The organism is Nonomuraea muscovyensis, from assembly GCF_014207745.1.
In the GTDB taxonomy this organism is placed as follows: domain Bacteria; phylum Actinomycetota; class Actinomycetes; order Streptosporangiales; family Streptosporangiaceae; genus Nonomuraea; species Nonomuraea muscovyensis.
On the sequence record NZ_JACHJB010000001.1, the window covers coordinates 2038010 to 2145951 of the forward strand.

Genomic DNA, 107942 nt, shown 5'->3' on the forward strand with positions numbered 1-107942 from the left:
CTGTGGACGCTGCGCGACCCGCGGGTGACGAGCGTGCTGATCGGCGCGAGCAGCGTCAGGCAGCTGGAGGACAACGTGGCCTGCGTGGACGGGCCGGCGTTCACCGAGGACGAGCTGGCGGCGATCGACAAGATCACGGAGCGTCGCGGCGGGTGACGGCTACAAAGCCTCGTGGCGCTGCAGGTAGGTGAACGCGGCCCAGCCGGGCAGCACCGGCAGCCAGAAAGTGAGCAGCCGGTAGAGCAGCACGGCCGACGCGGCCACCTCGGGCGTCAGCCCGGCGACGGTGAGCCCCAGCGTGAGCGACGCCTCGACCGCGCCCAGCCCGCCCGGGGTGGGCGCGGCCGAGCCGATGGCGTTGGCCGTCAGGTAGACGACGGCGACGGTGGTGAAGCCCATCGCGCCGCCGAAGGCTCCCACGCAGGCGTCGAGGCAGACGATGAACGCCAGGGTGATCATCAGGGTCCCGACGCAGGACTCGATCATCTTGGCGGGCGACTGGAGCACGTCGAGCAGCCGCGGCAGCACGTTGGAGAACAGCCGCCGCATCCGGTCGGTGACCAGCCGGCGCAGCCGCGGCACGCCGAGCAGCGCGACGACCAGCACGGCGACGGCCAGCAGCGCCACCCCGAGGCCGCGCGACGGCGTGAAGGACGTGGCGGTGTTGGTGCCGGTGATGTAGGCGAACAGCAGCAGCAGCGCGATGTGGAAGACCAGCATGACGAGCTGCGAGGCGCCCACGCTGGCCATCGCCGACGCGGGGTGGATGCCGCGTTTTTGCAGGTAGCGGGTGTTGATGGCGACGCCGCCGACCGCGGCGGGCGCCACGAGCTTGACGAACGAGGCCGCGAACTGCGCGAGCACGGTCCGCCACAGCGGCAGCGGCTCGGGCACGAAGCCGCGCAGCATCAGCGCGGCGGCCACGAAGCTGACGAACGAGGCGACCAGCGCGAGCCCCGACCACGCCCAGTTGGCCGTGGTGACGACCTGCACGACGTTGACCCGGCTGAGCTGCGACAGCAGGAAGTAGGCGGCCAGCGCGCTGGCGATGATCGTGACGAGGGTGCGCGGCCGGAACCTCTCCAGCCGGATCTCCTCGACCTTGCCCTGCGGCTTGAGCGCGACGATCTGGTCGCGCAGCGCGGCGAGCAGGCCCTTGTCCTTTGCCAGCGCGGAGCGAGTCTCGCGGGTGAGCGCGATGCGCTGCAGCAGGGGCAGCGCGGCGGCCAGCGCGTCGGGCCCCATGACGGCGGCCGCGGTGCGCACCGAGCGTTCGGCGCCGACCCGCAGGGCGAGGTAGGTGAGGAGCTGGGCGACGTCGAGCCTGAGCAGCAGGTCGCCGGCGGCGATCTCACCGCTGCGGGCGTCGGTCAGCACGACCCGGCCGGCCGCGTCGAGGTGGACGCCCTCGCCGGTGAGCCGCCGGTGCGCGAGACGCTGGATCTGCAGCAGCGAGATCTGCTCCCAGATCTGGGCGAGCGTGTCGTCGGTGATCTCGGCGTCGGGCACCTCGTCGAGCGGGCGGGTGTCGAGGTGCTCGTAGGCGAGCAGCGCGGCCTCGGTGCCGATCTCGCTGGTGCCGAGCAGCCGGGGGGTGCTCGCTCCGGCCGCCTGGGCGGCGTAGGCCATGAGGGCCTCACGTTCGAGCTCGGCCCGCAGTGACCTGATGGCGCGGCGCCGGGTCTCGGAGTTGAGGCGGAAGCGCCGCCAGAGCCGGTACGGCAGGCCGGCCACCTGGCGGTCGCGGTCGAGGACGGTGACGTCGAGGCTGGTGCCGTCCTTGAGCCCGATGGCGTAGCGGCGGCTGCCCTGGTGGTCGTCGTCGATGCGGCGGGCCGAGACGGGCGAGAACGACAGCTTGCGCAGGGCGGTGAGCACCGCGTTGCCCGGGGGCCGGGTGTTGGGGCTGCCGACGCCGTACAGGGTGCCGTAGCCGATGGCCATGCCGATCAGCACGGTGACCATGGCGCCGACGAGGGTGATCTGGTAGCCGGTGAAGAAGGCCAGGACGTAGAGCCCGATCACGCCCCACATCAGGGCGCGCCAGGTGGGGCGCCGGGAGATGCGGACGGCGGTGGAGTAGGCGATGACGGAGGTCAGCAGCGTGTTGATCGGCTCGATGTCGCGGTTGCCCGTCAGCAGCAGGCGCAGGTCCTCGGGGGCGGCCGTGACGGTCCACTGCCCGAGGAGGAAGGCCAGGACCATGCCGAGGATGGCGGCCACCAGGCCCTCGGCGACCCGCAGCCCGTCACGGTGGAAGACGCGCTCCACGGCGAAGGCGGCGGGCACGACGAGCAGCGCGGCGCCGCCCAGGAACGTCGCGACGCGGCTCAGCAGCTCGGGCAGCCGGGTCGCGCCCTCGGTGACGTCCTTCTCCAGGCCGTTGAGCGTCTGCTTGGCCACCAGGGCCAGCACGAGCACGCCGGCGAGCGCGAGCAGGGTGGCCAGGAAGCGCAGCAGGTCGGAGGGGCGGCGCAGGCGCTGGGGCAGCAGCGGCTCCACGACGTAGACCTCGTGATCGGCGCGCGCTTCCGCCACGGTCGGATCCCTCTCCGTGAGGTCCCCCGTGTCGTCACGTTCCCTGATTTCGGCCACCGACAGCGATTCTGCACCTTTCCGGCCGGACCGTACGATCTTTGGCCTCCTGTGCCTGCTCCGGCCGCCGCGTCGCGACGCAGGTTACACGGTGGGGCTTCTGCCCTTCACCTTCGTTTTCTACCGTGTGCCGAGCCTCCACGTGACGCAGCGACGTGACGAATTTCCGGGGGCCCGGGGGGCGGAACATAGGCTGTGCCTCATGTCGGGTGAACTGAGCGTTTTGGGAGCCTGCCCGCTGGACTGCCCTGATGGCTGCTCGTGGGTCGTGACGGTCGAGGACGGCAGGGCCGTGAAGCTGCGTGGCAACCCGGACCATCCGTACACCAGGGGCGCGCTCTGCGTGAAGGTCAACCGCTACCTGGAGCACACCCGGGCGGCGGATCGCATCCTCCATCCGCTGCGCCGTACCGGTCCGAAAGGGTCGGGGCGGTTCGAGCGGATCAGTTGGGAGGAGGCGCTCGACGAGATCTCGGCGCGGCTGCGGAACATCGTCGAGGAGCACGGCGGTGCGGCGATCTGGCCGTACCAGGGCACCGGTTCGCTGGGCTACCTCCAGGGCTGCGAGGGCGTGGCGGGCCGGCGTTTCTGGAACGTGCTGGGCGCGTCGAAGCACTGGCTGAACATCTGCTCGGCGGCGGGCAGCACCGGGCTGAGCCTGACCAACGGCACCCCCGGCGGCATGGACCCGGAGAACTTCGCGCTGTCCCGGCTGATCCTGCTGTGGGGCACGAACACGCTGACCAGCGGCCACCACCTGTGGAAATTCGTGCAGGACGCCAAGGCGAACGGCGCCCACGTGGTGGCCATCGACCCGATCCGCACGCGGACGGCCGACCAGGCCGACCAGCATCTGGCGATCCGGCCGGGCACGGACGCGGCGCTCGCGCTGGGCCTGCTCAACGTGGTGCTGGCGGAGGGGGCGCAGGACGAGGAGTTCCTGGCGGCGCACACGCAGGGCTGGGAGAGCTTCCGCGAGGAGATCCTGCGGTTTCCGGTGGAGCGGGTCGCCGAGATCACCGGCATCCCGGCGGCGGACGTCCACAGCCTGGGGATGCGGCTGGCGCACACCCGCCCTACGGCGATCCGCGCCACGATGGGCATCCAGCGGCACGAAGGCGGCGGCACCGCGATGCGGACGATCGCCGCGATCCCCGGCGTGACGGGCGACTGGCGCCACCCCGGCGGGGGTGTGGCCTACTCCACCAGCGGCCACGTCCATGTGAACATCGACACCCGTGACGACCTGCTGGCCGAGCCGGTGCGCACGCTGACCATGACGAGGCTCGCCTCCGAGCTGGACTCGGTGCGGTGCCTGTGGGTGTACGGCGCCAACCCGGTCGGCTCGACCTCGGACACGGGCGCGATCAGGCGCGAGCTGGCCCGCGAGGACCTGTTCACGGTGGTGATGGAGCACTTCCCCACGGACACGGTGGACTACGCCGACATCGTGCTGCCGGCCACCATGCAGACCGAGCACGCCGACCTGCACGCCGGGTACGGCCACCTGTACCTGCAGTGGAACGAGCCGGCCGTGGAGCCGCCCGGCGAGTGCCTGTCCACCACGGAGACGTTCCGCCGGCTGGCCCGGCACATGGGCCTCACCGAGCCGTCGCTGTACGACTCGGACCTGGAGCTGGCGGAGCAGTTGCTGACGAGCGGTCACCCGTCGCTGGAGGGCGTCACGCTGGACCGGCTGCGCAAGGAGGGCTGGATGCGGCTGAATTACCCGCGGCCGTTCGCCCCGTTCGCCGAGGGCTTCCCGACGCCGTCGGGCCGGTTGCGCTTCCCGCCGCCGGGCAGGGCGTACGTGGCGCCGCGGTCCGTGCGGGAGGCCGGTCGTTCGCCGTACCCGCTGACGCTGATCACGCCGGCGTCGCACGTGTTCCTCAACACCACGTTCGGCAACAACCCGGAGCTGCGGCGGCGGGCCAAGGAGCCGGTGGTGCTGGTGAACCCGGCCGACGCCGCCGAGCGGGGGCTGGTGAGCGGGCAGCGGGTGCGGGTGCACAACGCCGGTGGGGAGTTCCTGGCCGACGTCGAGGTGAGCGACCGGGTGGCGCGCGGGGTGGTGGCCTCGCCGAAGGGGCGCTGGCCCAAGCTGAGCCCCGGCGGCGCGAACCCCAACGCGGTCGTCGAGGAGCGCGACGCCGACCTGGGCCGGGGTGCCGTCTACCATGACAACCTGGTCGAGCTCAGCCCTTGTGCCGGTTCATGAACGTCAGGATGCGGTCGAGCGCCTCGGCGGCGTGAGGGGTCCGGAACAGCCCCGAGGCGTGGGTGCTCTCCCCCTTGACGATCATGAGTTCGTTGGCGGGGGCCTTGGTGGCGGCGTCGTGGGCGGGTTGGAGGTCCTCGGCGCCGCCGTAGCCGTCGTGCTCGGTGCCGATCTGCAGCAGCGGGACGGTGATCCGCGCCGCGTCCTGCGGGTCGATCGCGCCTGAGAGGGCGACGATGCCGGCCGTCCTGCCGCCGAGCTTCCTGGCCGCCAGGGGGGCGGTGGTGGCGGCGATGGAGCCGCCCACGAAGAACAGCCGTTTGACGCCCTTCTCCTTGGCGAGCCGTCTGGCCATGGCGACGGTCACGTCCTCCGGCGGCTTGCTGCTGTCGCGGGCGTACAGGAGCACGCGGTAGCCGGCCGCGACCAGGCGGTCGGAGAGCGGGCGCCAGGTGCACACGTTGCCGTTGCGCTCGTAGGTGATCACCACTCCCACCTCGCCGCTGCCCGTGATGACGCCGGGCAGGTCGTTCTCGCCGTGGGTGAAGATCTTGCCGTCCTGCTCGGTGAAGCAGCCGCTGACGTTGGGGCCGGTGATCTTCGGCGTGGGCGTGGGGCTCGGGGTCGGGGTCGGGGTGGTGGTGGGGGTGGTCGCAGGGGCTGCGACGCTCCCCGCGGACGGGCTGACCGTGCCCCCGCAGGCGGTCAGCACGACCACGAGTCCGACCGTTCCGGCGATCTTGCGCATGCCGCCACTATGTCATAACTGACATAGTGGCGAAAGACTATCCTGGGCCGCGATGACCTCGACGCTTGGATTCGCGATCCTCGCCGTGCTGGCGCGCGGGGAACGCACGGGATACGACATCGCCGCCGCCATGCGACGGCCCATCGCCTACTTCTGGACGGCCGGGCACAGCCAGATCCACGCCGAACTGCAGAAGCTGCTGGCCGCCGAGCTCGTCGGCTACGAGGCCAGGCAGGGACCGGGCCCGCAGGGCAAGAAGGTCTACCACGTGACACCCGAGGGCTCACTGGCCCTGCGGGCGTGGGTGACCGAGCCGCCGCGCGAGCGTCCGGAGCGCGACGAGCTGGTGCTGAAGACGTACGCGTCGTGGCTGGCGGACCCGGACCTGATCAGGCAGATGTTCACCGACCAGCTCGCGGTGCACGAGGCGCGGCTGGCCGAGTACGAGCGCGAGGGCGAGCTGATCGGTGAGCCCCCGGGATTCGGCGACCCCCGGTTCGGCAACTACGCGGCGCTGCGGTGCGGGCTCGGCTACGAGCGGCACCGCGCGGAGTGGTGCAGGTGGATGATCTCTCAGCTCAGCGCGCGCTTGAACCCTTCGTGGGAGTTGGCGAAGCCGAGCGAGTCGTAGAAGCGGTGCGCGTCGACGCGCGACTTGTCGGAGGTGAGCTGGACCATCGCGCAGCCGCGGGCACGGGCCCGGTCGACGGCCCACTGGATCATCCGGCGGCCGAGACCCTGGCCACGGGTGGAGGCGGCGACCCTGACGGCCTCGATCTGGCAGCGTTCGGCGCCGAGCCTCGACAGGCCGGCCAGGTAGGTGAGCTGCATGGTGCCGACGACCTTGCCGTCGTCCTCGGCGACGATCAGCTCGTCGTGGGGGTCGGCGTCGATGCGGGCGAACGCCGTCAGGTAGCGCTCGTCGCCGGGGTCGCCCTCACGCAGGGCGCCGAGCGGGTCGTCGGCCAGCATGGCGACGATCGCGGGCACGTCCTCGGCCGTGGCCTGGCGGAAGATGACGGTGTCTGCCATGCCCCGCATCATGCCAGAAACCGGCTTGACTGCTTTGATGGTGTCGCGATTGGGTGGCGACCATGATTGAGATCCATGCCGTGACCATCGACGCCGCCGACCCGTACGAGCTGGCGAGCTGGTGGAGCAGGGCCACCGGCCTGCCGCTGGGCGACGACGACCACCCGGGTGACGACGAGGTGATGCTGCGCACCAAGCATGATCCGTTCGTGCTGTTCATCCGCGTCCCGGAGGGCAAGACGGCCAAGAACCGCGTCCACCTCGACGTCAACGGCACCGAGGGGCGCACCCGCGACCAGGAGGTGGAGCGGCTCCTGGAGCTGGGGGCGACCGTGTTCGACGACCGCCGCCGGGCCGACGGCACCGGGTGGGTGGTCATGCACGACCCGGAGGGCAACGAGTTCTGCGTCTGCCGCAGCCAGGCCGAGCGCGAGGGCACTTCCTGACGCTCAGGAACGGGCGCGGCCCTTCATGGTGACGGTCAGGATGCCGGCGATGAGGTAGACCAGCGCGCCGTGCCAGACCGAGTGGAAGGCCGAACCGATCACGCCCTCCCCGTCGAGGACGAGCTGCACGGGATAGTCCAGCACGGCGGCGATGCCGGCCGGGAGCAGCGCGAACTTCCAGGGGTGCCGCAGCGCCCACAGGCGGGCCTGCCGGGTGACCCGGTCGCCCTCGTTCGGCTTGGACACCGCGCCGATGGCGGCGATCAGCGCGAACAGGCTGATGCCGAGCCCGAGGGCCCACACCAGGTCGGCGGTGCCCGGCAGGATCACGCCCATGCCGTAGCTGGCCGCGGCCACCACGCCACCACCGACGGCGGCGGCCTTCCACGGGGCGCCGCGCAGCGCGGCGCCGGACAGCGAGACTTCGTCGCGTCGGCTGATTTCGTTCATGGATCCAGACTGCCTCTCGGAGCACCCTGGCCACATCGGGGGTTTCCCCTGAAAAGTCCCCTACGTGGGGTCACTCCCACCAGAGGGTGACCCAGCGGTCGCGGGGCAGGGGCCACATCCCGAGCTCGAGCGCTGTCTCGCCGACCTCCTCGGCCTGGGCCGGGTCGAGGCAGAGGCGGCGGCACGCGCCGGCCGCCAGCTCCTCCAGGGAGGCGAACCTGTCCAGCGGCGCCTCCCTCTCCTCCACCCGCACGTCGTAGCCGAGGGCCGCGGCGAGGGCGACGCAGTCCTCGGCGACGGGCCGCACCGGGCGGTCGACGCCGTGGAAGTGCTGCCACAGCGGGGTCATCCAGCTCATGGGGTGGCGGTGGGTCAGCTCGATCACCACCCGGCCCTCGGTGCGCTCGTCGAGGGCGCCCAGGAAGGCGGCCAGGTCGGGGACGTTGTAGACGACGTGGCCGGCGACGGCCGCGTCGGCCCGGGGCACCTGCCCGGCCACGTCCGGCCAGCGACCCTCCACGGCCGTGCAGGCGACGCCCAGCTTGTCGGCCCGCACGCCCAGCTCGGCCAGCATGCCCGGCGAGGGGTCGACGGCGTACAGCTCGCCGATGCGCTCGTGCAGGGGAAGTGACGAGGCTCCGGTGCCCGCGCCGACGTCGAGCAGCCTGCCGCCGTCGGGCAGCGCCTCGGCCAGCCGGGTCATCGTGGGCCCGTCCTCCGGCTCGGCCAGCGCCCTGTCGGTGCGCATGGCGAAGCGAGCCGGCGAGTGACCCCAGGGGTCGGCCGGCGCCTTGGCCATGATCTCGTCCGGAATGGCCCAGGATTCCAGGCGCTCTCGCCAGCGGCGGGCGAGTTCTTCGGCATCCATGGAGATGAGCATGCCACGCATATCGGTGGTTACCCGCGGGTAGCATTCCTAGTAAGGTTACTAGCGAGTAGATAACGACCTCGGGTCAAGGAGATCAGCACCCATGGGCCACTACAAGAGCAACCTGCGTGACCTGGAGTTCAACCTCTTCGAGGTGTTCGGACGGCGAGAGGTCCTCGGCACGGGGCCGTACGCGGACGTGGACGAGGACGTCGCCCGCGGACTGCTTGAAGAGGTCAACAGGCTGGCCACCGGAGTCCTTGCCGAGTCGTTCGAGGAGGGCGACCGCCACCCGCCCGTCTTCGACCCGGAGACGCACACGGTGACCCTGCCCGCCGGGTTCAAGAAGTCGTACCAGGCGCTGGTGGACGGCGGCTGGACGCACCTCGACCTGCCCACCGAGCTGGGCGGCCCCGGCATCCCGCGCAGCCTGGCCTGGGCCACGGCCGAGATGATCCTGGGCGCCAACCCGGCCGCCTACATGTACGGGGCCGGGCCGAACTTCGCCTACACCCTGTGGCTGCTCGGCACCCCCGAGCAGAGGCGCTTCGCCGAGCTGGCCATGGAGCGCAACTGGGGCGCCACCATGGTGCTCACCGAGCCCGACGCCGGCTCCGACGTCGGCGCCGGCCGTGCCAAGGCCGTCCGGCAGCCCGACGGCACCTGGCACATCGAGGGCGTCAAGCGCTTCATCACCAGCGCCGAGCACGACATGACCGAGAACATCTTCCACCTCGTGCTGGCCCGCCCCGAGGGCCACGGCCCCGGCACCAAGGGCCTGTCGATGTTCCTGGTGCCCAAGTACCACGTGAACCTGGAGACCGGCGAGCTGGGCGAGCGCAACGGCGCCTACGTGACCAACGTCGAGAAGAAGATGGGCCTCAAGGTCTCCACGACCTGCGAGCTGACCTTCGGCGACAGGCACCCCGCGGTCGGCACGCTGGTGGGCGAGGTGCACGAGGGCATCAAGCAGATGTTCATGGTCATCGAGCACGCCCGGATGATGGTCGGCACCAAGGCCATCGCCACGCTCTCCACCGGCTACCTGAACGCCCTGGAGTACGCCAAGTCCCGCAAGCAGGGCGCCGACCTGACCCGGATGGCCGACAAGTCCGCGCCGCGCGTCACCGTCACCCACCACCCCGACGTGCGCCGCGAGCTCATGCTGCAGAAGGCGTACGCCGAGGGCATGCGGGCGCTCGTCCTGTACACGGCGACGTTCCAGGACGCCGTCCAGATGAACCCGGACGACCGGCACGCGCACGCGATGAACGACCTGCTGCTGCCCGTGGTCAAGGGCGTCGGCTCCGAGCGGTCGTACGAGCTGCTGGCCCGCTCGCTGCAGACGCTGGGCGGCTCGGGCTACCTGCAGGAGTACCCGATCGAGCAGTACATCCGCGACGCGAAGATCGACTCCCTGTACGAGGGCACCACCGCGATCCAGGGCCTGGACCTTTTCTTCCGCAAGATCCTGCGCAACCAGGGCGCCGCGATCGGCTCGCTGCTGGCCGAGGTGAACGCCTTCGCCGAGTCCGAGGCGGGCAACGGCCGGCTCAAGGAGGAGCGCAAGCTGCTCACCGAGGCCGCCGCCGACGTCAAGGCCATGGGCGACACCATGGCCGGCTGGGCGCTCGGCTCGCTGGAGAAGCCGGAGGAGGTCTACAAGGTCGGCCTGAACACCACCAGGTTCCTGCTCGCCCTGGGCGACCTGGTGATCGGCTGGCTGCTGCTGCGCCAGGCCGAGATCGCCCTGACCCGGCTGGCCGACCGCGAGGACCCGTTCTACCGGGGCAAGGTCGCCGCCGCCTCGTTCTTCGCGACGACCGTGCTGCCCCGGCTGGCCGCCGAGCGCCGCGTGCTCACCGGCACCGGCCTGGACCTGATGGAGCTGCCGGAGGAGGCGTTCTAGCCTCCCGCCGGCCTCCCACCGTGCCGGTGAACGCCCGCTCCGCGAGCCCGGGGCGGGCGTTCACCTCTTTCCGGTGGCCGCGGGTGTGATCGCCTGTACCCGGGTATGACCGTGGGCGTACCTGGTCTTTCCCCACGGAGGTCGGCATGGGTGTCGGGGTCAGCATCTTCTTCCTCACGCTCGGCGCCATCCTGAGGTTCGCCATCGAGCCCGACGTGTTCGGTGACGCCGTCCACATGGACGTCATCGGACTGATCTTCATGATCGTCGGGGGTGCGGGGATCGTGCTCAGCCTCGTCCTGGCCCCGCGGCGCGGCCACACCTCCGAGGACCGGCTGATGCGCCGCGAGAACCGGCCGCCGGAAATCTGACGGAAGGGTCTCCCGCCCGCGGGCAATCACAGGTGTCCGCGTTCCCCGGCAAGGGAGACCCTTGCATGACCATGTCCCTCGACGGGGCGGTGGCCGATCCCGAGCGGTTCGCCACCGTCTTCGACGCCCACTACGAGGAGATACGCCGCTACGCCGGCCGCCGCCTCGACCTCGACATCGCCGAGGACCTCGCCGCCGAGACCTTCCTCGTCGCCTTCCGCCGCCGCCACACCTTCGACGCCGCCAGGGGCGGCGTCCGGCCGTGGCTGTACGGCATCGCCACCAACCTCATCGGCCGCCACCGCCGCGCCGAGGTACGCCGCTACCGCGCCCTGGCCCGCTCCGGGCCGCCACCGGACGCCGACGGCCACGACCAGCGGGTCGTGGACCGGGTCGCCGCCGGGGTCACCGTGCAGCGGCTCTCGGCCGCGTTGGCCGGCCTGTCGCGCGGCGAGCGCGACGTGGTGCTGCTCGTCGCGTACGGCGAGCTGACCTACGACGAGGTGGCCGCGGCGCTCGGCGTCGCCTACGGCACCGTCGCCTCCCGGCTGAGCCGGGCAAGGACCAAGCTCCGTGACGCTCTGGGGGTGGAGTTGTGATGAAGGAGTTCCAGCTGATCGACGAGGTGATGCCGGACGTCCCTCCCGCCGACCAGGCGCGGACGCTGGCCGTGCGCGCCCGGCTGCTCGGCGGGGCCCGGCGGCGGCGGACACCCCGCCTGTCGTGGCTGCTCGCGGGCGCGGCCGTGGTGTCCGTCCTGGTAGCCGGTTTCCTGGCGATCCCCCGGCTGGGCGACGGCACCGTCCACACGGCGAAGGCGCCCGACGCGGCCACCGTGCTCGACGCCGCGCTCGACCGGCTGGCCGTCCGACCGCCCGGTGGCGGGGCGCGGTGGCGGCGCGAGAGCCTGGAGGTGCACCTGAGCCGGCCGAAGGACGCCTACACCGTCGAGCGACGGATCAAGGACGTCGTCTGGCGCGACGGGCGGACCGTGCGGACGGAGCGGACGGACCTGTCGGCCGAGCCCCTCACCGCAGCCGACAGGCGGGCGTGGCAGGCCGCGGGTTCGCCGCCGCTCTGCGTGGCCGAGGACCCGTGCCGGTTCGGCAAGGCCAGGGTCGAGACCTTGCCTGCCGACGGACTGGCCTACCCGGTGGGTCCGGCGGCGCGGTTGCCCGCCGATCCCGAGGCGCTCAGGGCGCACCTGCTGAAGGTCTACCCGCAGGGTGCTCCGGAGAGCCGGGAGAGCTTCCTGTGGAACCTCGCCACGTATCTCCTCAAGGACACCGAGATCACCCCCGCCACGAGGGCCGCCGTCTACCGCATGCTGGCGGCCTTCCCCGGGGTGACCGTGGCGGACGGTGTCACCGACGTCGAGGGCCGGGTGGGCGTGGCGCTGGTGCAGCCGCCTCGCGAGAACCACATGCAGGAGCTGATCCTGCTCGACCGGGAGAGCGGCGAGCTGCTGGGCTTTCAGGAGGTGCTGCTGAAGCCCAGCCCGAACCACGCCGACATCCGGCCCGGCACGCCGTACCGGTGGGAGCTGATCAGGTCGCTCGGCTGGACCGACGAGGCGCCTACAGGCTGAGCTGGGCGGCGGCGCGGGACGCCACGATGGGCTTGATGCGCTCGGCGATCACCGCCTGGTGCAGCGGGTGATCGCGGTAGGTCTCGAAGTCGGCCACGCTGTCGAAGTCGGCCACCACCGCGAAGTCGTGGTTGCCCGGGTTGATGCCCGCGTCGGGACCGACCGTGTAGGAGCGGATCTGCGGGATGGCGTCCGGCAGCTTGCGCAGCTCGGGCGCCACCGCCGCCTTCTGCTCGTCGGTGGCGTCCTCGGTCCAGGTGAACAACACGACATGGCGAATCATGCGGCCACCCTACCGGCGCGCCGCTCCCCGGACGGGGGCCCGGGGAGCGGCGGCGCGGCGGCGCGGTCAGCTCCAGGCGAGCATGCGCAGCGGGTCCGCCAGCATGTCGGCCACGTCACGCAGGAACAGCGAGCCGAGCTCGCCGTCCACGATCCGGTGGTCGAACGAGAGCGACAGCGTCGTCACCTTGCGGACGGCCAGCTCGCCGTCCACCACCCACGGCATGTCCCTGACCTGGCCGAAGGCGAGGATGGCCGCCTCGCCCGGGTTGATGATCGGGGTGCCGGCGTCGACGCCGAACACGCCCACGTTCGTGATCGTGAACGTGCCTCCCGCCATCTCGGCCGGCTGCGTGCGTCCGGCCCTGGCGGTCTCGGCGAGCTGCCCGATTCGCCTGGCCAGCTCGGGGAGCGGCAGCTCGTGGGCGCCCTTGATGTTGGGCACCACGAGCCCGCGCGGGGTGGCGGCGGCGATCCCGAGGTTCACGTAGTGCTTGACCACGATCTCCTGGGCCGCCTCGTCCCACGAGGAGTTGACCATCGGGTGCCGCCGGGCGGCGACCAGCACGGCCTTGGCCACCAGGAGCAGCGGCGACACCTTGACCTCGGCGAAGTCGGGCAGCGTGCGCAGCCGCCTGACGGCCTCCATGGTCTCGGTGACGTCCACCTGGAGGAACTCGGTGACGTGCGGTGCGGTGAACGCGCTGGCCACCATGGCCTGCGCGGTCATCTTGCGCACGCCCTTGACGGGGACGCGCTCCTCCCGCCACTGCCCGGCCGCGGCCTGCAGCCCCGCCTCGGCCACGACCCGCTGCCCCGCCGCCTGGGGCGCCAGGGCGGCGGCGTGGACGTCGTCGCGGGTGATCGAGCCCTGGGGGCCCGTGCCGGTCAGCGTGGCGAGGTCCACGCCGAGGTCCTTGGCCAGCTTGCGCACGGGCGGCTTGGCGAGCACCGCCACCCGCGCGGGGGTCACCGCCGCGCCGGGCGGGGTGTCGACCTCCACCCGTGCCGGGTTGGCCACCGGCGTGGCCGGGATCGGCTGCGGCGCCCCGGCCTGGGCGCCGGGACGTCCCGCGTGGCCGGGCTTGCGGGCGCGGCGCTTGGTGGCTCCGGTCTTGACGCCGTAGCCGACCAGGACCGCCTGGCGCTCCTCGCGGGGCGCCGGGCTGCCGTGCACGCCCGGCTCCACCGCGCCCTCGGCCGGCGGGCTCGGGACCATGTCGTCGGCCAGGGCCGCGCCCCGCCCCGCAGCGCCGTCCGAGCCTTCCGCCCCGGACACGGCCGCGGGAGCCGCGCCCCCGGACGGGGCGCCGCCTTCCTCGGCCGTGTCGACGGCGATGATCGGCACGCCCACGTCGACGGTCTCGCCCTCGCCGGCCATCAGCCCGGTGACCACGCCGTCCCAGGGGATGGGCAGCTCGACGATGGACTTGGCCGTCTCGATCTCGACCACGATCTGGTTGACCTTGACCGGATCGCCTTCCTTGACGTGCCAGCGGACGATCTCGGCCTCGGTCAGCCCTTCGCCGACGTCGGGGAGCTTGAATTCACGTCGCATGAAACCGACTCCCCTTTCAGTAGCCGAAGGCGCGGTCGACGGCGTCGAGCACCCGGTCCAGGTCAGGCAGGTAGTACTCCTCCAGCTTCGACGGGGGGTACGGGGTGGAGAAACCGCCGACCCGCAGCACCGGCGACTCCAGGTGGTAGAAGCACTGCTCGGTGATCCGCGCGGCCAATTCGGCGCCGAAGCCGCTGTTGACCGGCGCCTCGTGCACCACCACGACGCGGCCCGTGCGGCGGACCGAGTCCATGACGAGCGGCGCGTCGAGCGGGTTGAGCGAGCGCAGGTCGATGACCTCCAGGGAGCGCCCGTCGTCCTCGGCGGCCTTCGCGGCCTCCAGGCAGGTCTTGACCATGGGGCCGTAGGCGAGCAGCGTGACGTCGGTGCCCGGCCGCACCACCCTGCCCTTGTCGAGGGGGGTCCACCAGTCGGTGGAGCCGGTGTCGATGTCGGCCTTCTCCCAGTAGCGGCGCTTCGGCTCGAAGAAGATCACCGGGTCGTCGCTCCGGATCGCCTGCTGGATCATCACGTAGGCGTCGGCCGGGTTGGAACAGGCCACCACGCGCAGGCCGGCGGTGTGGGTGAAGTAGGCCTCGGGCGACTCGCTGTGGTGCTCGACCGCGCCGATGCCGCCGCCGCAGGGGATGCGCACGACCACGGGGAGCTTGATCGCGCCCAGCGAGCGCATCGGCATCTTGGCGAGCTGGGTGATGATCTGGTCGGCGGCCGGGAAGACGAAGCCGTCGAACTGGATCTCGCACACCGGCCGGTAGCCGCGCAGCGCCAGGCCGATCGCGGTGCCGATGATGCCGGACTCGGCCAGGGGGGTGTCGATGACCCGGTCCTCGCCGAAGTCCTTCTGCAGGCCGTCGGTGACGCGGAAGACGCCGCCGAGCTTGCCGACGTCCTCGCCCATGATGAGGACCTTGGGGTCGTCCTCCATGGCCTTGCGCATGCCCTCGTTCAGGGCCTTGGACAGGCTCAAAACCGTCATGACGCCTCCTTCGTCTGCGTCATGACAGTCATGCTGTGCTCATTGGCTCCTTCGCCTCGCTCAGTCACGGAAGCCCTCCAGGTACGCGGCGAACTGGGCGCGCTCTTCGTCGATCAGGGGGTGCGGCTCGGCGTAGACGTGGTCGAACATGTCGAGCGGCTGGGGGTCGGGCATGGCCAGGCAGCGCCTTCGCAGGTCGGCGCCGAGCTGGTCGGCCTCGGCCTCGACGGACTCGATGAACGCCTGGTCGGCCAGCTCGTTCTTGAACAGGTAGGACTTGACCCGCTCGATGGGGTCCTTGAGCTTCCACGCCTCCAGCTCGCTGGCGACCCGGTAGCGGGTCGGGTCGTCGGTGGTGGTGTGGGCGCCCATCCGGTAGGTGAACGCCTCGATCAGGGTCGGGCCCTGGCCCTCGCGGGCGTTCTTGAGGGCCTGCCTGGTGACCGCGAGGCAGGCGAAGACGTCGTTGCCGTCGACCCTGACGCCGGGGAAGCCGAAGCCGGAGGCGCGGCGGTAGAGCGGGATGCGGGTCTGCTTCTCGAGCGGCTCGGAGATCGCCCACTGGTTGTTCTGGCAGAAGAACACGATCGGCGCGTTGAACACGCTGGCCCAGATGAACGACTCGTTGACGTCGCCCTGGGAGGTGGCGCCGTCGCCGAAGTAGGCGATCGCGGCGGCGCTCGCGTCGTCGCGCTGGATGCCCATGGCGTAGCCGACCGCGTGCAGGGTCTGGCTGCCGATGACGATCGTGTAGAGGTGGAAGTTGTGCTCCCGGGGGTCCCAGCCGCCGTGGTTGACACCGCGGAACAGGCCGAGGAGCTTGACCGGGTCCACGTCACGGCACCACGCCACGCCGTGCTCGCGGTAGGTGGGGAAGGCCATGTCGGCGTCGGTCAGCGCGCGGCCGGAGCCGATCTGCGCCGCCTCCTGGCCGAGGAGCGACGCCCAGATGCCGAGCTCGCCCTGCCGCTGCAGGGCCACGGCCTCCAGGTCGATGCGCCTGACGAGGACCAGGTCACGGTAGAGGGACCTGACCTCCTCCGGCTTGAGGTCGATGTCGTAGTCGGGGTGCTCGACCCGCTCTCCCTCGGGGGTGAGCAACTGGACGAGCTCTGGGGGTGCTTCGGCACCACGAGAGGCGTCGACGGTCACGTGCCACTCCTGTGCGGTCAGGGCCGGTGCGGATGGGGTTGCCATCGCATGCCGGCCTTTTGGGCGTCGGACCATGTGATGGTGGTTCGTACGCGTTTGGGGACATCGTGGCAGACGTCACAGCCCTCCGCGCAAGCCCCATGTCCACCCCGTTCCCGTTGTGCCGACCGCCACACGCACCGGTAGGCTGGCATTCCCAACCCCGCCCCGACCTGGTCCGATCCAGGCTGCATCCAGGAGGAACCCCGTGGCGCGCGTCATCGTGGACGTCATGCTGAAGCCCGAGATTCTCGATCCGCAGGGCCAGGCGATCGCCCGCGCGCTGCCCCGGCTGGGCTTCTCCGGGGTCACCGCGGTGCGTCAGGGCAAGCGCTTCGAGATCGAACTCGACGGTCCCGCCGACGAGGCGGCCATTTCGGACGTCCGAAAGATGGCCGAGACGCTGCTGGCCAACACGGTGATCGAGGACTACACCGTCCGGGTTGAGGGCTAGATCGCCGCTTTCGGCCCCCAAGATTCCGCTACGTGGCTTAACACCGGGTTCCGGCGCGTCCTAACCCCACGAGCGTGCCAACACTAAATAACAACAACGTGATTTTGCGGTTAGCCCCGATTTCACGGGGAAACCTACTCCAGGTGACATTCCGGAGCCCGGAGGAGTCCGGTGGATATTGAGTTCTCGTTGGCACTGCCCCGGGACGCCATCGGCATACCGATGGTCAGGCGAGTGCTCGGCGATGCGATGCGGTCGCTCAACGTGAGCGAGACCTGCATCTCCGACATGCTGCTCGCCGTCTCCGAGGCGTGCTCCAACGCGGTGCGGCACGGGGGGCCCGCCAACCGCTACGAGGTGTCGGCGTCGATCGGTTACGGCCGCTGCGACGTGCGCGTGGCCGACAGCGGCGGCGGGCTGCCGTCGATGCCGCTGCACTTCCCGCCCCCCGACACCGAGAACGGCCGCGGCCTGCTGATCATGCGGTCGGTGGTCGACGAGATCTCCTTCGGCATCACCCCGGGTCGTGGCACCACGGTCCACCTGCGCAAGCAGCTCGCCTGGGACGACGAGGCCGACGCCCGCCCCCGCCAGCTCGCCGCAGTCTGACCTCCCGGCGGTGTGCATCCGGCCGCACCCGATAACCTGGGAGGACCGCCCCCGTCCACCCCGAGGCGACGGTGGCGTGCGCATCCTCGAAGGGGACGACTGTCATGAGCGCTGCCCGTGTGGGCATTGTCACGTTTCCAGGCACACTCGACGACCAGGACGCCGCCAGAGCCGTGCACCTCGTGGGCGCCCAGGCGGTCCCGCTGTGGCACGCCGACCACGACCTCAAGAAGGTCGACGCGGTGTTCCTGCCTGGCGGTTTCTCCTACGGCGACTACCTCCGCTGCGGCGCCATCTCGCGGTTCGCGCCGCTGATGGAGGAGCTCATCCCGGCCGCCCGCGCGGGCCTGCCCGTGCTGGGCACCTGCAACGGGTTCCAGATCCTGTGCGAGGCGCACCTGCTGCCGGGCGCGCTGACCCGCAACGCCTCCCTCCACTACGTCTGCCGTGACCAGCGGGTCCGCATCGAGCAGACCGACACGGCCTGGACCTCGTCGTTCGCGACCGGCCAGGAGATCGTGCTGCCGATCAAGCACGGCGAGGGCCGCTACGTGGCCTCCGCCGAGACGCTGGCCGAGCTGGAGGCCGACGGCCGCGTGGTGGTGCGCTACGTCGGTGGCAACCCCAACGGCTCCATGAACGACATCGCGGGCATCCGCAACGAGGCGGGCAACGTGGTCGGCCTCATGCCGCACCCCGAGCACGCCGTCGAGGAGCTGGTCGGCGCCCCGAGCACCGACGGCCTCGGCTTCTTCACCTCCATCCTCAAGAAGCTGGTGAACGCATGAGCACCGACTCCGTCAAGCGGGCCGAAAGCACTCCCGACGAGCCGATGCCCTTCGCCGAGCTGGGGATGAAGCAGGACGAGTACGACCGGGTCAAGGAGATCCTCGGCCGCCGTCCCACCGGTTCCGAGCTGGCCATCTACAGCGTCATGTGGTCCGAGCACTGCTCGTACAAGTCGTCCAAGGTGCACCTGCGGCAGTTCGCCACCAAGGCGCCCGAGTCCGAGGCACTGCTCGTCGGCATGGGCGAGAACGCCGGCGTGGTCGACATCGGCGACGGCTGGGCCGCCACGTTCAAGATCGAGTCGCACAACCACCCGTCCTACGTCGAGCCGCACCAGGGCGCGGCCACGGGCGTGGGCGGCATCGTGCGCGACATCATGTCGATGGGCGCCCGCCCGATCGCGGTGATGGACTCGCTGCGGTTCGGCGCGGCCGACGCCGTGGACACCCGGCGGGTGCTGCCGGGCGTGGTCGAGGGCATCAGCCACTACGGCAACTGCCTGGGCCTGCCCAACATCGGCGGCGAGGTCGTCTTCGACCCCTGCTACATCGGCAACCCGCTGGTCAACGCGCTCTGCGTGGGCTTGCTGCGCAAGGACCAGATCAAGCTGGCCACGGCGCCCGGCCCCGGCAACAAGGTGGTGCTGTTCGGCGCCTCGACCGGCCCCGACGGCATCGGCGGCGCGTCGGTGCTGGCCAGCGCGACGTTCGAGGACGAGTCGCACGCCAAGCGGCCCGCCGTGCAGGTGGGCGACCCGTTCATGGAGAAGCTGCTCATCGAGTGCTGCCTGGAGCTGTACACGGCCGACGTGGTCGTCGGCATCCAGGACCTCGGCGCGGCCGGCGTCTCCTGCGCCACCACCGAGCTGGCCGCCAAGGGCACCGGCGGCATGCACGTGGACCTCAACCTGGTGCCGCTCCGCGACCCGTCGCTCAGGCCTGAGGAGATCCTCATGAGCGAGTCGCAGGAGCGCATGATGGCGGTCGTCCGCCCCGACGACATCCCGGCGTTCATGGCGATCTGCCAGAAGTGGGACGTCCCGGCCACCGTCATCGGCGAGGTGACCGACACCGGGCGCCTGGTGATGACGTGGGACGACGAGGTGATCGTCGACATCCCGCCGGGCACCGCCGCCGACGACGGCCCCGTCTACGAGCGCCCCTTCCACGAGCCCGCCGGGCAGGCCGCGCTCAACGCCGACGCCCCCGACCGGCTGGAGCGCCCCGACGACCTGCGGGCCGCCCTGCTGCGGCTGCTCGGCTCGCCCAACCTGGCCTCCCGCGAGTGGGTGACCTCCCAGTACGACCGCTACGTCCGCTCCAACACGGTGCTGGCGCAGCCGGCCGACGCCGGGATGCTGCGTGTGCACGAGGCGATGGACGGCGCCGAGCCGACGACCCGCGGCATCGCGCTGGCCACCGACGGCAACGGCCGCTACGCCAAGCTCGACCCGTACGCGGGGGCGCAGCTCGCGCTGGCCGAGGCCTACCGCAACGTCGCCGTGACCGGCGCGCAGCCGCTGGCCGTGACCAACTGCCTCAACTTCGGCTCCCCCGAGGACCCGGAGGTCATGTGGCAGTTCGCCGAGGCGGTGCGCGGCCTGGCCGATGCCTGCCGGATCCTCGGCGTGCCGGTCACCGGCGGCAACGTGTCCTTCTACAACCAGACCGGCTCCACCGCCATCAACCCCACCCCGGTCGTGGGCGTGCTCGGCGTGATCGACGACGTGGCCAAGCGCGTCGGCTCGGGCTTCACCGCCGAGGGGCTGCGGGTGGCGCTGCTCGGCGAGACCCGGGAGGAGTTCGGCGGCTCGGAGTGGGCGCACGTCGCCCACGGCCACCTCGGCGGCCTGCCGCCCGTGGCCGACCTGGCGGCCGAGCAGGCCCTGGCGGCCGTCATGGTGGAGGCGGCCCGGCGCGGGCTCGTCGAGGGCTCCCACGACCTGTCCGACGGCGGCCTGGGGGTCGCGCTGGCCGAGGCGTGCCTGGCCCGCGGCGTCGGCGCCACGGTGACGCTCACCGGCGACCCGTTCACCGCGCTGTTCAGCGAGTCGGCGGCCAGGGCGCTGGTGGCGGTCCGGCCGGAGGCGTTCGAGGAGTTCGCCGCGCTGTGCGCCCGGCACGACGTCCCCTGCTACGGGCTCGGCACGACGGGCGGCTCGTCGCTCGTCGTGGAGGGAGTGCTGGACGTGCCGGTCGCCGACCTGCGCGACAAGCACGCGGCCACGTTGCCGGCCCTGTTCGGCTGACGGATTCTCGCGAAAGGGCCGGCACGGGGGTTTCCGCGCCGGCCTTTCCCGCGCCGGCCCATTCCCGTGTCGGCCCTTTCGCGCGCCGGTCCATTCGCGCGCCGGTCCTTTCCCGTGCCGGTCCTTTCCCGTGAGGCTCGACCGGCCGGCGTCACGTGACGTGTCAAAACATCGGCAGTGCGTAAAAGGACGCGGTGTGCCGTCTCGCCGGCCGTGGATAATCGGGACCGTGCCGACGGAAAGTCCCTACCTCCCTCCCGCCACGCAGCCGGTCCGGGGAGTCGTCTGGGCCATCCACCTTGTGCTGCCCATGCTGGGGCTCTGGCTGCTGCTGGCCGAGCCCGACCTGAACATCGAGTGGCACCACAACCCCAGCCACTTCTGGATGATCCTCGCCGTGGCCGGCGTCAACGTGGCGCTCGGCATGCTGATCAGCGAGGCGTCGCGCCGCAGGCAGGACGCCCGCCTGTTCCTGGTGTCGATGGTGTTCCTGGCCAGCGCCGGCTTCTTCTTCATGCACGGGCTGGCCACGCCGACCATCATCCTGCCCACCGGTTCGCTGGGGTTCGACCTCGGCCAGCAGGTCGGGCTGACGATCGCGGCGGGGTTCGCGTTCGCCTCGGCGCTCCCCCTGGGCGAGCGGGCGGCGCGGACCGTGCTGTCCGCCCAGCACGTGATCCGGGGCGTCCTCGTCGGATTCATGATCATCTGGGGGCTCGCCTCCCTGATCGACGGGCTCACCCCGCTCAGCTCGCCACCGCTGGGCGGCTACCACACCTGGGTGGCCTGGGCGGCGGTGCCCGGCCTGGCCCTGTACGTCGCGGCGACGATGATGACGTTCCGGCTGCACCGCAACCGGCCGTCGGCCATGCTGGTCAGCCTGCTCACGGCGTACGCGCTGCTCGCCGAGACCATGGTCGCCGGGATGTCGCAGCTCAACTGGCACCTGACGTGGTGGCTGTGGCACGTGCTGCTCACGTTCGCCTTCGGGTTCGTCGCCTACAGCGCCTACCTGCAGTTCAGGCGTGAGGGATCGAGCGCGGGCCTGTTCGACTCGGTGGCGCTGTCGGCGACCGTGGCCCGCATCCGGCAGCAGTACGACGAGGCGCTGGAGGAGCTGGTCGAGCACGTACGGCGGGGCGAGCCGATGGCGGCGACCCGGCTGTCGGGCAAGTTCCGGCTCAACGAGGGCCAGGCGGCGGTCCTCGACCGGGCCGGCCAGGCGCTGGCGAACGAGCGGGAGCTGTCCGAACGCCTGGGCGCCCTGGTCGCCGTGAGCGCCCACACCCGGGTCGGCCTGCCGGAGACCGAGCTGCTGGCCGGCGCGCTGGAGCGGGTGCGCCAGGCGTTCGGCGACGTGCGGATCGGCCTGGTGTCCGAGGGCCGCACCCACATCGGCTCGCGCACGTACACCTTCGACGGCGACGAGCCCGTCCGGCGCGGTGAGCTGCTGGCCTTCCCGCTGACCGTGAAGGGCCGGCCGGCCGGGGCGCTGGAGGTGCCGGTCGGCCGCACCCCGCAGGACGAGGCGCTGGCCGCCACCCTGGCCGGGCAGCTCTCCCTCTCGCTCGAGAACGCCCGCCTCTACCAGGAGCTCGACACCCTCTTCCGGCAGTACATGTCACCTGACGTGGCCCAGGCCCTGCTCGCCGACCCCTCGCAGGCGGCGCTCGGCGGGCAGCTCAAGGAGCTGACCGCGCTCTTCGCCGACCTGAAGGGCTTCACGTCGTTCTCCGAGCAGGTGACGCCCGGCGAGATCGTCGAGATGCTCAACCGCTACCACACGGCCGCCGTGCCCTGCATCCTCGACAACGGCGGCACGATCGTGCAGTTCGTCGGCGACGCGCTGCTGGCCCTGTTCAACGCCCCGGCGACGCAGAGCGACCACGCCGCGGCCGCCTGCCGGGCGGCGCTGGCCATGCAGCGGGCCGCCGCCGAGATCGCCGAGGAGGCGGCGTGGCAGCGGGCGGGCGACGTGGCGTGGCCGACGTTCCGGGTCGGGGTCAACACCGGGCCCGCGCTCGTGGGCAACATCGGCAGCCCGCAGCTTCGCGGCTTCAACGCGATGGGCGACTGCGTGAACGTGGCCGCCAGGCTCCAGGCGCTGGCCGAGCCCGGCACCGTCGTGATCGGCGAGACGACGCTCAAGCAGCTCGGCCGCGGCGCCAAGGCCACCCCCCTGGGCAGGCTGGCCCTCAAGGGCAAGGAGGAGAAGGTCGCCGCGTACGTCCTGACAGAGCTGCCGCAACCGCTTCGGGAGCTGCCGTAACACGGTTGCGTCGGTTTGTGACGTGAAAGGCGGCGGGCCGGGCCGCCATAATCAGGCGCATGAACCCTGAGGCCGGCGAGTTCCTCTCCATGCTCACCTCCGACGAGGTCGACGCCCTGCGCGCCGCGGGCCGGCCGCGCCGGTGGGAGCGCGGCGCCACCGTGATGTCGGAGGGCGACACCTCCGACTGGGTCCTCGTGCTGACCGAGGGCCGGGTCAAGGTCTCCTCGCACACGAGCAGCGGCACCGAGGTGGTGCTGGCCGTACGCGGTCCGGGCGGCCTGATCGGCGAGATGTCGTCCATCGACGGCTCGCCCCGGTCGGCGACCGTGACCGCGCTGGAGCCCATCGCGGGCGTGGTGATCCGCGACTTCGCCGCGTTCCTGCAGGCGCACGGGCGGGTGGCGGTGCTGCTCCTGCGGCTGGTCACGGAGCGGCTGCGCGACTCCGACCGCAAGCGCATCGAGTACGGCGCGTACGACACCACCGGCCGGGTCGCGACGCGGCTGCTGGAGCTGGCCGACCGCTACGGCGAGCAGACCAACGGCGGGGTGCGCGTGGCCCTGCCGCTCTCCCAGGACGAGCTGGCCGGCTGGACCGGCGCCTCGCGCGAGGCGGTGAGCAAGGCGCTGCGGAGCCTGCGCGACCGCGGCCTCATCGAGACCGGAAGGCGCCGCGTGGTGATCCACGACGTGGAGGGGTTGCGCAAGCGGGCCCGCTGACCGTCGTGCCCTCCCCCGAACACGGGCCCGCCCACCGGGCCCGGCTGCGCTACGCCTGGCGCGTGTGCTCGGTCACCAGCCTGGGGCTGGTGCTCATCGGCATCGCCGGCAGCACGCTCAACGTGGCGCTGCCGGCGGTCGTGCGCCACTTCTCGGCCGACCCGTTCCAGTCGGGCTGGATCCTGCTGTCGTTCCTGCTGGTGAACACCGCGTGCCTGGTGCTATTCGGCCGCGTCGCCGACCTGGTCGGGCGGCGGGAGGTCTACCTGGCGGGCTTCGCGCTGTTCACGGTGGCGTCGCTGCTGGCCGGGCTGTCGCCGGACGTGTGGTTCCTGGTGGCGATGCGGGTCGTGCAGGCGGTCGGGGCGGCGATGATCCTGGCCAACGGCACGGTCATCATCACCGACGCGTTCCCGCCCGAGCGGCTCAGCCAGGGGATGGGCGTCTACATCGGCACGCTGTCCGTGGCGCAGCTCGCCGGACCGACGCTGGGCGGCCTGATCGCCGAGACGGCCGGCTGGCAGTGGATCTTCTGGGTGAACGTGCCCGCCGGCGTGGTGGCGCTGGCGTGGGGCACCGTGACGCTGCGGAGGGTGCCGCCGGGCCCGAAGCAGCCGGTGGACGCGCTGGGCAACGCACTGGTGTTCGCGGCGCTGTCGGCGCTGCTGCTGGCGCTGTCCGAGGCGGGCTCGCGCGGTCCGTCGAGCCCGGTGGCGGTGGCCGGGGCGGTCGTCTTCGCGGCGCTGGTGCCGGCCGTGGTGCTGGTGGAGCGCCGGGCCTCGCACCCGGTGCTGGACGCGCGGCTGTTCGGCGGGCGGATGCTGGCCTTCGCCAACCTGGCGTCGTTCTGCAACGCGCTGGCGCGGGCGTCGCTCGTCCTGGTCGTGGCGCTGTACTTCCAGGCGGCACGGGGCGTGGACGCGTTCACGGCCGGGCTGAGCGTGCTGCCGGTGCCGGTGGGCATGGCCGTGGCCTCGCCGGTCGCGGGAGCGCTGGGGCGGCGGGTGCCGGCGTACGCGCTGTCGGTGGGCGGCTCGCTGCTGAGCACGGCCGGGCTGGGCGTCCTGCTGCTGTCCGCCGGGGCCGGCACGCCGTACTGGGTGGTGGGCGTGGGGCTCTTCGTGGCCGGCTGCGGCAGCGGCGCGTTCCTCACCGGCAACACCACGCAGGTCATGCAGGGGCTGCCCGCCGGAGGGCTGGGCGTGGTGAACGGGTTCCGGCTGATGGTGATGAACGTGGGCGTCGTGCTCAGCGTGGGCCTGTCGCTGAGCGTCCTGGCCGGCTCGGTCGGGCCGGAGCTGGGTGCCCAGGTGTACGCGGGGACGCTGTCCACGCTGTCGCCAGTGGCCGTGGAGCAGCTCATGGACGGCTTCCGGCGGACGTACGCGGTGCTGTGCGCGGTGGCGCTCACCGGGGCCGTCCTCGCCGCCCTGGCCCGGTCGGACCGCTGACGTGTTACAGCTACGTCATGGGAACTCTCAACGTTCGTACCGATGAGGCGATGGAGACCGCGCTGCGCGCCTTGGCGGGAGAGACGCGAAGCCGTTCCGAGGCCGTCCGCCACGCCCTGCTGCGCACGTACGAGGCAATGCTGATCGAGCAGGCCGCAGCCGACGCCGAGCGCTTGCGGAACGACTCTGATGACCAGGCCGAGATGCTGGCGATCCAGCGGTACGTGGGTGTAGCGGAGTGATATTGGCTCGGCGGCTTCAAGGGCGCGCTCGAAGCGCACGAGGCCGCTGACCTCGATCGGGCACTGATGCTGAAGCTGGGCCTCATCTGAAGGCGCCGGCGAGGCGGGACTCGACGTCGCGGTAGCGGCTGACCGGGACGAGGTGGACGCCGTCGAAGGCGCCGGAGTCGCGGATGGCCAGCACCTGCTCGCACGCCGCCGCCACGCCCGCCATGCGGTCGGCCGCCACCCGGGCGACCAGGTCGTCCGGGATGTCGATGGCGGGGATCGCGGCGGCCATCCGGCGCGCGTGCGTCTCGCTGGCCAGCACCATGACGCCCGCATAGACCGGCACCTCGACCTGGTTGGCCTCGCGCCAGCGCAGCAGGGCCTCCAGCGAGAAGCTGACCTGGACGAACAGGAAGTCGGCCGCCCGCTTCCAGGCGGGCAGGGGCCGCAGGCCCGCCGCCGCGCCGATCCGGACGCCCGGCGAGAACTCTCTGGTCTCCTCGATCATCGACCGCACGGTCAGGTCACCGGCGCGGTTGCCGCTCGCCGGTTTGTCGCCGTGGACGAACAGGAACTCCTCCACGCCGTAGGCGGCGGCCGTCAGCAGGTCGCGGCGCAGGCCGAGGAGGTTGCGGTCGCGGGAGTTGAGGCAGGCGATGCTGCGCCCGCCCATGGCCTGCACCTCGTGCGCCACGGCCACGCTCGACACGGTCGCGCGCCCGATGTGGTTGTCGGGGATGAGGAACGAGTGCGCGATCGTGCTCAGGGTGCCGATCTGGTGGCGGACGCGCTTCAGGTCGGGCCTGGTCGGCGGTTCGATCTCGCACACGAGCTGGAACGTCATGATCAGGACCCTAGCTCCTGGCCGAGGGCCTCTATGCCGCCGAGGACCAGGTCGACGCCGAAGGAGTCGTAGAGGGCGGGTCTGCGCCGCCCACCATGGGACCGCTCATCGCGACGAGGTTGGGGTAGCGGTCGGCGGGCAGCGACTCCAGGTCGAGCCGCTTGCGCCGGACGATCTCAGCGATCTCCGCCGGGTCGTGGCCGGCGGTGAAGTGCACGGGCGCGGCGGTGACGTGCTGCCGTGGTACCTGGCGTACGGGCTGGGCGCCGGGCTGCTGGTGCCGCTCACCGCCGCGATGCTGAGCGGGATGCCAGCGGGCCGGTCGGGGGTCGCCTCCGGCGTGCTGAACGTCTCCCGGGAGGTGTTCGGGCTGCTCGGCATCACGGTCCTCGGCGCGCTGCTGACCTCGCGGCCGGCGCCTCAGGCCGCCGGGACGACCGTCGGCTCGGCGAACTGAGTGGTGTAGAGCTCCTCGTAGCGACCGCCCGCGGCGAGCAGCTCGGCGTGCGTGCCCCGCTCCACCACGCGGCCGTCCTCGATCACCAGGATGAGGTCGGCGGCCCGGATCGTGGACAGCCGGTGGGCGATCACCACGGCGGTGCGGCCCTCCAGCGCCTCGCCCAGCGCCTCCTGCACGGCCGCCTCGGAGGTGGAGTCGAGCGCGGCCGTGGCCTCGTCCAGGATGACCACCTGGGGCCTGGCCAGCAGCAGGCGGGCGATCGTCAGCCGCTGGCGCTCGCCGCCGGACAGCCGGTAGCCGCGCTCCCCCACCACCGTGTCGAGCCCGTCGGGCAGCGACTCGATCAGCGTGGCGAGGCGGGCCCTGCGCAGCGCGTCCCAGAGCTCCTCCTCGCTCGCCTCGGGCCGGGCGAACAGGAGGTTGGCCCGGATCGTCTCGTGGAAGAGGTGCCCGTCCTGGGTGACCATGCCGAGCGTCTCGCGGATCGAGTCGGCGGTCAGGTCGCGCACGTCCACCCCGCCGATCCGCACGGCCCCCGCGTCCACGTCGTACAGCCGGGGCAGGAGCTGCGCGATCGTGGACTTGCCCGCCCCGGAGGAGCCGACCAGGGCGACCATCTGCCCGGGCTCGGCCCGGAACGACACCCCGTGCAGCACGGTCTCGCCGCCGCGGGTGTCGAGGGCGGCCACCTCCTCCAGCGAGGCGAGCGACACCTTGTCGGCCGACGGGTAGGCGAAGCGCACGTCGTCGAACTCGACCGCGGCCGGCCCGTCCGGCACCCGTACCGCGTCCGGCTTGTCCTGGATGAGCGGCTTGAGGTCGAGCACCTCGAAGACCCGCTCGAAGCTGACGAGCGCGCTCATCACGTCCACCCGGGCGCTGGCCAGCGCGGTCAGCGGCGAGTAGAGGCGGGTGAGCAGCAGCGCCAGCGCCACCACCGAGCCGGGTTCGAGCTGGTCGCGCAGCGCGTAGAAGCCGCCGAGGCCGTAGACGAGCGCGAGTGCCAGCGCCGACACCAGCGTCAGCGCGGTGACGAAGGCCGACTGCGCCATCGCCGTGCGCACGCCGATATCGCGCACCCGGCGCGCCCGCGCCGCGAACTCGGCCGACTCGTGCGCGGGCCGGCCGAACAGCTTCACCAGCGTCGCCCCGGGCGCGGAGAACCGTTCGGTCATCTGGGTGCCCATCGCCGCGTTGTGGTCGGCGGCCTCGCGCCGCAGCCGGGCGATGCGGACGCCCATGCGCCGCGCCGGCAGCACGAACACCGGCAGCAGCAACAGCGCCAGCAGCGTGATCTGCCACGAGATGCCGATCATCACGGTGAGCGCCAGCACCAGCGTCACGACGTTGCCGGCCACGCCGGACAGGGTGTCGGTGAACGCCCGCTGCGCGCCGATCACGTCGTTGTTCAGCCTGCTGACCAGCGCGCCCGTACGCGTGCGGGTGAAGAAGGCGACCGGCATGCGCTGCACGTGGTCGAACACCGCCGTGCGCAGGTCGAGGATCAGCCCCTCGCCCAGGCCGGCCGACAGCCACCGGGTGAGCAGCCCCAGCCCGGCCTCGGCGACCGCCAGGCCGGCGATCACGGCGGCCAGCCCGACGACCACACCGAGCTCCTCGCCCTTGCCGATGGCGTCCAGCACCCGGCCCGCCAGCAGCGGCGGCGCCACGGCTAGGGCCGCCATCACCACGCTCAGCAGCAGGAACAACGTGATCCGGCGGCGGTGCGGCCGGGCGAAACTCCAGACACGGCGGAGCGTCGCCCTGGACACAGGACGACGCTCGCGCTGGTTGTTCATCGAATACAGCTGGTGCCAGGCGGTCACTTCCATGCTCATGGCATGGAGCCTAGAACCTCAACTTATGTCGAGGTCAACTCCCGATCTTCCGCCCCTCAGAGTGCCACACGACCGCCACGGACGGGCGGGGCTGGCCCTCGCCGCCCTCAGGCCAGCGGCTCGCCGGGCTGTCGGGGGTGGCGCCGTCCACCTCGCCAGGGTGCTGCACCGCGACGAAGACGCTGCGCTGGTCCTCGGTCACCAGGGGACCACAGGTCTCGGCCCCGACGGGCACCGAGAGGAACTGGCGCAGGTGGCCGCGGTCCTTGCCGCGCACCGGCATCGCGAACAGGCCGTCGTTGGAGCCGAGCGCGTTGCCGTCCGTGGAGATCCACAGGTTGCCGTCGCGGTCGAAGGCCAGGTTGTCCGGGCAGGAGATGGGCGAGACCTTCGTCTTGTCGTAGCCGGCGAAGTAGGTGGCGGCGTCGTTCGGGTCGCCGCAGACCAGCGGCAGCGACCAGGCGAACGTCCGCTCCGTCGGGTCGCCGCGGTGCTCGACCAGCTCAAGGACGTGGCCGTGCTTGTTGGAGGCGCGCGGGTTGGCCTCGTCCACCTGAGCCGCGGTGCGGTTGGAGTTGTTGGTGAGCGCGATGTAGACGCCGCCGGTGACCGGGTTGCGCTCCACGTCCTCCGGGCGGTCCATCTTGGTCGCGCCGACCTTGTCCGCCGCCGCGCGGGTGTAGACCAGGACCTCGGCGGCGGTCATGCCGTCCACGTGCGACCTGTTGCCGCTGACCAGCGGGATCCACTCGCCCGAGCCGTCGAACGCGCCGTCGGAGGGCAGCTTGCCCGAGCCGTCCAGCTCGGCCGCCGGGCTGTCGCCGGTGAACTTCGCCACGTACAGGGTGCCCTCGTCCAGCAGCCTGCGGTTGTGCCGGTCGTTGCCCGGCCGATAGCGGTCCTTCGAGACGAACTTGTAGACGTACTCGAACCGCGAGTCGTCGCCCATGTAGACCACCAGGCGGCCGTCACGGGCCACCGTCGTGGTGGCGGCCTCGTGCTTGAAGCGGCCGAGCGCCGTGCGCTTGACCGGCGTCGAGTCGGGGTCGAACGGGTCGATCTCCACGATCCACCCGAACCGGTTGACCTCGTTCGGGTGCTTGGCCAGGTCGAACCGCTCCTCCACCCGGTCGAACCGGCGGCTGCTCGACGAGGCGCCGGACGGGACCGTGTAGCGGGCGATGTACGGCCGCTGCGCCGCGGGCACCTTGTCGCCGTTGACGAAGTACTGGTCGAAGTTCTCCTCGGCCGTCAGCACCGTGCCCCACGGCGTGGTGCCGCCCGCGCAGTTGTTCAGCATGCCGACCGGCGCGGCGCCCGACGGGTCGGCGGCCGTCTTCAGCAGGTCGTCGCCCGCGGCCGGGCCGGAGAACTTCATCGGCGTGTGCACGGTGATGCGCCGGTTGTAGCGCCGGCGGCCGCTGGTGACCAGCTTCCACTGGCCGGTGCCCTTGACCCGCTGCACCTCGACGACCGAGCCGCCGTGGGCGGCCAGCGCGATCTTGATCTGCTCCTCGGTCGCCGTGGCGCCGCCCCGGTAGCCGCGGAACATCAGGGCCTCGGTGGTGTACTCGTGGTTCACCCAGAGCAGGCCGCGGTCACGGCCCATCGGGAACAGCGTCACGTAGTCGCAGTTGTAGCCGAACTGCTTGGCCTGCGCCTCGGCGCTCTGGTTGTCGAAGTCGAACTCCGGCGCGCCCGGCAGCACGGGGTCGCCCCAGCGCACCACCACGGAGCTGGTGTAGCCGCCGGGCACGCGCAGCGCGTCGTCGGTGTTCGGCGGGACGGGCGCGAAGCTCAGCCCCGAACGGCCGCCGCCCCGCAGCGCCGCGTCCTCGGGCCCGGCCGGGTCCGCAAGCGCCGGAACGGCCCCGGCACCGCCCGCCACGCCGGCGCCCGCCACCAGGGCGCCCAGCGCGCCGGCGCGCAGCACGCCCCGGCGGGACATGGCCTGGGCGACGACGTCGCCGAAGTAGGTGTTACCGCTGTCGTTGCCGGCCTCGTGCGCGCAGGCATTGCCGCAGCGGAACTGGCAGGTCATCGCCGATCGACCTGATTTGTGCGTGGTGAGCAGCGGAAGAAGCCGGTTCTGCACGGGGGACTCCAAAGGTGGTGCGCGGTGTTTCGGCCGAGACGCTACGAGGACCGGGGGAACCTCCGGTGAACGACGGACTCCGGCACGGTGAACCCTTGCCCCGGAGGAGAATGGACGGGTGCCACCACGCAGACCCGACCCCGAGAAGCTGAGGGCCGCGCTGGACGCCCAGCTCGTCGCCCTGGACGAGCCCCCCTTCGACGGCCCCGCCGCGGCTCTGGCCGGTGCCCTCGTGGCCGCCGTGCTGGCCGCCTACGACCGCGGCCGCGCCCCCGAGCGCGACGCCGCCCGGCAGGCCGTGCGCCACCTGCTCGACCGGCTGACGGCCGCGGCGCCCGGCCGGACGGTCGAGGTGCGCGTGCCGCCGTACGCGGCCGTCCAGGCCGTCGAGGGGCCGCGCCACACGCGCGGCACCCCGCCCAACGTCGTGGAGATGGACCCCCGCACCTGGATCGAGCTGGCCGTGGGCCGCCTCACCTGGGCGGAGGCCGTGGTCAGGGGCTCGGTCTCGGCGAGCGGCGCCCGCGCCGACCTGTCCGGCCACCTGCCTCTCGGCTAGCCCCCGACCTCCCTAGCCCGGGGGCCGCATCCAGGGGAAGCGCCGCTGGAAGCACTGGTCGGCCAGGTCGGCGGGCAGCCCGCCGCACTCCTGGACCACGTTCCAGAACCACACGGCCACGATGGCGAACAGCACCAGGGCCAGGACGCTGATCACGATGCCGGCGACCGCCCGGCCCTTGCCCACGCCCTTGCTGAGTGCGACGGCGCCGAACACGATCGACAGGATCGCCGTCAGCAGGCCGGTGAAGCAGACGAAGACGAGGAACGGGCTGGCCACGCCCAGCACCAGCGACGCGGTCGCCAGGCCGTTGCCCGGCTTGGCCTGCGGGCCCGGCTGGTACGGGGTGGCGGGCGGGTAGCCGGTGCCGTACGCGCCGCCCGGGGCGTACGGGCCGCTGCCGCCGTACGGGCCGCCGGGGACGTACGGCGTGGGACCGCCTCCGGGCGGGCCGCCGTACGGGCTGGAGGGCGTGGTGCCGGGCACCGGCCCGCTGTCGGGCGCGACCGCCCCGTACGGCTGCTCGTACGGCTGCTCGTGCTGCTCGTGCGGCTGCTCGTAGCGGGACGGCGTCGTGGCGGCCGAGGCCGGGCCGCCCGGCTGCGGCGGGGCGGTCTCCTCCCACCCCGGATACGGCGGGGTGCCGCCCGGCGCGGGAGGCGGCTGCTCCCCCTCCGGGGCCCGCTCCCCCTCCTGCGGCGCCGGGCGATCGGGGCGCTCGAAGACGGCCGTGCTCTCGGCGTCGGCGCTGTCGGGCACGGACGGCCCGCCGGAGCCCAGATAGTCGTCGGACTCGTCCTCCCGCCAGTCGCGGTGCGGGTCCCCAGGTGTGGTCACGTCTGCGTCTCCCCGACTGGGATCAGATGCCGGATACCTCACCCTTACGCGGAACACTCCAGCCCAACCGCACGACACGGCAAAGGCCCGTCCATCCTTGGGTCACCATGCGGCCAAGCCGCCGACCTCGCAGGTCGTGTGACCCGTACCCGGGTGTGCGAGCAGCCGAGCGCCCGACCTAGACTGAAGTACGTGCTGAAGGGCGACGGCCGGCTCGGCCATGACCTGGACCCCGACGATCGAGCGCCACGCGACGCATGCGGCGTCTTCGGCGTCTGGGCTCCCGGCGAGGAAGTTTCCAAACTCACCTACTACGGGCTGTACGCGTTGCAGCACCGCGGCCAGGAGTCCGCGGGCATCGCGGTCAGCGAGGGCAGCCGCATCCTCGTCTACAAGGACATGGGCCTGGTGGCCCAGGTCTTCGACGAGTCGGTGCTCGGCACCCTCCGCGGGCACCTGGCGATCGGCCACTGCCGCTACTCCACCACCGGCTCCAGCGTGTGGGAGAACGCTCAGCCCACGCTGAGCTCCACCGACGTGGGCGGGCTCGCGCTGGCCCACAACGGCAACCTCATCAACACCCCCGAGCTGGCCGAGCGGCTGGCCCCGGGGGCCACCCGGGCCACCACCGACACCGAGGTGCTGACCTCGCTGCTCGCCCAGGACCGCAGCCGTTCCGTCGAGGACGCGGCGGCGGAGCTGCTGCCGCAGGTCAAGGGCGCCTACTCGCTGGTGTTCATGGACGAGACGACGCTGTACGCGGCACGCGATCCGCAGGGCATCCGCCCGCTGGTGCTGGGCCGGCTGGAGCGCGGCTGGGTCGTCGCCTCCGAGACCGCCGCGCTCGACATCGTCGGCGCCACGTTCGTCCGCGAGATCGAGCCCGGCGAGTTGCTCACCATCAACGAGGACGGCGTCCGGTCGCGCAGGTTCGCGCTGGCCGAGCCCAAGGGCTGCCTGTTCGAGTACGTCTACCTCGCCCGCCCCGACACCACCATCGCCGGGCGCGGCGTCCAGGTCACCCGCGTCGAGGTGGGCCGGGTGCTGGCCCGCGAGCACCCCGTCGAGGCCGACCTGGTCATCCCCACGCCCGAGTCGGGCACCCCCGCCGCCGTCGGCTACGCCGAGGAGAGCGGCATCCCCTACGGCCAGGGCCTGGTGAAGAACTCCTACGTCGGCCGGACCTTCATCCAGCCCTCGCAGACCATCCGCCAGCTCGGCATCCGGCTCAAGCTCAACCCGCTGCGCGAGGTCGTGCAGGGCAAGCGCCTGGTCGTCGTGGACGACTCGATCGTGCGCGGCAACACCCAGCGCGCGATCGTCAAGATGCTGCGCGAGGCCGGGGCGCGCGAGGTGCACGTGCGCATCTCCTCCCCGCCCGTCGCCTGGCCGTGCTTCTACGGCATCGACTTCGCCACCCGGGCCGAGCTCATCGCGGGCTCGCTCTCGGTCGAGGAGATCCGCGCCTCGCTGGGCGCCGACAGCCTCGGCTACATCTCGCTCGACGGGCTCACGAAGGCCACGACCATCCCCGCCTCGCGGCTGTGCATGGCGTGCTTCGACGGCTCCTACCCCATCCCGATCGACCAGGACAACGTCGGCAAGTACGTGTTGGAGAGCAAGGCGTGACGAGCTACGAGGCCGCCGGTGTCGACATCGAGGCCGGCGAGCGCGCCGTCGCGCTCATGAAGGACAAGGTGGCCCGCTCCCGCAGGCCCGAGGTGGTCGACGACGCCAGCGGGTTCGCCGGGCTGTTCGACGCCTCGGCGCTGCTGCGCTTCCAGCGGCCGCTGCTGGCCACCTCCACCGACGGCGTCGGCACCAAGGTCATGCTCGCCCAGCAGTACGGCAAGCACGACACGATCGGCATCGACCTGGTCGGCATGGTGCTCGACGACCTGGTGGTCTGCGGGGCCGAGCCGCTGTTCATGACCGACTACATCGCCTGCGGCAAGGTGGTGCCCGAGCGCGTCGCCGAGATCGTCGGCGGCATCGCCGAGGGCTGTCGCCTGGCGGGCGCGGCGCTGGTGGGCGGCGAGACCGCCGAGCACCCGGGTGCGATGGGGCCCGACGAGTACGACCTGGCCGGTGCCGGCACCGGCGTCGTCGAGGCGTCGGCCATGCTCGGGCCGTCCCGCGTGCGGGCCGGCGACGTGGTGCTGGGGCTGGCCTCGTCCGGGGTGCACTCCAACGGCTACTCGCTGGTGCGCCACGTGCTGCGCGAGGCCGGGCTGTCGCTCGACGCCGACCTGCCCGAGCTCGACCGGCCGCTCGGCGCGGAGTTGCTGGAGCCGACCAGGATCTACTCGCTCGACTGCCTGGCCCTGGCGCGCGAGGTCGAGGTGCACGCCTACGCGCACATCACCGGCGGCGGCGTCGAGGCCAACCTGTCACGCTCGCTGCCCGGCGACCTCGACGCCCTGCTCGACCGGTCGTCGTGGACGCCGCCGGCCGTCTTCGAGGTGCTGGCGGGCCACGGAGGCATCGGGCGGCGTGACATGGACCGCACGTTCAACCTCGGGGTGGGCATGGCGGCCGTCGTCGCCCCTTCGGCCGCCGACCCGGCGGTGCGCTTCCTGGCGGAGCGGGGGCTGCCGGCCTGGGTGCTCGGCGAGGTCGTCCCGGGCTCCGGCGAGGCCCGCTACCGCTGACCGCCGTCTGTGGTGTCGCCCACACCCTTCAGGGGTGTGGGCGACACGGCCCGGACGGAACTCCCGGGCGTGGCGCGCACCCGGCGTGGCGGGTGGCGGGCACGACGAAAGCCCCACGGGCTGGTCGCCCGTGGGGCCCGACGCGATGGACGTGCAACGCGCACCCGGTGTGCGGGTCACGCCAGGTGAGCGCTGCGTCAACCAGGAGAGATGCTAGCGACGTCCGGACGAACGCTCGTCGTCGTCGCCGTAGTCGTCGGCGTAATCGGCATAGCGATCAGCCAGCTCATCGTTGAGGTCGTCGGCGTCGTCATTGCGGCCGGGGTCTCCGACCCCGAGTTCGTCGCGAAGACGGTCAAGATCCGTGCCACCGCTGTTGTACTTCAGCTGGCGAGCAACCTTGACCTGCTTGGCCTTTGCTCGGCCGCGCCCCATTGGCTCGACCCCCTCGTGTGGGGTCGTCCCCGACCCCTCGTCGCTAACGCACCACACGCTGACCCCGCCTGACTACGGGCGTCAGCCTATCGTTCGCCTATTACCGTACCTGTTTTGTGCCCAGCTCGGTACGTCGTATGGGCGTGGGGCGTCAGTGGCTCAGCCAAATGGCCCTAATCCGCCCGACTTCCGACATTCTGCGCTCGGCTAGCCTATCGGCTGCGACAGCCGGGGGTACGCCCTCGTCCGAGGCGATCTCGAAAATCTTCAGCGTGGTGTCGTAGATCCCGGCCGCCTTGGCCCTGGCACGATCCATGTCGAAGCCCCGGATCTCGTCGGCCACCTGGATGACGCCACCCGAGTTGACCACGTAGTCGGGGGCGTAGAGGATGTCACGCTCGGCGAGCTGCTTCTCCACGCCCGGATGCGCGAGCTGGTTGTTGGCCGCGCCGCAGACGACCTTGGCCCGCAGCCGGGCCACCGTGGCGTCGTCGAGCGCGCCGCCCAGCGCGCAGGGCGCGAAGACGTCGATGTCGGCGGAGGTCAGCGCCTCGGCGTCGGCCACCACCTCGACCTCGGGCCGCCGCTGCCGCACGCGCTCGATCGCCTGCTCGCTGACGTCGCAGATCACCACCTCGGCGCCGTCCTCGCGCAGCAGCTCCACCAGGCGGTGGCCCACCTTGCCGACGCCCTCGACGCCGACCCGCCTGCCGAGCAGCGACGGCGTGCCCCAGACGCGCTCGGCCGAGGCCCGCATGCCCTGGAAGACGCCGAAGGCCGTCAGGATGGAGGAGTCGCCGGCGCCGCCCTGGGCGAGCGTGCGGCCGGTGACGAAACGTGACTCGCGGGCCACGACGTCCATGTCCTCGCTGTAGGTGCCGACGTCGCAGGCCGTGATGTAGCGCCCGCCGAGCGACTCGATGAACCTGCCGTAGGCGCGCAGGAGCGCCTCGCTCTTGTCGCGGGACGGGTCGCCGATGATGACGGCCTTGCCGCCGCCGTGGTCGAGCCCCGCCAGCGCGTTCTTGTAGGCCATGCCGCGCGAGAGGTTGAGCACGTCGGCCAGGGCCGCCTGCTCGCTCGCGTACGGGTAGAACCGGGTGCCCCCGAGCGCTGGGCCGAGTGCGGTGTTGTGGATGGCGATGATGGCACGCAGGCCGCTGTGCGCGTCGGCGCAGAAGACGACCTGCTCGTGCGCGTCCTTGTGAGACGGGTCGAAGACGTCGGTCACGGTAGTGACTCCCTGTCCGGTCCACCGCACCTTCGCGGCGGAGATCCCTTCCAGGGTAGTGGGCACGACGGTGCGCGCCGATGGTCTTCATGACACGATGCCTCCGTGCTGCCCTATGCCGCGTACCTCCGCGTCTACGAGCCGTTGACCGCCTTCCCCGAGTCCCAGCAGAAGGTCTGGGCCGACTACGCCGACTCGCGCGACCGGCCGCGCCGCGCCAACGCGCTCGGTCACGAGCACGGCGAGTCGGTGCGGCGCCTGCTCGGCACGCCTCCTCAGCCGGTGCCCGCTCAAGAGAGCCCCAACGCCTATCTACGGCGCGTCGAGGACCGCCTCTACGTCTGTCCCTGGCAGACGCGCCTGCGCTCCTGGCTGGCCTTCTCACGGCTGCGTGGCAGCACTCCCGCGAAGCTGCTGGATCACATGGTCCCCAAGGCGATCGCCGAGCAGACCGCCGACGACTTCGACCGCTACAAACGAGGCGGGGGCTCCTCCGCCCTGCGCACCCACATCCGCACCACGGCCTGGCACATGCCGCCGTCGTGGTTCGTGCCGTTCGACGGCAACGAGCGCTGGCTGGTGCTCGGCTCGGCGGCCCCCGGACAGGACGTGACCACGGCCACGGGCCGCAACCTCATCTACGTGACGTCCATGGCGCAGGCCAGGAGGCGGGCGGCGCGGGCCCTGCAGGTGCTGCGGCGGCACCTGGGCGAGGTGGGGGCCAACCTCGACGTGGAGGACGTGGCCCGCTGGCTGGAGGAGTTCCACCCGCACTCGCTGGTCGAGCTCGACTACGGCGGCCTGGTGCACCTCATGGACGACGACGCGCTGCAGGCGGATCAGTCGGTCGCGGAGCTGTCGGCGGCCCTCACGGGCTTGGACACGGGTCAAGAAGAGCTTGCCTTCGCCATGTACCAGCGTGTCGTCCTGCGCTGGAAGTCAATGCAACTCCTGGAATCTGCCAACTGAGCCCCAATGCAACCGTCTGACCTGCATGAGTAGGTCATGAGTAGCGGCTGCTCGCTTCTGCGAACTGAGCAGTTTGCCGTTTTCACTGCGATACCACGAAACGTGTCGCTAGAATCACCGAGCGTGACATCGCCATGGGGGCGGGCAGTTGGGTCAAAGAAGGGCTCGCCAATCGCTCAGCGTGGCGGTATGGTCACTTCGGGTGATGCCGCATATGGCCAGGAAAAGCCGCACGTTCGGGGCCATAGGGGGACATCCGTGACACGCGCAAAGGCAGTCACAGGATCGCTGAGCCGGTCCACACGGAGGAGAGGCCGCACAAATGTCAGCTCGTACACCCGAGGCCGAGCCACTGCTCACGCCCGCCGAGGTCGCGACCATGTTCAGGGTCGACCCCAAGACCGTCACGCGGTGGGCCAAGGCGGGCAAGTTGACGTCGATTCGCACCCTGGGGGGACACCGGCGTTACCGGGAGACCGAGGTTCGGGCTCTGCTGGCGGGGATTCCGCAGCAGCGCTCGGAGTAGTGCCGGGGTTCGTCACGGACCTCAGGGGGGTTGAACGGTGGGCCAGGCCGGCGGCATGGTCCACCTCTGTGACGACGACCGTCGCATCCGGAAGCTGGCGCCGCCCGCCCGGCGCCATCCTTCCGATCCCCTAAGCCGGCCGCTCCCCCAGCACCTCCAGGAGCCGGCCGACGTCACCGTCATAGCGAGCGGCCGCGCCCAGGAGCGCGACCAACTGGTCGACGAGCATCCTCTCCAGCGTCGGCCGCTCGATGTCACGGTGTTCGAGCCAGTCGAGGCCCGCGGTCTCGACCGAGGCGATCCACGAGCGCAGGGTCGCGCGCAGCACCGGACTCGGCCGCTCCACGCCCAGTTGCTTCTGGATGCGGCGCGACAGACGCTGGCGCACCCCGTCGACGATCTCGCCCACCTCGCCCGCCCGGTTGGCGGGCCCGCCGCGCAACAGAGCCGCGAACCCCGCCGCGTGCTCCTCCACGAAGTCGAAGTAGCGGGTGAGCCCCGAGGCCAGCTCGTCCAGCGGGCCACCGCCGAGCTGCGGGCGCAACCGCGACTCGAGCTGGTCGGCCGCGCCCCGCAGGGCTGCCACGTAGAGCTCCTGCTTGCCACCGAAATAGTGGTAGACCAGCGCCCGTGAGGCGCCCGCGGCCGTGGCGACGTCGTCGATCGAGACGTCCTCGGCGTCGCGTCTGCTGAACAGTTCGAGGGCCGCCGCCATGAGCTCCTCGCGGCGGCGATCGACAGTGAGCCTGCGCCGTGCCGGCCGTGCCGTCTCGGCTGGCTTCCCGGGTGTCACACCTGCACAGTAACCGAGCGTCCGGGCTCCCGGCGGCCATGTGACCCCGCGGTCAATATCAGGCTTACCTAACGCAGGCCGTACCCTGCGGCGAACTCGATCGTTTGGTGAGACAAGGTGCCCATCTACGCATCGCGGGGGAGACCCATGTCAGGACCACCCGTCAAGTCTTCAACCATCACCGACCTCCGGGAGATACCACGGCCCCGGCCAACGATCCGCAACGTCGCCGAACGAGCCGGCGTCTCCAAATCGCTGGTGTCACTCGTGCTGCGCGGCTCGCCGCACGTGAGCGAGCACCGGCGCCAGGCCGTCCTCCAGGCCGCCCGCGAGCTCGGCTACCGGCCGAACGCGGTCGCGCGCAGCCTGGTCGAGGGTCGTACGCATCTCGTCGGCGCGCTCGTGGCCGACCTGCACAACCCGTTCTACGCCGAGTTCCTGGACGGCCTGCAGGAGAGCCTGCACGGCGACGGCCTGCGCATGCTCATCGGCAACAGCCAGTGGGATCCGGCGTTCGAGGACGAGGCCGTGGCCGCGTTCCTGGAGCTCCGGGTGGACGGCCTGGTCCTGTTAGGGATCGCGCCGACCAGCGAGACACTGGTCGAGGCGACCTCCTACACGCCGACGGTCGTCGTCGGGGAACGTGACATCGAACTCGACGGCGTCGACATCGTCGTGGACGACGACCGGCACGGCGCCCGGCTGGCCATCGACCACCTGGTGTCTCTGGGACACCGCAGGATCGCCCACATCGAGGGTGCCCGGCCGTCCCGGTGCGAGGGCTACCTCGTGGCCATGCGCAGGCACGCGCTCGCGCCGTACATCATGGTCGAGGCCGCCGAGGCGACCGAGGAGGGCGGCCGGACGGCGGCGCTGGCGCTGCTGACCCGCGACCCCCGTCCGACGGCGATCTTCGCCGGCAACGACGTGGTGGCGGCCGGCGTGCTCTCCGCTGCCGAGGAGCTGGGGCTCCGGGTGCCGGAGGACCTGTCGGTCGCCGGCTACGACAACACCCACCTCGCGGCCTCACGCCACATCTCGCTCACCTCCGTGGACCAGTCGCGCCGCTCCATGGGGCGGTCGGCGGCGGCCCTGCTCAGCGACCGGATCGGCGATCCCGCGAAGGCCGCCCGGCTGCGCGAGGTGACCCCCGAGCTGATCGTACGGCGGAGCACCGGCCCCGCCGCGTGAGACCGCGGCGCGCTCGGGACGGGGCACCAGGCGCGCCCAAGAGCGGCTCAAGCCTCGGTCAACCCGCACAGCCGTCCCCGCCCCGGGAGGTTTACTCGTCAGGGTCATGTCACGAGCTGATCCAGGGGGACAGTCATGCGTGATCCAGAACTGGTGTCCTGCGCCCAGCGCGCGGCGGCCGAACTCGAACGCGCCTGGGCCCAGTGGCGCTCGGGCCGGGGCCGCGCGGCCGACGCCGGGGCCGAGTCCGTGGCCAGCTACGTCGCCCATTCCCTCGACCACCCGTGGGGCCGCCCCCGCGTCGTGCTCGGCCTCGACGCCGAGGACGCGCGGGAGCTGGCCGCCTTGCTCCAGCGGCAGGAGGTCGGCGAACACGTCTGGTGACCGCCCGCCTTGACGTACGGTGGAGGTCATGCGTGCTCTCCCAGCCACCGTTCTCGCCGCGTGCGGCCTGATCGTCTCCGCCTGCGGCGGTGCAGCCGGCAGCGCGACCGGCGGCACCGCCAGTGGCACCGTCACGGCAAGTCAGGCCGCCCAGCAGCCGCAGGCGGGCGCCGCCGCCGCGGCGACGCCGGGAGCGAGCGCCGAGGCCAGGCCCGCGCCGGCGCGGGCCAAGGGCGTCGCCGCGCCGCTGTCCGGCAAGGTCGTCGTCATCGACCCCGGTCACAACGGCGCCAACTACCGCAACCCGAAGGCCGTCAACCGCAAGGTCAACGTGCTGACCCAGTGGAAGCCGTGCGACACGACGGGCACCTCCACCGACTCCGGCTACTCCGAGGCGGCCTTCACCTGGGACGTGTCCACCCGGCTCGCCAAGATCCTCAAGAGCCGGGGTGCCACGGTCAAGCTGACGAGGCACGACAACAACGGTGTGGGCCCGTGCATCACCGAGCGGGCCGCCATCGGCAACAAGGCCAAGGCCGACGCCGCGATCTCGGTGCACGCCGACGGGTCCGCCCCGGCCAACCACGGCTTCCACGTGATCATGCCCAAGAAGATCGGCGGCCCGGTCGACCCGGTCGTCGGCGACTCGCGCGAGCTGGGGCTGGCCGTGCGCTCGGCGTTCGAAAAGGGCACCGGCCTGCCCTACTCGAACTACATCGGCAGCAAGGCGCTCAGCTTCCGCAACGACCTGGGCGGGCTCAACCTCTCGACCGTGCCGAAGATCTTCATCGAGGCCGGCAACATGCGCAACGCCGCAGAGGCGGCCAAGTTCCGGGACCCGGCGTTCCGGCAGCGGATCGCACTGGCGCTGGCGAACGGGATGCAGCACTATCTGCAGGCATGATCCCTCGTCCGCGCATCTTCAGTCACCTGTCCGGCTCCTACGAGCTGGCCTCCGGTGCCGTCGTCTCCGGTCCGGCCGACCTGGCCGACGCCGTACGGGCCGCGCTCCCCGGTCTCGACCTGCGGCCGGGCGACTCCGGAGCGATCGACCTGCGGCTCGACCCGGCGCTCGGGCCCGAGGCGTACAAGCTGGTGGTGGGGTCGCGCGGGGTGGAGATCACGGCGGGTGACCGGGCCGGGGCGTTCTACGCCGGCCAGTCGCTGCACCAACTGCTGCCCGACGCGTCCTACCGCTTCTCGACGGGGGGCGCGTGGAACGTGCCGGGGGTACGGGTGGAGGACGCGCCGCGCTACTCCTGGCGCGGGCTGCACGTGGACGTGGCCCGGCACTTCTTCCCCAAGCGGGAGCTCCTGCGGCTGATCAACCTGATGGCGATGCACAAGCTCAACCGGCTCCACCTGCACCTGGCCGACGACCAGGGGTGGCGGGTGGAGAGCAGGGCCTATCCCCTGCTGCACGAGGTCGCCTCGCACCGGCCGCGCACCGCCGTCCACTTCTACGGCGAGCCCGAGGCGTACGACGACGTGCCACACGGCGGCCACTACACGCTGGACGACCTGGCCGAGCTGGGCGCCTACGCGCGTGCCCGCGAGGTCGTGATCGTGCCGGAGATCGACGTGCCGGGCCACGCCTGCGCCATCCTGGCCGCCTACCCGGAGCTCGGGCCCACGGGCGAGCGGCACGAGGTGCTCGACCGCTGGGGCATCTCCCCCGCGATCCTGTCGCCGCTGCCGCCCACGGTCGAGTTCCTGACCGTGGTCTTCGACGAGATCATCGGCGCGCTGGGCAAGGTGCCCTTCTTCCACATCGGCGGTGACGAGGTCGTGCTCGACCACTGGGCCGCCTCCCCCGAGATCGACGCCTACCGCGCGTCGCTCGGGCTGGACTCGACCGGGCCGTTGCACGCATGGTTCCTGCGGCGGCTGGCCGACGCGCTGGCGGAGCGGGGCGCGCGGGCCGTGGTGTGGGACGAGGCGTTCGTCAGCGGCGAGCTGCGGCCGGACACGGTGGTGATGCCGTGGCGCGGCATGGAGGTGGGCCGCCGGGCCGCCGCGGCCGGCCACGACGTGGTGGCCACGCCGGTGTTCCCGCTGTACTTCGACTACGCCGAGGCGGCGACGGCCGACGAGCCGATGGCGATCGGCGAGACGATCACGGTCGCGGACGTGGCGGCCTTCGACCCGGCTCCGGAGAGCTGGCCGGAGGAGTCGCGGGCGCGGGTGCTGGGGGCGCAGGCGCAGCTGTGGACCGAGCGCATCCCCGACGGCCGGACGCTCGACTACCGCACCTGGCCGCGGGCGTGCGCGCTGGCGGAGGTCACGTGGTCGGGCCGCGCCGGCGACGACTTCGCCGGGCGGCTCGGGGCGCACCTGGGGCGGCTCGACGCGCTGGGCGTCGAGTATCGGCCGCTCGACGGGCCCCGGCCGTGGCAGCGCCGCCGGCCGCACCGGCCGGGTGTCATCCGGGTGCCCGACGTCATGGAGCGCCTCGACCGCCTCACCCACGACGCCGAGTCGACCCGTCCCAGCGTGTGACCCGCCGGGCGCGTCAGGAGATGGGCGGGCGGTTGTGGAGGATGCGCTGGAAGAGCCGGTGGTCGCGCCACTTTCCGTTGATGGCGAGGTAGCGCGGCGCGATGCCGAACGGCTCGAAACCGGCCTTGCGCAGCACCCGCTGGGAGGCGGCGTTGTCGAGCAGCGTGCCCGCCTCGATGCGGTGCAGGCCCAGCCGCCCGCCGGCCTCCCGGCACACCTCCAGCGCCGCCCGGGTGGCCAGGCCCCGGCCGGCGTAGCCCGCGTCCACCCAGTAGCCGAGGTTGCCGCTCTGGAAGGGCCCGTACACGATGTTGGACAGGTTGAAGGCGCCGACGACCAGGTCGCCGTCGGCCAGCACCCACGGCATCAGCCGCCCTTCGGCGTGCAGTTCGAGCTGGAGCCGCACCCGCTCGCTCTGGCCGGCGAGGGTGAAGAACCCCTTGGGGCGGCGCGGCTCCCAGCGGTGCAGGTGTTCGTGGTTGCGCGCGTAGGCGTCGGTGAGCGCCTGCGCGTCGCCCTCGGTGACGAGGCGCATGACGACGCCGTCGCCGAGCGCGACCGTCACCGTGCGTCCCGGGTGTCGGGGGCCGTACGGCCGATGACCTCGGTGATGGAGGAGAACCCGTGGCGGCGGACGCGCCGGGAGAGCTGCCGGTGGATGCGGGAGGCCCACAGCGGCCCGCCGTAGACCCAGCCGGTGTAGCCCTGCACGAGGGTGGCGCCCGCGAGCAGCCGCTCCCACACGTCGTCCACGTCCTCGACGCCGCCCACCGAGACGAGCGCCAGCCGGTCGCCCACCCGCGCGCGCAGCCGGCGCAGCACCTCCAGCGAGCGGCTCTTGAGCGGCCGGCCGGACAGGCCGCCGGTCTCGCCCTCGTGCCGGATCGTGGTGTTGGTCGCGATGATGCCGTCGAGTCCCAGCTCCAGGGCGAGATCGGCGACGGCGTCCACGTCCTCGTCGGCCAGGTCGGGAGCGATCTTGACCAGGAGAGGGGTGCGGCGGGGCGTGCCGTCGGCGACGTCCTTGACGGCCGCCAGCAGCGGCCGCAGCTTGGAGACGGCCTGCAGGTCGCGCAGACCGGGCGTGTTGGGCGAGCTGACGTTCACGACCAGGTAGTCGGCCAGCGGCGCGAGCTCCTTGGCGCCGGCCACGTAGTCGGCGACGGCCTCCTGCTCGGGCACCACCTTGGTCTTGCCGATGTTGACCCCGACCACGACGGGCACGCCGCGCGTGCGGCGCAGGCGGCGGGCGGCCGCGGCGGCCCCGGCGTTGTTGAAGCCCATCCGGTTGATGACCGCCCGCTGCCGGACCAGCCTGAACAGCCGGGGCCGGGGGTTGCCCGGCTGCCCGTGCGCGGTGATGGTGCCGACCTCGACGTGGCCGAACCCGACCGCCGCCACGCCCTCGGCGCAGGCGGCGTCCTTGTCGAACCCGGCGGCCAGCCCCAGCGGCCCGGGGAAGTGCACCCCGAACGCGGTCAGGCGCAGGGCCGGGTCGTGCGGCGCGAACGCCCTGTGCAGCAGCCGCTTGAGCAGCGGCAGGGCCGACAGCAGGGCGAAGGCCCGGACGGTGAGATGGTGCACGGCCTCGGCGTCGAAACGCTGCAAGACCTGCGTGAACACGAGGCGATACATCACGTGTCAGGCTACCAAGCCGGCGTCGTGGGCGATGATCGCGGCCTGGACGCGGTTGCGCACGTCCAGCCGCGTGAGGATGGCGCTGACGTACGCCTTCACCGTGCCCTCCACGAGGTGTAGCTCTCGGGCGATCTCCGCGTTGGACATCCCGGCGCCGACCAGGGCGAGGACCTCGCGTTCGCGGTCGGTGAGCACCTGGACGCGCTCGCGTGCCAGGCTGCCCTTCGACATGCGGCCGCCGGCGAGCTGGGTGATGACGCGCTGGGCGACCTTGGGCGACAGGTACGCGGCGCCGCCCGCGACGGCGTGGATCCCGGCGATCAGCTCGCGCGGGTCTCCCGACTTGAGCAGGAACCCGCCGGCGCCCACGTCGATGGCCCGGGCGATGTAGTCGTCCTCGCCGAACGTGGTGAGCATGACCACGGCCGTGCCCGGCGCGACCCGCCGGATCTCCGCCGCCGCGCCGAGCCCGTCGAGCCTGGGCATGCGGATGTCGAGCAGCGCCACGTCCGGGTGGTGGCTGATGGCCAGATCGACCGCCTCGCGCCCGTCGCCCGCCTCGGCCACCACGTCGAGCGACGGGTCGGAGGCGAGGATGGCCCGGATGCCGGCGCGGATCATGGCCTCGTCGTCGGCCAGGAGTATGCGGATCACGGCCTCTATAGTGGCCCATATGGCTCAGGTGAAGGTGTACGGACGCCGCGACGTCTGGGCGGGGCGGCAGCGCGAGGTGTCGGACCTGCTGCACGGCTGCCTGGTGGAGGCGTGGGGGCTGCCCGAGGACAAGCGGTTCCACCGGTTCCTGCTGCTGGACACGGACGACCTCATCTGTCCCCAGCGGAGTGACGGCTACCTGATCATCGAGGTGGTCTGCTTCACCGGCCGGAGCGACGAGGCCAAGCGCGCGCTCATCCGGGCGGTCTACGACCGGCTGCCGTTCCCGCCGGAGGACATCGAGATCACGATCGTCGAGATGCCCCGGGTCAACTGGGGCATCCGCGGCGTGCCGGCCGACGAGCTGGCCCTGCCGTACACGGTGGAGGTCTAGCGCCGAGTCCTTACGGCTCGCGAACGTGATGGCGCCGTCCCTTCTGGCGCGCCGGGCCGGTGGTTAGCGTCGGCAGGATGAAGGTGATGGTCACCGGCTCGGCCGGTTTCATCGGGAGTCACGTCGCCGAGGCCGTCGAGGAGGCGGGGCACGAGGTCGTCCCGTTCGACCTGCGTGCCGGCGCCGACGTGCGGGACGAGGCCGCTCTGGACCGGTCGCTGCCGGGCGTCGACCTGGTCGTGCACCAGGCGGCGAAGGTGGGGCTCGGCGTGGACGTGTCCGACCTCCCGGCGTACGCGGCGGTCAACGTGTACGGCACCGCCGTCCTGCTCGCGGCGATGGCCCGGCACGGCGTGGGCCGGCTGGTCCTGGCCTCCTCGATGGTGGTCTACGGCGAGGGCGCCTACGACTGCGCCGGGCACGGCCGGGTGCGGCCCGGCCCGCGCGCCCGCGAGGACCTTGACCATGGGCTGTTCGACCCGGTCTGCCCGCTGTGCGGCGCGCGGGTGCGCCACGCGGTGATCGGGGAGGACGCACCGCCGGACCCGCGCAACGCGTACGCGACCACCAAGCTCGCCCAGGAGCATCTGGCCGCGAACTGGGCCAGGGAGACGGGCGGGACGGCGGTGGCGCTGCGATACCACAACGTCTACGGGCCGCGGATGCCACGGGACACGCCCTATGCCGGGGTGGCGGCGATCTTCCGATCGGCGCTGGCGGCCGGGCGGGCGCCGCGGGTGTTCGAGGACGGCGGCCAGGTGCGCGACTTCGTGCACGTCCGGGACGTGGCCCGGGCCAACCTGGCGGCGGCCGGCGCGACCCCGCCGCCGGGCCGGCTGACCATCTACAACATCGCCAGCGGCACGCCGCACACCGTCGGGGAGATGGCCGCCGCCCTCGCCGCCGCGCGCGGCGGGCCGGAGCCCGTGGTCACGGGTGAGTACCGGCTGGGGGACGTCCGGCACATCGTCGCCGCGCCCGGCCGGGCCCGCGCCGAGCTGGGCTTCCAGGCCGCCGTCGGCTTCGAGGCGGGCATGACGGAGTTCGCCGCCGCTCCGCTGGGGGCCACGTGAGCGTCGAGGTGATCCTGCCCTGCCTGGACGAGCGGGCGGCGCTGCCGTGGGTGCTCGGGCGCATGCCGCCCGGCTACCGGCCGATCGTGGTGGACAACGGGTCCACCGACGGCTCGGCCGCGCTCGCCGCCGAACTGGGAGCCGAGGTGGTCGCCGAGCCGCGCCGGGGGTTCGGCGCCGCGTGCCACGCCGGGCTGCTGACCGCGACCGCGGACGTCGTGTGCTTCATGGACGCCGACGCCTCCCTCGACCCGCGCCTGCTGCCGGAGGTCGTCGCCCCCGTGCTGGCGGGGCGGGCCGACCTGGTGCTCGGCCGGCGGGTGCTCCAGCCGGGCGCGTCATGGCCGCCCCACGCCCGGCTCGGCAACGCCGTGCTGACCAGGAGCCTGCGCCGCCGCGCCGGCGTCCCGCTGCGCGACCTCGGCCCCATGCGGGCCTGCTCGCGGGCCGACCTGGTCGCGCTCGGCCTGACCGACCGCCGGTTCGGCTACCCGCTGGAGATGGTGCTGCGCGCGGCGCGGGCCGGCTGGCGGATCACCGAGGTGGACGTGGCCTACCTGCGCCGGCACGGGCGGTCCAAGGTCACCGGCACGGTGCGCGGCACGCTGCGGGCCGTCGCCGACATGCGCGGGGTCATGCGGCACCTGGCGCGGTGACCTCCCCGTCGGGGACGCGGCGCCCGGGAAGGCGGACCGCCCAGCAGGCCACCACCGCCAGCGCCGCCGCCGCGTAGGCGGCGGTGGCCGGGCCGGAGAGGTAGGCGACCGCTCCCGCCGCCGCCACACCGAGCCACTCCCACCTCCCGTCCATGGCGGCCAGCGCGACCACGAGCAGCGCGTACCAGGAGTATCCCGGGGTGAACAGCAGCAGCAGGGAGCCCGTGACCAGCAGGGCGCCGCTCCAGGGCCGGCCCGGGTCGCCGCGGCGCAGCACGTGCAGGACGACCAGGGCCAGCAGGAGGATCGCGGCGAACGGGGCCCACGCGTCGGGCAGGAACAGCCGCAGGAGCCCGTACCGGTCGCGCGCCGAGGGATCCTCGTACCCCTCCTCGGCGACGTACCCGAACAGGTAGCCCACGACGGATTCCCGCGAGGCCAGCAGGTAGGGCAGGTAGGCCAGCGCGACGACCAGCGCGGCGGGCCCCACGACGGCGAGCACGCGCCGCCCGCGCACCCCGTCCTTCAGCACGCCCGAGAGCGCGCCGGGCAACGCGATCGCCGGCAGCAGCTTGGCCGCCGCCGCCGCGCCGAGCAGCGCCCCCCGTCCGCGATCGGTGCGGCAGGCCAGCGCCAGAACCACCAGCAGCACGCCCAGCACGTCGACGTGCGCGTTGTTCACCGCCTCGACCGGCACGGCCGGGCACCAGGCCCAGGCCGCGGCCGCCCGGACGCCCGCCCACCGGCACAGGGCGAGCAGGACCGCGACCGACAGCAGCGCGCCCGCGAGCTGGAGCGGCTTGTGCCGCGAGCCACCGGGTGACAGCCAGTGCACCAGCAGGAAGTAGTCCTCGGCGAGCGGCGGATAGATCGTGTGCACGGCGGGCCGGTTGATCCGGGTGCACCCGCCCTCCGGCAGGCGTGACAGGCCGGGCGTCGCGCAGTCGGCGGGGAAGAGCCAGTCGTCCCGCAAGGGGGCGAGGGCCGGGTCGGCGGGCGGGTGGTCGTAGGGCGAGACGCCGGTCGCCTGCACGCGGCCGTCCCACGCGTAGCGGTAGGAGTCGGTGCTCGTGGCGGGCGGGGCGACCAGGCCGGTGGCGGTCACGGCGACGCCTCCGGCGACGACGAGGACGGCCAGCTCCCGTCGCGGCAGCCGGCGGGTCAGCCACAGCGCGGCGGCGAACAGCGCCCAGCCGGCCAGGTACCAGCCCAGCAGGCCGGGCGGGCCCAGCGACATCCTGACGAGGACGGCGACCAGGACAAGGAGGATCGCTCCGGCGGGCACCGTGGTCCTGCTCATGTACCGGAGCCTGCCACCGGCCGCCCGTCCCGTGACCCCTGCGGCGCGTCCCGTCCGCACTCCGTAAGAACTGGACGGGTCCGTAACGACCTCGTAAGACCCGGGCGGGGCCGGCGGCCCTACGGTCGGACCATGGAGATCGCCCTGGAGACGGCATGACGCAGATCGTGACCATCGCCAAGGAACCGGTGGCCGGCCGGGTCAAGACCCGGCTGACGCCGCCGTTCAGCCCGGCCGAGGCCGCGTTCCTGGCCGAGGCGGCGATCGTGGACACGCTGCGGGCCGTCGTCGCCACCCCCGCCGCCCAGCGGGTGCTCGCGCTGGACGGGCTGCCGGGGCGCTGGCTGCCCGCGGGCCTCGTGGTGATCCCCCAACGCGGCCGCGGGCTGGACGAGCGACTGGCCGCCGCCTTCGCCGACGCCCACCGGCTCCGCCCCGGGCCGGTGGTGCTCATCGGCATGGACACCCCTCAGGTGACCCCGGGCCTGCTGCTGCGTGCCGTCGAGGCCCTCGACGGCGACGACGCCGTGTACGGCCCGGCGGCCGACGGCGGCTTCTGGCTGCTCGGGCTGCGCCGGCCCGACCCCGCCCTGCTGCTGGGCGTACCGATGTCCCAGCCGCACACCGGACGCGAGCAGCTCCGTCGGCTCGCGCGAGCCGGCCTGAGCGTGCGGCGCCTGCCCGTGCTGACGGACGTGGACACCGCGGCCGACGCCCGCCGGGTGGCCGCCGAGGCGCCGGGCTCCCGCTTCGCCGCGGCGCTGCGTCAGGTGACGCGGATCCCGGCGCAGGCCGCCCTGCGATGATCGGAGAGCTCTACGCCGACGCCCTGGCCGGCACGCCCGTGGAGATCGAGTACGTCGACGGGTCCCGAGCCGTCCTGGAGGCCGCCCGCTGGACGCGGCCCATCGACGGCGACGAGACCATGCTGCGCCGGTGCGCCGGCCCCACCCTGGACATCGGCTCGGGGCCGGGGCGGCTCACCGTCGCGCTGAACCGCCGGGGCGTTCCGGCGCTGGGCATCGACATCACCCCGCACGCGGTGCGGCTGACCCGCGCGGCGGGCGGCTTCGCGCTGCTGCGCAGCGTCTTCGACGAGGTTCCGGGAAGCGGGCGGTGGGGGACGGCGCTGCTCGCCGACGGCAACATCGGCATCGGCGGCCACCCGGGCGCCCTGCTGCGCAGGGTCAGGGAGCTGGTGCGGCCGGGCGGGGAGGTGGTCGCCGAGGTGGAGGGGCCGGGGGTGGCCAGCCGGGTGGACCGGGTACGGCTGCGCCGCGCCGGGACGGTGGGCGACTGGTTCGCGTGGGCGGTGGTGTCGGCCGACGACATCGCGCGGGTCGCCCGGCCGGCCGGTTTCGCCGTGGCCGACCGCTGGCAGGAGGGACGCCGCTGGTTCGCCGTCCTGAGCTGAAGCCGGGCCGATCCGGGACGGTTCGGGACGGTCCGGGCCTCGCAGGTCAGCCCAGATTGCCGATGGCGACGACGCCCGCGCCGATCGCCAGCGCCAGCGGGACGGCCCACCACCTGGGCGCCGGCCCGTCGCGCAGGACCCTGACCCCGAACGGCACGAGCGCGACGCACAGGCCCGCGGTCGCCAGGACCGACAGGGGGCCGGTCCCCTTGAGCACCCCGATCGGCAGCGCGGCGGCGAGCCCGAGCGCCACGGCGGGCACCGGCCCCAGGGCGCGGGCCCGCCAGAGCCCGGCGGCGAGCACGATCCACCCCGCGAACGTCGCGAGGTTCAGCGACTGGAAGACGTGGAAGGCCCCGTAGGAGCCGGACACGGCCGCCTGGGCCGGTGCGAGCCCCTGCACGTCGACGAGCTGGAACGCCAGGTGTGAGACGCCCGCGTGGAACGCCCGGGCGAACAGGCCGAACAGCACCATCACCCCGCCCCACAGCACGAGCCGCGAGCCGGGCGCCCGGCCCACCAGGGCGAGCACGCCCGGCCACAGCAGGACACAGCCGGCGGCGAAGCAGCCGTACGAGGCGCTCATCAGGGCGGGCTCGGCGGCGAAGGCGGCGAGCTGGGCCGGGAAGAAGCCGTCGTGGCCGGCACGCAGCAGGACTCCGGCGAGCATCAGGACGGGCGCGAGCGTCAGGCTGAGCCCTCCGGCCCACCGTCCGGGGAAGTCGGTCATGCTGCGATCCAACCAATCCCGGCCGCCCGGGACACTGGGGCGGGGGCGAGGGTCCGGGGTAGAGCTGGGTGGACGGTATGGTCCGACTCATGAGCACTCACTATGACGTCGTCGTTCTCGGTGCGGGGCCGGGAGGCTACACGGCAGCGGTCCGTTCGGCCCAGCTCGGTCTGCGCACCGCGGTCGTCGAGGAGAAGTACTGGGGTGGCGTCTGCCTGAACGTGGGCTGCATCCCGTCCAAGGCGCTGCTGCGCAACGCCGAGCTGGCCCACATCTTCCACAAGGAGGCCAAGACCTTCGGCATCAGCGGCGAGGTCTCCTTCGACTACGGCGCCGCCTTCACGCGCAGCCGTAAGGTGGCGGACGGCCGGGTCAAGGGCGTGCACTACCTGATGAAGAAGAACGCCATCACGGAGTACGACGGCCGGGGCGCCTTCCTCGACGCCAACACGCTCCAGGTCAACGGCGAGACCATCACCTTCGACCACTGCATCATCGCCACGGGCGCCACCACCAGGCTGATCCCGGGCACGTCGCTGTCGGAGCGGGTGGTGACGTACGAGGAGCAGATCATGACGGATCAGCTCCCGGGCAGCATCATCATCGCGGGCGCGGGCGCGATCGGCGTGGAGTTCGCGTACGTCCTGCACAACTACGGCGTCAAGGTGACCATCGTCGAGTTCCTGGACCGCGTGGTGCCGCTGGAGGACGCGGAGGTGTCGGCGGAGCTGGCCAAGCGCTACAAGCGGCTCGGCATCGACATCATGACCTCGACCCGGGTCGACGCCATCGACGACACCGGTTCGTCGGTCAAGGTGACCGTCACCCGTGACGGGCAGCAGCAGGTGCTCGAGGCCGACAAGGTGCTGCAGGCGATCGGCTTCCAGCCGCGGGTCGACGGCTACGGTCTGGAGAAGACCGGCGTGGCCCTCACCGACCGGGGCGCCATCGCGGTCGACGGCCGGTGCCGGACGAACGTGCCGCACATCTTCGCCATCGGCGACGTCACCGCCAAGCTCATGCTGGCCCACGCCGCCGAGTCCATGGGTGTCATCGCGGCCGAGACCATCGGCGACGCCGAGACCATGGAGCTCGACTACGTGATGATCCCGCGGGCGACCTACTGCCAGCCGCAGGTGGCGAGCTTCGGCTACACCGAGGCGCAGGCCCGCGACCTGGGCTACGACGTGAAGGTGGCCAAGTTCCCGTTCACGGCGAACGGCAAGGCGCACGGCCTGGGTGACCCCAACGGTTTCGTCAAGATCGTGAGCGACGCGAAGTACGGCGAGCTGCTCGGCGCCCACCTGATCGGCCCCGAGGTGACGGAGCTGCTGCCCGAGCTGACGCTGGCCCAGCAGTGGGACCTGACCGTGCACGAGGTGGCGCGCAACGTCCACGCGCACCCCACGCTCGGCGAGGCGGTCAAGGAGGCGATCCACGGCCTGGCCGGCCACATGATCAACATGTGAGGACCGCCACGGAGGATCGGTACGGCGACGCCGTACCGATCGCCGGCCCTGCCAAGGTAGGTCGCTGCTCCTCAGGAGGTCATCGGCACCTCAGGAGGTCGCCGGCACCTCAGGAGAGAAGGAGCCCCACGCCGGACAGCACGAGAGCGACGGTGCAGGCGAGGGAGCGCAGGTGGTTCCACCGGAGCCAGCGCGGAAAGTAGCCGGCCCAGTCCACCTCGCCCGCTTCGAGCGCGTTGTTGAGCGGCACGTTCACCGCCGCCGTCGACAGGAACGTGCCCAGGAAATAGACCACCGCCGCGGCGACGAAGGCGACCCCGGCGGCCGTGTCGCCGTCGCCCATGAGCATCAGCACGCCGGTGGCCAGCGACACGATCGGCGCCAGCATGAAGGACGACAGGAACCACGGGTTCAGGATCTTGATGTTGATGCCGCGCATGGCGGCGGTCGCCTGGGCGGGGCCGGCGGCGTCGAGGCCCCAGATGACCGCCACGGAGAAGCCGAGGAACAGTCCCGCCATGAGCCCGTTGAGGAGCATGGCGAGGATCGAGAGAACGGGGAGCATGCCCTGATGATCCCAGTCGTCCGCCGGGGGCGCACTACCTGAGAGGTCATCGCGGCGACGGCGGTGGCGGCGGCAGGATGCCGGGATGGTCTGCGACAACGTGATCATCGCCATGGTGGCGGTCTTCTTCGCCGGGATGGGGATCTACGGCCTGGTGGCGCCGGGTGCGCTGCTGGCCCCGTTCGGCACGCGGGTGGTCTCTGCCGACGGCCGCAACGAGGTGCGGGCGGTCTACGGCGGGTTCGGGCTCGCCACGGCCCTGGCGCTGGTCCTGGCCGCGCTGGACGTGGGCACGCTGCGTGACGGCGTGCTGGTCGCGGTGGCGCTCGCGCTGGCGGGCATGGCGGTGGGCCGAGTCGTCTCCATGCTGCTGGAGCGCCCGGCGCGGTTCTACCCGACCGTGCTCTATCTGATCGTCGAGGCTGGTCTCGCCGCGGCCCTGCTGGCCGTGCGCTGAACCACCGGTTGGCGAGGCGTGGGGGCCGGATACCACCCCGGCCCCGCCACCGCCCGGCTTAGAAGCTCCGCGAAGAGTCGTCTGCGCCGGTCCGACAATACCCTCTGCTCCAGCTTGATCGCTCACAGTAATCAAAAAGTGATTCCAGAGAACTTCTCGGATTCCGTCTGGCGTCAATGATGCGCTCTGCCCTGATCAAGGCAGTAGAGTGCCGACATTGACAGTCCGTAGTCGGTCAATTACCAACCGTCGCAAATGCGGGCACAGTCGATATAGCTCCGCGAAGCAGTCAAAGGGGGGACAACCTCCCCTCGTCCCGAAAGGGGGACAGAATGCCGTCCCTGGCCCTTCTGAGCGCCGTATGCGTCATCGTCGCCATTCTCTGGCTCACCTACTACGCGATCAGGCGACTGTCCGACGTCGCCCCGACGGCCATCGCGGCCGTGATCACCGCTCTGGCGGCGCTGCTGACCGCCGCCGCCGACCTGTTCGGACTCCTGCCCATCTGACCCGTGACCGCCTCGCCTCCCTCCGCCCCATGGTGGAGGGAGGCCCGTGAACGGCGCCAGGCCCGTACGTCACGAGGGAAGCCACGAGGGCCACCACGGGAGGACGCAGCCGCCCGGCGTGCCTTCGGTCGCCAGGTCGTACAGCGTCATCGCCGCCGGACCGGTCAGGGCGGCCGCGACCATGATCGCCGGCAGGACGAGGCCCGGCCAGCTCCGCCCGGCGAGCCAGGGCAGCCTGGCCACCAGGGGGAACGACAGTGCGAACAGCGCCGACAGCCCCGAGACGACCGGGAAGGCCACGATCCGGCTCACGACCCACACCGTCCCGGCGAACTGCTCACCCGCACTCAGGTCGCCCAGGCAGTGCGCCCTCGCCCGGGCCACCAGGAGGATCTCGAAGCAGGTCCCGGCCGTCGCGCTTACGAGGGCGATGACCGCGGCAAGCCCGCGGCCGAACACCCAGGGGGCCTCGCACGCTCGTGGCGTTCGTCGCTCGGTCATGGCGCCATCGAAGCAGACCGATATGGGAGCACCGCGCAGCCCGTGTGAGGACATGGTGCAGTCGGAGGAGACCGGACCGCCGCGGACATGCGCGCCGCTTCACCGCGACGGCCGGCCCTGCCGGATGGTCACCTCGGGTCCGCGGGTTCGCGGTCGCGGCGGAGTTCGGCCTCCATACCGTCCAGGAGGGCGCGAAGACCGTACTCGAAGGTGTGCTCGGGCGCGGCGTTGTACTCCGCCGACGGCGCGTCCAGGCGGGTGCGCAGGCGCGGGAACCCCAGGGCGATGTCGTGCGCCTTGGCCATGGCGTCCTGGATCAGCTCGTCGGCGTTCTTGCCGGTACGGCTCAGCCGCTTGGACAGCGAGTCCAGCGCCGACATGCCGAGAACGTTGCCGAGGACGTAGGTGAAGACGGCGGCCGACGCCCTGTCGGCCGCCGCGCCGCGGAAGCCGGCCGCCTCGAAGACGGCCAGGCTGTGGTCGTCGTGGCGGGCCTTGCCGGGACCGTAGAAGAGGTAGGAGCCGATGGCCTGCACGAGCCACGGGTGCCTGCCGAGCATGGCGTGCAGGCTGCCGGCCATGGTCGTGGCCGCCGTCCGCCAGTCCACGGCGTCGACGTCGGGCAGCTCGACCTCGTTCCAGACGTGGTCGCCCGCGAGCAGGACGAGGTCGTCCTTGTTCTTGACGTGCCAGTAGACGGCCGTCGCGACCGTGCCGAGCCGCTTGCCGAGGCTGCGCATGTTCAGGCCGTCCAGACCCTCCTCGTCGAGCAGTTCGACGGCGGTCCGGACGATCTGGTCCCGGGTCAGGGTGTCGCGTGGCATGGCCTCCACGATAGGGCAGCCAGGCGTTCTTGCACAAAGTTCAAGAACGGGCTTGCACTTAGTTCAAGACGTGGCTTACGTTGCTCTTGCACTTAGTTCAAGCATGTGCCCGGCCCTCGCCGAGGCCCTCCAGGTGGAGACCTTCCATGAACGTCGTCGTCGCCGTGACGCAGACCCTCGTCGCGCTCGCCTTCGTCAGCATCCCGCTGGTCCGGTCCCGCCACGGCTCCACCGCCATGGCCCGGGCGCAGGCGGAGCCGGCCCGGCAGGGCGTGCCGACCGACGTCCTCGCCGAGAACGGGATGAGCCCGCCTGACCCGCTACCACCAGGAACCCGCCATGCCACTTCCCGTCGCACTCGCCGCGACCCTGCAACTCCTGCTCGCCGCGACCTTCCTCGTCATCCCCGTCACCGTCTGGTTCACCGGCGGCGCGGCCCAGCGCGCCGCGGAGGAGGAGGTCGCCCGCCAGGGGCACGAACCCGAGATCCTCACGCGCCACGGCATCCGCTTCGCCGAGCGGACGTGGGAGTTCGCGCTCGCGCTCGCCATCGCCGCGGTCCTGATCGCGCTCGCCGCGCTCAACCTGGCCGGGAACGGCAGCGGCCGGCTGCTGTCGTGGATCGTCGAGCCGATCGTGCTCCTCGGCGTCGGCTTCGTCACCACCAGCCAGGTCTTCGCCACGAGGTACACCGAGGCGGCCCTCAGCAAGTCCGACGACGCCGCCGCGCGGGCCGTGGACGCCCGCCGCGTGATCGCCGCCGCGAGCTCCGGGTTCCCCGCCTGGCTGCGCCCCCTCGTCCTGGCGCGCTTCGCCCTCACGACCCTGGGCTCGATCCTCGTGATCGTCCTCCTGGCCGCTCCGGCCGCGGGCGCGTACTTCACCTGACCCCCGGGCTAGTGACCGCCGCCCGACAGGTTCAGGCCGATGACACCGCAGACGATGAGGGCGACCGACACGATCCGCACCGGCGACGCCTCCTCACCCAGCAACGCCATCCCGAGCACCGCCGTGCCCACCGCCCCGATGCCGGTCCAGACGGCGTACGCCGTACCGACGTCCAGGCTTTTCAGCGCGTACGCGAGCAACCCGAAGCTGAGCAGGGCGAACGCCACGAAACCCACGCTGGGCAGCGGCCGGGTGAACCCGTCGCTGAGCTTGAGCGAGTAGGCCATGGCGACCTCGAACAGACCGGCGACGATGACCACGAACCAGGCCATGACGGCTCCTCTCGATCAGGGAGCGTCGTCTTGGCGGACCGGGTACGGCGCGTCTCGTCCGGACGGGCCCGGAAGCGGGCCCGTGTCCGGGACAACGGCCTCCGCTCCGGGACGATTCCCTGCCTGCTCCTCCTTCCCCGGCCGGCGGCGCGCGTGAACGGCTCGAACAGCCGGTGCACCTGGTCCGGCGGCACCCGCGGGCCCGTGTAGCCGACCGTGACGCCGGCCTCCCGCCGGGCGGCCGGCGGGTGCGGTCAGCCGTCGAGGCCCGGGACGTCGAGCCGGTTCAGGCGTCGGGGGTCGGCCAGCACGTCGATGGTGAGGATCCGCCCGTCGGTGACGGTGAAGGCCATGACGGACACCGGCCGCTCCTTCGGCACGACGACGACCCCGGCGGCGCCGTTGACCAGCGCCGGCCGGACGAACGGGGAAAGCCGGCCGAACGTGATCGCCTGGCCGGCCACCTCACGCGCGCCCGTGACGACGACCGTGTGGTGGGCCCCGACGCCGCCGTCGGACCGCAGCACCACATCGGGGTGCAGCACGGCGACGAGCCCCTCGAAGTCGCCGTCACGGGCGGCGGCGAAGAACGCGTCCACCACGCCGCGCTGGCGGGCCAGGTCGGGGTCGGGAACCGGGGCCTGGTCCCGCACGCGGCGACGGGCGCGGCTGGCGAGCTGCCGCGCCGCGGCCGGCGTCCGCTCGATCATCGGGGCGATCTCCTCGAACGGCACGGCGAACATGTCGTGCAGCACGAACGCGAGCCGCTCGGCCGGCGACAGCGTCTCCAGCACCACCAGCATCGCCAGCCCGACCGAGTCGGAGAGCACCGCCTCGTGCTCGGGGTCGGTCCCGGACTCGCGGCTGATGATCGGGTCGGGCATGTGCACCGTGAACGGTTCCTCCCGCCGGTGGTCACGCGAGCGCAGCACGTTCAGGCACACGCGGGCCACCACCGTGGTCAGCCACGCGCCCAGGTTCTCCACGCCACTGGTGTCGGCACGGTCGAGCCGCAACCAGGCCTCCTGAACGGCGTCGTCGGCCTCGCTGACCGAGCCGAGCATCCGGTAGGCGACCGCCCGCAGGTGGGTCCGGTGCTCCTCGAAACGCCCCGTCAGCCATTCGCGTTCGTCCACCGCGTCACTTTCCTTCCTCGTGGCGTCACAGCAGTAGACCCTACGAAGACCGGCGAGGTGACCGAGGGGCCCACCGCCGGCAGGCCGGCCGGCCCGACGGCTCGCCGCCCACCGGCGCGTCAGCCACGATCGGCCCCCGGCACGCTCCCAGAGGCAACCGTTCGGCCCGCGCGCTCGAAGAGAAGGTCATGGAGAACCCGGCGGGGCTCGCAGCACGTCGAGTTCGTCGTTCATGGCGTCGAGAAAGGCGGCCACGGTGCGCAACTCCTCCGGGCTGAACCGCCGCAGGGCGTTGTCCGTGCTCCGGCCGAGCGGCCGGAAGAAGGCCGCCGCGACGTCCTTCGCCGGGTCGAGGTAGTGCAGGTGGACCACGCGCCGGTCCTGCACGTCGCGAACCCGGCGGATGTGCCCGGCCCGCTCCAGCCGGTCGAGGCAGGCGGTGACGGCCCCCGACGTGAGGTTCAGCTCCTCCCGCAGCCGGCTGGGAGTGATCGGCGACACAGCGTCGAAGATCTTGATGAGGGCCTGGACGTCGGTGGTGTGCAACCCGTGCTCGTGGGCGAACTCGTGGGCGATGCGGTTGAACTCGGCGGTCATCCGGCGCAGTCGCACCCCGAAGGACTGGAGGTCGACGCCCCTCTCACCATCGCCGTCCATGCCGCCATGCTACATTAACTCAACGATTGAGTATCTTGATGAGTGAGTTATCTCGAAGGATGGTCTGATGGCACGGCAACCGAACCGCTGGCTGATTCCGGCGCTGCTGGTGCTCGTCTGGCTGGCCGTCGGCGGAGGGCTGGGGCCGTTCGCCGGCAGGCTGACAGAGGTGTCCACCAACGACCAGGCCGCGTTCCTGCCGCAGAGTGCGGAGTCCACGCGCGTGCTGGACGTGCAGGAGAGGTTCCGCGAGGGCGAGACGCAGCCACTCATCGTGGTCTGGACGGCGGGCGGAAAGGACGTCACCCCCGAGCAGACCACCGCGGCGACCCGCGCGCTCGCCTCGCTGCGCGGCACGGCGGGCGTCGTCGGGACGCCCACGCCCGCCGTCGGCTCGGACGACGGCCGGGCGCTCCGGGGCGTGGTCCAGCTCAGCCCCGACCTCGAAGGCCCGCTCGGCGACACTCTGGACCGGATCGGCTCGGCGGTGGCGGTCGACGGCCTGCGGGCCCAGCTCGCGGGGCCGGCGGCCACCCGCGCCGACCTGTCCGACGCCTTCGCCGGGATCGACGGCCTGCTGCTCGGCGTGGCGCTGGTCACCGTGCTGATCATCCTGCTGGCGGTGTACCGGAGCGTGCTGCTGCCTCTCGTCATCATCATCGGCGCGGTCCTCGCGCTGGGGCTGGCCTGCGCTGTGGTGTACCTCCTGGCCGACCGTGGCGTCGTCCGGGTCGACGGACAGGTGCAGGGCATCCTGTTCATCCTGGTCATCGGCGCGGCCACCGACTACGCGCTGCTGCTGACCGCCCGCTTCCAGCAGGAACTGGCCGCGACCGGCGACCGCTTCGCCGCCGGCCGCGTCGCGCTGCGGCGCTCGTTCGAGCCGATCGTCGCCAGTGCCGCCACCGTGGCCCTGGGCCTGCTCGCGCTGCTGCTCAGCAGCCTGACCAACAACCGCGCGCTCGGCCCGGTGGGCGCCATCGGCATCGCGTGCGCCGCCCTCAGCGCGCTCACCTTCCTGCCCGCCGTTCTGGTCCTGCTGGGCCGCGCCGCCCTGTGGCCGGCGAAGCCGCGACCGGCCGACGCCGCGGCGCGCGGGATCTGGGGCCGCGTGGCCGCCCTGGTGGACCGCCGTCCCCGGCGGCTCTGGATCGCGACCGTCCTGCCTCTCGCCGGACTCGCCCTCTTCGCGCCGCAGCTGAACGCCCGAGGCGTCCCGCTGGACGAGACCTTCGTGAACGACGCCCCTTCGGTGGCGGCGCAGGCGACGCTGAGCGAGCACTTCCCCGGCGGCTCGGGGCAACCCGCGGTCATCGTCGTCCCCGCCGAACGCGCCGCGGCCGTGGCGCGGACGGCCGGCGACGTCGAGGGCGTGTCCACCGCCGAGGCGGTGACCCGAAGCGGACGACCGGGCGACACCCCCAAGATCGTCGACGGTCTCGTGCTGGTCGAGGCGACGCTGGACGACGCGCCGGACGGCGACGCCGCCCAGGACACGGTCAAGCGCCTGCGCGCCGCGCTCGCGTCCGAGGACGGTGTCATGATCGGCGGGTACAGCGCGCAGCGCTACGACACGACCGAGACCGCGAAGGACGACACCCTGCTCATCGTCCCGGTCGTCCTGGCGATCATCCTGCTCATCCTGATCGTCCTGCTGCGCTCGCTGATGACGCCCGTGCTCCTGGTCGTCACCGTCGCCCTGAACTTCCTGGCCACCCTCGGCGTCTCCACACTGGTCTTCACGCACGTGTTCGGGTTCACCGGCAGCGACGCGTCCGTGCCGCTGTACGGCTTCGTCTTCCTGGTCGCGCTGGGGGTGGACTACAACATCTTCCTCATGTCCAGGGTGCGCGAGGAGACCGCGCACCACGGGCCACGGGAGGGCGTGCTGCGCGGGCTGGTCACCACCGGCGGGGTGATCACCTCGGCGGGCGTCGTACTCGCCGCCACCTTCGCCGCGCTGGTGGTGATCCCGCTGGCCTTCCTCGCGCAGGTGGCCTTCATCGTCGCCTTCGGTGTCCTGCTCGACACCCTGGTGGTGCGGTCCCTGCTGGTCCCGGCTCTGGTACGGGATCTGGACGCGCGCGCGTGGTGGCCCAGTCGCCTAGGCCGGGCCGGGGTACGGCAGGAGTCCAGGGACCTGACCGGAGCCTCCAGATGAGCCCGGTGTCCGGCAGGATGATCACATGACACTGGAGAACGGCAGGCGATGGAACCACAACATCCACTACCACTCCCGTATCCTGCGCGCGGTCCCTGACGGCGCCCAGCGCGCCCTCGACGTCGGCTGCGGCGAGGGCATGCTCGCCCGCGAGCTCCGGCGGACCGTGCCGCACGTCACCGGCATCGACCTCGACGCGCCCAGCATCGACCAAGCCCTCAAGTATCCGGACGACGTCGACTACGTCCTCGGCGATTTCCTCACCCACCCCTTCGAGCCCGCCTCGTTCGACGTCATCGCCTCGGTGGCCACCCTGCACCACATGGACGCCGCCGCCGGGTTGGCCCGCATGCGCGACCTGCTGCGCCCCGGCGGCGTCCTGGCCATCGTCGGCCTGGCCCGTAGCGCCATGCCCGACGACCTGCCGCGTGACCTGGCCGGCGTCGTCGTCGGTACCTTCCATCGCGTGGCGAAGGGCCACTGGAAGCATCCGTCGCCCACGGTGTGGCCGCCGCCGGTGACGTACCCGCAGATGCGAACGTTGGCCGCCGAGATGCTGCCCGGCTCCCGGTATCGCCGTCACCTCCTGTTGCGTTACAGCATCATCTGGCGCAAGCCGCAGGGCTGAGCAGCCGACGTCCTCGCCCACGAACCCGCACCCGCGGAGAACCGCCGGCACCACGGACGGCCCATCGGGCACCTGCTCGCCGGCCCCGGCTGGTACGCGCCGCCGCGGTAGGGTCGGGCAGAACTCTCGGGGAGTTCCCCTCACCCGATGGCAGGCTGGTCGAGTACACCGCGCTCACCCGGGACAGAACCCCCGGAAGCTATCTCGCGGCCACAGTGACCCGCCGGCGAACCACCCAACCGCGACCCGGCCCCCACGGGGCCAGATCCAGGATCTACCGGCTCACGATGGACGAGAAGGCAGCCGTCGACGTCCAGGGCTCCGTCTCGGAGGAGATGAACGGGGTCGTTCGCAGCATCGCCGGGTCGCCGGCGGGCGAGATCGCCTACGCGCGGACGACCGCCGACAAGAAGGGCACCTTCCGCTCTTTCGCCGGAGTCCTCAGCACCGCCGGCGAATGGCCGGCCGAGGATCCGTACCGCCTGTACTGGAGCGACGAGAACACCCTCGTCTTCATGACCCTCCCGCCACCGGCACCCGCCAGGATCTCGCCCTCCCCCCAAAAGGTCGTCTGGCAGGGCAGCGACGAACTGATCGAAGAGATCACCTGGTAGCACCGTCGGCAGCGGGGGCTCCGCTGAGCATCCTGTCCGGCTCGGACGATCCGTTCGGCGCGATCACGTCTGAGGCTGGGCCTCCGTCACCCGGTCGCGCACCACCGCAGCGCCCAGCAAGCGGTCGTGCAGAACCCGGCCTTCCCCATCGAGGAGCATCCACAACCCGTCCACCAGGACGAACCACAGCCCGACGCCGGGGACGAGGGCGACCAGGGGGAAGGCCAACGTGCGAAGAGCCGCCTTCCCCGCCCCCAGTCGTCCACCCGTCCGCGCGTCGATGACGCGAATGCCCAGCAGGCGCTTGCCGAGAGTCCGCCCCCACACGGCGTGCTGCACCCAGCAGTACACGTACAGGCCGATCACGACGGCCAGGTCCGCGGGCCGCACACTGCCCCGGAACAGGTATGTGTCAGCCCGCTCCAGAAGTCCGGCCCCCATGGCGATCTTGAAGTTCATGCCGATCAGGGGCCATGCCGGCCCTCCGACGGCACCGAGGACCACACCGATGATCAGGTAGTCGACCAGGGCCGCCGCCGGCCGCCGCCACACCGTCCCGGCCGGTGACCCGTCCGGCTCGCCGGCGGCGACGGACCGCATCTCGCGCGACGCGGCGAGCACCAGCGCCGCGGCCGCCAGGAGGAACAGCTGAGTGATCCCCCAGCCACCGGCCACCCCCTTGAACCAGTCGGCGCTGAGCAGGGGGATCGCCTCACGGCAGATCCCTCGATCGCCGTACAGCGAGGCGAGAGGTTCGACCACCGCGATCAGGACGAGGACTCCTGCCACCCGCCGGCCTGTCACCCCGGGATCCCTGCGGCCGAGGCAGGCGACCAGACCGAGGAGGACCACAAAGGCCGCAACCCCCCACTCCGTCGTGAGCTCCTCGACGGCTTCGAGATCGCGGCGCAGCGGGGCAAGCGGCGACAGCGTCGATCCACTGCCGAACTGACACACGTACCCGTAGACCTCGCCGGACTCCCCATGGGTCTGGACGAGTTCCTCGGCTACGCGGCGCTCTCGCCACAGTTCCCACGTCGGGAAGGCTGCGACGGCCACAGCCGCCACCCATGCCGCCGGTGCTGACCGCGAGAACCGGGAGGACAGCGGCAAGATGCTCCTTTCGCCCTGGGGAGCGACACCCTACCGATGCTCCGACGGAGCAGTAGAGACGCGACCGCCCGCCCGGTGTCTTCCCAGGGAGCCCCGCGATCACAGATCCGGTTCGTCTGCGGATCCCCCACGAGACCTGAGGAAATGCCGTGCGGGGAACCGGGCGGCATTCATCGGTCTTCCGGCAGGCGCCGAAGCACGAGACGGAGTGTCACATCAACACGACACCAACGTCGCGCTCCGCGAGGATCGTCTGGATGATGTCGAAACAGGGTTGAGCGTCGTCGTTCACCTGCTCCAAGGTTCGTGTCAGGGACCGCCGCGCGATGTGGGACTCGTTCCAGATCAGCGTGAACGGCGCCCTCGCTCCGAAGCGACCCCCCAGACAGTCGTCCAGCGCGTCGAGATTCCAGCCGAAGTAGCCGCCCGGCCCGTTGATGGCCTCGCCCATCGCAAGGTAGAAGGCGGCCTCATCGGTGACATGGGTTCCATCGAGGTGGTAGACGCTTCCCGGCGGGTGATCGACTCGTCCTGCCCGCCAGAAGCTGCTGCGGCCGACGATGGTCAACCATTCCCGCCTGTCCTGCGGACCGTACGCGGCCCACTGGTTCGGCCGGTCAGGCCGGGCTGTGCGCCAACGTTCCCAGACGTGCCTCGCGCCGGCCGGCGGACTGTCGAACCCCCACAGAGCGACGATGTCCACCCGCTCAGGATCGAGTCTGGAGGGTCGCCAGTCGACGATCCGACTCACCCAGAAGTCCGCGAGCGGCTCTCCTGCCGCGTCCAGCATCCGAAGCCCTTCGAGGCCCACGGGGTTTCGCCGGCAACAGCGCTCGGAACCCTCCAGATAGGCGCGCAACCGCTGAGCGGGAAGGCATCCCAGGATCTCGATCGTCACGGGCTGCTCGCTCTCAGCGGGCTCGACGAAGAAGCCCTCGGCATCGAGGCAGGCACCGAGAACCTGATCATCCTCATTGATCAGAAGGAACTTCGGTTGAACGGTGTCCATGCGCTCCATCCTCACCCCTGCGACGGCCGCACCGTCGGTGTCGCGATCACCACGTCCACAGACGCCCGGCCAGATGCGCGCTACCAGGCGGGAACCTCGCGCTCCTGGCGACGACTCAGCGGCCGGCGGCAAGGTGTTGCATCGCGTAGGAGCGCCAGGGCCGCCACTGGTCGGCTTTCTCGGCGGGGATGCCCGGGAGGAGCACGTCGGGGTCGCGGACGGCTCGCATCCGGATCAGTGCTGCCGCTTTCTTCGGTGATGCCCGGAAGGTCGTGGACCTGCTTGGTCACGTGCTCGTGGTCGGCGTCCAGGTCGAGGTCGAACGCCTCGATGCGCGGGATCGTGTGGGTGACCCGGCCCACCGGTATGGCCGGCGGCTGGCGCGGCTGCGGCCGGCGGCCCCAGGTGCCGGTCGATGGCCTCCTGGCCGGCGTCCAGGTCCAAGAGGCGGCGGCGCCTGCTCACGGCGGCGGTCAGGTCGCGTAGGTCGTCGAGCCGCAGCTCGCAGCCCACGTACTTGGCGCCAGGCATCTCACTCAGGGCAACGACCCCGGTCCCATGCGGAAGGACGAGGGAGCGGCGGTGGATTCCTTCCGCGTACTTCTCGGCGCCGAGGGTGGCTTCCGCGCCCAGGCTGCCGAGCATCGCCGCCACGTCCATGGGCGGCCGATAGGGCAGGCGAAGGCTGATGGCGCCCGGCACGGCCGGTCCGGCCTGGCGACGCAGTTGGGACGGTGTGATGCCGTGGAGCGGGCGCGCATCGTGTCGTTGAACTGGCGCACGCTGCCGAACCCTCCGTCAGGCAGGAGGAAAAACGTTCCGCGGTCGCCGCTGGTGCCGTCCGCGCCAGGCCGTGTTGGATGGTGACCGTGCAGGTGAAGATCATCGTCCAGCGGGTACGGCTGGGGGCCGAGGAGTTCCGGGTGATCCGCCCGGCCAAACCCCTGACCAATGGGGGGCTCTACGACGACGGCAATCAGTACAACATGTATGTGAACCGGATGGACGGCCGGCGAATCGGCACGCTGTGGCTGCTCGCCGCACGATCCCCACGGTCACTGGTGTACCTGCCGATGCGCGTAGGCCCGCCCGCCCCGGGGATCAATCCCGACTGGGACAAGGAGGAGAGGTACCCAGACCGGCCGCTTGACCTCGTGCTGGTCCACCACTCGTTACAGGTCCCGCCGTCACGCTGGAAACAGATGCGGGAGCGGATCACCACGGGGAGCCCAACCCATGAGGTGCGGACCGCGAGCGTGCCGGACACCGACCTGCCCGCCGACGAGGAGATCGACTACCGGGCCCTGAACTACCAGGAGAACAGGGACGTGTTCCACCAGCGCGTCCACGCCGAGACACTGTTTCTGACCGGCAGTGCTGCGGCGTTCCGGGAGCCGGCCCGCCACTTCTTCGCCGTGGCGAAGGAGGGGCCGTCCGCTGCCGTGACCTCGCTGTACATCTCAGGCGCCTGCCACTATCACGTCTGCCGGCTGTTCTACTGGCCGCATCTGGATCCGGGCGGTGGACAGGACATCCACGTGGAGTACTGCCCGCCCTGGACGAAGTGACGAAGCCTGCTGTGGGATCAGGCGAGATCTCCGGCGTGCCCCGAACGATGATCGTCTGGGCGTCTGCGGCGGCGACAGCCACCACTCCAACCCTGTGGAAACGCATAGCCGGCATCGCGGCCGCAGCGGCTCTTCTGCCCTTCATACTGCTCGACATCGTGACGTACACCAGCCTGGAGAGAGACGCCTCCGGACTGCTTTTCGCCGGTTCGGTGCGCCGGCGCCTGCTTCTCGCGGCCATATCCTCGTCGCATCGACCGCTTGGCACCCCCGGTGACGGCTCTCCTGGGCCGGCACCGTCCACCTGGCGCGGAGCATGATCCGCGGACGGTTGAAAGGCATGATCTCCAGACGGACGAGGGATCTCACCGTCCGGCATCTACGCCCGGAGCACTCCATGACGAGTGAGAACGTGATCGTCCACAGGTGTTCGCGACCTTCCGTCAGCCCAGCTCACACATCACCGTGACGGGGTTGTCCATCCACGAGCGTCCATGATCGTCCAAGGCCGTCGTTGGCATCCGCGTTAGCAAGATCGTGTGCATGCATCACGGGCCTACGCTGGGACGCATGCCCGCACACGAACTACCGGACCCGGCTTTGCCCGAACTGTCCACCCTGTGGCGATCCCACTGGCCGGACTGCCCGCCCATCGGTCACGAGCTGCGTTTCTACCCGGATTGTCGGGTGCGCTTCCACAGCTTGCCGGGCTCCAGGCGCTACGCGGAGACGGAGGCCGAGTATCGGACGATACTTCACCGCCACAACACCGTCCTGACCGAGATGTTCGGCGGCCAGGAGGTCTACGTCACCACGGTCACCTACGTCATGGACGAAGGCTTCACCGACCTGACGCCTTTCGACGCGCACGCCCTCAACTCCGGCTCGCGTCCATGGACCAGGGTACGTGAGGACGACGAACTCGAACCCGGCTGCACCATGCATGTGCACGTCGGCCGTCAGCAGTGGAACCCGGGCATCGTGGACCCCCTGCTGCGAGCGGTCGCCGACGACCTGTGCCACGGCGTCATCATCATGGACACGGGCCTACGCCGCGCCTATCACCCCTACGACGGCGGCGCCGACGTCATCATGGCCAACACTGACGAACGCGACCAGCTCAAGGCCGCCCACACCGACTGGCTCCCAAGCGACCGACATGGGCGTGAGTGAGTCCGCCCCCACTCCTACGACAGTTCAAGCACGGGCTTGAGGCTTTCCCTGATCTTTCAACCACGCCGTCCACTGGCTCTTCTTCGGCTTCGGGAGGTGCGCCGCCGATCGCCTGGCCAGCACGGCATATCGCACGTCCTCGCAGCGATGCTCACGCCGTACGGCCAGGCAAACCAGACGCGCGAGTTGATCGACCACCTCGGCCGGCAGATACGGCAAGGCCATGGTCAGGCCATGCAGGGCACCACCCTTCACCCCCCCAACTCCTGGCGGCGGCCGTCCACTCCTCTGGATAACGGGACTCCCACTCCAGGTTGAGCAGGAGGTACTTGAGCCCACCCCCCTGGGCGTAGGCCTCGACGGGGACGTACTCCAAGAACGCTTCAGGGAGTCTTCTGTCCTGCTCGGCACCCCATCGGGACAGCGCCTCGGCACCTGCCGGTCCCTCGTCCTGCCATACCTCGTTGCGGTGGCCGTGGCCCCGACGCAGCACCTGACGAAACACGCTCTGCGACCGCCCTTTTCAGCGCGCGGCGACAACCGCACGCGGGTCGACGACGCGGTGCGCGGTGGCTCCACCATCGCCCGCGCTGACCTCGCCGACGCCGTGCTCCGTGGCCTGCCCGACTCAGGAACCCGCAGCCACACCGTCGACGTGGCCCACTGATCAGCGTGGACGGCTGAGGGCTGCCTCGGCCAGATCCGTCCACTTCTCGGCCGAGGAGTGGGGCACGACCACCCAGTCCTTGACCACCCGGCCCTGCCCCGAGGGGTCGAACAGAGACGCCCCGGGCAGCTTGAGCGCGGCCGTGTGCTCGGGGGTATCCCTGACCAGCCGGAACACCATCGCACCGTCGCGCTGCAGGCTCGCGAACACCTTCCCCACCTGATCCTTGAGCGCGGGACTCCCCATCATCCTGGAGATCCGTACACCCAGCTCGGCCAGCTCGGCGCCGACCTGCTTGAAATCCTCTTCTGCGCTCATCGTCAGTTGGTCCCAAACTCCATGGCCGCGTGGTCGAGCAGCTCGTCGTGGTCGGGGCTCTTCCCGCGTGACGCGATCGCCTCGGCCCCGCCTTCCGGCAGCACGGCGATCAGGCTAGTTGTCCAGACGGCACCGATCAAGGCCGGATGGGGGTGGCGACCATGCCGAGTCCCGCCGCCGATCCTCGACTATGCGCGATAGATCACCATCAGCGCCGACCAGGGCAAACGTGAAGATCAGAAGCTAGTAGACAAGCTAGGGACACTGCACCAAACGAAAGCCTCTGACAAGGGGACAGTGATGGGACTCTCAGCCATCGCCGAGCGAGCCCACAACGCCAGCTACGGCCTCTTGCTGGTGACTTGGAATCTGATGGCGAAATACCCGAATGATCACCCTGAGGCGAACCAGTCAAGGTGAGCCGGAAGCTGATGGAGGCGATCCGATCCGAGCTCGACGATCTGAAGTGCGTCCTTCTTCCTGAGCACTTCGATGCCGTGCGCTCAACGGACTTCGCCTACGTACTCACCCAGAACGGACGTGCGAACGCGCTTCGCCACTACCCCATCATGCCTCCCAGCCCTGCAGAGGAATGGTGCTCGGAGCTTTGCTCGGAACGAACCAGCGACCGCCGCTGTCGTCAGGACAACAAGAACGCCCGTAGCGATCTTCGCTTCGGGACATCTTGGCTGGTCAGATGAGGTGGTCAGGGGCGGGGTCGAACCGCCGACCTTCCGCTTTCCAGGCGGGACACCGCCCAGCTCGGCTGATCGAAGCCATGGTCAGGCGCATGTGGATGGTGGCGCAGATGTGCTGGCGCATGGAGACGTTGCTGTCAGCGCTGCTGTCACCTCAGCCAAGGCCACCCGACGCCGGCCACAGCCGGTGAGTGGCAGACATCTCCCGCAAGAGGGGTAGCGCAGGCAGCGCAAAGCCCCGACGTGCCCTCGAAAACGGGGCGAAATGCTGGGGTTTGTCGACTGGGCGGGTCCTACTTCTCGTAGTGGTATCGACAGGCGGCGATCATGACGGTGTCGTCATTGACGCGGTAGACGAGCCGGTGTTCTGAGGTAATGCGCCGGGACCAGTAGCCGGACCATTCGTACTTAAGCGGCTCTGGTTTGCCGATGCCTTCGTTCTCGTTGCGGCCTATGTCGGCGATCAGCTGGTTAATCCGTTTGAGGATACGTCGATCTTCGCGCTGCCAGAAACAGTAGTCCTCCCAGGCAAGTTCGTCGAAAAGGATCTTCATGAATTGGTGTTCTCGTCGGCCAGTTCGCGGACGGCGCCGCCTCCGGCCTCCAGACGGGCGACCGCCTCCGACAGTCGCCTGCGGTTGACAGGAGAGGCCATCAGGTAGAGCGTCTCGCGCATCGATTCGTATTCGTGCTGCGACACCAAGACGACGCCTTCTCCGCCGGGGCGGGTGATGAGGACTTCTTCCTGGTCGTCGATGACGGCGTCGAGGGTGGCGGCGTAGTTGGCCCGCGATTCGGACATGGTCATCACCTTCATGCCATGAGTGTACAGGATGATGTACATCAAAGGTCCGGATAGGGCCCGGGAGTAAACCGCAACGCCGCCGACCTCCGCGAGATGCGCTTCCACCACCTCCACCACACCTGCGCGACGCTCCTGCTCAACCTCGGCGTCCCGCCCCAGGTCGTTCGGGACATCGTCGGCCACAGCGACATCGAGGTGATCATGACGATCTACGCTCACGCCTCCCTCGACGACAAGCGCACCGCCCTGCGCAAGCTGGGCGATGCCCTCGGATAGCCAACCGCTTTCACAGCTGGGTCGGCACGCTCGGTAGAAGCCACCAACGGTGCCTCACGTATGGCTACGGTGATGAACGTCGCCGTCAGGGTTGCCCGTCGGCATTCAGCGAGGAACTACCTGAGCGCGCACGCCAGGGAGATCGTCGAATGCAGCAGACGCATCCATCGTCAGCACCGTTCTCGCGGTGGCCGCGGCCGTAGCTGCGATCAGCAGATCGTACGCGCCTCGCGACTTGCCCTCTCGTCGGACATGCGCCATAAGGCGGGCGTGGACTCTGGCGACGTCCGTCGTGTACTCCTCGACAGGGATCAACGCGAGAACTTGATCCACAAAGGCCTGCCGATCGGGCCGTCGTGCCGCATCGGCCAGTTCCACGCCGACTAGCAACTCGGCCACAGTGATCGCCGAGATCGCCACATCATCGGCGTCTCCTATCACCGCGTCCACGGATGCCCTGCCTCGCTCGGCGGCAATGAGCACACCGGTGTCAAGGATCAGGCGTCGGGCCACGTGCCCCTCATCTCGTTGTCGATCGCCTCGCGGGCCGCCGCTACGTCGGCTTCGAAATCGGCGTCCAACGTCCTCGCTCTGCTTGCCAGAAACGCCTTGACCATACGTCCCGGCGCTGTCGGTGCGGGGCCGATCACAGCGATCTGCTTCCCACCACGAGTTACCACGATCGTTTCCCCATGCTCGACCTCATCAAGAACCGTCGCAAAGCTTCGAGACGCTTCAGTGGCAGTCATCACCTTCATAAAATCAGATTATCTGATCCACGAAGGTCGGGCCGGCGGAACCGATGACCCCTTGCGTCAAGCGCGCCTTGCAGCCATCCCTCCAAGAGCCGATCTTTCGCATGGCTACCAGAACGGGCGCCCCTGGGAGGGGGTTCCGGCCTACTCGGCTCGCCCTGTCAGGTGCATCATGGGCCTGACGCTTCCTGGTTCATGCTTGTCGCTCCCTGTAGGCGACCATCCGTCGACGTTGCCGTCAGCAGACACAAAAACGCCCCGGAGCGATCTTCGCTTCGGGGCATCTTGGCTGGTCATGTGAGGTGGTCAGGGGCGGGGTCGAACCGCCGACCTTCCGCTTTTCAGGCGGACGCTCGTACCAACTGAGCTACCTGACCTTGAGCGGTCCTGACGGGACTTGAACCCGCGACCTCCACCTTGACAGGGTGGCGAGCACTCCAAACTGCTCTACAGGACCTTGCTTTTTCTTGCCTTGCGACTCGTTTAGCTTACCAGTCTTTCGGAGGTCTTCGACCAGCCGTTTTCCGGTAGCGCCAAGCGCGTCGCGGTGCCCCCAACGGGATTCGAACCCGTGCCGCCGCCTTGAAAGGGCGGTGTCCTAGGCCGCTAGACGATGGGGGCTTAGGATTCCCTGTCGCCTTCCGTCGGAGACCTCTGAAGCATAGGGGACGATCGCCCCTGATGCCAAAGTGGCGGGCCGGCGGCCGGCGTCGGGGTGCCACTCACGGTTCCCGTTGGCGACGGGGCGCTCGTTGGCTCAGGGGAAATCATACGTCCCGGCTCGTCCTCCATGTGACGCTGGACGTACACCGATTGCTCCCCCAGCCCGCCCAGCGTGATGTCGTCCCAGGCCTGCAGGCGCTTGGTCTCCCGGTCGAAGTAGAGGACGGAGGCCTGGACGGGGGTGGGCGCGGCGTGTTCGAGGGCGCGCAGGCCGGCGCCGCCCGTCGAGCCCTGGACCATGACACGGGTGCCGGTGGGCAGGACGGCCGTGGAGCGCTTGTGGGCGTGTCCGGCGAGGACCAGCGGGGTGGCGCCGGAGAAGCCGCGGGCGATGATGTCGTCGTGGACGGCGACCAGGTCGGCCCCGGCCAGGCCGGGGATCCGGGCACGGCCGTACTGCCGCAGGTTGGCCGGGTCCGCGTCGGCCGCCACCGACTTGTCCGGGGTGAAGCGGGGGTCGCCGAGGCCGTAGATCTTCAGGCCCGCGACCGTGCGGCTCTGGTCGTCCAGCACGACGGCGTTCTTCTGCCCGGCCACGGCCTTCTGCGTGGTCATCGAGTCGTGGTTGCCGCGCACGAACACGTACGGCACGCCGAGGCGGCCGATCTCCTCGACGAACTTGTTCTCGGCCTTGGTGCCGTGGTCGGAGATGTCGCCGGTGTCGACGATCAGGTCGACGGCGAACTGGTCCTTCAGGGAGCGGATGACGTTCCAGCCGATGGGGTTGATGTGGATGTCCGACACGTGGAGCACCCGGATGGAGCGCGGGTCGGCGTCGTACACGGGCAGCGTCGAGACCGTGTCGTACAGCTTGGAGACGTTCGACACGAGCTTGGTGAGCTGGGAGCGGTACGACTCGAACTTCGTCACGATCGACTCGGCGCTGCCGACCAGGGACGGCGCGGCGGCCACCAGACCGGAGTAGCGCGGCTCCACCAGCGAGCCGGGCCGGAACGTGAACGCCGCCAGCGCGCCCGTGGCGGCGAGCCCGACGGCGGCGGCCAGGAGGCCCGCCAGGGCGACGCGCGGGCGCCGGTACACCATGAGGACGGCCAGCAGCGCCCCTGCGCCGGCACACAGCAGCGAGCGGATGACCAGCGCGCGAACACCGTCGAGCAGGTCGCGCTCGACGATCTCGGGGAGGCGGTCGGCCAGTCGCGGGTCCTCGAGGAGGGATTTGGCGCGTTCCTGGTCGATGTTCTCCAGCGTGATGCGCAGGCGTAGCGGCGCGTCGTGCGTGCGGAAGGTCAGCGTCCCCAACGGGCTGGCGTCGACGACGGTCTCGCCGCCCCAGGCGGGACGGAGGGACATCCCGGTCTCCACGGGCCCGATCTGGGCCCTGACGGTGCCGCTGAGAAAGATTCCCAGCCAGGCCCCGACGGCGGCGACGACAAGCACGGCCAGCACTTTCGACGCTCGTGACCGGAGGACTGCGTTCAAGCTGCGGGCGAACTTCATACGGGCTTACCTGACCAGCGAGGCAGAATGGCAACTGTGATCGACGTATCGCGGGAGAGGTTCGAGGAGCTCGTGGCCGAGGCGCTCGACACGATCCCACGCGAGCTGACCCGGGCGATGAGCAATGTCGTCGTCACCGTGGTGGACGACCCGCCCGAGCCCGACCTGCTGGGCCTCTACACAGGTGTCCCCCTAACCGAGCGCGGCGACTGGTACTCAGGAGTTCTGCCCGACCGGATCGAGATCTACCGTCATTCGATCTGTGGAGTGTGCGACACAGAGGATGACGTGGTCGACGAGGTGCGCATCACGGTCGTGCACGAGGTCGGCCACCACTTCGGCATCGACGACAAGAGGCTGCACGAACTCGGCTGGTGATCCTCCGCGCGGCCGGCTCAGGCCCGTTGGCCGCTTCCGCTTGCGGCACGGCCCGTGATCAGGCACCTTAGGTGACATACTGAACACGCTCAGTCAGGCACAGCGGAGTCCAATGGGGGCCATGCGGACGCGACGGCTGCCGGGGCGGCATCGCCGTGCTGGAGACCATCACGCCACCTACGGCGAGGTCATCGCCATCAGCGAGTTCCGTGCGCTCTGGTACGGCCAGGGCCTGTCGCTGCTGGGCGACCAGCTCGCCCAGGTGGCGCTCGCGGTGCTCGTCTACGACCGCACCGGTTCGGCGCTCGCGACCGCCGCCGTCTACGCGCTGACCTACCTGCCGTCCATCGTGGGCGGGCCGCTGCTGGCCGGCCTGGCCGACCGGTTCGCGCGCCGGGGCGTGATGCTGGCCTGCGACCTGATCCGGGCCGGGCTGGTCGCCCTGATGGCGCTCCCGGGCCTGCCGTTCTGGCTGCTGTGCGGGCTGGTGTTCCTGGTGGTGCTGCTCAGCGCGCCGTTCTCGGCGGCCCGCGCGGCGTTGCTGCCCGAGGTGCTGGAGGGCGACCGGTATGTGGTCGGCTCCGCGCTGCAGAACATGACCAACCAGGCCGTGCAGATGCTGGGGTTCGCCGCGGGCGGAGCGATGATCGCCACCATGGGGCCCTACCGGGCGCTGGCGCTCGACGCGGCGACGTTCCTCGGCTCCGCGCTGATCCTCGTCACAGGTGTACGGCGGCGCCCGGCGGCGAGCTGCGACGGGCCCAGGCCGTCCATGTGGACGATGACCAGGGCGGGCGCGCGACTGGTGTTCGGCGACCGGAAGCTGCGCACGCTGGTGCTGTTCGCGTGGTTGTGCGGGTTCTACATCCTCCCGGAGGGGCTGGCCGCGCCGTACGCCGCGCAGCTGTACACCGGCACGTTGCCGGTGCCGGTGATCACCGGGTTGCTGATGGCGGCGATGCCGCTGGGGACGGTGGTGGGGGCGTTCGTGTTCGGCAGGTTCGTCTCGCCGGCGCGACGGCTGCGGATGATGGGGTGGCTGGCCATGCTGAGCTGCCTGCCGCTCGTGGTGACCGCGCTGCGGCCGCCGCTCGCCGTGGTGCTGGCGGCGTGGGTCCTGTCGGGCATCGGGGGCGCCTACCAGCTCGCGGCGAACGCCGCGTTCGTCCAGCGGGTGCCCGCCGAACGGCGGGGGCAGGCGTTCGGCCTGGTGCAGTCGGGGTTGATGGCCGTACAGGGTGCCGGGATCCTGCTGGGCGGGCTGGCCGCGGAGAGACTCGGCCCCGAGCCGGTGATCGCGCTCGCCGGCGTCATGGGCGTGACGTGCGCCGCCGTGCTGGCCTTGATCTGGACCGAGTCCCGCCGTGACGAGGCCGCCCGTGCCGGTGCCCCGGCGCCCACCTGATCACTGCTGGGGCTTCGGCCGGTCGTCCCAGGTGTCGGTGGTGCCCTGCCAGGTGTCGGTGGAGGTGGAGGAGGACTTGGCCTGCTGCTTGCTGATCAGGTCCTGGACGATCGAGGTCTGGCTGCCCTCGTCGGGCATGAGCAGCCAGCCGATCGCGTACACGCCGACCCCCATCCCCCCGAACAGCGTCGCGATCGCCAGCCCGATGCGGATCAGGTTGGCGTCGATGCCGAGGTAGTTGCCGACACCCGAGCAGACACCGGCGATGATCCGGCCGTCGCGGGTCCTGCGGAGCTGCTTGATGTTCTTTTCGTCCATGCCTCAAGACTGCCCCCGCGCAGGGCGTTCGCACATCGGGATTCCCCCTGGTAGAACCCTGGTAGCCCCTTACGCGAAGAGAGGACACGTGATGGACGACCTGCTGCGCGTCGACGACCGGCTCAGCGGTGACCAGAGGTTGATCCGCGACACGGTGGCGTCCTTCGTCGCCGACCGCGTCCTGCCGCACGTGGCCGACTGGTTCGAGGAGGGCACCTTCCCTGCGCGCGAGCTCGCGCCCGAGTTGGGCTCGCTCGGCCTGCTCGGCATGCACCTGGAGGGCTACGGCTGCGCCGGCACCGACGCCGTCTCCTACGGCGTGGCCTGCCGCGAGCTGGAGGCCGGCGACTCCGGCCTGCGGTCGTTCGTGTCGGTGCAGGGCTCGCTCGCGATGTTCCCCATCTGGCGGTACGGCTCCGACGAGCAGAAGGAGGAGTGGCTGCCCCGGATGGCGGCCGGCGAGGCGATCGGCTGCTTCGGCCTGACCGAGCCCGACCACGGCTCCGACCCGGCCGGCATGCGCACCTACGCCAAGCGCGACGGCTCCGACTGGGTGCTCAACGGCTCCAAGATGTGGATCACGAACGGCTCCGTCGCCGACGTGGCCGTGGTGTGGGCGCAGACCGACGAGGGCGTCCGCGGGTTCGTGGTGCCCACCGACACGCCCGGTTTCTCCGCCCCTGAGATCCACAAGAAGCTGTCCCTGAGAGCGTCGATCACCTCGTCGCTGTACTTCGACGACGTCCGCCTGCCCGCCTCCGCCGTCCTGCCCGGCGTCACGGGCCTGAAGGGCCCGCTGTCGTGCCTCACGGAGGCCCGTTTCGGCATTCTGTGGGGCGTCGTGGGCGCCGCCCGGTCGTGCCTGGAGGCCGCGGTGGAGTACGCCAAGACGCGCGTGCAGTTCGGCAAGCCGATCGGCGCCTTCCAGCTCACCCAGGAGAAGCTGGCCTGGATGTACGTCGGGATGACGCAGGCGTCCCTGACCGCGTTCCACCTGGGCGAGCTGAAGGACGCGGGGCGGCTGGAGCCGCGCCAGGTCAGCTTCGGCAAGCTGGCCAACGTCCGCGCGGCCCTCGACATCGCCCGCCAGGCCCGGTCGGTGCTGGGCGGCAACGGGATCACCCTGGAGTACCCGGTGATCCGCCACATGAACAACCTGGAGTCCGTGCTCACGTACGAGGGCACGCAGGAGATCCACACGCTGGTCCTGGGCGAGGCGCTCACGGGGATCGCGGCGTATCGGTGAGCTCGCGGGCTTCTCGCCGGAAACCGGCGAGAAGCCCCATCCGTTACTGTGATGAGGGCCGTTACGACGTCGCGTACCAGGCGGTAGTCTCTGTACCCTTGCTGTGCATGGGGCGTTAGCTCAATTGGCAGAGCTGCGGACTTTTAATCCGTAGGTTCCGGGTTCGAGCCCCGGGCGCCCTACCAGCTAAAACACCCCCAGAGCGATCCTCCTCCGAGGGTGTTTGCTAACGGATCTGCTAACAGGCCGACTTGATGGCCTCCGCGAAGACGTCTGCGGCACGAGTCTCGGCCGCGCGGATCACGTGGGCGTACACCCGCAGAGTGATCGCCGGGTCGGCGTGGCCGAGTCGGGCGGCCACAACGTGCACAGGGACGCCGGCGAGCAGCAAGGTCGTGGCGTGGATGTGTCGCAGGTCGTGAAGGCGGGCGTAGGGCAAGGGCTCCTTGGGTTTGGGGCCATTCTTGGGGTCGTTGTAAGCCTTGACGAGGTCCCTGATGAGCTGGGTGACGGTGTCGGGGTAAATGGGGGCGCCCCAGCCGTTCGCGAAGACGTAGCCGTCCCTCTGGCCTCGCCACTCGTCGCCGACGAGGAGTTGGTCGGCAGCCTGGCTCTTGCGGTGCTCGCGCAGCACGGTCACGGTCTCCTCGTCGAGGGTGACGAGGCGGGTCCGCCCGCTCTTGGTGGTGCCCTCGATGCGTTCGCCGTCGACCATCCCGGCCGAGCCGGCGATGGTGACGGTCCTGCCGTCGAGGTCGATGTCCGGCCAGCGGAGGTTGAGCAGTTCGCCGCGACGGGCGCCGGTGTAGGCGGCCAGGTGGAAGAAGGCGTAGAGCCGGTGCGGTCGCGCCAACGCGAGGAAGGCGCGGAGTTGGGCCGGCGTCCAGACAGTTCCGGGTTCGGCGTACTGGTACTTCGGGCGCTTCGCCCGTTCGACCGGGTTGGAGGCGATGAGCTGGTCCACGTCGACCGCGTCTCCAAAGGCCTTGCGAAGAACGGCATGCACATAGATCACTGACCGTGCGGAGAGACCTTTCCCGTCCTTGCCTCCGGACCCGAGTAGGTCTCGGTACAGCTTCGTGATCGTGGAAGGCCGTACGGCCTGCAAGCGCATCCGGCCGATGTTCGGCTTGATGTACAGCCGGATGATCATCCGGTAGTCCTTGAGGGTGCGCGGCTTGATCTGCATGGCGTGGGCCTCGATCCAGTCATCGAGGTACTCCCCCACCGTGATCGCGTTCCGGTCGACGTACTCCCCTCGTCGGGCGGTGACACGTGCCTCGTCGCGAGCCGCTTTGGCCTCGTCTTCGGTGGCGTAGCCCCCGACCCATTTAGGCTTGCTCAGCCCGGTTTCAGGGTCTTTCACGCGGATGACGTAGTACCAGGTGTTCCCGCGTTTGATGATGCCGTCACGCAGCTTGGGCTTCTTGTCCTGCTTCTTGTTGGGCTTTGATTCCAGAGTGGTGGCGCGGGACTTGGTCATGCTGCGGCCTCCCGGTGAGCGAGAGCGGCGATGAAGGCTTCAAGGTCCGACACCCGGATGCGGCGGCTGCGGCCGATCTGGACATAGGCCAGTGCGCCCGACGCCATGAGCTGATAGAGCTTCGCCCTTGAGACGGCGAGAGCTTCGGCGGCTTCGGGGACGGTCAGGAGGAGCCGGGTCATAGCCGACGCTCCGGTGCCGGCGTGCCGGTAAGTGCGGCAACGAGGAGCAGATCTCCGGTGGAGTGGCCCTTGCCTGCGTACTGCCATTCGCTGATCACGAGGACGGTGTCCTCGTCGAAGAGGGGTAGGCGGCCGGTGGTGATGTCGTGGTTGCGGGCGTGGGCTTCTCTGGCGGCTCGGAGGTCGCCGAGGGTGGGGCCGTAGTGGCGGGAGCGGGTGGAGAAGTGGCCGCGGAAGCCGAGCATGTGGGCCCATTGGGTGAGGCGGAGGTCGGCCAGGTCTTCGATGGCGCCCAGGCGGAGGCATTCGGTGATGAGGCGTTTGGCGTGGTCGCGGAGGTTGTAGGCGTCGAGGTTGTCGAGGGGGTTGATGCGGCGGTCGAGGGTGCCGACGCATTCGGCGGCTTTGGTGGCGTACTTGGCGATGTAGCCGGCGACGGCTTGGTCGGTGAGGTCGCCGGTCAAGGTGATGGGGCGGATGTCGAGTTGGGCGCCCCACTTGAACAGGCGGGCGGGATCTTCGTCGTAGGCGGGGGCCGGGGCGCTGACGACGTGGGCGGCGTGCTGTACGGCCTGCGTCAGAGCATCGGCCGTTGCCCAGGCCGGTGGCGGTGCCGTCGGCCCGCCGGGGCCGTCGAGGCGGATGACGGCGTGGAAGTGAACGACGCCGCGCCGCTGGTATTCGGCGACTTTGGCGAAGGAGACGGTGAGGTGGTGGCGGAGGTCTTTGAGGGCCAGGCCGCCGAGTTTGGCGAGGTGGCGGCGTAGAGAGTCGGCGAAGCGCTTCCACAGCAGCGGGGCAAGGGCGTTGAACAGCACTGAGCCGGTGTAGTCATAGCAGTCGGGGCAGAGCGGTTCGCCGAGGCGCGGGTCATCGGTGCCGTGTTTGGTGGTGCAGGACATGACGCGGCCGTGCGGGCAGGTGTCGGCGTCGCGGCGGGCGTGGCAGGGCAGGACCTTGCCGCTCTGCTCACGCCGGGCGTGCACCGCGCCGAAGGACGGGGCCGTGAGGGTGACGAACAGTGTCGGGTGCGTGGTCACCGTCTCTGGGACGCCCTTGCCACCGGCGAGGCCTGCGCGGATGAGGTGGTAGGTGTCGGCGCGGTAGGTCTCGGCGCAGGCGGGGCAGCGGGAGGCGCGGCGGGTCTTGCAGGGCAGGCGCAGGACGCCGTCGGGTTCGTTGCGGGTGGTGTAGCGGTGCAGGAGTTGGCCGGTGGCGCGGTCGTAGTGGTCGACTTTGCCGCGTAGGTGGATGGGTTGGCGGCAGCCGCCGGTGCGGTGGACCTGGGCGGCCCAGCGGTCGTAGTCGGGGCTGTTGAGCCGGGCGATCATGCTGGCGGTGGCGTGCGGGTGCGCGTGGGCGTGGGTTGCGGGCAAGATGGAGTCCTCCTTTCACTCGTTCGGGTGAGGGGATGGCCCCCGACCTGGCGTTCGTCTTGGCGGATGTGCGGCCAGGCCGGGGGCGCTGCACTTATGGGGCGCCGTGGTTGTCGATGCCGGTGCCGTCGCAGTCGAGGCAGCGGGCGTCTTCGGTGAGGCCGGTTCCGTTGCAGGTGCAGCAGCGGTAGCGGATCACCGGGAGCGGCTCATCCATGGTGGTCAGGTTTTCTCGCGTGGGTGTGTGGTGAGGTAGATGCGCCAGTGGCGGGGCTTGGTCCGGTCGGGGTAGGCGCGTGAGACGCCGGAGACGGTGAAGTTCAGGCGGAGCCGGTAGAGGGCGTCGATGAGTTCGGCGCGGGTGCCGTCGAGGCGGATACGCATGGTCGGTTCCTCCGTTCGTGGGTTAGGTGGCGGGTGTGGGGTTGGGCTGGATGCAGCCGCGGTAGCTGTCGTCGGCGTCGTGGCGGGCGCGGGCGGCGGCGGTGATGGCCACGGCCCGGTACTGGATGGGGCCGAAGCTGATCGTGGTGACGTAGTGGCCGTACGGGGTCTGCGCTTGGACGGGTGAGCCGAGGAGGTTGGCGATCTGCTCGATCTCGGCGCGCTGGTCGGCGTCGGTGCCGTGGTCGGCGAAGTGGTAGACCGGCACGCACCCCGTGATGGGGATGTCGGGGTGGGCGTCGAGGAAGTCGGCGAGGTCGTGCAGGCCGGTGATGATGGCGGTTCGGTCGTAGGTCATGTTCGGGTCTCCCTTCCTGAGGTTCAGGCGGTGTGCACGGTGCGGAGCAGGTCGGCGGCGAGTTGGCTGGAGATGCCGAGGCGGGTGCGGAGGGCGTCGCGGGTGATGGGTGTGCCGTGCCGGGTGTGGTGTTCGTCGGCGATGCGGCGGGCGTAGTCGACCAGCGCCGGGGCCGGGCCGTCGCGGTGGGCGGGCTGGTCTTCGTCAGCGTTCTGGCTGACCGAGACGTTGGCTGAGGCCGGCACGAGCTCCGTCGACGGCGCAGGCTCCGGGGACGGTTCGGGATGCGTACCGGTGGCGCGGCGTTCGAGCATCGAGACGGCGATGAGGAACGCGCCAGCCGGGGTGGCTGCGGTGATCCATCCCCAGACGGTCGGGTCGGCTTGCTCAAGGTTGGCGGCCAGCGAGAGGGCGATGCCACCGGTGAGAACGAGGATGGGCCAGGAGACGGGGCCGCGTCGCTGGCGGCCGGTCTTCTTGTCGCGTTGGCGTTCGCGGGCGGCCATAACGCAGGTGAGGTCGATGCAGACGGCGATGGCCCAGGACATCCAGCCGGTCTGGCCATGTTCGGTGGCGGTGTCGCGGATGTGGGTGAACGATCCGGCGCCGGCGATGGCGGCCAGGACGAGGATGGGGCCGGTGTCGAGGAGCCAGCTGGTGATGCGTCGCATCGTTCCTCCCTTCGTGGTTTCAGGCGTCGAGCAGTTCGGACGAGTCGTGCTGACTCAGGTGGGCGGTGACCTCTCCCCAGGAGGGGGCGAGGTGGGCGTGTGTGTGGGCGGCGTGTTCGGCGGCCTGCTCGGTGACGTAGAAGGAGCGGGCCCGGTACCACTGGCCGTCCTGGCCGGCGACGATGGCGACGCCGGGTGTCTCGGCAGCGATGGCACGGGCGGAGGCGAGTGCAGCCGGGTCGAGGTCGCCGAGGGTCATGGTGGCGGTCTCGGGATCGTTGACGCGGTGGCAGATCCGTCCTGAGCACTGCGCGCGTAGGGCGGTGACGCCGGGGCCGAGGTCGGAGCCGATGCGCTGGCCGCAGCAGAAGAGGTAGATGCCGAACGCCCGGCCGAGCTGGGCGACTCGCAGCAGCGCCGTAGAGGTCTTGGCGATCTCGTCCTTCTCCGACTTGTCGGCCATCAGGTACAGCTCGGCGAGCTCGTCGACCAGGACCACGACGGGAACCGGGCGCAGGGCGGGCGGTAGCTGCCAGACGTTGCGGGCGGCGGCTTGGCGGCAGACGCCCATCCGGTCGAGCATCAGCGCGACCACGTCGTCCAACAGGCGGCTGGCTTCGTCGCGGCAGGTGGCCAACGCGGACAGACGAGGCGCGTACGGGGTGAACTCCACTCCGCCCTTCAAGTCGATCCCCACCAAGGCCACAGGCTGGGGCGCGAGGCCGACGATGAGGGCGTTGGCGAGATTGGACTTGCCGGACTGTGTTGCTCCGGCGTTGAGCCAGTGCGGCACGGTTCGGAAGTCGATCACCCAGGGCTTGCCGGTCTCCAACCGTCCGACGGTGACCTTGAGCAGGTCGGTCGAGGGCGGGAGCTGGTCGACGGTGACCAGCGGGTCGCGCATGGTCGCGGCCAGGACGACCCGCCCGGGACCGGGTGAGGAGACGCGGATCGCGTGGACGCCCCAGGAGTGGGCGAGACGTTCGGCGGCGTCGGCGTAGTCGCCGGGCGTCTGCCCTTCGAGGGTGTGGATGGTGACGCGCCAGCCGTGCCGGGTGGGCAGCGGCAGCCACATCAGCGGTTTGGTGTCGACGGCGACCCGCTGGAAGCGCCGCTTGACCTTGACGATGCCGGTGGAGGCGACCAGGCCGGGGACGGTGGTGAACCACCAGCGCTGCCGCTTCTTGGTCAGCCCGCACCCGAGCGCCACCCGCCGCCAGGACGCGCGGACCGAGATGGCGGTGAGCGGGTAGCCGAGGAGCAGCCAGAACGACGGGTAGTGGATGCGGCGCCAGGCCCACAGCCCCACCCCGAGAAGGGGGAGGACTGCGAGCCAGGCCGGCAGGTCAGACACCGGCGGCCTCCCGAGCTGGGAGCAGCGCCGAGGCGCGGTAGGAGATGCCCCACCGGCCGGACATCTCCCACACGTAGCCGACCAGGCCGACGGCGTTGACCGGGTCGCCGGCGGTGATGGGCGGCTCTCCGGTGATGCCGATCTTGACGAGTTCGATCCGGCCGAACTCGTCCTCGACGGAGACGGTGACCTCGTAGACGGTGTTGCCGTTCTTGTCGGTCTTGATCTCGCCGGTGTCCCGGTTGAGGACGCGCGGCCGGGGTGCCTTGACGCAGGTGATGGTGAGCTTGCCGGTGTCGACCGGGATCGGGATGGTGCGCATACGGTGTGACCTCCTGTTCGTCGTAGCCAACATAGTCAACCTAGTTGGCTCAGTTGTCAATGTTGGCGTGGCTGGCTTGGTGTGGTGAGATGGACGCGATGGTCAAACACACCGGGCGGCCCGGCTACCTGCAGATCGCCGACGATCTCCGCGCCCAGATCCGCGGCGGCGCCCTCGCGCCCGGCACACCGCTGCCGTCCACCGCCCAGCTCGCCAGCCAGTACGACGCCTCGCTGAGCGTGGTGAAGATGGCCGTCGGCATCCTGCGCAACGAGGGCTTGGTGATCGGCCAGCAGGGCAAGGGCGTCTTCGTCCGAGACGAGACCGACACCCCGCCCGTCGGCGACGGAGACTTGGTCGGCGAGGTCGCCGAGCTGCGCACCGCCGTACAAGACCTGTCGGCGCGGCTGGCGAAGGTCGAGGAGCAGCTCTCTACGTCCACTGCACGCCGTTCCTCACGTGGCAGCCGGTGACCTTGCGCGCCAGCGACGCCGACATCCCGTCCGCCTGACGGCGCAGGGTCATGGCCTTGTCCTCGCGCCGTATGCCGGCCAGGACCATCACGTAACCGACGAGCAGCGTCACGCCGAGCACTCCGGCGGCGATCAGGGGGAGCCAGCTCACGTCCAACTCACCCCCGCCGCGGCGACGGTACGGGGACCGCGCGGGGGGCGGCGGGACTCGGCCCGCCGCCGCTGCCGCCGGTTCCGGGCCCGCTGGTTGCGGACCCAGCGCTCACGCGCCAGGCACTTGGAGCACCGCACCCGACCGTCGGCCAGCGCGTTGCCGCACTCGCACGAGGGCGTCTCGTCCAGGAAGCTGATCATGTTCATTGGGGCATCTCCTCCTTCGGTTGGGGGCCGTTGTGGCGTTGTGCAACCGAGGATGCGACGCAGAGTCAGGACGAGATCACTACACGACGGGACATGTTCAGGACGTCCGGCCTACGATGGCCAGGTCCCCGGACGTCCCACTGGGCAGGTGTGATGGGCAACGAACGGCTACGCGCGGCGCTGCTCCAGAAAGGCGTGTCCGTCGCCGAGCTGGCGGAAGCGATCCAGGTCGACCCCAAGACCGCCGAACGCTGGATCACCCAGGGCCGCCAGCCATACCGAAGACACCGATTTGCCACAGCTTCGTACCTGGGTGTGGACGAGACGTACCTGTGGCCCGACGCGCTCACCCGCGAACACGTCGCCGCCGCCTCGCACAGCGAGGTCATCGCCATCTATCCGCACCGCTGGACCGTGACCCGGGACGTCTGGGGACGACTGTTCTCCGAGGCGTCCGAGGAGATCGACGTGCTCGTCTACAGCGGCCTGTTCCTCGCCGACGATGCCGGGATGGTGCGGTTGTTCGGTGAGAAGGCCCGCTCGGGGGTACGGGTGCGCATCCTGCTCGGCGATCCCGACAGCGCTGAGGTAGCCCAGCGAGGCGCGGACGAGGGCGTCGGCGACGGCATGGCCGCGCAGATCCGCAGCGCCCTGGTCCTCTACCGTCCGATCACGGGCATGGAGAACGTCGAGATCAGGCTGCACGACACGATCCTGTACAACTCGATCTACCGCGCCGACGACGAGTACCTGATCAACACCCACGTGTACGGCACCCGCGCCGGCAACGCCCCCGTCCTGCACCTACGCCGGGTGGCCGGAGGCGACATGGTCGCCACCTACGCAGACAGCTTCGAACGAGTGTGGGCTAGAGCCACCCCGGTAGGGTCCTGAACCATGGCCAAGCGCATCGACTTCCACCACGACCCCGACGCGCCCAAGGCCAACAGCCTGGTCCCGTCCGTCAACGTCGTCGTCACCAACGAGGCCGGCGACCTGCTCATGATCCACCGCACCGACAACGACAACTGGGCCGTGCCCGGCGGAGCCATCGACCTCGGCGAATCCCTCCCGCAGGCCGGCATCCGGGAGACGCTGGAGGAGACCGGCATCACCTGCGAGATCACCGGCCTGTCCGGCACCTACACCGACCCCGGCCACGTGATCCTTTACACCAGCAACGGCGAGGTCCGGCAGGAGTTCTCGATCGTCCTCGCCGCCCGTCCTACCTCCGGAGCGCCCACTCCGAGCACGGAGTCCCGCGAGGTCAGATGGGTGCCGCGCGACGAGGTCCTGTCCCTGCCCATGGCCGCGTCGATGCGCATGCGGATCGAGCACTACCTGTCCGGGGCCGATCTTCCGTACATTGGCTGATCTTGGCCGAGGCGACGGGAGCGACCTTGGAAGCTTGGCTTGACCCGACCGGGATCACCACGAAACGCCTCCACATACGGGCGACCACTCGCGATGATCTGCCCGCGATGGAACGCACGTGGCTCGACCCAGAGATTCGCCGCTACCTGGGTGGCCCTGTGTCCACGGAGACGTTGGAACTTCGCCGCCAGATGCAGCCGAGACGCGGCATGTTCACGGTGACCCTCGATGAGGGGACGGTCGTCGGCTTCTGCCACTACGGCCGTACCGACCGAGGTGACCTCGAACTGTCCTACAGCTTCCTACCCGAGCACTGGGGATACGGCTACGCACGTGAAGCATGTACCGCCGTGCTCAACTGGGGCTTCGCCAACGTCCCCGGCACCGAGCGGATCGTCGCCATCACTCAGGCGGCGAACCTACGCTCCGTCCGACTGCTCCAGGCATTGGGCATGGCGAAGATAGATGAGTTCATTCAGTTCGACGCGCCTCAGGTGATGTACGCAGCGTTCCGCTGAGCGCAGCCTCCACCGCCCGGACGGACGACACAATGCACGACGTCGCCGCCGTGATCGACCGGCTCACCACATGGTCACGCCCATACCGGGCGTGGATCTCCGCCAGCCGATCTCGCACGTCCAGGTGCCGGCCGTCCGGACCGGTGGTCATGTCGCAGTACGTCAGCGCCCGAGCCAGGTCAGGCCGCTCGGCTTCGAACTCGGCCGCCAGGGTGGCGAGCAGCTCCCGCTCACGCGCCTCGTTCTCCGCGCACGAGTGGTACGCCACCAGCCGGCACAGCCGATCCCCGGCCCCGGCCACGTCCCGTAGATAGCGGGCACCGTCGAGCTGATGCATGCCGGTGTCCACCAGGTCGGGGGCGTACCCGATGTCATGCAGCAACGCGGCGGCGATCAACGTGTCCGTATCCGCACCGAGGACTGGAGCCAGGCTCTCGGCCCGCTCGGCGACCCCCTGAGTGTGCGCCCACCGCCGGGGCAACGCCGTCGCCAGCAGGTCCTTGGCCAGCCCGTACGCCCAGTCGACATCTCCCACGTGCCTCACGATAGACATCCGGGACCTACCCGCATCTAGTCGACACAGGCAGACGTCCCAGGACGTCTCACTCGCCAGGCCGCCGTTGACCGTCCGACTGGACGAACCGGCCCCGGCCATGCTCAGCCACTACCAGGCCCTCGCTCTCCAACACGGCCAGAGCCTGCCGCACCGTGTTCCGCGACGCCGTGAAGCGCCGCCGCAGCACCATCTCACTCGGCAGGGCGGCACCCGAGGCGAACTCCCCACGCTCGATCTGCCCACGCAGCTCAGCAGCGATCGCCTGATACCGGTACGGCGCCGCAGGCCCCGCCCCGCACACCACCCGCCCCTTGGACGGAACCGTGACCAGCAGCCCTTCGCCTTCCAGGATCGCCAGCCCCCGCCGGACCGTGTTGCGCGCCACCCCGAAGGCACGGCCCAACGCCGCCTCACTCGGCAGCGCACTCCCCGGCGGGAACTCACCCACGACGATCCGCTCCCGAAGCAGGTCGGCGATCTGCGTGTAGACGCGCCCGCCGGTCAGCCACCGCCCACAGGAGGCCGGATCAACCGCGGTAGGCATCGAGCATCTTGTTCAGATCGATGCTGAGCTCGCCCTGCTCACCGTCGCGCCACCCTTCACGGGCGGCCCGCTCGATCCGGTCGACCGCCGCCGGCATCTGCAGGAAGGACACCCGCTCGTCGCCCTGGTCCCCCCAGTAGAACCAGCAGAACGGCAGCTGCACGAACACCCGCCGCATCCTGCACCGGCTGTCGGTGACGTCCAGGGCCGGCCGCCCGTCCTGATCCACCACCAGCACCACCGTGACATCCCGCTCGGCCAACTCTCTGCCCAGCGCGGTCAGCAGCCGCTCGGCGTAGGCACGCTGCTGCTCCTTGACGGTCTTGCTCGTCGGCATCGTCGTCCTCCCTGACGCGCTCCTGGTTCGGTGTACGCGTCGAGGTTCGCCCGAAGGGCACGGGCAGGAACACCACAAGTTAGGGACGTCTAGGGACGTCTGATGTTAACGTCGCAGTACACGACCGTTCCGCAACCCCAGCAGGCGGTACCCATGAACAACAACCTGCGCTACGCCATGGCAGCAGCACGCCTCACCGCGACCGACGTCGCCGCCGCCTTAACCGTCGACCCCAAGACCGTCGCCCGCTGGCTCAACGGTCGCATCCCCTACCCCCGCCACCGCTGGGCCCTCGCCGACCTCCTACGCGCCAACGAGGCCGACCTATGGCCCGAAACCGCTCAACGACACGCTGCGTTCACCGCCGGAGTCGAAGCCATCTACCCGCATCGCTGGGCCGTCCCGCCGAGGGTGTGGGCCGGCCTCTTCCAGAGCGCGACAGCCGAGATCGACATCCTCGCCTACAGCGCCCTCTTTCTTGCCGAAGACCGCGGCATCCTCAACCTCCTCACCACCCGCGCCGAAGCCGGCGTCCGAATCCGCATCCTCCTCGGCCACCCCGACAGCCCCGAAGTCGCCAACCGCGGAGCAGACGAGGGCATCGGCCCCGCAGTGATGGCCGCATGCATCAAGAACGCCCTCACGCTCTACCGCCCCCTGATAAACGTCCAGGGCATCGAGATCCGCTTGCACCGCACCGTGCTCTACAACTCCATCTACCGCGCCGACAACGAACTTCTAGTCAACACCCACGCCTACGCCACAGCAGCGGCCGACGCCCCGGTCATGCACCTACGTCTCACGGACGCCCCCGGTCCAGCCGACGCCTACACGGCCAGCTTCGACCGCGTATGGGAGGCCGGAGAACCACACCAGCAAGATCGATAAAGCAGCACACGGGCAAGCGCGCTCATGATCAGAAAGCAACTTCTCTGCACGTCATCAAGGCGCGAGCCGCCTGCGGCGTCCCGCGCGCCGGGCGGTCGCTGGCCGCGCTGCGGCTCTTCGGCCGGTCGCGGCCACCGCCGCCCGCCCGCTGTCCCCATCATTGACCAGGTCAAATGCAGATCATCACGGTGCACGGCTTTGGCAGTGTGGTACTCGTGCCTCAGTCGGGCCCGGGACGCCATCCGACCTCACGCCGACCGCCAACACACTCGACCCGAAGACTGGCTACAGTACGTAAGCGCTGCGCGACGACAAAGCAAGGACATCCGGGCCCCTGGAATCCCCCCGACTCCGGCGCGACAGCTGGGCCGCAATCCCGACTTGTCCACGATTTCCGACCTCAGCTGAACCGTTCAGCCGCGACGCTAAGATCGTGAAACTTCGAGGCTAGATGCCGGCTCTTTCCACAGACCCAATGACAAATATGTCGCCATTTGGAGCGTGAGTGAGGCAGTCGATGTCACCGTCTACCCTGTATCCGTACGGTACGCGTTTGCCCCATTTCTCATACCCGCCCACCAGCTCTACCGAAGCTCCCTGAAGAACGTTGCCGATTTCCGGGACAGTAACACCGCGTTTGCCGTTGATCCGTGCTGGGGTAGTGCCCTTCGGCCAGACTAGCCCAACAGGTGTCGAGCCAGCCCTCATCAGCTCCAAGCACCGTTTCGCAGAGTTAAAGCTCAGCTCACCTTTTGTAGCGACGAGAAAGTTAATCGTTGAGGTGCGGACGACGATCTTGGGATCCTCGCCAATCGTACGTACGTGGTCAACCCCATCTTCTGTGGGTTCGGATGCTTGGTCGCCTCGACTTGCTGTGGCCGGTACACCACCGTCTGCGGGTTCGGATGGTTGCTCAGTTGCGGGTGGGGATGGTTGGTCAGTTCGACTTGCTGTGGCCGCTACGCCACCATCCGGCGGAGAGCAGGCTGCAAGCGGGATAAGCAGAGCCAAGATGGCTGTGCCGAAGGGTCGGGGACGATTGCGCAACTGTCTCATGGACGCATCCAACCATCAGGAGGCGGGGCTGAGGACCTTCTTCGCAAGTCTGAGCATCGAGGTAAGAACGAGGCAGCCTCCTGCTGTTGAGCGCCGCGAGCTGAACGGCTTCAACAACAGGAGGAGACAGAGTGCTGAAGTTGCCCCCGGTTCAGTAGACGCATCATTGCTTGCGACTGCGCGGCAGTATCGTTCTCGGCGCTGGTCAGGCCATCATCGGGATCGCCCTAGCGTACCCAGACGCAAATCGACTGCGCGGACGGCTGGACTTCCTTGGCCAGTTTCTCCGGCGATCGTCCCGCGTGCACGAGCCCCACCGTCTGCCGGCGAAACTCCGGCGGATAGCTGTTTGGCGCTGCAGACTCCTTCTTCCGGGAACCACGGTTCCCAGAGATCAGGTGTCCACCAAGCCAGGTCAACTCCAGGCGTTCAGCAGGTAGGACAGGTCCATACCTTCCATGTGGTACCGAAACCGTCCGCGGATGAGTAGCCTTTGACCGATGCCAAGACCGTTTCGCCGCTGCCTGTGAGTATTCCGCTCGATACGCCGATCGCTGTCGACCCCCAATAGCCAGGGCCTCCGCTGTCACCCTTTCGCATGAGGTAGTCTGTTACGATCCCGCGAGGGCCAGCAGTGCCTGTCGCGAAGAACCTAGTGATTTTTCCGCATTGTGCGGGTCGATCAGCTCCGGCGGTTGTTCTCCCGAACGAGCAGATGGGCTGATTTATTTCCGGGGTATTGAGGACGTCCCGAGCGTACCGAGGGAGATTGAGGTCGTAGTAGAAGGTCCGGGTGTATGTAAGACTGCCACCTCCATAGCGAGCCAGATCATATGGGTCGCCGTTACCCTTTCGTCCTAGCGTAGTCCCATTGGTGTGGTAGTTCGGATGATTCCTATACCAGAAATAGAGCGGATCTGAGCAGTGCCGAGCGGTTACCGCGTTCTTTTCTCCAGAATCGGAGATCGCATTGAAGGCGGCTGTGCATTGTATCGTTCCGGGAGAGCTTTCCTCCAGGAATCCTCCACCTCTCAGGTAGTCGTCGATGGCCTCGAAACCTAGTGAGCTGACAATGTTAAGACGCACATTGATCTTGCTGTTGGACGAAGGTTCCGGATGGAGGGCGGACTGCAGCGTTGCTGCGTCTGTGGCGAGCCCCTTCTTGAGCTCAGCTGTAAGAGTGACAGCCCCGGTCTCGAAGTCTGTTGTGGCATGCGCCTGGGCCACTTCTGAGTGGGCCGTAAGTGCGTCGTAACGCGACTTGGCGATCTCATCGAGCTCAGTTTCGGAATATCCCTTGTTGCCGACGAGCACGACTTCTACGGGAAGCTGCTTGGCGAGGCTGACAGCTTCCGCCGGGACCTGGCCTTTGAAGGCGATGAGAGCGCCGCGACCGTCGTCGGCGATCTTGAGCCCTGCAAGGTCGTCAGGAAATTGAGACCGGAGCGAGGAGGCGAAAGGGTTGATACGCGGAGTCCAGGCGTAGCGATCGATCGATTCCTCGAAGCTGATCTTCTCCGCTGCAGCGAGGTTATTGAGGTCGATGAGTTCAGCAAAGGGGATTCCATCGACGTCGATGGTGGGGTCGGGAACGGGCCCGTCAGGCATGTCACGTTGAGCGGACGAGTTTTTGGCGATGACCTCCGCTGCATATTTGTCGAGAGCCTGCTTGAGCGTGATTCCCTTACTCTGCGCCTCCTTCGACAGCCTCTCCAGCGTTGGTCGTTTTAGGGTGGGCTGGTTCTCTGCCGCGAGCGTGATGATCTCCTCACTCGTGGTGGGGTCCGGATTAGGAGTGGCGGCAGAGGCAGAGGGAATGGCGATGCTAGCTAAAGGGATCGCTACTGCCATGAGAAGGGGGGTGGCATGGCGGCCGAACTGCTGCAAGGATCCTCCCGATTATCGCCGCTTCGCACTGTGTATGGCCCTACAAATGCAGATGTTGCACTTGAGATCCTCCGCAAGGAATAGGTTAAGATCAACCCTTGAGATTCCAAGACAACTAGCTTATGATCCACAACTCGATCCACCGGAACGAATTGTGGCGCGGTAATTACGTACAGATAACTGTGTTGTAGTCAGGCGCCTACTTTGAGCGCTTGTTGTCCTGAGTGGCGGCGGTCACCAGCGGATTGAAGGTCTAGCCTCGATCTTTCGTGATCTTCGTTTGGTCGGGTAGGCGGTTCGGCTGAGGGTTGCTTTCACGCTGTGGTCAGCGTGAAAGCCCCGGTTGTCGCGCCGGGTGGGCGGGGTTCCACGGGTCCGCGGGTTTCCTTTCTGGTTCGTTGGGACGGTTTGGCGCTGGTCAGGTCGGTGCCGGCAGGGCTTGGAGCCGGGCCAGGGCGGTGAGCAGTGTGTCGGCCCAGGGCCATCGCGCGGCGAGGCGTAGGCGCAGACGTCTGCCACCGCGCACCAGGCGTCCAGCGACGGCGAACAGGCGTAGCCGCAGGCGTTTGGGTTCGTAGCGGCGGGCGTCGGTGTCGTGCAGGGCGAGCATTTGCATCCAGGACATGACTTCGCAGGCCAGGGCGACGATCTCGCACCAGATCTGGTTCTGGGTGAAGTCGTGCAGGGGCAGGTTGGTCAGGCCGGTGTCCTTGGCGGCTCGGATGCGGTCTTCGCATCTGGCGCGGCGGCGGTGGCGTAGCTCGAGGTCGGCGAGTTGGCCGCGGCGGGTGTTGGTGACGAAGCAGGTGAAGCGGTGTCCGTCGATGTCGGTGAAGCGTAGTTGCGCGCCGGGGTGCGGGCGTTCTTTGCGGGCGATGACGCGCATGCCTTTGGGCCAGGAGCCGAGGTCGAGCAGGCCGGTGAGTTCGGCCACCCAGGCGCCGGGCCGGACCTGGCCGTCGGCGTCGTAGGCAGGGGTCCATGCGCTCTTCGGCAGGCGCCCGATCGCGGCTTGGATGTCGTCGGTGAGGGTGAAGCCGATCGAGTACGACATCCACCGGCCGGGACGGGTCAGCCAGGCGAGGAAGTCGTGCGTGCCGCCGCCGGAGTCGGCGCGGATCAGTACCTGGCGGCGGCGCTGGCGGGGCAGTTGGGCCAGGGCGAGCCGGGTGGCCTCGATGTGGTCGACGGCGGTGTTGGAGCCGGCGTTTCCCGGCCGCAGCAGCAGTGCCAGCGGCTCGCCGGACCCGCCGTGGCCGTGGTCGGCGAAGACCGTCATCGGGTGGAAGCCGAACGTCTTCTTCCAGGTGGGAGCGGCCTGTTGTTTGTCGGAGTGGGCGGTGACGATGGTGGCGTCGAGGTCGATGGGGATCAGCTCGCCGTCGGCTCCCGGCGCGTGACGGCCGGCCAGCTGCCAGGCACGCTCACGTGCGTCGGCGCGGCTGGCGCGGATCGCCTTCAACGCCCGGGCCGGGTCGGCGGCCAGCCGATCGACCAGGCGGGAGACGGTAGGGTCAGAGGCCACGTGCCCGAACAGGTCGGGCTGGGAGCGCAGCAGATGTCGGCCAGGCAGTCACCGCCCAGGGCCAGGGTGATGGCGAGGTCGGCGAGGATCTTGCCGGGATCGTGTACGGCCCGGGCCGGCCGCCAGCGTTGCAGCTGGGTGGATAACGCCTGGTCCAGGCCGGTGACGCGCAGCGTGCGGAGCAGCAGGAGGGCGCCCGCCTGGGAGAGAAGCCCTGAACCGTCGGCGGACACCGCGATCTTGCGCTGGGACGCGATAGTCTTCACTCGGAAAGTGCCTTCTGATCTGGTGTGGACAGGACCTTAGACAAGCCCCATCCTCCCAGCTCAAAGGCACTTTTCTCATGTAAACGATCAGCCTGGCTCAAATTCCCCGTGAAAGCCCGAGGCTAACAGCTGCTCGCTTGGTGGCTAATAGGGGCTAACAGAATGATCTCTGTTGTGCTTTGATCTCTCGCTGTAGTGGTGGCGAGAGGAGCGGGGATGGCGCGGCTGAAGCCCTGGGAGGTCAGCGACGAGTTATGGCAGACCATCGAGCCGTTGCTACCCAAACGTGAGCGTCGGTTCCGGCACCCGGGACGCAAGCGGCTGGATGATCGGCTGGCGTTGCAGGGCATCTTGTTCGTGCTGCACACCGGAATCGCGTGGGAGCACCTGCCGCAGGAACTGGGCTACGGCTCCGGCATGACCTGCTGGCGGCGCCTGGCCGAGTGGAACGCCGCCGGCGTCTGGCAGCGCCTGCACGAAGTACTCCTGGATCGGCTGCGAGCCGCCGATGCCCTCGACTTCTCCCGCGCTGTGGTGGACTCTTCCCACATCAGAGCCCTAAAAGGGGGGCGCAGACCGGCCCGTCCCCGGTCGATCGCGGACGGGCCGGCAGCAAGCACCACCTGATCACCGACGCCACCGGCATCCCCCTCGCCATCATCTTGACCGGCGGCAACCGCGGGCGACGTCACCCAGCTCATGCCGCTGCTGCACGCCATCCCCAAGGTGCGCGGCAAGCGCGGCCGCCCACGCCAGCGCCCCGACGCCGTGCTGGCTGATCGAGGCTACGACCACGACAAGTACCGGCGTCTGGTCCGCGGACTACAGATCCGCCCGTTGATCGCCCGACGCGGCACCGAACACGGCTCCGGCCTGGGCAAACAACGCTGGGTGGTGGAGCAGACCTTCGCACTCCTGCACGCCTTCCGCCGCCTACGCATCCGGTGGGAGATCCGCGCAGACATCCACGAAGCCTTCCTCAGCCTGGCCTGTGCACTCATCTGCTGGCGCCGTCTCACCTCATTGCGTTAGGCGCTCTAACTGCGGCGTCCAAGGTCGAGCAACTGGAACGTCTCGTCCACCCACATCCTCTCCAGAGCGTTGCTTGTGATCTGCCGCAAGGAGATGAAGGAAGACATCGGTGCGCTGCTCGATCGGCTGCTCCTGGACATCAGGTCCGATGTGTATCCGGCCAGAGCCTTGAACGCGAGATAGGGCGGATCCTCCGAGCTGGCCCACTGGTGCGCCACTACCTCCAGGGTGCCTGGCGCATAGATCCGGGACTGTAGGGGGACCTTGCGCCGGATCGATTTGCGCAGGCTTTGGAAAGCCTGCCGGAAGCAGCTGAGAAGGGTGCATTCCTGCTGCGACAGGGAGCGTTCGGAGGCCAGTCGTACGAGAAGTGATTCCACCTTGCCCTCTGCTTCGGCCGCTCGTCTTAGCATCTCTGTCTGGAAAGGATCATCCTGTCTGAGGCTGTCCGGAGCGCCGTCCCAGGATTTCCAGATCGCACAGAACTGCCCGTATGCCTCGTAGAAAGCGCCGAGCGCCAGGAGATCCAGCTCGCGGCGCTTCTTGCGTTCGTCCCACCGTGCTGTCAGCCGAAGACCTACCAGCCATCCGAGTGACAGGGTGATTAGTGCTACGACCAGATTTGGTACGGCTTTCAGCATCTCTGTCCACATGCCTGATCCCACGCTACCTCCGAGTCTCGTTGGTAGATCGGTGGTGTCACAGAAATCGTGTCAGTCATCACCTGCCGACGTGATGACTGCTGCGAAGACGTCTGCCGCGGCTGTCTCCGCGGAGCGGATCACGTGGGCGTAGACACGGAGGATGATCGCCGGGTCGGCGTGACCGAGGCGGGCGGCGACGACGTGTACGGGGACGCCGGCCAGGAGCAGCAAGCTCGCGTGTACGTGGCGCAGGTCGTGCAGGCGGCGGATTGGTGGCGGCCTGGGTGTGGGCCTCGATGAGTGCTGCCGTCCCGAGTCCCCGCTCCGCGCATCCGGTTGGAAGGTGGCCATCGTCATCAACGGAACGGTGGACAACCACCTCGGCAAGATTCAGCGGACCGAACTGGCCGAGGCCGTCGACGCCTACGCCCTCTCCGGGCTCGAAGGTATCCGCAAGCCGGACGTCGGCTTGTTCGAGATCGCCGCCAAGCGGTGCGGCGTGAACCTCGCCGAAGGCGGATGGATGGTCGGTGTCCACCTGGTTGCCGACATCAGCGGGGGACGGGCCGCCGGCCTCCGAGCGACGCTACAGCGCAGAGCATGAGGAAGTCCTTTGCAGCAACACCGCCTTCTCCGCCTAGAAAGAGGCCTGCCGACCTGGGCGACACCGTTCTTCATCATGAGGCGATAGCGAGTGTCGCCATCCTGCTCGGGATGACATGCATCGATGTGGCAGTGCCCTCTTTCGACATTGCACTGTGTAGCGAAACATTGCTCACCGCGATGTACCGGTATGGGCCTACTGCAGTGGATACTCCGCAAGAACCCGTTCAAGCACTCAACTCCACCCCACCTACCGACCACACCCGACCAACAGATCTGGCTTCCCGGCTCCACGGAGATCCAGATCGTCGGCGAGACCTTCCATACGGACGCCATCCACGCCGCTCAATCGGTTACCCCTTTAGATGGTGCGCTCATCGCAGTCCTCGTCCCCCAACCGGGAAGATCGCCCAACTCCACCAGGACAGCCGTCTACCTCCAAGACAGACACGTGGGCCATCTCTCCCGGGACGTGGCGGCACGAGTGGCACCGGCGATTCGATCCTTCAGCACGGCACATGGAGGCCGATTCGTCTCCTGCCCGGCGTGGATCCGCACTCATTCAATCGGACCTCAGGTCGTGTTGACGATCGACACCGATCCGCTCGGGTTGCCCGCAGAGGCATTCGAGACCATGCCCGAACTCGCCGCCACCCTCATCAGACTGCTGCCACGGCTCGACCAGCCCTCGCCCGAACTCACTGGCATGGACGCCGAGGCACGTCGCAAGCTCAGCGCGTGGCGGAGTTCAGAGCCCAATCTCCGCGCCATCATCAACCGGCTCGCGAACGCCCACGACCCGATGGTCGCTCAGGCATGTCTGCTTCTCGCCCAGAGCATCCGCTACCAGGCCGGCCGTCGAGACGAGACGCTCGCCGCCTATATCGACGCCCTCAACTACGACAGGACCAACGCGACGGTCTGGGAGGAGTTGACAGAGTACGCTGCCGCCGCCCCGCACATACCCATGCTGGTCGACGTGTTCGCCAAGAGTCCGACCGTCGTACGCCCTGCCCTGCTTCCGCTACTGGTCGCTATCTCCGACGGGCATGACCGCATGGGTAACCTCAACCTGGTCAAGGGGCCAGCGCTGCGTGCGGCACTCCTCAAACGTGCTGAAAATCAAGCCGACCAGGCGAGTATCGCCTACCTCGCGGCCGATGCCGGGCACCGAGCGGAGATGAGCGGTGACCTGACTGCAGCCGCCGCAGCATGGCGGACGGCTGTCACCGCCGGTAGCACGGATGCGAAAGTCGCTGACCGGTTCACCATCTGGCTGGTTAAGCAGGGCGAGTACGCAGAAGCCGCTCACGTTCTCCGGCAGGCGTTGACGGCACCACCTGCGGCAGTCACCGTCCGACAACGTCTAGAGAAACGACTCACCCGCTGTGAGAAGCCCTCGCCTGAGAAAGCAGCAGATCGAACGACAGGTCTGGATGCTGCTATCGCAGCACCCAACCCACCTTGGTGAAGCCGATCATCCGTCGTATCGTCGTGGCGTGACTCCGCAACCGCGACGCGAGATTCCCGCCGCTGTTCAGGCCGCGCTCTGGGCACTTAGCAACGGCCATTGTTACGCTCCCGGATGTCCCTTCCCCGTCGTCTACGAGGTACGGCCGGGCGTCTTCAAGAAGAACGCCCAAATCGCCCACATCCACGCCGTCAAACCGAACGCCCCTCGCTATCGACCATGCACTACTGACGAAGAACGGCAGCAACGAGACGCGTTCACCAACCTCATCCTCGTCTGCCTCGCCCACCACGCCGCCATCGACGACAAGAAGGATGGCGAACGCCTCTACCCGCCTGAGACCCTGCGCGAATGGAAGCGCAAGCACGAAGGCAAACACGGGCCAGCCCTCGCCCGACTGGCTCCGATGAGCGATGAGCAGCTCGGCAATCTTCTCGGCACGTATTTTACGGCCCCGATCACCCGGCTTGAGGCAATCGCTGACCAGCTCGAACAAACGGGCGAGCTCACCGCGGACTCCCTTGAGGAACTGCGCCGGATTATCGCGGTTCTGCAAGAGAACCCACTGGGACCAGACGCGCGGACCGCCAGTAGTCTGGCGTATGCCGCCGATCTGCTGTCCATGCAGAATCTTTCGAGCGCGGCTTCGTCGCTCTCATATGCCGCCGATGTGCTCTCCGTGACGGATGTCTCGCGTGCGGCGTCATCGTTAAGGGGTGCCGCCGATGTGCTGTCCAGCATCCTCCGGGATCTGGACAGGAAGATCAGCCAGCTCCATGGATTGATGTGAACCTTCGACCTCTGCCGCCTCCGGCTACAGGCACTTGAGGGCGAGCTCCACCAATAGCGGGCCTGGACTCGCATCCAGCGGTGCCGGACTGTCGGATGCCACAGGCTCGCGCATGTGGTGATCACAGGTGCGGTGTTACGAAGCCACCTGGACGGAACTCTTCCATGGTTCGCACCCCGGCATGGTGACACAAGGAACCTGAGCAAGGCGGAACCGGTACAGCAGCGCCGTACAGCAACACCGCGTTACACGATCGCATCCCACCGGCCCGCATCTACCATCCGACCGGGGCGGAAGTTTGCCGACGGCTGCGTCCACGGGAGTGGTGTAAGAGTTTGTCCTGGTGACAGGCGCGGCGTCGTGAAATGAAGACGGCCATCGCGTGATCCTTCGAGTGCTTGACCGGCGATAACTACGGAGCTGATCCAACAACTCTGGTTTTGTTGTGCCATAGTTCTTTGAACAGGCTTGCGATCTAGTCAACTCCGAGATTTTTCCTCATGGATGCTCTTAGTGTTGAAAGGCTCAAGGAGGCGGCATTGAGGATTTGATCCGCCTTCTCTAGGCGAGAGTGTGCGTCTTTCTTGATATCTCTATCGACGCAAGCCAGTGTTTGATAGGCGTCAAAGAGCAGCGACGCAGAGTCTCTTGCAATGCTCAATATATCTTCGGGAGCTACCATCTGAGCTTCAGCGAGAGCTGCTCGAGATGCCTCACGAATTTCCTCCAGTCGCGCCAATTCTCCTTCTCTTGGTGATCTAGAGGCGAGCGTTCGTCGATGGTTTTGTAACGTACTGTAGTAGTTTCGTAGAGCATAGTTGACCGCTACGAAGCATGACCTGCGAAGCTTCTCGGCTTCCTGTTCTGCGGCAATTTCGTAATTCGCAACTCGCTGGCGTTCTGCACTCTGTATTTCGAGCATCTTCAAGCGGGTTGCATTGCGTTGTGTCAGTAGAGCTGATGCCAGAGTGCCCAAAATTCCGACGATGGCGATGAGTAGCGCCGTGACATCCATGTCCCGGTGCTGCCCTCAGTCTGTCCGCTATAAACGTCGTCAGAGTCATCGCTACTGTTCTCTTCTGGTGGTCCAACGGCTGGCCGGTGAGCCTTGGTCTGCTCGTTATTCAGCCCACCATTATGGCTCGACCTTATATTGACTTAAGGTGCGAGACAAAGTCGCTGTTTCCTAATGCTGATGGTCCGTCCCGTAGCGATCCGGAATTTTGGGATCGACCGCGTCCCGTCGCTGCGATGAATGTATTCTTGGTCCTCGGGTCCGTGGGAGCGACATGGTCTTCGTGCGCAGGTATCTTTACGGAAACCGCATTCAGGCATCCGGTCATGTGCTGGTGAGCCTCCTGCGCCAGCTGGCCCACGTTTATGCCGCCGCATCCTCAGTCAACGCCACTTGCCGCCGAGAGACCAACGGTCGAGTAACTGCAGTGTCCTTTCGCGTAGGCGCTCTCCGGCAGTTGCCTTTGGATCTTGTTGAGTGCGGTGTTTGACACCTGCGCAGTAGAAACGGTCCGCCTGGAAACGATTGTCATGCAGCGGCGGGCTTGTACTCCTTGGGACTGGCCGTCCTCCGGTACGGGCCTCCTTGCCACCGGATGACGAGGTTGGCCCGCTGGTCGGGGCGCTGCGTAAAGCAGAGGGATACGGCAACACTGCCTTACGATGTGATCACCGTCATCGACTTCTATCTGCTTCGTGAGCCGAGGGAAGAGATTTCTATCTCGTCCCTCGCTCCCGTTTGCAAGCAGGAAGTCAGGAGCTCGAATCTTCTAAGATCCACCAGCGGGAACATCCCCTACGTGGAAAGCTTGCCCGCTCGGAACTCCCGCGGCCCGTGGAGCTTCGCTCGGCCCAGCGGCTCCGGCCCCGTCCTCTTTGAGGCGGGGCCGTTTCGGTGCATCTGGAGCTATTCGACGGTCCTATTGAGCGCGTCCTCATACGCCTTGGCGTCGGAGGGAGCCATGTCCTTATCCACGCGTACCACAACGTTCCCCTTAACGTACGTGTACTCAGCCAGCATCGGAGTCTTCCCGAGCCCCTGTATGTACTCGACGCGGGCCTTGGCGCTGCTGGCGTCCTCGAACACCTCCACGCTGCCCGCCTTATCGGCCTTGACCCTGCTATCGGTGAACTCAGCCTTGCTGAGGTAGCCGTTGGGGCGGCCAAGCAACTTGTTCGGATCGGTGTTCTCGTCGTAGACGGTGCCGAGCTTGGCGGGCACACCGTTGGCGCCGAGGTCGCCGATGATGGCAGCGGCGTCCTTCTCTGTCGTACTCCCGCCGCAGGCGGTGAGGAGGAGGCCGACCAGTGCAAGCGCGGCGGCGGTGTGGGGGTGTCGTCGTAACCAGATCACGAGGTCATGCATACACTCTGGATCGGTCCAGCGCGGCGGTGTTGATGTGATTGGTAGCTTCGCCACCGGGTGCGGTTCTGCTGCTGTACAGCACGGAAGTACAGCAACGCAGCCTCACTACGCCGTCCGACTCCAGTTACTCTCAACCGCCTGATTCGACCAAAGGTGCCTCGACCAGGAGGCTGCCCTTCCCTACGAATCAGAAGGTGGCTCGGCGGCCGAGGCCGCGACGATCGCGGACTTCGGTACCCGTCGTACGGGCTGGGGCGATCGCCGGCAAGGCCCTCCTGCGTCGGGCCTTGCCACCGGGTGACCACGGTTGAGGTGACAGCAGCGCTGACAGCAACGTCCCCACACGCCGACGCATCCGCGCCACCATCCACATGCGCCTTACCACGGCCTCCATCACCCGAGCAGGGTGATTGCTCCGCCTAAAAAGCGGAAGGTCGGCAGTTCCGGCGGCCCACGAGGGTGTCGCACCAGGCGGCTGCTCGCTCATCAGATCTTGCTAACAACGGTGCTAACAACGGCACTGGACATTGGTGTACGTCCACGGAAGGCGATCAAGCCGAGGAGGACACTGAGCAGGGACGTGTGACAGCGATGGACGCTCGTGGACCACTTCCGGCCCACTTTTAATCCGTAGGTTCCGGGTTCGAGCCCCGGGCGCCCTACCTCACTGAACTGGGCGGACTCCCCTCTTGATGATCGGGAAATCCGCCCAGGGTTGCAAAATGGGTTGCAATCAGGTCTCCCAGAGCGCACGACCCATGCGCGCCGCCGCCTCCGCGGCGAGCGTTTCCGTGATGTGGGTATAGCGACCAGGCCCGCGCGAACGGCGGAGGAGGGCGCGGATCATGGACCAGACGATCGAGCCCTTGCCGGCCCCGGTGGCGCCCGCGACCAGGACGTGAGTACCGTGCACCTTGAGCAGCCACGGCCGCCCGTTCTCCTGCTTGCCGATCTCGACCGGCCCCACAGTGGGTGCCTCTGGGATCGGGAGCGCTGGCAAGGGGGTGGCCAGGGGTCGCGTCAGGGGAAGGTGAGCGTGAGCTGACCGGCTCTGGCGACGGTGACGCGGCATGAGGTGGCGCCGAAGCCGTGGGCGAGGTGGTCGGTGCGGTCGGTCTAGCCCTTGAGGGCTTGGCCGTCGAGCATGCGGACGGCGATGGTGTCGGTCCAGGAAGGCGTCACCGTCATCACGTTGCCGGACCTCGCCGACACCGCCCGAGCTGTCAACGCTCACCTGTTTGGCACTTCGGGCTCATAGTGTCTGAGCGACTTGCCGAATTGCTCTCTTAAGGATCAAGCGGCGGCGCGCCGCGCCGCCGTACAGCGGCCCGTCGCTTGCCCGCCGCCCGGGCATGCGGCCTGGGGCCGGTACCGGGCGGCAGCAGCACGGGCCGCCACGCCGACCGCCATCCCAGCCGCACCGAGCGAACTCGCCGACCCCAGCGCCACGCCGCCGCGCGAGTACAGCCCTACGGTCCACGTGGGCGCTGGCCTTCGTTATTGGTCGGGGGCGATCGACGATCCGGTGCTTCGTTCCTCAGCACCGGCTCATCGGGTAATGGTCGTCTGCCCGTACTTCGGCGCCCATCCCCATGCATGCGCTGGCGCGATCAAGGCAGTTCACCGACTGGCGCGACGGTATGCGTCCCATCGCCGGTGCACCGCCAAACGGCCATCCGATGTTCGTATCCGGCGTGCAGGCCACGACCGTGCGTGGCGCAGACAGGCCAGACTTTCAAGATCATTCCCATGAACGTTTCTTGGACAGCATCGGCGACTTCCCCGAGCGCACCTTGAGCGCTACAGCCCGCGATGGCGTCGATGCCGTTGCCGTGATAACCACCCTGGAACTCCACCCAGGCGCGACCCCTGCTGTCCCAGTCGTGGGTGACCAAGCGAAGCGTACTGGTGATCCCTCCGGCGCGAACGTCGCGCTTCACGACCTCTAGCGCATGCTCCAGCGTCGCCCACAGACGGGGTTCGAGGGCGAAGCTCGGCTCGAAGTTGGCGTCGCGGAGAAGGCTCTCGCCCAGGCGGGTCAGGTCAGCCGCGGTCAGATGGGCAGCGGGGCGTTCGAGGATCTCCTGCGTTGCCGGAGTGCTTTCGCCCCATTCCTCCAGCAAGGACGCCAGTTCGAGGACGGGTTCGGCGTCGAGGCCGCCGTCACGCAATGCCGTGTAGATACGGCCCAACAACTCGTCTTCAACCTGTTTGGCTCGCTCTTCGGAGTGCACGCTGCAGTGTTGCCTACCGCATGAGCCCAGGCAAGCGAGATCTCCCGCGCGGCATCGACGCCGGCAGACACAGACCACCGCGATCAAGGAGGAGCCACCCGTTGTACATCAGGTTCCAAAGCCCCACGCCGAACGCGCGAGGCGTCCATCCGGGAGTGTTCGGCCTCGTCAACGTCCTCGCGAAGCATGGACGGCTCTCGCCGGAGGAGGAACGGTTCAGGGTCGAGCGCCACGCCTGGTTCCACGCGAACCTGATCGATCCCACCAATGTGGACCCCCAGGTCTACGACCGTGCGCTGAACCCTGGGGCAACAGCCTGGTTCAAGCCATCAGGCGGCCATCTCGTCGAACGGCTGTCCGGCTACCTGGAGATCCTCGCCACCCATCGTGTGGAGTGCGTGCGCGTCGAGATGGCCGACCCCGGCAGAGTGATCTACGACGATCCCTATCAGATCGTCGTGGTGCCCTACGAAACCGGGTAGGCGTCTTCCAACTGGTGACGGTCGGCCGGCAGCAGCACCTCAACCACGGCCAGAGGGCGTCCCGAGGCGTCACGGACCGCTCCGAAGACGGCCAGAAGCGGCGTGTTCTTGGGCATGCCGAGCTGCTTGGCCTCCTGGATGGAGGGCGTGCGTGCGGTGATCTGCTCCACGATGTGATCGATGCCGGCCATGGCCGCAACCATGATCGAGTTCATTTCCCGCTCCCTTCGGCCCGGCCGTTTCCGAGGCAGTCGAGACACTGCGCCGCTCCCCCCTTGGTCACTCGTCTCCATCGCTGTTGCCGATGAGGAGTGCGCGGCACGAGTCGCGCAGCTTGATTCCGCGTCCCCGGTGTGCGGGGCAGGGCGTGGTCTCGCCGTTCTCGTCTGGCCGGGTCACCGTCGCCATCGCCTCGTTCCATCCGGCGTTCCCTGTGTCGAGAGGCCGCTTCACGTACCTTGTTGGTTGAGGGCAAGTCCACCGTCAAAGGAGATGCGCAGGACCCCCGCACGGCCCCCTCTACTCCCCCTCTTGAGCCCCCAGCCGGGAGGAAGGCCCGTAGATGCCCGAGAACATCCTTAACGTTCGACTTCGTGCCTGGCGCAACGAGAATCGGCTCACCCGTGCGGAAATGGCTGACCGAGTCAACAGCACACAAATCGGTATTGCGGAGCGCCTGACGTGTGACGAGGAGCGCATTCGACGCTGGGAGGCCGGGGAAGTCCGCTGGCCCCGCTCGCCGTACCGGCTGGCGCTCACCCAGCTGACGGGATTGCAGCCGGAGGCGTTGGGGTTCTCACAGACCAGGCAGACGGGCAGCCGACTGATTGAGGCGTCGGCCATCCCCCCGATGGACGCACTGCGGGCCGAAGCCGAGCTGTACGGAACCATGGAACTCGCCCAGCAGCTCCAGGCCTCCGATGTTGGAACCGGAACCCTGGAAGCACTCGCCGAGGCCGTCGATCTCCTCTGCCGCGCCTATCCGGTGGTGCCGGCCGCCACGCTGCGCGACCGCACGCAGAAGCGCCTCGCGCAGGTCAACCGGCTGCTTGCCGGGCGCCTCACCCTCGACCAACACCGTGAGCTGCTGGTCATCACAGGGTGGCTCACCGCCCTGCTCGGCTGCGTGCACTACGACCTGGGCGAGCGCGAGGAAGCTGAGACCGCCCGCCGAGCCGCCTTCGAGATGGGCCGCCAGGTCGGGCACGGCGAACTCATGGGATGGTCGCACGAGATGTCAGCCTGGTTCGCCCTCGTCGAGGGGCGATATGAAGACGTCGTCACCGCCGCCCGCATGGGCCAGGCCGTCGCCGGCCAGACCAGCGCCATGGTCCAGCTCACCTTGCAGGAAGCTCGCGGCCTGGCCCGCATCGGCGACCGCCGCGAGGCAGATCGTGCACTGACACGCGGCGCCGAAGCCCTCGGCCGCCTGCCCATACCCGACAACCCGGATCACCACTTCGTGTTCGACCACGCCAAGTGGGTCTTCTACGCCGCCACCTGCTACACCTGGCTCGCCGACGACGACCGCGCCGAAGAACATGCCAGCGAGACGATCCAGATGCACACCCGACCTGACGGCACGTCCAACGCGCCCATGCGAGTCGCCGAGGCCCACATAGACCTCGGCATCGTCCACGCCCGACGCGGCGACCTCGACACCGCAGTCGAGAACGGCATGGCCGCCTTCGACATCGACCGCCGATCCCTCACCGACCTCGTCAACCGCGCCGCGGACCTGGACCGCGTACTACGCCAGCGATACCGCCGCGAAGCACTTGCCGAAGAGTTCCACGAACGATTCGTGACAGCCCGCAGAGCCCTCACCAGCCGCCGTCCAGAACTGCTCGACTGATCGACTCCCGGCGACAGTGGTGCGTTGCCGAATTGCTCTGTTCGTATCAAGGCGGCGGCGCGGCGCGCCACCGCACTCCCGGCCCTCCGCCCGCCGTCCGGGCGTGCGGCCTGGGGGCCGGTCCCGGACAGCGGCGGGACACCGGGCCGGGCGCCGCGTGCCAGCCCCGCCATACCAATCGAACGCCCCGACCGGGGTTGCCGCGCCGCCGCACGGATGAAGCCCTACGATCGCCACTGCATGGCTGGACGCCGTACGTGCTTGGGGGCCGATCGACGATCCAGGGTTCGTTCCTCACCCTGGCTCACCTGAAACGTGGGCAATGCCCCGTGGAGTGGGCTTTGAGGTTGAGTCTCGGTGTCTACTTGTCGCTGTCGATCGTGGCGATGCCGCCGGTGTCGCTGGTTGGTTTGAGTTGGGTCGTGGACTCTTCGGACAGGTAGCGGTGCTCGCGTGACTGCCGCTCGTTGTGCATGTCGGCCGCTGGGTCAGCGGTGTCGCCGGTACTGCAGATATACGATCCCGTTGCTGGAGGCGGTGCTGGAGATCAGGTCGAGCTGGTGGGACTTGGGGACGCCGTCGAACAGCCGGGTGCCCTCGCCTGCAACGTAGGGGAACATGCTGAGCTGGAGCTCGTCGATCAGGTCGAGCCGCATGAGCGACCGCCAGAGGCTGACGCCGCCCCAGACTACGATGTGGCCGTCGCCGCCCAGCCTGAGCTTGTCGATCTCGTCTGTCGTGTCACCAGCGGCGATAGTGGTGTTGGCCCAGTCGGCCGTCTTCAGGGTCCGGGAGAAGACGACCTTGCGCCCGGCGTTCAGGATGTCGGCGAACGGGTGGTCGGTGGACGTTGTCATGGCCCCGGCGATGCTCTCGTAGGCGGTGCGGCCCATGAGGTGCGCATACGCGCTCTGGAGAAAGTCGAGGTGCGCCGGGTCGTCGGGCTCACGGTTTTCGGGCAGGTCGAAGCAGAACTTCCAATACTCGGTGCCTTCGTCGGCGAGAAGGCCGTCGAGGGAGTAGTTGAACACCGTCGCTATCAGCTTCCGCATGATCAGAACTCCGTGGTCTCAGGTCGTCTGGGGACCGTGCTTGCTGGGGGAACGTGCGTGTCCCGGGCCGCAGCGCTCGCGTGGCCGCCGCGTCTGTGGCCTGTCGCTAATGCTGTAGACGACGCTGCCGCCCGAAAGTCATCGGTGCCCGGTCTCCTGGGCGGTTGCGCGCTCAGGTACCGGGGTGTCTACCAGCGCCGCCGGGTGGAAGAGCTGCATTCCAAGATCCGGAGTCTGCGCGGAACGGCCAGTCTCGGGGAGGATGCGACAGCACCCGAAGCGCCAGGTCAGCGCGCCGCGAAGGACAGAAAACTCCTGATCCGTAGGTTCCGGGATCGAGCCCCGGGTGCCCTACCACTCCCCACCCCATCTGAACTGCGATTTCTCAAAACCTTGGCCCTCTTCTGAGAGGCGAAACGGCCGAGTTCATGCTCGTCACATGCTCTTCGGCACATCGACGGCGGGGCGGAACGCGCGCCGTCCTGCCCCATGAGATCGAGATCCGCCGCGGCGCCGTCGGAGTCCTCGTCGGGGTGCTGGGGAGAGGAGAAGCGGGCAGGCACGTCGTACCCCGCCATCACCCGCCGGAACCGGCGGCGATCCACGTCGGCCAGGTGACGGATCAGACCGAGCAGCGAGAGCGTGGCGGGCTCCACCGACAGCCGGGCCAGCCCGCCCTCCAGGCCCGCGCACTTCAACCCCAGCGTCGCACGGTGCGAGCCGAGAACGTTGAGGAGCATGCACCGCTCGTCGCCGGTGGCGGGATGGCTGAGGCGACGCTCATGTTCGCCCGCGAAGGACTCGGCTCTTCTGCTACGACCAGAGTCGATCAAGATCTGGGTTCGCGCACCACGCGGGGAGCGGCAGCTGCCCGCTTGGTGCCTGATTCCACCTGGCTAGAGATCCCCCTGACGGGGGAAGAACGCCGGTGGCGCCTCCGACACAATGGCAGTTCGACTGAGGAGCCACGTACAGATGCCAGCACAGGGAACGCCTTCGTCCAAGGGCCAGGAGATCCAGCGGACATTCGACAGGATCACTGACTACTACGATCTGATGAATCGCCTCATGACCCTGGGACGGCATTCCGCCTGGTGTCGTGAGGTCGCGGCGGGCGCGAAAGTCCCGCCGGGTGGGAGCATGCTCGACATCGCCACCGGAACCGGCGTCATCGCTCTTGCCGCACTCGAGAGATATCCGAACTCGGCCGTCCACGCCGTCGATTTCTCGGAGCGGATGCTGGCGGCGGCGGCCGGCAAGCCGGGGGCCTCCGCCATCACGTGGCAGCAGGCGGACGCCAATGACCTGCCTTTCGGCGACGCTTCCTTCGACGCGGTCACGCACGGCTATCTCCTGCGGAACGTGGAGAATGTCGAGCGCGTGCTCGAAGAGCAGTACCGCGTGCTCAAACCCGGAGGCCGGGTCGTCATTCTGGAGACGTGCCCGCCGCGAGGGCCGCTCCGCTACCCGGTGGAGCTGGGGGTGCGGATCGTGATTCCCCTTCTCGGCCAGGTGGTCGCACGCGATCGGCAGTCGTATGCGTATCTGCAGGAATCGACGCTCGGCTTCATGACTCCGCAGGAGGTCTCCGCGATCCTCCGCCGGGTCGGCTTCAGCTCCATATCGTGGAAGAAGAGGTTCTTCGGCACCCACATGATCATCTCGGCCGGAAAGCGGTAAGCCCTTCGCGCGCCCGGCAGAACGGGAGCGATGCTGAAAAGCTGTGGATCAGCGGGAGAGGGTAGTAAGCGCCACGAGTGCCCCGCGGGAACGCGAGGGACTCGCAGGATCATTCTCGACGCCGGCGGCTGTTCGTGGGCTCTTCAACGCCGGTGCCGGCAAGGCCGAGCTCGTAGGCGAGGACGGCAGCCTGGGTGCGGTCGCGAGCGCCGAGCTTGTCCAGGAGATTGCCGACGTGCGTCTTGACCGTCTCCCTGGTGACGTACAGCGCCGAGGCGATCTCCGCGTTGTTCTGCCCGAGTGCGATGTGCCGCAGGACGTCCAGCTCGCGCGGGGTCAGCTCGACCGGCACGCGCTGCCGGGCGGTGCCGACATGCGGCGAGGCGATGCGGCGCAGCGCGTCGGGGAAGAGCACCGCGTCGCGCCCGTGCACCAGCCGGACGGCCTCCACCAGATCGCCGGCGGGCGAGCGTTTGAGCACGTAGCCGGCGGCGCCTGCGCGCAGGGCACCCCAGACGAGCTGGTCGCTCTCGAACGTGGTGACCATGATGACGCGCGTCTTCGGGGAGCGGCGGGCGAGCTCCCGGGTCGCGGCCAGACCGTCCATGCCGGGCATGCGGATGTCCATCAGCACGACGTCCGCGCCGGTGCCGGCTTCGACCGCCGCACGGCCGTCGGCGGCCTCGGCGATCACCTCGATGTCGTCGTGGAGGGAGAGCATGGTCGCCCAACCCGAGCGGATCAGCTTCTCGTCGTCGGCCAGGACGACCCGGATCACAGCGGTCCGGATCACAGCGGCAGGTTCGCCCGGACGCGCCACGTTCCGCCCACCTCCTCCCAGGTGCACGTCCCGCCTGCGAGCCGGGCCCGCATGCGCATGCCGGTCAGGCCGCGCCCCGGCTCCCCGGGCCCGCCCAGGGTTGCGTTGTTCATGGTCAGGGTCAGATCGGCGCCGACGGCGACGCCGAGCGTGACCGGGCCGTGCCCGTGGCGCAGGGCGTTGGTGAGCGCCTCCCTGGCGATCGCGAAGGCGGCCCGCGACGTTGCGGGCGGGACCTTGCCGAGGTGGTCGACACTGACCCGGACGTCGAGACCGCGGGTGAGCGTGCCGAGCGCCTCCAGGGTGGGCGTCTCTCCCGCCGCGCCGTCGTCGAGCACGCTGAGCAGCACGTCGAGCTCCTGCTGAGCGTCGCGAGCGGTGGTCGTCAGGTGCCCGAGCGACTGCGCGGCGAGCGCGGGGGCGGCGCGCTGCAGCGCCGCCTCGGCCGCCATGGCCTGCACCAGGACGACGCTGAGGGCGTGGCCGACGGAGTCGTGCAGTTCCAGGGCGAGTGACTGGCGGCGGCCGAGCTCGTCGATCAGGCGGGACGGCTCGGAGCGCAGCAGCCGGCGTGCGACCCAGCGTTGGCCGAAGCCGGTGGCGACCATCGCGGCCAGCACGACGGCGGCGAGCAGCAGCACCTCGGCCACCTCGCCGGGCGCCGCGCGCCATGCCCGCGGGAGCAGCCCGGGAGACAGCGCCAGCACGGCCGCGCTGAGCGTCGCGCCGACGTACAAGTGCAGGCTGGTCAGGGCCACCAGGTAGAGACGGTCGCCCCGCTCGGGCACCTCGACGTCGAGCAGGTCCGACAGCGCGGTCACCTCCAGGCGCCGCATCAGCGGCATCATCGCGAGCAGCACCGAGGCGGGCAGGCACGCCGCCCACAGCACCAGCAGGCGTCCCGGCGTCAGCTCCGCCAGGATCAGCAAGCCGAGCCCCGCAGCGACCGGAGCCAGCAGCGCGGCGCCCAGTAGCTGGTAGACCCCGGCCCGCAGGGCATGGGCGAGATGGCGCTTCACGAGGCCCGACGTTAGCCGACGTCTCGAGGGGTGCACTCCCCCGCCGGGGGGAGGTGGCACGGCCCGGTCGTTCCTAGCGTGATCGTCATGACGAGAACCGATCACCCACGCGGCGCTGCGCCCTCGCTTCCCGTGATCGCTGGAACAGCAGGGTCGCCGGTGACCAGCGGGCGGCTGCGTACAGTGTGGAGAGCCGCCCACGCCCCGGTGGCCGGGGTTCCCCGCTGGGCACGGCTTGCCGCGTACACCGTGCCGTTCACCGTGCTGCCATCCAGCCTCTGGCGGCTGCCTGCCGTGTTCGATGAAGGGATCGGGCTGGGCGAGCGGGCGTACATCGTCTTCCTGTCGATCCTGTCGGAGCTGGTGGCGTTCACCGCCGTCGGGTTGGTCGCCGCGTGGGGAGAGCGGTTCCCTCGCTGGATCCCTGGGCTGCGTGGTCGCAGAGTACCGACGCCGGCCGCCGTCATTCCCGCGACACTCGGCGCCGTGATCTTGACGGTCCTGTGGACCGCCGCCTTCGTGACCGAGTTCGCCGGAGTCACCCTCCGCGGCGAGCCGACTCCCGCGGACTTCCCCACCCAAGCAGGCGGCTGGGAGGCCGCGATCTTCTACATCTGCTACCTTCCGCTCCTGCTGTGGGGACCCCTGCTCGCCGCCGTCACCTACGCCTACCACCGGCGCCGGACCCAGTGAGCCCCCGTCGGCGCACCACCGTGCCCCCCAAACCCTGGCGCATCACGTGAACACATCCGTTTGCGTTCACTGAACGAGGTGGGGAGAGGTGCGTGGGGATACTCGTTCGTTCGTCCGCCAGGCGACCGCCAAGCCGAGATCGACGCCGTACCCCTGCCGCTGACGCCCTCGGCTCGTGAAGATCCGGAACATACGAGGAACAATCTCGGCCTGTCATGCCCGGCAATACGTGAAGCCTCGACTTCTAAAGCGTGTCCTCCTCGTCAGCGGGCGGAAGCAGGCCGCATGCATGCTCGATGTCTCCGCTTGCGATCATGTCTCGGATGGCCGCGATCATCGACGCGAAGCCGGGCTCGCGGATGATGACGAGGTCCGTCCAGTAGAAGTATCGGCCGTTGAGGGATTCGCCTGTCTCCTGCCAGCGAT

122 protein-coding genes, 5 tRNA genes, 4 pseudogenes and 1 riboswitch (2 of these 132 running past the window's edge) are annotated in these 107942 nt (G+C 69.7%); of the genes and pseudogenes, 59 read left to right on the forward strand and 72 right to left on the reverse strand.

Annotated features, from left to right (window positions below; all coding sequences use genetic code 11):
- Positions 1-156 carry the 3' portion of an L-glyceraldehyde 3-phosphate reductase gene (gene mgrA, locus FHU36_RS09495; RefSeq protein WP_185083364.1) on the forward strand. The gene continues 834 nt to the left of window position 1, outside the view, so the window shows 156 of its 990 coding nt (coding positions 835-990); its start codon lies beyond the left edge, outside the window; it ends in the stop codon at positions 154-156.
- Between the two features lie 3 nt (positions 157-159).
- Here the strand turns inward: mgrA and FHU36_RS09500 are convergent, their stop codons facing one another.
- Positions 160-2538, reverse strand: coding sequence for a lysylphosphatidylglycerol synthase transmembrane domain-containing protein (locus FHU36_RS09500; RefSeq protein ID WP_185083365.1), 2379 nt, complete (start codon positions 2536-2538; stop codon positions 160-162).
- 259 nt (positions 2539-2797) lie between these two features.
- On the opposite strand from FHU36_RS09500, the gene FHU36_RS09505 reads away from it, so the two are divergent.
- Positions 2798-4813 carry a molybdopterin-containing oxidoreductase family protein gene (locus FHU36_RS09505; RefSeq protein WP_185083366.1) on the forward strand — a complete coding sequence of 672 codons (2016 nt, stop codon included), beginning with the start codon at positions 2798-2800 and terminating at the stop codon, positions 4811-4813.
- Here FHU36_RS09505 and FHU36_RS09510 read toward each other — a convergent pair.
- Positions 4791-5561, reverse strand: coding sequence for an alpha/beta fold hydrolase (locus FHU36_RS09510; RefSeq protein WP_185083367.1), 771 nt, complete (start codon positions 5559-5561; stop codon positions 4791-4793). The two genes, FHU36_RS09505 and FHU36_RS09510, sit on opposite strands and share 23 nt — an antisense overlap.
- Positions 5562-5613: 52 nt before the next feature.
- Between FHU36_RS09510 and FHU36_RS09515 the strand changes: the two genes are divergently transcribed.
- A complete protein-coding gene (locus FHU36_RS09515; RefSeq protein WP_185083368.1) occupies positions 5614-6192 on the forward strand; it encodes a PadR family transcriptional regulator in 579 nt (192 codons plus the stop codon).
- On the opposite strand, the gene FHU36_RS09520 is transcribed toward FHU36_RS09515, so the two are convergent.
- Complete coding sequence (locus FHU36_RS09520; RefSeq protein ID WP_185083369.1) at positions 6135-6593, reverse strand: GNAT family N-acetyltransferase; 459 nt, start codon at positions 6591-6593, stop codon at positions 6135-6137. The two genes, FHU36_RS09515 and FHU36_RS09520, sit on opposite strands and share 58 nt — an antisense overlap.
- 62 nt (positions 6594-6655) lie before the next feature.
- On the opposite strand from FHU36_RS09520, the gene FHU36_RS09525 reads away from it, so the two are divergent.
- The gene (locus FHU36_RS09525; RefSeq protein ID WP_185083370.1) at positions 6656-7039 is read left to right on the forward strand and encodes a VOC family protein; all 384 of its coding nucleotides are present in this window, start codon (positions 6656-6658) and stop codon (positions 7037-7039) included.
- A gap of 3 nt (positions 7040-7042) precedes the next feature.
- Here the strand turns inward: FHU36_RS09525 and FHU36_RS09530 are convergent, their stop codons facing one another.
- Both FHU36_RS09530 and FHU36_RS09535 read right to left on the reverse strand, forming a co-directional pair.
- Positions 7043-7489 carry a hypothetical protein gene (locus tag FHU36_RS09530; RefSeq protein WP_221495818.1) on the reverse strand — a complete coding sequence of 149 codons (447 nt, stop codon included), beginning with the start codon at positions 7487-7489 and terminating at the stop codon, positions 7043-7045.
- 70 nt (positions 7490-7559) lie between these two features.
- Complete coding sequence (locus tag FHU36_RS09535) at positions 7560-8357, reverse strand: class I SAM-dependent methyltransferase (RefSeq protein ID WP_246502009.1); 798 nt, start codon at positions 8355-8357, stop codon at positions 7560-7562.
- Positions 8358-8460: 103 nt separating this feature from the next.
- On the opposite strand from FHU36_RS09535, the gene FHU36_RS09540 reads away from it, so the two are divergent.
- From FHU36_RS09540 to FHU36_RS09555, 4 genes are all read left to right on the forward strand, one after another.
- Positions 8461-10266 carry an acyl-CoA dehydrogenase gene (locus tag FHU36_RS09540; RefSeq protein WP_185083372.1) on the forward strand — a complete coding sequence of 602 codons (1806 nt, stop codon included), beginning with the start codon at positions 8461-8463 and terminating at the stop codon, positions 10264-10266.
- Positions 10267-10412: 146 nt separating this feature from the next.
- A complete protein-coding gene (locus FHU36_RS09545; protein WP_185083373.1) occupies positions 10413-10637 on the forward strand; it encodes a hypothetical protein in 225 nt (74 codons plus the stop codon).
- Positions 10638-10702: 65 nt separating this feature from the next.
- Complete coding sequence (locus tag FHU36_RS09550) at positions 10703-11236, forward strand: RNA polymerase sigma factor (RefSeq protein ID WP_185083374.1); 534 nt, start codon at positions 10703-10705, stop codon at positions 11234-11236.
- Complete coding sequence (locus tag FHU36_RS09555) at positions 11236-12225, forward strand: CU044_5270 family protein (RefSeq protein ID WP_185083375.1); 990 nt, start codon at positions 11236-11238, stop codon at positions 12223-12225. The genes FHU36_RS09550 and FHU36_RS09555 overlap by 1 nt, the downstream gene beginning before the upstream one ends.
- Here the strand turns inward: FHU36_RS09555 and FHU36_RS09560 are convergent.
- The 4 genes from FHU36_RS09560 to pdhA all read right to left on the reverse strand — a co-directional run bounded on the left by FHU36_RS09560 (position 12215) and on the right by pdhA (position 16214).
- Entirely contained in the window at positions 12215-12508 is a 294-nt protein-coding gene (locus FHU36_RS09560) for a Dabb family protein (RefSeq protein WP_185083376.1), read from the reverse strand. The genes FHU36_RS09555 and FHU36_RS09560 overlap by 11 nt on opposite strands.
- 66 nt (positions 12509-12574) lie before the next feature.
- On the reverse strand, positions 12575-14065 hold the full coding sequence (locus FHU36_RS09565; protein ID WP_185083377.1) for a dihydrolipoamide acetyltransferase family protein: 1491 nt from the start codon (positions 14063-14065) through the stop codon (positions 12575-12577).
- 16 nt (positions 14066-14081) lie between these two features.
- Complete coding sequence (locus FHU36_RS09570) at positions 14082-15062, reverse strand: alpha-ketoacid dehydrogenase subunit beta (RefSeq protein ID WP_185083378.1); 981 nt, start codon at positions 15060-15062, stop codon at positions 14082-14084.
- 60 nt (positions 15063-15122) lie between these two features.
- On the reverse strand, positions 15123-16214 hold the full coding sequence (gene pdhA / locus FHU36_RS09575; RefSeq protein WP_185083379.1) for a pyruvate dehydrogenase (acetyl-transferring) E1 component subunit alpha: 1092 nt from the start codon (positions 16212-16214) through the stop codon (positions 15123-15125).
- Positions 16215-16461: 247 nt separating this feature from the next.
- Here pdhA and purS point away from each other — a divergent pair, with 247 nt between their 5' ends.
- The 8 genes from purS (at position 16462) to FHU36_RS09615 (ending at position 25037) form a co-directional block, all read left to right on the forward strand.
- A complete protein-coding gene (gene purS, locus FHU36_RS09580) occupies positions 16462-16707 on the forward strand; it encodes a phosphoribosylformylglycinamidine synthase subunit PurS (RefSeq protein WP_185083380.1) in 246 nt (81 codons plus the stop codon).
- Positions 16708-16878: 171 nt separating this feature from the next.
- Positions 16879-17316 carry an ATP-binding protein gene (locus tag FHU36_RS09585; RefSeq protein ID WP_245899705.1) on the forward strand — a complete coding sequence of 146 codons (438 nt, stop codon included), beginning with the start codon at positions 16879-16881 and terminating at the stop codon, positions 17314-17316.
- 104 nt (positions 17317-17420) lie between these two features.
- Positions 17421-18104 (forward strand): phosphoribosylformylglycinamidine synthase subunit PurQ, encoded by a 684-nt coding sequence (gene purQ / locus FHU36_RS09590; RefSeq protein WP_185083381.1) that lies wholly within the window; start codon positions 17421-17423, stop codon positions 18102-18104.
- Entirely contained in the window at positions 18101-20353 is a 2253-nt protein-coding gene (purL, locus tag FHU36_RS09595; RefSeq protein ID WP_185083382.1) for a phosphoribosylformylglycinamidine synthase subunit PurL, read from the forward strand. Before purQ ends, purL begins: the two co-directional genes overlap by 4 nt.
- A gap of 229 nt (positions 20354-20582) precedes the next feature.
- Positions 20583-22622, forward strand: coding sequence for an adenylate/guanylate cyclase domain-containing protein (locus FHU36_RS46280; RefSeq protein ID WP_312891511.1), 2040 nt, complete (start codon positions 20583-20585; stop codon positions 22620-22622).
- A gap of 59 nt (positions 22623-22681) precedes the next feature.
- The gene (locus tag FHU36_RS09605) at positions 22682-23344 is read left to right on the forward strand and encodes a Crp/Fnr family transcriptional regulator (RefSeq protein ID WP_185083383.1); all 663 of its coding nucleotides are present in this window, start codon (positions 22682-22684) and stop codon (positions 23342-23344) included.
- A 5-nt stretch (positions 23345-23349) separates the two neighbouring features.
- Positions 23350-24795 carry an MFS transporter gene (locus FHU36_RS09610; RefSeq protein WP_185083384.1) on the forward strand — a complete coding sequence of 482 codons (1446 nt, stop codon included), beginning with the start codon at positions 23350-23352 and terminating at the stop codon, positions 24793-24795.
- Between the two features lie 17 nt (positions 24796-24812).
- A complete protein-coding gene (locus tag FHU36_RS09615) occupies positions 24813-25037 on the forward strand; it encodes a hypothetical protein (RefSeq protein WP_246502011.1) in 225 nt (74 codons plus the stop codon).
- A gap of 82 nt (positions 25038-25119) precedes the next feature.
- Here the strand turns inward: FHU36_RS09615 and FHU36_RS09620 are convergent, their stop codons facing one another.
- Both FHU36_RS09620 and FHU36_RS09625 read right to left on the reverse strand, forming a co-directional pair.
- The gene (locus FHU36_RS09620; RefSeq protein WP_185083385.1) at positions 25120-25869 is read right to left on the reverse strand and encodes a methylenetetrahydrofolate reductase; all 750 of its coding nucleotides are present in this window, start codon (positions 25867-25869) and stop codon (positions 25120-25122) included.
- Positions 25870-25900: 31 nt separating this feature from the next.
- Positions 25901-26086: a hypothetical protein gene (locus tag FHU36_RS09625; protein ID WP_185083386.1), complete on the reverse strand. Its 186-nt coding sequence runs from the start codon at positions 26084-26086 to the stop codon at positions 25901-25903.
- Positions 26087-26101: 15 nt separating this feature from the next.
- Between FHU36_RS09625 and FHU36_RS09630 the strand changes: the two genes are divergently transcribed.
- Complete coding sequence (locus FHU36_RS09630) at positions 26102-26326, forward strand: hypothetical protein (RefSeq protein ID WP_185083387.1); 225 nt, start codon at positions 26102-26104, stop codon at positions 26324-26326.
- On the opposite strand, the gene FHU36_RS09635 is transcribed toward FHU36_RS09630, so the two are convergent.
- Positions 26290-28167, reverse strand: a complete 1878-nt coding sequence (locus FHU36_RS09635) for an ABC transporter ATP-binding protein (RefSeq protein WP_185083388.1) — start codon at positions 28165-28167, stop codon at positions 26290-26292. The genes FHU36_RS09630 and FHU36_RS09635 overlap by 37 nt on opposite strands.
- A gap of 34 nt (positions 28168-28201) precedes the next feature.
- Complete coding sequence (locus FHU36_RS09640; protein ID WP_185083389.1) at positions 28202-30208, reverse strand: PhoX family protein; 2007 nt, start codon at positions 30206-30208, stop codon at positions 28202-28204.
- 172 nt (positions 30209-30380) lie between these two features.
- Between FHU36_RS09640 and FHU36_RS09645 the strand changes: the two genes are divergently transcribed.
- Positions 30381-30821: a sterol carrier family protein gene (locus FHU36_RS09645; protein WP_185083390.1), complete on the forward strand. Its 441-nt coding sequence runs from the start codon at positions 30381-30383 to the stop codon at positions 30819-30821.
- Between the two features lie 12 nt (positions 30822-30833).
- On the opposite strand, the gene FHU36_RS09650 is transcribed toward FHU36_RS09645, so the two are convergent.
- A complete protein-coding gene (locus tag FHU36_RS09650; protein WP_185083391.1) occupies positions 30834-31658 on the reverse strand; it encodes a DUF4190 domain-containing protein in 825 nt (274 codons plus the stop codon).
- Between the two features lie 192 nt (positions 31659-31850).
- Here FHU36_RS09650 and purF point away from each other — a divergent pair, with 192 nt between their 5' ends.
- Both purF and purM read left to right on the forward strand, forming a co-directional pair.
- Positions 31851-33287 carry an amidophosphoribosyltransferase gene (gene purF / locus FHU36_RS09655; RefSeq protein WP_185083392.1) on the forward strand — a complete coding sequence of 479 codons (1437 nt, stop codon included), beginning with the start codon at positions 31851-31853 and terminating at the stop codon, positions 33285-33287.
- Entirely contained in the window at positions 33284-34309 is a 1026-nt protein-coding gene (gene purM, locus FHU36_RS09660) for a phosphoribosylformylglycinamidine cyclo-ligase (protein WP_185083393.1), read from the forward strand. Before purF ends, purM begins: the two co-directional genes overlap by 4 nt.
- Positions 34310-34522: 213 nt before the next feature.
- On the opposite strand, the gene FHU36_RS09665 is transcribed toward purM, so the two are convergent.
- Both FHU36_RS09665 and FHU36_RS09670 read right to left on the reverse strand, forming a co-directional pair.
- Positions 34523-34744 carry a DUF3073 domain-containing protein gene (locus FHU36_RS09665; protein ID WP_185083394.1) on the reverse strand — a complete coding sequence of 74 codons (222 nt, stop codon included), beginning with the start codon at positions 34742-34744 and terminating at the stop codon, positions 34523-34525.
- Between the two features lie 151 nt (positions 34745-34895).
- Positions 34896-35975: a Leu/Phe/Val dehydrogenase gene (locus tag FHU36_RS09670; protein ID WP_185083395.1), complete on the reverse strand. Its 1080-nt coding sequence runs from the start codon at positions 35973-35975 to the stop codon at positions 34896-34898.
- A gap of 105 nt (positions 35976-36080) precedes the next feature.
- Between FHU36_RS09670 and FHU36_RS09675 the strand changes: the two genes are divergently transcribed.
- Both FHU36_RS09675 and bldC read left to right on the forward strand, forming a co-directional pair.
- A complete protein-coding gene (locus FHU36_RS09675) occupies positions 36081-36944 on the forward strand; it encodes a DUF8083 family protein (protein ID WP_185083396.1) in 864 nt (287 codons plus the stop codon).
- Between the two features lie 322 nt (positions 36945-37266).
- A complete protein-coding gene (gene bldC / locus FHU36_RS09680; protein ID WP_013133571.1) occupies positions 37267-37470 on the forward strand; it encodes a developmental transcriptional regulator BldC in 204 nt (67 codons plus the stop codon).
- Between the two features lie 130 nt (positions 37471-37600).
- Here the strand turns inward: bldC and FHU36_RS09685 are convergent, their stop codons facing one another.
- On the reverse strand, positions 37601-38263 hold the full coding sequence (locus FHU36_RS09685; protein ID WP_312891512.1) for a TetR/AcrR family transcriptional regulator: 663 nt from the start codon (positions 38261-38263) through the stop codon (positions 37601-37603).
- A 258-nt stretch (positions 38264-38521) separates the two neighbouring features.
- Here FHU36_RS09685 and FHU36_RS09690 point away from each other — a divergent pair, with 258 nt between their 5' ends.
- The 4 genes from FHU36_RS09690 (at position 38522) to FHU36_RS09705 (ending at position 42337) form a co-directional block, all read left to right on the forward strand.
- Positions 38522-39454: a LacI family DNA-binding transcriptional regulator gene (locus FHU36_RS09690; RefSeq protein ID WP_376774125.1), complete on the forward strand. Its 933-nt coding sequence runs from the start codon at positions 38522-38524 to the stop codon at positions 39452-39454.
- A 135-nt stretch (positions 39455-39589) separates the two neighbouring features.
- Positions 39590-39838 carry a hypothetical protein gene (locus tag FHU36_RS09695; protein ID WP_185083398.1) on the forward strand — a complete coding sequence of 83 codons (249 nt, stop codon included), beginning with the start codon at positions 39590-39592 and terminating at the stop codon, positions 39836-39838.
- Between the two features lie 28 nt (positions 39839-39866).
- Positions 39867-40742 carry an N-acetylmuramoyl-L-alanine amidase gene (locus FHU36_RS09700; RefSeq protein WP_185083399.1) on the forward strand — a complete coding sequence of 292 codons (876 nt, stop codon included), beginning with the start codon at positions 39867-39869 and terminating at the stop codon, positions 40740-40742.
- Complete coding sequence (locus tag FHU36_RS09705; protein ID WP_185083400.1) at positions 40739-42337, forward strand: beta-N-acetylhexosaminidase; 1599 nt, start codon at positions 40739-40741, stop codon at positions 42335-42337. Before FHU36_RS09700 ends, FHU36_RS09705 begins: the two co-directional genes overlap by 4 nt.
- 13 nt (positions 42338-42350) lie before the next feature.
- On the opposite strand, the gene FHU36_RS09710 is transcribed toward FHU36_RS09705, so the two are convergent.
- Genes FHU36_RS09710 through FHU36_RS09720 form a run of 3 tightly spaced genes read right to left on the reverse strand, consistent with a single transcriptional unit; the run spans position 42351 to position 44629 of the window.
- The gene (locus FHU36_RS09710; protein WP_312891513.1) at positions 42351-42902 is read right to left on the reverse strand and encodes a GNAT family N-acetyltransferase; all 552 of its coding nucleotides are present in this window, start codon (positions 42900-42902) and stop codon (positions 42351-42353) included.
- Positions 42899-43972: a quinone-dependent dihydroorotate dehydrogenase gene (locus FHU36_RS09715; RefSeq protein ID WP_185083401.1), complete on the reverse strand. Its 1074-nt coding sequence runs from the start codon at positions 43970-43972 to the stop codon at positions 42899-42901. Before FHU36_RS09715 ends, FHU36_RS09710 begins: the two co-directional genes overlap by 4 nt.
- 6 nt (positions 43973-43978) lie before the next feature.
- Positions 43979-44629: a response regulator gene (locus FHU36_RS09720; RefSeq protein ID WP_185083402.1), complete on the reverse strand. Its 651-nt coding sequence runs from the start codon at positions 44627-44629 to the stop codon at positions 43979-43981.
- Positions 44630-44648: 19 nt separating this feature from the next.
- Between FHU36_RS09720 and FHU36_RS09725 the strand changes: the two genes are divergently transcribed.
- The 3 genes from FHU36_RS09725 (at position 44649) to FHU36_RS09735 (ending at position 46752) form a co-directional block, all read left to right on the forward strand.
- Positions 44649-45023 (forward strand): tautomerase family protein, encoded by a 375-nt coding sequence (locus FHU36_RS09725; RefSeq protein WP_185083403.1) that lies wholly within the window; start codon positions 44649-44651, stop codon positions 45021-45023.
- A gap of 77 nt (positions 45024-45100) precedes the next feature.
- On the forward strand, positions 45101-46096 hold the full coding sequence (locus tag FHU36_RS09730) for an NAD-dependent epimerase/dehydratase family protein (protein ID WP_185083404.1): 996 nt from the start codon (positions 45101-45103) through the stop codon (positions 46094-46096).
- On the forward strand, positions 46093-46752 hold the full coding sequence (locus tag FHU36_RS09735; RefSeq protein ID WP_312891514.1) for a glycosyltransferase family 2 protein: 660 nt from the start codon (positions 46093-46095) through the stop codon (positions 46750-46752). Before FHU36_RS09730 ends, FHU36_RS09735 begins: the two co-directional genes overlap by 4 nt.
- Here the strand turns inward: FHU36_RS09735 and FHU36_RS09740 are convergent.
- Positions 46730-48052: a glycosyltransferase 87 family protein gene (locus FHU36_RS09740; RefSeq protein WP_185083405.1), complete on the reverse strand. Its 1323-nt coding sequence runs from the start codon at positions 48050-48052 to the stop codon at positions 46730-46732. The two genes, FHU36_RS09735 and FHU36_RS09740, sit on opposite strands and share 23 nt — an antisense overlap.
- A gap of 155 nt (positions 48053-48207) precedes the next feature.
- On the opposite strand from FHU36_RS09740, the gene FHU36_RS09745 reads away from it, so the two are divergent.
- Positions 48208-48858, forward strand: coding sequence for a TIGR04282 family arsenosugar biosynthesis glycosyltransferase (locus tag FHU36_RS09745; RefSeq protein WP_185083406.1), 651 nt, complete (start codon positions 48208-48210; stop codon positions 48856-48858).
- A complete protein-coding gene (locus FHU36_RS09750; RefSeq protein WP_185083407.1) occupies positions 48855-49466 on the forward strand; it encodes a class I SAM-dependent methyltransferase in 612 nt (203 codons plus the stop codon). The genes FHU36_RS09745 and FHU36_RS09750 overlap by 4 nt, the downstream gene beginning before the upstream one ends.
- A gap of 46 nt (positions 49467-49512) precedes the next feature.
- Here FHU36_RS09750 and FHU36_RS09755 read toward each other — a convergent pair whose 3' ends face one another.
- A complete protein-coding gene (locus FHU36_RS09755) occupies positions 49513-50196 on the reverse strand; it encodes a hypothetical protein (protein WP_185083408.1) in 684 nt (227 codons plus the stop codon).
- 89 nt (positions 50197-50285) lie between these two features.
- Between FHU36_RS09755 and lpdA the strand changes: the two genes are divergently transcribed.
- Positions 50286-51665 (forward strand): dihydrolipoyl dehydrogenase, encoded by a 1380-nt coding sequence (lpdA, locus tag FHU36_RS09760; protein WP_185083409.1) that lies wholly within the window; start codon positions 50286-50288, stop codon positions 51663-51665.
- 109 nt (positions 51666-51774) lie between these two features.
- Here the strand turns inward: lpdA and FHU36_RS09765 are convergent, their stop codons facing one another.
- Positions 51775-52230 (reverse strand): anthrone oxygenase family protein, encoded by a 456-nt coding sequence (locus FHU36_RS09765; protein WP_185083410.1) that lies wholly within the window; start codon positions 52228-52230, stop codon positions 51775-51777.
- Positions 52231-52315: 85 nt separating this feature from the next.
- Here FHU36_RS09765 and FHU36_RS09770 point away from each other — a divergent pair, with 85 nt between their 5' ends.
- Positions 52316-52687: a DUF4345 family protein gene (locus tag FHU36_RS09770; RefSeq protein ID WP_185083411.1), complete on the forward strand. Its 372-nt coding sequence runs from the start codon at positions 52316-52318 to the stop codon at positions 52685-52687.
- 332 nt (positions 52688-53019) lie between these two features.
- The gene (locus FHU36_RS09775) at positions 53020-53196 is read left to right on the forward strand and encodes a hypothetical protein (protein WP_185083412.1); all 177 of its coding nucleotides are present in this window, start codon (positions 53020-53022) and stop codon (positions 53194-53196) included.
- A 69-nt stretch (positions 53197-53265) separates the two neighbouring features.
- Here the strand turns inward: FHU36_RS09775 and FHU36_RS09780 are convergent, their stop codons facing one another.
- Together FHU36_RS09780 and FHU36_RS09785 are read right to left on the reverse strand one after the other, a co-directional pair.
- Positions 53266-53697, reverse strand: coding sequence for a hypothetical protein (locus tag FHU36_RS09780; protein WP_185083413.1), 432 nt, complete (start codon positions 53695-53697; stop codon positions 53266-53268).
- Between the two features lie 128 nt (positions 53698-53825).
- On the reverse strand, positions 53826-54521 hold the full coding sequence (locus FHU36_RS09785) for a TetR/AcrR family transcriptional regulator (protein WP_185083414.1): 696 nt from the start codon (positions 54519-54521) through the stop codon (positions 53826-53828).
- A gap of 339 nt (positions 54522-54860) precedes the next feature.
- Between FHU36_RS09785 and FHU36_RS09790 the strand changes: the two genes are divergently transcribed.
- On the forward strand, positions 54861-55409 hold the full coding sequence (locus FHU36_RS09790) for a hypothetical protein (protein ID WP_185083415.1): 549 nt from the start codon (positions 54861-54863) through the stop codon (positions 55407-55409).
- Between the two features lie 8 nt (positions 55410-55417).
- On the opposite strand, the gene sugE is transcribed toward FHU36_RS09790, so the two are convergent.
- The 3 genes from sugE to FHU36_RS09805 form a co-directional block, all read right to left on the reverse strand.
- Positions 55418-55741: a quaternary ammonium compound efflux SMR transporter SugE gene (sugE, locus tag FHU36_RS09795; protein ID WP_185083416.1), complete on the reverse strand. Its 324-nt coding sequence runs from the start codon at positions 55739-55741 to the stop codon at positions 55418-55420.
- Between the two features lie 19 nt (positions 55742-55760).
- Positions 55761-55827: riboswitch (guanidine-III (ykkC-III) riboswitch) on the reverse strand.
- A 168-nt stretch (positions 55828-55995) separates the two neighbouring features.
- A complete protein-coding gene (sigJ, locus tag FHU36_RS09800; protein ID WP_185083417.1) occupies positions 55996-56877 on the reverse strand; it encodes an RNA polymerase sigma factor SigJ in 882 nt (293 codons plus the stop codon).
- Between the two features lie 186 nt (positions 56878-57063).
- Positions 57064-57534 carry a MarR family winged helix-turn-helix transcriptional regulator gene (locus FHU36_RS09805; RefSeq protein ID WP_185083418.1) on the reverse strand — a complete coding sequence of 157 codons (471 nt, stop codon included), beginning with the start codon at positions 57532-57534 and terminating at the stop codon, positions 57064-57066.
- A 67-nt stretch (positions 57535-57601) separates the two neighbouring features.
- Between FHU36_RS09805 and FHU36_RS09810 the strand changes: the two genes are divergently transcribed.
- The 3 genes from FHU36_RS09810 (at position 57602) to FHU36_RS09820 (ending at position 60937) form a co-directional block, all read left to right on the forward strand.
- A complete protein-coding gene (locus FHU36_RS09810) occupies positions 57602-59695 on the forward strand; it encodes an MMPL family transporter (RefSeq protein ID WP_185083419.1) in 2094 nt (697 codons plus the stop codon).
- Positions 59696-59720: 25 nt separating this feature from the next.
- Positions 59721-60323 carry a class I SAM-dependent methyltransferase gene (locus tag FHU36_RS09815; protein ID WP_185083420.1) on the forward strand — a complete coding sequence of 201 codons (603 nt, stop codon included), beginning with the start codon at positions 59721-59723 and terminating at the stop codon, positions 60321-60323.
- Positions 60324-60610: 287 nt separating this feature from the next.
- A complete protein-coding gene (locus FHU36_RS09820) occupies positions 60611-60937 on the forward strand; it encodes a hypothetical protein (protein WP_185083421.1) in 327 nt (108 codons plus the stop codon).
- 63 nt (positions 60938-61000) lie between these two features.
- On the opposite strand, the gene FHU36_RS46285 is transcribed toward FHU36_RS09820, so the two are convergent.
- From FHU36_RS46285 to FHU36_RS09835, 3 genes are all read right to left on the reverse strand, one after another.
- Positions 61001-61996, reverse strand: a complete 996-nt coding sequence (locus FHU36_RS46285) for an RDD family protein (RefSeq protein ID WP_185083422.1) — start codon at positions 61994-61996, stop codon at positions 61001-61003.
- Between the two features lie 265 nt (positions 61997-62261).
- A complete protein-coding gene (locus FHU36_RS09830; protein ID WP_185083423.1) occupies positions 62262-63068 on the reverse strand; it encodes a barstar family protein in 807 nt (268 codons plus the stop codon).
- 225 nt (positions 63069-63293) lie between these two features.
- Positions 63294-63761 carry an AlkA N-terminal domain-containing protein gene (locus FHU36_RS09835; RefSeq protein ID WP_376774126.1) on the reverse strand — a complete coding sequence of 156 codons (468 nt, stop codon included), beginning with the start codon at positions 63759-63761 and terminating at the stop codon, positions 63294-63296.
- Positions 63762-63934: 173 nt separating this feature from the next.
- On the opposite strand from FHU36_RS09835, the gene FHU36_RS09840 reads away from it, so the two are divergent.
- Complete coding sequence (locus FHU36_RS09840; RefSeq protein ID WP_221495819.1) at positions 63935-64627, forward strand: hypothetical protein; 693 nt, start codon at positions 63935-63937, stop codon at positions 64625-64627.
- A 570-nt stretch (positions 64628-65197) separates the two neighbouring features.
- The gene (locus FHU36_RS09845) at positions 65198-65800 is read left to right on the forward strand and encodes a DUF3885 domain-containing protein (RefSeq protein ID WP_185083426.1); all 603 of its coding nucleotides are present in this window, start codon (positions 65198-65200) and stop codon (positions 65798-65800) included.
- Positions 65801-65824: 24 nt separating this feature from the next.
- Here FHU36_RS09845 and FHU36_RS09850 read toward each other — a convergent pair whose 3' ends face one another.
- Entirely contained in the window at positions 65825-66055 is a 231-nt protein-coding gene (locus tag FHU36_RS09850; protein WP_185083427.1) for a hypothetical protein, read from the reverse strand.
- A gap of 214 nt (positions 66056-66269) precedes the next feature.
- Between FHU36_RS09850 and FHU36_RS09855 the strand changes: the two genes are divergently transcribed.
- The gene (locus tag FHU36_RS09855) at positions 66270-66467 is read left to right on the forward strand and encodes a hypothetical protein (RefSeq protein ID WP_185083428.1); all 198 of its coding nucleotides are present in this window, start codon (positions 66270-66272) and stop codon (positions 66465-66467) included.
- On the opposite strand, the gene FHU36_RS09860 is transcribed toward FHU36_RS09855, so the two are convergent.
- The 5 genes and pseudogenes from FHU36_RS09860 to FHU36_RS09880 form a co-directional block, all read right to left on the reverse strand.
- Complete coding sequence (locus FHU36_RS09860; RefSeq protein ID WP_185083429.1) at positions 66468-66785, reverse strand: hypothetical protein; 318 nt, start codon at positions 66783-66785, stop codon at positions 66468-66470.
- 2 nt (positions 66786-66787) lie between these two features.
- A pseudogene (locus tag FHU36_RS09865) lies at positions 66788-66934 on the reverse strand (argininosuccinate synthase); the annotation flags it as partial.
- Between the two features lie 554 nt (positions 66935-67488).
- Positions 67489-67553: transfer RNA gene (locus FHU36_RS09870), tRNA-Ser, on the reverse strand.
- A gap of 223 nt (positions 67554-67776) precedes the next feature.
- Positions 67777-68037 carry a Txe/YoeB family addiction module toxin gene (locus FHU36_RS09875; protein ID WP_185083431.1) on the reverse strand — a complete coding sequence of 87 codons (261 nt, stop codon included), beginning with the start codon at positions 68035-68037 and terminating at the stop codon, positions 67777-67779.
- Positions 68034-68300 (reverse strand): type II toxin-antitoxin system Phd/YefM family antitoxin, encoded by a 267-nt coding sequence (locus FHU36_RS09880; protein ID WP_185083432.1) that lies wholly within the window; start codon positions 68298-68300, stop codon positions 68034-68036. Before FHU36_RS09880 ends, FHU36_RS09875 begins: the two co-directional genes overlap by 4 nt.
- Positions 68301-68375: 75 nt before the next feature.
- Between FHU36_RS09880 and FHU36_RS09885 the strand changes: the two are divergent.
- Positions 68376-68564 (forward strand): annotated as a pseudogene (locus FHU36_RS09885) (tyrosine-type recombinase/integrase); the annotation flags it as partial.
- 105 nt (positions 68565-68669) lie between these two features.
- On the opposite strand, the gene FHU36_RS09890 reads toward FHU36_RS09885, so the two are convergent.
- From FHU36_RS09890 to FHU36_RS09915, 6 genes are all read right to left on the reverse strand, one after another.
- Positions 68670-69077 (reverse strand): PIN domain-containing protein, encoded by a 408-nt coding sequence (locus FHU36_RS09890; protein WP_185083433.1) that lies wholly within the window; start codon positions 69075-69077, stop codon positions 68670-68672.
- Entirely contained in the window at positions 69062-69322 is a 261-nt protein-coding gene (locus FHU36_RS09895; protein WP_185083434.1) for a type II toxin-antitoxin system Phd/YefM family antitoxin, read from the reverse strand. Before FHU36_RS09895 ends, FHU36_RS09890 begins: the two co-directional genes overlap by 16 nt.
- Positions 69323-69622: 300 nt before the next feature.
- Positions 69623-69696, reverse strand: a tRNA-Phe gene (locus tag FHU36_RS09900).
- A gap of 5 nt (positions 69697-69701) precedes the next feature.
- A tRNA-Asp gene (locus tag FHU36_RS09905) sits at positions 69702-69776 on the reverse strand.
- Positions 69777-69867: 91 nt separating this feature from the next.
- Positions 69868-69940, reverse strand: a tRNA-Glu gene (locus tag FHU36_RS09910).
- Entirely contained in the window at positions 69941-71440 is a 1500-nt protein-coding gene (locus FHU36_RS09915) for a metallophosphoesterase family protein (RefSeq protein WP_312891515.1), read from the reverse strand.
- Between the two features lie 87 nt (positions 71441-71527).
- Between FHU36_RS09915 and FHU36_RS09920 the strand changes: the two genes are divergently transcribed.
- On the forward strand, positions 71528-71878 hold the full coding sequence (locus tag FHU36_RS09920; RefSeq protein ID WP_221495820.1) for a metallopeptidase family protein: 351 nt from the start codon (positions 71528-71530) through the stop codon (positions 71876-71878).
- A 121-nt stretch (positions 71879-71999) separates the two neighbouring features.
- The gene (locus tag FHU36_RS09925) at positions 72000-73283 is read left to right on the forward strand and encodes an MFS transporter (RefSeq protein WP_246502013.1); all 1284 of its coding nucleotides are present in this window, start codon (positions 72000-72002) and stop codon (positions 73281-73283) included.
- On the opposite strand, the gene FHU36_RS09930 is transcribed toward FHU36_RS09925, so the two are convergent.
- The gene (locus FHU36_RS09930; RefSeq protein WP_185083438.1) at positions 73284-73601 is read right to left on the reverse strand and encodes a PspC domain-containing protein; all 318 of its coding nucleotides are present in this window, start codon (positions 73599-73601) and stop codon (positions 73284-73286) included.
- A gap of 91 nt (positions 73602-73692) precedes the next feature.
- On the opposite strand from FHU36_RS09930, the gene FHU36_RS09935 reads away from it, so the two are divergent.
- Together FHU36_RS09935 and FHU36_RS09940 are read left to right on the forward strand one after the other, a co-directional pair.
- Entirely contained in the window at positions 73693-74847 is a 1155-nt protein-coding gene (locus FHU36_RS09935) for an acyl-CoA dehydrogenase family protein (protein ID WP_185083439.1), read from the forward strand.
- Between the two features lie 109 nt (positions 74848-74956).
- Positions 74957-75032: transfer RNA gene (locus tag FHU36_RS09940), tRNA-Lys, on the forward strand.
- Between the two features lie 53 nt (positions 75033-75085).
- Here FHU36_RS09940 and FHU36_RS09945 read toward each other — a convergent pair.
- The 9 genes from FHU36_RS09945 to FHU36_RS09980 form a co-directional block, all read right to left on the reverse strand.
- A complete protein-coding gene (locus FHU36_RS09945) occupies positions 75086-76330 on the reverse strand; it encodes a site-specific integrase (RefSeq protein ID WP_221495821.1) in 1245 nt (414 codons plus the stop codon).
- Positions 76327-76512: a helix-turn-helix domain-containing protein gene (locus FHU36_RS09950; protein WP_185083440.1), complete on the reverse strand. Its 186-nt coding sequence runs from the start codon at positions 76510-76512 to the stop codon at positions 76327-76329. The genes FHU36_RS09945 and FHU36_RS09950 overlap by 4 nt, the downstream gene beginning before the upstream one ends.
- Positions 76509-77843, reverse strand: coding sequence for a replication initiator (locus FHU36_RS09955; protein WP_185084718.1), 1335 nt, complete (start codon positions 77841-77843; stop codon positions 76509-76511). Before FHU36_RS09955 ends, FHU36_RS09950 begins: the two co-directional genes overlap by 4 nt.
- 139 nt (positions 77844-77982) lie before the next feature.
- A complete protein-coding gene (locus FHU36_RS45525) occupies positions 77983-78105 on the reverse strand; it encodes a hypothetical protein (protein WP_281394164.1) in 123 nt (40 codons plus the stop codon).
- Positions 78106-78110: 5 nt separating this feature from the next.
- Positions 78111-78272, reverse strand: a complete 162-nt coding sequence (locus tag FHU36_RS09960; protein WP_185083441.1) for a hypothetical protein — start codon at positions 78270-78272, stop codon at positions 78111-78113.
- 22 nt (positions 78273-78294) lie between these two features.
- Complete coding sequence (locus FHU36_RS09965; protein ID WP_185083442.1) at positions 78295-78630, reverse strand: hypothetical protein; 336 nt, start codon at positions 78628-78630, stop codon at positions 78295-78297.
- A 23-nt stretch (positions 78631-78653) separates the two neighbouring features.
- On the reverse strand, positions 78654-79301 hold the full coding sequence (locus FHU36_RS09970; protein ID WP_185083443.1) for a DUF2637 domain-containing protein: 648 nt from the start codon (positions 79299-79301) through the stop codon (positions 78654-78656).
- A 19-nt stretch (positions 79302-79320) separates the two neighbouring features.
- Positions 79321-80655, reverse strand: coding sequence for an FtsK/SpoIIIE domain-containing protein (locus FHU36_RS09975; protein ID WP_185083444.1), 1335 nt, complete (start codon positions 80653-80655; stop codon positions 79321-79323).
- Positions 80648-80977, reverse strand: a complete 330-nt coding sequence (locus FHU36_RS09980; protein ID WP_185083445.1) for an SCO3933 family regulatory protein — start codon at positions 80975-80977, stop codon at positions 80648-80650. Before FHU36_RS09980 ends, FHU36_RS09975 begins: the two co-directional genes overlap by 8 nt.
- A 98-nt stretch (positions 80978-81075) precedes the next feature.
- On the opposite strand from FHU36_RS09980, the gene FHU36_RS09985 reads away from it, so the two are divergent.
- Positions 81076-81450: a winged helix-turn-helix domain-containing protein gene (locus FHU36_RS09985; RefSeq protein WP_185083446.1), complete on the forward strand. Its 375-nt coding sequence runs from the start codon at positions 81076-81078 to the stop codon at positions 81448-81450.
- On the opposite strand, the gene FHU36_RS09990 is transcribed toward FHU36_RS09985, so the two are convergent.
- The gene (locus FHU36_RS09990) at positions 81410-81601 is read right to left on the reverse strand and encodes a hypothetical protein (RefSeq protein WP_185083447.1); all 192 of its coding nucleotides are present in this window, start codon (positions 81599-81601) and stop codon (positions 81410-81412) included. The two genes, FHU36_RS09985 and FHU36_RS09990, sit on opposite strands and share 41 nt — an antisense overlap.
- On the reverse strand, positions 81598-81810 hold the full coding sequence (locus FHU36_RS09995) for a hypothetical protein (RefSeq protein WP_185083448.1): 213 nt from the start codon (positions 81808-81810) through the stop codon (positions 81598-81600). Before FHU36_RS09995 ends, FHU36_RS09990 begins: the two co-directional genes overlap by 4 nt.
- Positions 81811-81963: 153 nt before the next feature.
- Here FHU36_RS09995 and FHU36_RS10000 point away from each other — a divergent pair, with 153 nt between their 5' ends.
- From FHU36_RS10000 to FHU36_RS10010, 3 genes are read left to right on the forward strand one after another with little or no spacing between them, the layout of a single operon-like run.
- Positions 81964-82704, forward strand: coding sequence for a DUF5919 domain-containing protein (locus FHU36_RS10000; protein ID WP_185083449.1), 741 nt, complete (start codon positions 81964-81966; stop codon positions 82702-82704).
- A gap of 3 nt (positions 82705-82707) precedes the next feature.
- Positions 82708-83184 (forward strand): NUDIX hydrolase, encoded by a 477-nt coding sequence (locus FHU36_RS10005; protein WP_185083450.1) that lies wholly within the window; start codon positions 82708-82710, stop codon positions 83182-83184.
- Positions 83185-83186: 2 nt separating this feature from the next.
- Positions 83187-83702 carry a GNAT family N-acetyltransferase gene (locus FHU36_RS10010; RefSeq protein ID WP_185083451.1) on the forward strand — a complete coding sequence of 172 codons (516 nt, stop codon included), beginning with the start codon at positions 83187-83189 and terminating at the stop codon, positions 83700-83702.
- Here the strand turns inward: FHU36_RS10010 and FHU36_RS10015 are convergent.
- The 3 genes from FHU36_RS10015 to FHU36_RS10025 form a co-directional block, all read right to left on the reverse strand.
- Positions 83656-84237 (reverse strand): HD domain-containing protein, encoded by a 582-nt coding sequence (locus FHU36_RS10015; RefSeq protein WP_312891517.1) that lies wholly within the window; start codon positions 84235-84237, stop codon positions 83656-83658. The two genes, FHU36_RS10010 and FHU36_RS10015, sit on opposite strands and share 47 nt — an antisense overlap.
- 67 nt (positions 84238-84304) lie before the next feature.
- Positions 84305-84802 (reverse strand): GntR family transcriptional regulator, encoded by a 498-nt coding sequence (locus FHU36_RS10020; RefSeq protein ID WP_185083453.1) that lies wholly within the window; start codon positions 84800-84802, stop codon positions 84305-84307.
- A complete protein-coding gene (locus tag FHU36_RS10025; RefSeq protein ID WP_185083454.1) occupies positions 84786-85139 on the reverse strand; it encodes a hypothetical protein in 354 nt (117 codons plus the stop codon). The genes FHU36_RS10020 and FHU36_RS10025 overlap by 17 nt, the downstream gene beginning before the upstream one ends.
- Positions 85140-85292: 153 nt before the next feature.
- Here FHU36_RS10025 and FHU36_RS10030 point away from each other — a divergent pair, with 153 nt between their 5' ends.
- On the forward strand, positions 85293-86027 hold the full coding sequence (locus FHU36_RS10030; RefSeq protein WP_185083455.1) for a helix-turn-helix domain-containing protein: 735 nt from the start codon (positions 85293-85295) through the stop codon (positions 86025-86027).
- A 1485-nt stretch (positions 86028-87512) separates the two neighbouring features.
- Here the strand turns inward: FHU36_RS10030 and FHU36_RS10035 are convergent.
- Together FHU36_RS10035 and FHU36_RS10040 are read right to left on the reverse strand one after the other, a co-directional pair.
- Complete coding sequence (locus FHU36_RS10035) at positions 87513-88970, reverse strand: S1 family peptidase (protein ID WP_221495823.1); 1458 nt, start codon at positions 88968-88970, stop codon at positions 87513-87515.
- 418 nt (positions 88971-89388) lie between these two features.
- Positions 89389-90761, reverse strand: a pseudogene (locus FHU36_RS10040) (IS1380 family transposase).
- Between the two features lie 216 nt (positions 90762-90977).
- Here FHU36_RS10040 and FHU36_RS10045 point away from each other — a divergent pair.
- A pseudogene (locus FHU36_RS10045) lies at positions 90978-91793 on the forward strand (IS5 family transposase).
- 5 nt (positions 91794-91798) lie between these two features.
- On the opposite strand, the gene FHU36_RS10050 reads toward FHU36_RS10045, so the two are convergent.
- A complete protein-coding gene (locus tag FHU36_RS10050) occupies positions 91799-92446 on the reverse strand; it encodes a mechanosensitive ion channel family protein (RefSeq protein WP_185083457.1) in 648 nt (215 codons plus the stop codon).
- 60 nt (positions 92447-92506) lie between these two features.
- Positions 92507-92794, reverse strand: coding sequence for a tyrosine-type recombinase/integrase (locus tag FHU36_RS10055; RefSeq protein WP_312891518.1), 288 nt, complete (start codon positions 92792-92794; stop codon positions 92507-92509).
- Between FHU36_RS10055 and FHU36_RS44275 the strand changes: the two genes are divergently transcribed.
- The 3 genes from FHU36_RS44275 (at position 92781) to FHU36_RS10070 (ending at position 95301) form a co-directional block, all read left to right on the forward strand.
- A complete protein-coding gene (locus FHU36_RS44275; RefSeq protein ID WP_312891519.1) occupies positions 92781-93041 on the forward strand; it encodes an HAD family hydrolase in 261 nt (86 codons plus the stop codon). The two genes, FHU36_RS10055 and FHU36_RS44275, sit on opposite strands and share 14 nt — an antisense overlap.
- Positions 93042-93620: 579 nt before the next feature.
- On the forward strand, positions 93621-94511 hold the full coding sequence (locus FHU36_RS10065; RefSeq protein ID WP_185083458.1) for a hypothetical protein: 891 nt from the start codon (positions 93621-93623) through the stop codon (positions 94509-94511).
- 28 nt (positions 94512-94539) lie between these two features.
- On the forward strand, positions 94540-95301 hold the full coding sequence (locus FHU36_RS10070) for a hypothetical protein (RefSeq protein WP_185083459.1): 762 nt from the start codon (positions 94540-94542) through the stop codon (positions 95299-95301).
- Between the two features lie 475 nt (positions 95302-95776).
- On the opposite strand, the gene FHU36_RS10075 is transcribed toward FHU36_RS10070, so the two are convergent.
- The 4 genes from FHU36_RS10075 to FHU36_RS10090 form a co-directional block, all read right to left on the reverse strand.
- Positions 95777-96316 carry a hypothetical protein gene (locus FHU36_RS10075; RefSeq protein WP_185083460.1) on the reverse strand — a complete coding sequence of 180 codons (540 nt, stop codon included), beginning with the start codon at positions 96314-96316 and terminating at the stop codon, positions 95777-95779.
- Between the two features lie 906 nt (positions 96317-97222).
- Positions 97223-97681 (reverse strand): hypothetical protein, encoded by a 459-nt coding sequence (locus FHU36_RS10080; protein ID WP_185083461.1) that lies wholly within the window; start codon positions 97679-97681, stop codon positions 97223-97225.
- 733 nt (positions 97682-98414) lie between these two features.
- Positions 98415-98648 (reverse strand): hypothetical protein, encoded by a 234-nt coding sequence (locus FHU36_RS44280; protein WP_246502014.1) that lies wholly within the window; start codon positions 98646-98648, stop codon positions 98415-98417.
- Between the two features lie 643 nt (positions 98649-99291).
- Positions 99292-99915: a hypothetical protein gene (locus FHU36_RS10090; RefSeq protein WP_185083462.1), complete on the reverse strand. Its 624-nt coding sequence runs from the start codon at positions 99913-99915 to the stop codon at positions 99292-99294.
- Positions 99916-100016: 101 nt separating this feature from the next.
- Here FHU36_RS10090 and FHU36_RS10095 point away from each other — a divergent pair, with 101 nt between their 5' ends.
- The gene (locus FHU36_RS10095; protein WP_185083463.1) at positions 100017-100397 is read left to right on the forward strand and encodes a hypothetical protein; all 381 of its coding nucleotides are present in this window, start codon (positions 100017-100019) and stop codon (positions 100395-100397) included.
- On the opposite strand, the gene FHU36_RS10100 is transcribed toward FHU36_RS10095, so the two are convergent.
- A complete protein-coding gene (locus tag FHU36_RS10100; RefSeq protein WP_185083464.1) occupies positions 100382-100612 on the reverse strand; it encodes a UTRA domain-containing protein in 231 nt (76 codons plus the stop codon). The two genes, FHU36_RS10095 and FHU36_RS10100, sit on opposite strands and share 16 nt — an antisense overlap.
- 347 nt (positions 100613-100959) lie before the next feature.
- On the opposite strand from FHU36_RS10100, the gene FHU36_RS10105 reads away from it, so the two are divergent.
- Positions 100960-102252, forward strand: a complete 1293-nt coding sequence (locus FHU36_RS10105; RefSeq protein WP_185083465.1) for an NsdA family TPR-like regulatory protein — start codon at positions 100960-100962, stop codon at positions 102250-102252.
- 488 nt (positions 102253-102740) lie between these two features.
- Here the strand turns inward: FHU36_RS10105 and FHU36_RS10110 are convergent, their stop codons facing one another.
- Positions 102741-103304 carry a dihydrofolate reductase family protein gene (locus tag FHU36_RS10110; RefSeq protein ID WP_185083466.1) on the reverse strand — a complete coding sequence of 188 codons (564 nt, stop codon included), beginning with the start codon at positions 103302-103304 and terminating at the stop codon, positions 102741-102743.
- Positions 103305-103591: 287 nt separating this feature from the next.
- Positions 103592-104044 carry a mycothiol transferase gene (locus tag FHU36_RS10115; protein WP_185083467.1) on the reverse strand — a complete coding sequence of 151 codons (453 nt, stop codon included), beginning with the start codon at positions 104042-104044 and terminating at the stop codon, positions 103592-103594.
- A 235-nt stretch (positions 104045-104279) separates the two neighbouring features.
- On the opposite strand from FHU36_RS10115, the gene FHU36_RS10120 reads away from it, so the two are divergent.
- The gene (locus FHU36_RS10120) at positions 104280-104984 is read left to right on the forward strand and encodes a ubiquinone/menaquinone biosynthesis methyltransferase (protein WP_185083468.1); all 705 of its coding nucleotides are present in this window, start codon (positions 104280-104282) and stop codon (positions 104982-104984) included.
- 109 nt (positions 104985-105093) lie between these two features.
- Here the strand turns inward: FHU36_RS10120 and FHU36_RS10125 are convergent, their stop codons facing one another.
- Together FHU36_RS10125 and FHU36_RS46290 are read right to left on the reverse strand one after the other, a co-directional pair.
- Complete coding sequence (locus FHU36_RS10125; protein WP_312891520.1) at positions 105094-105777, reverse strand: response regulator transcription factor; 684 nt, start codon at positions 105775-105777, stop codon at positions 105094-105096.
- Entirely contained in the window at positions 105774-106823 is a 1050-nt protein-coding gene (locus tag FHU36_RS46290; RefSeq protein WP_185083469.1) for a sensor histidine kinase, read from the reverse strand. The genes FHU36_RS10125 and FHU36_RS46290 overlap by 4 nt, the downstream gene beginning before the upstream one ends.
- A gap of 87 nt (positions 106824-106910) precedes the next feature.
- Here FHU36_RS46290 and FHU36_RS10135 point away from each other — a divergent pair, with 87 nt between their 5' ends.
- Entirely contained in the window at positions 106911-107516 is a 606-nt protein-coding gene (locus tag FHU36_RS10135) for a hypothetical protein (protein WP_221495824.1), read from the forward strand.
- Positions 107517-107760: 244 nt separating this feature from the next.
- Here the strand turns inward: FHU36_RS10135 and FHU36_RS10140 are convergent, their stop codons facing one another.
- On the reverse strand, positions 107761-107942 hold the 3' portion of the coding sequence (locus FHU36_RS10140) for a hypothetical protein (RefSeq protein ID WP_185083470.1). 181 nt of this gene lie beyond the right edge of the window; the window shows 182 of its 363 coding nt (coding positions 182-363); its start codon lies off the right edge, out of view — the gene reads right to left on this strand; its stop codon occupies positions 107761-107763.

Coding starts and splice junctions, on each gene's coding strand:
- FHU36_RS09505 (WP_185083366.1), top strand. CDS start 2,798: ATGTCGGGTGAACTGAGCGTTTTGGGAGCCTGCCCGCTGGACTGCCCT.
- FHU36_RS09510 (WP_185083367.1), bottom strand. CDS start 5,561: ATGCGCAAGATCGCCGGAACGGTCGGACTCGTGGTCGTGCTGACCGCC.
- FHU36_RS09515 (WP_185083368.1), top strand. CDS start 5,614: ATGACCTCGACGCTTGGATTCGCGATCCTCGCCGTGCTGGCGCGCGGG.
- FHU36_RS09520 (WP_185083369.1), bottom strand. CDS start 6,593: ATGGCAGACACCGTCATCTTCCGCCAGGCCACGGCCGAGGACGTGCCC.
- FHU36_RS09525 (WP_185083370.1), top strand. CDS start 6,656: ATGATTGAGATCCATGCCGTGACCATCGACGCCGCCGACCCGTACGAG.
- FHU36_RS09530 (WP_221495818.1), bottom strand. CDS start 7,489: ATGAACGAAATCAGCCGACGCGACGAAGTCTCGCTGTCCGGCGCCGCG.
- FHU36_RS09535 (WP_246502009.1), bottom strand. CDS start 8,357: ATGGATGCCGAAGAACTCGCCCGCCGCTGGCGAGAGCGCCTGGAATCC.
- FHU36_RS09540 (WP_185083372.1), top strand. CDS start 8,461: ATGGGCCACTACAAGAGCAACCTGCGTGACCTGGAGTTCAACCTCTTC.
- FHU36_RS09545 (WP_185083373.1), top strand. CDS start 10,413: ATGGGTGTCGGGGTCAGCATCTTCTTCCTCACGCTCGGCGCCATCCTG.
- FHU36_RS09550 (WP_185083374.1), top strand. CDS start 10,703: ATGACCATGTCCCTCGACGGGGCGGTGGCCGATCCCGAGCGGTTCGCC.
- FHU36_RS09555 (WP_185083375.1), top strand. CDS start 11,236: ATGAAGGAGTTCCAGCTGATCGACGAGGTGATGCCGGACGTCCCTCCC.
- FHU36_RS09560 (WP_185083376.1), bottom strand. CDS start 12,508: ATGATTCGCCATGTCGTGTTGTTCACCTGGACCGAGGACGCCACCGAC.
- FHU36_RS09565 (WP_185083377.1), bottom strand. CDS start 14,065: ATGCGACGTGAATTCAAGCTCCCCGACGTCGGCGAAGGGCTGACCGAG.
- FHU36_RS09570 (WP_185083378.1), bottom strand. CDS start 15,062: ATGACGGTTTTGAGCCTGTCCAAGGCCCTGAACGAGGGCATGCGCAAG.
- purQ (WP_185083381.1), top strand. CDS start 17,421: ATGAGCGCTGCCCGTGTGGGCATTGTCACGTTTCCAGGCACACTCGAC.
- purL (WP_185083382.1), top strand. CDS start 18,101: ATGAGCACCGACTCCGTCAAGCGGGCCGAAAGCACTCCCGACGAGCCG.
- FHU36_RS09605 (WP_185083383.1), top strand. CDS start 22,682: ATGAACCCTGAGGCCGGCGAGTTCCTCTCCATGCTCACCTCCGACGAG.
- FHU36_RS09615 (WP_246502011.1), top strand. CDS start 24,813: ATGGGAACTCTCAACGTTCGTACCGATGAGGCGATGGAGACCGCGCTG.
- FHU36_RS09620 (WP_185083385.1), bottom strand. CDS start 25,869: ATGACGTTCCAGCTCGTGTGCGAGATCGAACCGCCGACCAGGCCCGAC.
- FHU36_RS09635 (WP_185083388.1), bottom strand. CDS start 28,167: ATGAGCATGGAAGTGACCGCCTGGCACCAGCTGTATTCGATGAACAAC.
- FHU36_RS09640 (WP_185083389.1), bottom strand. CDS start 30,208: ATGACCTGCCAGTTCCGCTGCGGCAATGCCTGCGCGCACGAGGCCGGC.
- FHU36_RS09665 (WP_185083394.1), bottom strand. CDS start 34,744: ATGGGGCGCGGCCGAGCAAAGGCCAAGCAGGTCAAGGTTGCTCGCCAG.
- bldC (WP_013133571.1), top strand. CDS start 37,267: ATGTCAGCTCGTACACCCGAGGCCGAGCCACTGCTCACGCCCGCCGAG.
- FHU36_RS09695 (WP_185083398.1), top strand. CDS start 39,590: ATGCGTGATCCAGAACTGGTGTCCTGCGCCCAGCGCGCGGCGGCCGAA.
- FHU36_RS09700 (WP_185083399.1), top strand. CDS start 39,867: ATGCGTGCTCTCCCAGCCACCGTTCTCGCCGCGTGCGGCCTGATCGTC.
- FHU36_RS09705 (WP_185083400.1), top strand. CDS start 40,739: ATGATCCCTCGTCCGCGCATCTTCAGTCACCTGTCCGGCTCCTACGAG.
- FHU36_RS09715 (WP_185083401.1), bottom strand. CDS start 43,972: ATGTATCGCCTCGTGTTCACGCAGGTCTTGCAGCGTTTCGACGCCGAG.
- FHU36_RS09725 (WP_185083403.1), top strand. CDS start 44,649: ATGGCTCAGGTGAAGGTGTACGGACGCCGCGACGTCTGGGCGGGGCGG.
- FHU36_RS09730 (WP_185083404.1), top strand. CDS start 45,101: ATGAAGGTGATGGTCACCGGCTCGGCCGGTTTCATCGGGAGTCACGTC.
- FHU36_RS09740 (WP_185083405.1), bottom strand. CDS start 48,052: ATGAGCAGGACCACGGTGCCCGCCGGAGCGATCCTCCTTGTCCTGGTC.
- FHU36_RS09745 (WP_185083406.1), top strand. CDS start 48,208: ATGACGCAGATCGTGACCATCGCCAAGGAACCGGTGGCCGGCCGGGTC.
- FHU36_RS09750 (WP_185083407.1), top strand. CDS start 48,855: ATGATCGGAGAGCTCTACGCCGACGCCCTGGCCGGCACGCCCGTGGAG.
- FHU36_RS09755 (WP_185083408.1), bottom strand. CDS start 50,196: ATGACCGACTTCCCCGGACGGTGGGCCGGAGGGCTCAGCCTGACGCTC.
- lpdA (WP_185083409.1), top strand. CDS start 50,286: ATGAGCACTCACTATGACGTCGTCGTTCTCGGTGCGGGGCCGGGAGGC.
- FHU36_RS09765 (WP_185083410.1), bottom strand. CDS start 52,230: ATGCTCCCCGTTCTCTCGATCCTCGCCATGCTCCTCAACGGGCTCATG.
- FHU36_RS09770 (WP_185083411.1), top strand. CDS start 52,316: ATGGTCTGCGACAACGTGATCATCGCCATGGTGGCGGTCTTCTTCGCC.
- FHU36_RS09775 (WP_185083412.1), top strand. CDS start 53,020: ATGCCGTCCCTGGCCCTTCTGAGCGCCGTATGCGTCATCGTCGCCATT.
- FHU36_RS09780 (WP_185083413.1), bottom strand. CDS start 53,697: ATGACCGAGCGACGAACGCCACGAGCGTGCGAGGCCCCCTGGGTGTTC.
- FHU36_RS09785 (WP_185083414.1), bottom strand. CDS start 54,521: ATGCCACGCGACACCCTGACCCGGGACCAGATCGTCCGGACCGCCGTC.
- FHU36_RS09790 (WP_185083415.1), top strand. CDS start 54,861: ATGCCACTTCCCGTCGCACTCGCCGCGACCCTGCAACTCCTGCTCGCC.
- sugE (WP_185083416.1), bottom strand. CDS start 55,741: ATGGCCTGGTTCGTGGTCATCGTCGCCGGTCTGTTCGAGGTCGCCATG.
- FHU36_RS09805 (WP_185083418.1), bottom strand. CDS start 57,534: ATGGACGGCGATGGTGAGAGGGGCGTCGACCTCCAGTCCTTCGGGGTG.
- FHU36_RS09810 (WP_185083419.1), top strand. CDS start 57,602: ATGGCACGGCAACCGAACCGCTGGCTGATTCCGGCGCTGCTGGTGCTC.
- FHU36_RS09815 (WP_185083420.1), top strand. CDS start 59,721: ATGACACTGGAGAACGGCAGGCGATGGAACCACAACATCCACTACCAC.
- FHU36_RS09820 (WP_185083421.1), top strand. CDS start 60,611: ATGGACGAGAAGGCAGCCGTCGACGTCCAGGGCTCCGTCTCGGAGGAG.
- FHU36_RS09830 (WP_185083423.1), bottom strand. CDS start 63,068: ATGGAGCGCATGGACACCGTTCAACCGAAGTTCCTTCTGATCAATGAG.
- FHU36_RS09845 (WP_185083426.1), top strand. CDS start 65,198: ATGCCCGCACACGAACTACCGGACCCGGCTTTGCCCGAACTGTCCACC.
- FHU36_RS09860 (WP_185083429.1), bottom strand. CDS start 66,785: ATGAGCGCAGAAGAGGATTTCAAGCAGGTCGGCGCCGAGCTGGCCGAG.
- FHU36_RS09875 (WP_185083431.1), bottom strand. CDS start 68,037: ATGAAGATCCTTTTCGACGAACTTGCCTGGGAGGACTACTGTTTCTGG.
- FHU36_RS09880 (WP_185083432.1), bottom strand. CDS start 68,300: ATGAAGGTGATGACCATGTCCGAATCGCGGGCCAACTACGCCGCCACC.
- FHU36_RS09895 (WP_185083434.1), bottom strand. CDS start 69,322: ATGAAGGTGATGACTGCCACTGAAGCGTCTCGAAGCTTTGCGACGGTT.
- FHU36_RS09920 (WP_221495820.1), top strand. CDS start 71,528: ATGGCAACTGTGATCGACGTATCGCGGGAGAGGTTCGAGGAGCTCGTG.
- FHU36_RS09925 (WP_246502013.1), top strand. CDS start 72,000: ATGCGGACGCGACGGCTGCCGGGGCGGCATCGCCGTGCTGGAGACCAT.
- FHU36_RS09930 (WP_185083438.1), bottom strand. CDS start 73,601: ATGGACGAAAAGAACATCAAGCAGCTCCGCAGGACCCGCGACGGCCGG.
- FHU36_RS09935 (WP_185083439.1), top strand. CDS start 73,693: ATGGACGACCTGCTGCGCGTCGACGACCGGCTCAGCGGTGACCAGAGG.
- FHU36_RS09945 (WP_221495821.1), bottom strand. CDS start 76,330: ATGACCAAGTCCCGCGCCACCACTCTGGAATCAAAGCCCAACAAGAAG.
- FHU36_RS09950 (WP_185083440.1), bottom strand. CDS start 76,512: ATGACCCGGCTCCTCCTGACCGTCCCCGAAGCCGCCGAAGCTCTCGCC.
- FHU36_RS09955 (WP_185084718.1), bottom strand. CDS start 77,843: ATGATCGCCCGGCTCAACAGCCCCGACTACGACCGCTGGGCCGCCCAG.
- FHU36_RS45525 (WP_281394164.1), bottom strand. CDS start 78,105: ATGGATGAGCCGCTCCCGGTGATCCGCTACCGCTGCTGCACCTGCAAC.
- FHU36_RS09960 (WP_185083441.1), bottom strand. CDS start 78,272: ATGCGTATCCGCCTCGACGGCACCCGCGCCGAACTCATCGACGCCCTC.
- FHU36_RS09965 (WP_185083442.1), bottom strand. CDS start 78,630: ATGACCTACGACCGAACCGCCATCATCACCGGCCTGCACGACCTCGCC.
- FHU36_RS09970 (WP_185083443.1), bottom strand. CDS start 79,301: ATGCGACGCATCACCAGCTGGCTCCTCGACACCGGCCCCATCCTCGTC.
- FHU36_RS09980 (WP_185083445.1), bottom strand. CDS start 80,977: ATGCGCACCATCCCGATCCCGGTCGACACCGGCAAGCTCACCATCACC.
- FHU36_RS09985 (WP_185083446.1), top strand. CDS start 81,076: ATGGTCAAACACACCGGGCGGCCCGGCTACCTGCAGATCGCCGACGAT.
- FHU36_RS09995 (WP_185083448.1), bottom strand. CDS start 81,810: ATGAACATGATCAGCTTCCTGGACGAGACGCCCTCGTGCGAGTGCGGC.
- FHU36_RS10000 (WP_185083449.1), top strand. CDS start 81,964: ATGGGCAACGAACGGCTACGCGCGGCGCTGCTCCAGAAAGGCGTGTCC.
- FHU36_RS10005 (WP_185083450.1), top strand. CDS start 82,708: ATGGCCAAGCGCATCGACTTCCACCACGACCCCGACGCGCCCAAGGCC.
- FHU36_RS10020 (WP_185083453.1), bottom strand. CDS start 84,802: ATGCCTACCGCGGTTGATCCGGCCTCCTGTGGGCGGTGGCTGACCGGC.
- FHU36_RS10025 (WP_185083454.1), bottom strand. CDS start 85,139: ATGCCGACGAGCAAGACCGTCAAGGAGCAGCAGCGTGCCTACGCCGAG.
- FHU36_RS10030 (WP_185083455.1), top strand. CDS start 85,293: ATGAACAACAACCTGCGCTACGCCATGGCAGCAGCACGCCTCACCGCG.
- FHU36_RS10050 (WP_185083457.1), bottom strand. CDS start 92,446: ATGTGGACAGAGATGCTGAAAGCCGTACCAAATCTGGTCGTAGCACTA.
- FHU36_RS10055 (WP_312891518.1), bottom strand. CDS start 92,794: ATGACGATGGCCACCTTCCAACCGGATGCGCGGAGCGGGGACTCGGGA.
- FHU36_RS10075 (WP_185083460.1), bottom strand. CDS start 96,316: ATGGATGTCACGGCGCTACTCATCGCCATCGTCGGAATTTTGGGCACT.
- FHU36_RS10080 (WP_185083461.1), bottom strand. CDS start 97,681: ATGCATGACCTCGTGATCTGGTTACGACGACACCCCCACACCGCCGCC.
- FHU36_RS10100 (WP_185083464.1), bottom strand. CDS start 100,612: ATGAACTCGATCATGGTTGCGGCCATGGCCGGCATCGATCACATCGTG.
- FHU36_RS10105 (WP_185083465.1), top strand. CDS start 100,960: ATGCCCGAGAACATCCTTAACGTTCGACTTCGTGCCTGGCGCAACGAG.
- FHU36_RS10110 (WP_185083466.1), bottom strand. CDS start 103,304: ATGCGGAAGCTGATAGCGACGGTGTTCAACTACTCCCTCGACGGCCTT.
- FHU36_RS10115 (WP_185083467.1), bottom strand. CDS start 104,044: ATGCTCCTCAACGTTCTCGGCTCGCACCGTGCGACGCTGGGGTTGAAG.
- FHU36_RS10120 (WP_185083468.1), top strand. CDS start 104,280: ATGCCAGCACAGGGAACGCCTTCGTCCAAGGGCCAGGAGATCCAGCGG.
- FHU36_RS10135 (WP_221495824.1), top strand. CDS start 106,911: ATGACGAGAACCGATCACCCACGCGGCGCTGCGCCCTCGCTTCCCGTG.